At 48.1% G+C, this 115,343-nt stretch carries 90 protein-coding genes, 4 tRNA genes and 3 rRNA genes; 85 read left to right on the forward strand and 12 right to left on the reverse strand.

Annotated elements, in window-relative coordinates; translation table 11 throughout:
* Positions 1 to 110: 110 nt before the first annotated feature.
* The 4 genes from ilvD (at position 111) to OCV62_RS06825 (ending at position 5,950) form a co-directional block, all read left to right on the forward strand.
* Complete coding sequence (gene ilvD, locus OCV62_RS06810) at positions 111 to 1,778, forward strand: dihydroxy-acid dehydratase (RefSeq protein ID WP_021914643.1); 1,668 nt, start codon at positions 111 to 113, stop codon at positions 1,776 to 1,778.
* 21 nt (positions 1,779 to 1,799) lie between these two features.
* Positions 1,800 to 3,476, forward strand: a complete 1,677-nt coding sequence (gene ilvB / locus OCV62_RS06815) for a biosynthetic-type acetolactate synthase large subunit (protein ID WP_262585708.1) — start codon at positions 1,800 to 1,802, stop codon at positions 3,474 to 3,476.
* 209 nt (positions 3,477 to 3,685) lie between these two features.
* Positions 3,686 to 4,768, forward strand: a complete 1,083-nt coding sequence (gene serC / locus OCV62_RS06820; RefSeq protein WP_118497209.1) for a 3-phosphoserine/phosphohydroxythreonine transaminase — start codon at positions 3,686 to 3,688, stop codon at positions 4,766 to 4,768.
* An 18-nt stretch (positions 4,769 to 4,786) separates the two neighbouring features.
* Positions 4,787 to 5,950, forward strand: a complete 1,164-nt coding sequence (locus OCV62_RS06825) for a 3-phosphoglycerate dehydrogenase family protein (RefSeq protein WP_262585709.1) — start codon at positions 4,787 to 4,789, stop codon at positions 5,948 to 5,950.
* Between the two features lie 140 nt (positions 5,951 to 6,090).
* Here OCV62_RS06825 and OCV62_RS06830 read toward each other — a convergent pair whose 3' ends face one another.
* On the reverse strand, positions 6,091 to 6,354 hold the full coding sequence (locus tag OCV62_RS06830; protein WP_330667281.1) for a DUF2798 domain-containing protein: 264 nt from the start codon (positions 6,352 to 6,354) through the stop codon (positions 6,091 to 6,093).
* 81 nt (positions 6,355 to 6,435) lie between these two features.
* Between OCV62_RS06830 and glgB the strand changes: the two genes are divergently transcribed.
* The 4 genes from glgB (at position 6,436) to OCV62_RS06850 (ending at position 13,896) form a co-directional block, all read left to right on the forward strand.
* Positions 6,436 to 9,135, forward strand: a complete 2,700-nt coding sequence (gene glgB, locus OCV62_RS06835) for a 1,4-alpha-glucan branching protein GlgB (RefSeq protein ID WP_262585710.1) — start codon at positions 6,436 to 6,438, stop codon at positions 9,133 to 9,135.
* A complete protein-coding gene (locus OCV62_RS06840; protein ID WP_262585711.1) occupies positions 9,132 to 10,067 on the forward strand; it encodes a mechanosensitive ion channel family protein in 936 nt (311 codons plus the stop codon). Before glgB ends, OCV62_RS06840 begins: the two co-directional genes overlap by 4 nt.
* A 198-nt stretch (positions 10,068 to 10,265) precedes the next feature.
* A complete protein-coding gene (locus OCV62_RS06845; protein ID WP_262585712.1) occupies positions 10,266 to 12,011 on the forward strand; it encodes an ABC transporter ATP-binding protein in 1,746 nt (581 codons plus the stop codon).
* Complete coding sequence (locus OCV62_RS06850; protein ID WP_262585713.1) at positions 12,001 to 13,896, forward strand: ABC transporter ATP-binding protein; 1,896 nt, start codon at positions 12,001 to 12,003, stop codon at positions 13,894 to 13,896. Before OCV62_RS06845 ends, OCV62_RS06850 begins: the two co-directional genes overlap by 11 nt.
* 217 nt (positions 13,897 to 14,113) lie before the next feature.
* Here the strand turns inward: OCV62_RS06850 and OCV62_RS06855 are convergent.
* A tRNA-Thr gene (locus tag OCV62_RS06855) sits at positions 14,114 to 14,186 on the reverse strand.
* Positions 14,187 to 14,355: 169 nt separating this feature from the next.
* Here OCV62_RS06855 and OCV62_RS06860 point away from each other — a divergent pair.
* The 6 genes from OCV62_RS06860 to OCV62_RS06885 all read left to right on the forward strand — a co-directional run bounded on the left by OCV62_RS06860 (position 14,356) and on the right by OCV62_RS06885 (position 21,439).
* Positions 14,356 to 15,642 carry an aspartate aminotransferase type Ic gene (locus OCV62_RS06860; RefSeq protein ID WP_021914635.1) on the forward strand — a complete coding sequence of 429 codons (1,287 nt, stop codon included), beginning with the start codon at positions 14,356 to 14,358 and terminating at the stop codon, positions 15,640 to 15,642.
* 244 nt (positions 15,643 to 15,886) lie between these two features.
* Complete coding sequence (locus OCV62_RS06865) at positions 15,887 to 16,684, forward strand: threonine/serine exporter family protein (protein WP_262585714.1); 798 nt, start codon at positions 15,887 to 15,889, stop codon at positions 16,682 to 16,684.
* Positions 16,681 to 17,139: a threonine/serine exporter family protein gene (locus OCV62_RS06870; protein ID WP_262585715.1), complete on the forward strand. Its 459-nt coding sequence runs from the start codon at positions 16,681 to 16,683 to the stop codon at positions 17,137 to 17,139. The genes OCV62_RS06865 and OCV62_RS06870 overlap by 4 nt, the downstream gene beginning before the upstream one ends.
* Positions 17,126 to 17,299 carry a DUF6472 family protein gene (locus tag OCV62_RS06875; protein WP_021914632.1) on the forward strand — a complete coding sequence of 58 codons (174 nt, stop codon included), beginning with the start codon at positions 17,126 to 17,128 and terminating at the stop codon, positions 17,297 to 17,299. Before OCV62_RS06870 ends, OCV62_RS06875 begins: the two co-directional genes overlap by 14 nt.
* Positions 17,300 to 17,832: 533 nt before the next feature.
* Positions 17,833 to 20,115, forward strand: a complete 2,283-nt coding sequence (locus OCV62_RS06880; RefSeq protein WP_262585716.1) for a coiled-coil domain-containing protein — start codon at positions 17,833 to 17,835, stop codon at positions 20,113 to 20,115.
* A gap of 73 nt (positions 20,116 to 20,188) precedes the next feature.
* On the forward strand, positions 20,189 to 21,439 hold the full coding sequence (locus tag OCV62_RS06885; RefSeq protein ID WP_021914630.1) for an HlyC/CorC family transporter: 1,251 nt from the start codon (positions 20,189 to 20,191) through the stop codon (positions 21,437 to 21,439).
* 157 nt (positions 21,440 to 21,596) lie between these two features.
* On the opposite strand, the gene OCV62_RS06890 is transcribed toward OCV62_RS06885, so the two are convergent.
* Both OCV62_RS06890 and OCV62_RS06895 read right to left on the reverse strand, forming a co-directional pair.
* The gene (locus OCV62_RS06890) at positions 21,597 to 22,403 is read right to left on the reverse strand and encodes an ABC transporter permease (RefSeq protein ID WP_262585717.1); all 807 of its coding nucleotides are present in this window, start codon (positions 22,401 to 22,403) and stop codon (positions 21,597 to 21,599) included.
* A complete protein-coding gene (locus OCV62_RS06895) occupies positions 22,390 to 23,157 on the reverse strand; it encodes an ABC transporter ATP-binding protein (RefSeq protein ID WP_262585718.1) in 768 nt (255 codons plus the stop codon). The genes OCV62_RS06890 and OCV62_RS06895 overlap by 14 nt, the downstream gene beginning before the upstream one ends.
* Positions 23,158 to 23,456: 299 nt before the next feature.
* Between OCV62_RS06895 and asd the strand changes: the two genes are divergently transcribed.
* The 8 genes from asd (at position 23,457) to OCV62_RS06935 (ending at position 32,572) form a co-directional block, all read left to right on the forward strand.
* Positions 23,457 to 24,542 carry an aspartate-semialdehyde dehydrogenase gene (gene asd, locus OCV62_RS06900; protein WP_117961313.1) on the forward strand — a complete coding sequence of 362 codons (1,086 nt, stop codon included), beginning with the start codon at positions 23,457 to 23,459 and terminating at the stop codon, positions 24,540 to 24,542.
* Positions 24,543 to 24,616: 74 nt separating this feature from the next.
* Complete coding sequence (locus tag OCV62_RS06905) at positions 24,617 to 26,758, forward strand: DNA topoisomerase (protein WP_262585719.1); 2,142 nt, start codon at positions 24,617 to 24,619, stop codon at positions 26,756 to 26,758.
* A 57-nt stretch (positions 26,759 to 26,815) separates the two neighbouring features.
* Complete coding sequence (locus tag OCV62_RS06910; protein ID WP_021914625.1) at positions 26,816 to 27,490, forward strand: LbetaH domain-containing protein; 675 nt, start codon at positions 26,816 to 26,818, stop codon at positions 27,488 to 27,490.
* Positions 27,491 to 27,715: 225 nt separating this feature from the next.
* Positions 27,716 to 28,768: an ABC transporter substrate-binding protein gene (locus tag OCV62_RS06915; RefSeq protein WP_262585720.1), complete on the forward strand. Its 1,053-nt coding sequence runs from the start codon at positions 27,716 to 27,718 to the stop codon at positions 28,766 to 28,768.
* Between the two features lie 158 nt (positions 28,769 to 28,926).
* Positions 28,927 to 29,856, forward strand: coding sequence for an ABC transporter permease (locus OCV62_RS06920; protein ID WP_262585721.1), 930 nt, complete (start codon positions 28,927 to 28,929; stop codon positions 29,854 to 29,856).
* A complete protein-coding gene (locus OCV62_RS06925; RefSeq protein ID WP_021914622.1) occupies positions 29,849 to 30,643 on the forward strand; it encodes an ABC transporter ATP-binding protein in 795 nt (264 codons plus the stop codon). The genes OCV62_RS06920 and OCV62_RS06925 overlap by 8 nt, the downstream gene beginning before the upstream one ends.
* A gap of 206 nt (positions 30,644 to 30,849) precedes the next feature.
* A complete protein-coding gene (locus OCV62_RS06930) occupies positions 30,850 to 31,542 on the forward strand; it encodes an iron-sulfur cluster assembly scaffold protein (protein WP_021914621.1) in 693 nt (230 codons plus the stop codon).
* Between the two features lie 19 nt (positions 31,543 to 31,561).
* The gene (locus OCV62_RS06935; RefSeq protein ID WP_021914620.1) at positions 31,562 to 32,572 is read left to right on the forward strand and encodes a GGGtGRT protein; all 1,011 of its coding nucleotides are present in this window, start codon (positions 31,562 to 31,564) and stop codon (positions 32,570 to 32,572) included.
* A gap of 191 nt (positions 32,573 to 32,763) precedes the next feature.
* Here the strand turns inward: OCV62_RS06935 and OCV62_RS06940 are convergent, their stop codons facing one another.
* On the reverse strand, positions 32,764 to 33,627 hold the full coding sequence (locus OCV62_RS06940; protein ID WP_262585722.1) for an AraC family transcriptional regulator: 864 nt from the start codon (positions 33,625 to 33,627) through the stop codon (positions 32,764 to 32,766).
* 199 nt (positions 33,628 to 33,826) lie between these two features.
* Between OCV62_RS06940 and OCV62_RS06945 the strand changes: the two genes are divergently transcribed.
* The 17 genes from OCV62_RS06945 (at position 33,827) to OCV62_RS07020 (ending at position 56,222) form a co-directional block, all read left to right on the forward strand.
* Positions 33,827 to 36,865 (forward strand): glycoside hydrolase family 2 TIM barrel-domain containing protein, encoded by a 3,039-nt coding sequence (locus tag OCV62_RS06945; RefSeq protein WP_262585723.1) that lies wholly within the window; start codon positions 33,827 to 33,829, stop codon positions 36,863 to 36,865.
* Between the two features lie 167 nt (positions 36,866 to 37,032).
* Positions 37,033 to 38,430: an MFS transporter gene (locus OCV62_RS06950; RefSeq protein WP_262585724.1), complete on the forward strand. Its 1,398-nt coding sequence runs from the start codon at positions 37,033 to 37,035 to the stop codon at positions 38,428 to 38,430.
* Between the two features lie 350 nt (positions 38,431 to 38,780).
* Positions 38,781 to 39,581, forward strand: a complete 801-nt coding sequence (locus OCV62_RS06955) for a helix-turn-helix transcriptional regulator (protein WP_262585725.1) — start codon at positions 38,781 to 38,783, stop codon at positions 39,579 to 39,581.
* Between the two features lie 573 nt (positions 39,582 to 40,154).
* Positions 40,155 to 41,549, forward strand: coding sequence for a group II intron reverse transcriptase/maturase (ltrA, locus tag OCV62_RS06960; RefSeq protein WP_118763737.1), 1,395 nt, complete (start codon positions 40,155 to 40,157; stop codon positions 41,547 to 41,549).
* A 634-nt stretch (positions 41,550 to 42,183) separates the two neighbouring features.
* Entirely contained in the window at positions 42,184 to 42,573 is a 390-nt protein-coding gene (locus OCV62_RS06965) for a ParA family protein (RefSeq protein WP_317258841.1), read from the forward strand.
* A 317-nt stretch (positions 42,574 to 42,890) separates the two neighbouring features.
* Complete coding sequence (gene cas9, locus OCV62_RS06970) at positions 42,891 to 46,757, forward strand: type II CRISPR RNA-guided endonuclease Cas9 (protein ID WP_262585727.1); 3,867 nt, start codon at positions 42,891 to 42,893, stop codon at positions 46,755 to 46,757.
* Positions 46,694 to 47,008 carry a Cas9 endonuclease PAM-interacting domain-containing protein gene (locus OCV62_RS18660; RefSeq protein WP_416822286.1) on the forward strand — a complete coding sequence of 105 codons (315 nt, stop codon included), beginning with the start codon at positions 46,694 to 46,696 and terminating at the stop codon, positions 47,006 to 47,008. Before cas9 ends, OCV62_RS18660 begins: the two co-directional genes overlap by 64 nt.
* 15 nt (positions 47,009 to 47,023) lie before the next feature.
* Entirely contained in the window at positions 47,024 to 47,899 is an 876-nt protein-coding gene (gene cas1, locus OCV62_RS06975; protein WP_262585728.1) for a type II CRISPR-associated endonuclease Cas1, read from the forward strand.
* Between the two features lie 4 nt (positions 47,900 to 47,903).
* A complete protein-coding gene (gene cas2 / locus OCV62_RS06980) occupies positions 47,904 to 48,209 on the forward strand; it encodes a CRISPR-associated endonuclease Cas2 (protein ID WP_117494871.1) in 306 nt (101 codons plus the stop codon).
* Positions 48,206 to 48,883, forward strand: a complete 678-nt coding sequence (gene csn2, locus OCV62_RS06985; RefSeq protein WP_262585729.1) for a type II-A CRISPR-associated protein Csn2 — start codon at positions 48,206 to 48,208, stop codon at positions 48,881 to 48,883. Before cas2 ends, csn2 begins: the two co-directional genes overlap by 4 nt.
* Before the next feature lie 804 nt (positions 48,884 to 49,687).
* A 16S ribosomal RNA gene (locus OCV62_RS06990) occupies positions 49,688 to 51,218 on the forward strand.
* Between the two features lie 218 nt (positions 51,219 to 51,436).
* A 5S ribosomal RNA gene (gene rrf / locus OCV62_RS06995) occupies positions 51,437 to 51,554 on the forward strand.
* A 460-nt stretch (positions 51,555 to 52,014) separates the two neighbouring features.
* Positions 52,015 to 54,896, forward strand: a 23S ribosomal RNA gene (locus OCV62_RS07000).
* Together the 16S, 23S and 5S rRNA genes with 3 tRNA genes alongside form the textbook arrangement of a ribosomal RNA operon.
* A 115-nt stretch (positions 54,897 to 55,011) precedes the next feature.
* Positions 55,012 to 55,084: transfer RNA gene (locus tag OCV62_RS07005), tRNA-Asn, on the forward strand.
* 9 nt (positions 55,085 to 55,093) lie between these two features.
* A tRNA-Glu gene (locus tag OCV62_RS07010) sits at positions 55,094 to 55,165 on the forward strand.
* An 11-nt stretch (positions 55,166 to 55,176) separates the two neighbouring features.
* Positions 55,177 to 55,247: transfer RNA gene (locus OCV62_RS07015), tRNA-Cys, on the forward strand.
* Between the two features lie 93 nt (positions 55,248 to 55,340).
* A complete protein-coding gene (locus tag OCV62_RS07020; RefSeq protein ID WP_021915242.1) occupies positions 55,341 to 56,222 on the forward strand; it encodes a YoaK family protein in 882 nt (293 codons plus the stop codon).
* A gap of 229 nt (positions 56,223 to 56,451) precedes the next feature.
* Here OCV62_RS07020 and OCV62_RS07025 read toward each other — a convergent pair whose 3' ends face one another.
* Positions 56,452 to 56,985: a nitroreductase family protein gene (locus OCV62_RS07025; RefSeq protein ID WP_262585730.1), complete on the reverse strand. Its 534-nt coding sequence runs from the start codon at positions 56,983 to 56,985 to the stop codon at positions 56,452 to 56,454.
* A gap of 140 nt (positions 56,986 to 57,125) precedes the next feature.
* Here OCV62_RS07025 and OCV62_RS07030 point away from each other — a divergent pair, with 140 nt between their 5' ends.
* The 18 genes from OCV62_RS07030 to OCV62_RS07115 all read left to right on the forward strand — a co-directional run bounded on the left by OCV62_RS07030 (position 57,126) and on the right by OCV62_RS07115 (position 78,826).
* A complete protein-coding gene (locus OCV62_RS07030) occupies positions 57,126 to 57,302 on the forward strand; it encodes a hypothetical protein (RefSeq protein WP_262585731.1) in 177 nt (58 codons plus the stop codon).
* Between the two features lie 128 nt (positions 57,303 to 57,430).
* Positions 57,431 to 57,718: a DUF4491 family protein gene (locus OCV62_RS07035; protein WP_021915240.1), complete on the forward strand. Its 288-nt coding sequence runs from the start codon at positions 57,431 to 57,433 to the stop codon at positions 57,716 to 57,718.
* A gap of 271 nt (positions 57,719 to 57,989) precedes the next feature.
* On the forward strand, positions 57,990 to 59,987 hold the full coding sequence (gene uvrB, locus OCV62_RS07040; protein WP_021915239.1) for an excinuclease ABC subunit UvrB: 1,998 nt from the start codon (positions 57,990 to 57,992) through the stop codon (positions 59,985 to 59,987).
* Positions 59,988 to 60,038: 51 nt separating this feature from the next.
* Positions 60,039 to 62,897: an excinuclease ABC subunit UvrA gene (uvrA, locus tag OCV62_RS07045; protein ID WP_262585732.1), complete on the forward strand. Its 2,859-nt coding sequence runs from the start codon at positions 60,039 to 60,041 to the stop codon at positions 62,895 to 62,897.
* Between the two features lie 156 nt (positions 62,898 to 63,053).
* Positions 63,054 to 64,043: a rod shape-determining protein gene (gene mreB, locus OCV62_RS07050; RefSeq protein WP_021915237.1), complete on the forward strand. Its 990-nt coding sequence runs from the start codon at positions 63,054 to 63,056 to the stop codon at positions 64,041 to 64,043.
* Between the two features lie 165 nt (positions 64,044 to 64,208).
* Positions 64,209 to 66,449 (forward strand): SF1B family DNA helicase RecD2, encoded by a 2,241-nt coding sequence (gene recD2, locus OCV62_RS07055; protein ID WP_262585733.1) that lies wholly within the window; start codon positions 64,209 to 64,211, stop codon positions 66,447 to 66,449.
* Positions 66,446 to 67,156, forward strand: coding sequence for a ComF family protein (locus tag OCV62_RS07060; RefSeq protein WP_262585734.1), 711 nt, complete (start codon positions 66,446 to 66,448; stop codon positions 67,154 to 67,156). The genes recD2 and OCV62_RS07060 overlap by 4 nt, the downstream gene beginning before the upstream one ends.
* Positions 67,153 to 67,557 (forward strand): hypothetical protein, encoded by a 405-nt coding sequence (locus tag OCV62_RS07065; RefSeq protein WP_021915234.1) that lies wholly within the window; start codon positions 67,153 to 67,155, stop codon positions 67,555 to 67,557. Before OCV62_RS07060 ends, OCV62_RS07065 begins: the two co-directional genes overlap by 4 nt.
* 3 nt (positions 67,558 to 67,560) lie before the next feature.
* Positions 67,561 to 68,538: a hypothetical protein gene (locus OCV62_RS07070; protein WP_262585735.1), complete on the forward strand. Its 978-nt coding sequence runs from the start codon at positions 67,561 to 67,563 to the stop codon at positions 68,536 to 68,538.
* A gap of 12 nt (positions 68,539 to 68,550) precedes the next feature.
* Entirely contained in the window at positions 68,551 to 69,414 is an 864-nt protein-coding gene (gene cdaA, locus OCV62_RS07075) for a diadenylate cyclase CdaA (RefSeq protein ID WP_021915232.1), read from the forward strand.
* The gene (locus tag OCV62_RS07080; RefSeq protein ID WP_262585736.1) at positions 69,404 to 70,696 is read left to right on the forward strand and encodes a CdaR family protein; all 1,293 of its coding nucleotides are present in this window, start codon (positions 69,404 to 69,406) and stop codon (positions 70,694 to 70,696) included. The genes cdaA and OCV62_RS07080 overlap by 11 nt, the downstream gene beginning before the upstream one ends.
* A gap of 129 nt (positions 70,697 to 70,825) precedes the next feature.
* Positions 70,826 to 72,175: a phosphoglucosamine mutase gene (glmM, locus tag OCV62_RS07085; protein ID WP_021915230.1), complete on the forward strand. Its 1,350-nt coding sequence runs from the start codon at positions 70,826 to 70,828 to the stop codon at positions 72,173 to 72,175.
* A gap of 127 nt (positions 72,176 to 72,302) precedes the next feature.
* The gene (locus tag OCV62_RS07090; protein ID WP_021915229.1) at positions 72,303 to 72,566 is read left to right on the forward strand and encodes an HPr family phosphocarrier protein; all 264 of its coding nucleotides are present in this window, start codon (positions 72,303 to 72,305) and stop codon (positions 72,564 to 72,566) included.
* A gap of 288 nt (positions 72,567 to 72,854) precedes the next feature.
* The gene (gene leuA / locus OCV62_RS07095; protein WP_262585737.1) at positions 72,855 to 74,540 is read left to right on the forward strand and encodes a 2-isopropylmalate synthase; all 1,686 of its coding nucleotides are present in this window, start codon (positions 72,855 to 72,857) and stop codon (positions 74,538 to 74,540) included.
* A gap of 94 nt (positions 74,541 to 74,634) precedes the next feature.
* Positions 74,635 to 75,852: a type III PLP-dependent enzyme domain-containing protein gene (locus OCV62_RS07100; protein WP_262585738.1), complete on the forward strand. Its 1,218-nt coding sequence runs from the start codon at positions 74,635 to 74,637 to the stop codon at positions 75,850 to 75,852.
* Positions 75,849 to 76,826 carry an ATP-grasp domain-containing protein gene (locus OCV62_RS07105; protein WP_262585739.1) on the forward strand — a complete coding sequence of 326 codons (978 nt, stop codon included), beginning with the start codon at positions 75,849 to 75,851 and terminating at the stop codon, positions 76,824 to 76,826. The genes OCV62_RS07100 and OCV62_RS07105 overlap by 4 nt, the downstream gene beginning before the upstream one ends.
* A 111-nt stretch (positions 76,827 to 76,937) precedes the next feature.
* Entirely contained in the window at positions 76,938 to 77,195 is a 258-nt protein-coding gene (locus tag OCV62_RS07110; protein ID WP_118763362.1) for a hypothetical protein, read from the forward strand.
* A 32-nt stretch (positions 77,196 to 77,227) separates the two neighbouring features.
* Positions 77,228 to 78,826, forward strand: a complete 1,599-nt coding sequence (locus OCV62_RS07115) for an alpha-amylase family protein (RefSeq protein ID WP_262585740.1) — start codon at positions 77,228 to 77,230, stop codon at positions 78,824 to 78,826.
* A gap of 148 nt (positions 78,827 to 78,974) precedes the next feature.
* Here OCV62_RS07115 and OCV62_RS07120 read toward each other — a convergent pair whose 3' ends face one another.
* Complete coding sequence (locus tag OCV62_RS07120; protein ID WP_262585741.1) at positions 78,975 to 79,322, reverse strand: branched-chain amino acid transporter permease; 348 nt, start codon at positions 79,320 to 79,322, stop codon at positions 78,975 to 78,977.
* A complete protein-coding gene (locus tag OCV62_RS07125) occupies positions 79,319 to 79,999 on the reverse strand; it encodes an AzlC family ABC transporter permease (protein ID WP_262585743.1) in 681 nt (226 codons plus the stop codon). Before OCV62_RS07125 ends, OCV62_RS07120 begins: the two co-directional genes overlap by 4 nt.
* A 252-nt stretch (positions 80,000 to 80,251) precedes the next feature.
* Between OCV62_RS07125 and OCV62_RS07130 the strand changes: the two genes are divergently transcribed.
* The 6 genes from OCV62_RS07130 to OCV62_RS07155 all read left to right on the forward strand — a co-directional run bounded on the left by OCV62_RS07130 (position 80,252) and on the right by OCV62_RS07155 (position 87,606).
* Entirely contained in the window at positions 80,252 to 81,202 is a 951-nt protein-coding gene (locus tag OCV62_RS07130; RefSeq protein WP_262585744.1) for a S1 RNA-binding domain-containing protein, read from the forward strand.
* Between the two features lie 459 nt (positions 81,203 to 81,661).
* A complete protein-coding gene (metG, locus tag OCV62_RS07135; protein WP_262585746.1) occupies positions 81,662 to 83,629 on the forward strand; it encodes a methionine--tRNA ligase in 1,968 nt (655 codons plus the stop codon).
* Positions 83,630 to 83,801: 172 nt separating this feature from the next.
* A complete protein-coding gene (locus OCV62_RS07140) occupies positions 83,802 to 84,749 on the forward strand; it encodes an alpha/beta fold hydrolase (protein ID WP_262585747.1) in 948 nt (315 codons plus the stop codon).
* Positions 84,750 to 84,803: 54 nt separating this feature from the next.
* A complete protein-coding gene (locus OCV62_RS07145) occupies positions 84,804 to 85,409 on the forward strand; it encodes a DUF1002 domain-containing protein (RefSeq protein WP_262585748.1) in 606 nt (201 codons plus the stop codon).
* Positions 85,410 to 85,507: 98 nt separating this feature from the next.
* Positions 85,508 to 86,281: a YesL family protein gene (locus tag OCV62_RS07150; RefSeq protein ID WP_021915217.1), complete on the forward strand. Its 774-nt coding sequence runs from the start codon at positions 85,508 to 85,510 to the stop codon at positions 86,279 to 86,281.
* A gap of 215 nt (positions 86,282 to 86,496) precedes the next feature.
* Positions 86,497 to 87,606, forward strand: a complete 1,110-nt coding sequence (locus OCV62_RS07155) for an ABC transporter ATP-binding protein (RefSeq protein ID WP_117962151.1) — start codon at positions 86,497 to 86,499, stop codon at positions 87,604 to 87,606.
* Between the two features lie 192 nt (positions 87,607 to 87,798).
* On the opposite strand, the gene OCV62_RS07160 is transcribed toward OCV62_RS07155, so the two are convergent.
* The gene (locus tag OCV62_RS07160; RefSeq protein ID WP_262585749.1) at positions 87,799 to 88,584 is read right to left on the reverse strand and encodes a histidinol-phosphatase; all 786 of its coding nucleotides are present in this window, start codon (positions 88,582 to 88,584) and stop codon (positions 87,799 to 87,801) included.
* A gap of 99 nt (positions 88,585 to 88,683) precedes the next feature.
* On the opposite strand from OCV62_RS07160, the gene OCV62_RS07165 reads away from it, so the two are divergent.
* From OCV62_RS07165 to OCV62_RS07185, 5 genes are all read left to right on the forward strand, one after another.
* Entirely contained in the window at positions 88,684 to 88,911 is a 228-nt protein-coding gene (locus OCV62_RS07165) for a hypothetical protein (RefSeq protein ID WP_021914666.1), read from the forward strand.
* A gap of 168 nt (positions 88,912 to 89,079) precedes the next feature.
* Positions 89,080 to 90,168, forward strand: coding sequence for a PucR family transcriptional regulator (locus tag OCV62_RS07170; protein WP_262585751.1), 1,089 nt, complete (start codon positions 89,080 to 89,082; stop codon positions 90,166 to 90,168).
* Between the two features lie 18 nt (positions 90,169 to 90,186).
* A complete protein-coding gene (locus OCV62_RS07175; RefSeq protein ID WP_262585752.1) occupies positions 90,187 to 91,116 on the forward strand; it encodes a suppressor of fused domain protein in 930 nt (309 codons plus the stop codon).
* A 37-nt stretch (positions 91,117 to 91,153) separates the two neighbouring features.
* Entirely contained in the window at positions 91,154 to 92,050 is an 897-nt protein-coding gene (locus tag OCV62_RS07180; protein ID WP_118497061.1) for a DegV family protein, read from the forward strand.
* Between the two features lie 24 nt (positions 92,051 to 92,074).
* A complete protein-coding gene (locus OCV62_RS07185; RefSeq protein ID WP_262585753.1) occupies positions 92,075 to 92,659 on the forward strand; it encodes a TetR/AcrR family transcriptional regulator C-terminal domain-containing protein in 585 nt (194 codons plus the stop codon).
* 250 nt (positions 92,660 to 92,909) lie between these two features.
* On the opposite strand, the gene OCV62_RS07190 is transcribed toward OCV62_RS07185, so the two are convergent.
* Together OCV62_RS07190 and OCV62_RS07195 are read right to left on the reverse strand one after the other, a co-directional pair.
* The gene (locus tag OCV62_RS07190) at positions 92,910 to 93,821 is read right to left on the reverse strand and encodes a hypothetical protein (RefSeq protein ID WP_262585754.1); all 912 of its coding nucleotides are present in this window, start codon (positions 93,819 to 93,821) and stop codon (positions 92,910 to 92,912) included.
* 273 nt (positions 93,822 to 94,094) lie between these two features.
* Positions 94,095 to 95,174 carry a M24 family metallopeptidase gene (locus OCV62_RS07195; protein WP_330667285.1) on the reverse strand — a complete coding sequence of 360 codons (1,080 nt, stop codon included), beginning with the start codon at positions 95,172 to 95,174 and terminating at the stop codon, positions 94,095 to 94,097.
* A 191-nt stretch (positions 95,175 to 95,365) separates the two neighbouring features.
* Here OCV62_RS07195 and OCV62_RS07200 point away from each other — a divergent pair, with 191 nt between their 5' ends.
* The 3 genes from OCV62_RS07200 to OCV62_RS07210 all read left to right on the forward strand — a co-directional run bounded on the left by OCV62_RS07200 (position 95,366) and on the right by OCV62_RS07210 (position 97,059).
* Positions 95,366 to 95,545, forward strand: a complete 180-nt coding sequence (locus OCV62_RS07200) for a hypothetical protein (protein WP_262585755.1) — start codon at positions 95,366 to 95,368, stop codon at positions 95,543 to 95,545.
* 62 nt (positions 95,546 to 95,607) lie between these two features.
* A complete protein-coding gene (locus OCV62_RS07205) occupies positions 95,608 to 95,811 on the forward strand; it encodes a DUF378 domain-containing protein (protein ID WP_021914673.1) in 204 nt (67 codons plus the stop codon).
* A 324-nt stretch (positions 95,812 to 96,135) separates the two neighbouring features.
* The gene (locus OCV62_RS07210; RefSeq protein WP_021914674.1) at positions 96,136 to 97,059 is read left to right on the forward strand and encodes a YitT family protein; all 924 of its coding nucleotides are present in this window, start codon (positions 96,136 to 96,138) and stop codon (positions 97,057 to 97,059) included.
* Between the two features lie 110 nt (positions 97,060 to 97,169).
* Here the strand turns inward: OCV62_RS07210 and OCV62_RS07215 are convergent, their stop codons facing one another.
* Positions 97,170 to 98,651 carry a DUF1846 domain-containing protein gene (locus OCV62_RS07215; RefSeq protein WP_021914675.1) on the reverse strand — a complete coding sequence of 494 codons (1,482 nt, stop codon included), beginning with the start codon at positions 98,649 to 98,651 and terminating at the stop codon, positions 97,170 to 97,172.
* A gap of 302 nt (positions 98,652 to 98,953) precedes the next feature.
* Here OCV62_RS07215 and OCV62_RS07220 point away from each other — a divergent pair, with 302 nt between their 5' ends.
* The 14 genes from OCV62_RS07220 (at position 98,954) to OCV62_RS07285 (ending at position 115,240) form a co-directional block, all read left to right on the forward strand.
* On the forward strand, positions 98,954 to 99,904 hold the full coding sequence (locus OCV62_RS07220; protein ID WP_262585756.1) for a TAXI family TRAP transporter solute-binding subunit: 951 nt from the start codon (positions 98,954 to 98,956) through the stop codon (positions 99,902 to 99,904).
* Positions 99,894 to 101,081: a sodium/glutamate symporter gene (gene gltS, locus OCV62_RS07225; RefSeq protein WP_262585757.1), complete on the forward strand. Its 1,188-nt coding sequence runs from the start codon at positions 99,894 to 99,896 to the stop codon at positions 101,079 to 101,081. The genes OCV62_RS07220 and gltS overlap by 11 nt, the downstream gene beginning before the upstream one ends.
* Positions 101,082 to 101,095: 14 nt before the next feature.
* Positions 101,096 to 101,287 carry a hypothetical protein gene (locus OCV62_RS07230; RefSeq protein WP_147342718.1) on the forward strand — a complete coding sequence of 64 codons (192 nt, stop codon included), beginning with the start codon at positions 101,096 to 101,098 and terminating at the stop codon, positions 101,285 to 101,287.
* Between the two features lie 120 nt (positions 101,288 to 101,407).
* Entirely contained in the window at positions 101,408 to 103,714 is a 2,307-nt protein-coding gene (ftsH, locus tag OCV62_RS07235) for an ATP-dependent zinc metalloprotease FtsH (protein ID WP_262585758.1), read from the forward strand.
* 122 nt (positions 103,715 to 103,836) lie between these two features.
* Positions 103,837 to 105,720: an excinuclease ABC subunit UvrC gene (uvrC, locus tag OCV62_RS07240; RefSeq protein ID WP_262585759.1), complete on the forward strand. Its 1,884-nt coding sequence runs from the start codon at positions 103,837 to 103,839 to the stop codon at positions 105,718 to 105,720.
* Between the two features lie 96 nt (positions 105,721 to 105,816).
* The gene (gene hprK / locus OCV62_RS07245) at positions 105,817 to 106,770 is read left to right on the forward strand and encodes an HPr(Ser) kinase/phosphatase (protein WP_021914681.1); all 954 of its coding nucleotides are present in this window, start codon (positions 105,817 to 105,819) and stop codon (positions 106,768 to 106,770) included.
* Between the two features lie 152 nt (positions 106,771 to 106,922).
* Complete coding sequence (locus OCV62_RS07250) at positions 106,923 to 107,858, forward strand: ROK family glucokinase (RefSeq protein ID WP_262585760.1); 936 nt, start codon at positions 106,923 to 106,925, stop codon at positions 107,856 to 107,858.
* A gap of 82 nt (positions 107,859 to 107,940) precedes the next feature.
* Positions 107,941 to 108,846: a UDP-N-acetylmuramate dehydrogenase gene (gene murB / locus OCV62_RS07255; RefSeq protein WP_262585761.1), complete on the forward strand. Its 906-nt coding sequence runs from the start codon at positions 107,941 to 107,943 to the stop codon at positions 108,844 to 108,846.
* Positions 108,843 to 109,703 (forward strand): RNase adapter RapZ, encoded by an 861-nt coding sequence (gene rapZ / locus OCV62_RS07260; RefSeq protein ID WP_262585762.1) that lies wholly within the window; start codon positions 108,843 to 108,845, stop codon positions 109,701 to 109,703. The genes murB and rapZ overlap by 4 nt, the downstream gene beginning before the upstream one ends.
* Before the next feature lie 11 nt (positions 109,704 to 109,714).
* Entirely contained in the window at positions 109,715 to 110,671 is a 957-nt protein-coding gene (whiA, locus tag OCV62_RS07265) for a DNA-binding protein WhiA (RefSeq protein WP_021914685.1), read from the forward strand.
* 16 nt (positions 110,672 to 110,687) lie between these two features.
* Positions 110,688 to 110,948 (forward strand): HPr family phosphocarrier protein, encoded by a 261-nt coding sequence (locus OCV62_RS07270; RefSeq protein WP_021914686.1) that lies wholly within the window; start codon positions 110,688 to 110,690, stop codon positions 110,946 to 110,948.
* A 138-nt stretch (positions 110,949 to 111,086) separates the two neighbouring features.
* Positions 111,087 to 111,998, forward strand: coding sequence for a diacylglycerol/lipid kinase family protein (locus tag OCV62_RS07275; protein WP_021914687.1), 912 nt, complete (start codon positions 111,087 to 111,089; stop codon positions 111,996 to 111,998).
* A 129-nt stretch (positions 111,999 to 112,127) separates the two neighbouring features.
* On the forward strand, positions 112,128 to 112,991 hold the full coding sequence (fba, locus tag OCV62_RS07280) for a class II fructose-1,6-bisphosphate aldolase (RefSeq protein WP_117962120.1): 864 nt from the start codon (positions 112,128 to 112,130) through the stop codon (positions 112,989 to 112,991).
* Positions 112,992 to 113,614: 623 nt separating this feature from the next.
* Positions 113,615 to 115,240, forward strand: a complete 1,626-nt coding sequence (locus tag OCV62_RS07285; RefSeq protein ID WP_330667288.1) for a phospholipase D-like domain-containing protein — start codon at positions 113,615 to 113,617, stop codon at positions 115,238 to 115,240.
* Positions 115,241 to 115,343 lie beyond the last annotated feature (103 nt).

The following is a 115,343-nucleotide window of genomic DNA, read 5'->3' on the forward strand; positions in this document are numbered from 1 at the left end:
CTGGGCGCCTTGAGACGCTGTCCGGTGTCAAGGGGTTATACCCAGCGAGCCGAGCCACCCCTTGAAGGGGTGGCGGCGACTTTTGATAACAGAATGCGAGGAACGAACAAATGAGAAGTGATAATGTAACAAAAGGCGTCCAGCAGGCACCGCACAGAAGTCTGATGAATGCACTGGGAATGACAGAGGAGGAAAAGAACAGACCGCTGATCGGTATCGTAAACTCCTATAACGAAATCGTGCCCGGACATATGAACCTGGATAAAATTACAGAAGCGGTCAAGCTCGGCGTCGCGATGGCTGGAGGCACCCCGGTTGTATTCCCGGCAATCGCAGTCTGCGATGGTATCGCGATGGGACATGTCGGCATGAAATATTCCCTCGTAACCAGAGACCTGATCTGCGACAGCACCGAGTGTATGGCGATGGCACATCAGTTCGATGGTCTGGTATGTATCCCTAACTGTGATAAAAATGTGCCCGGTCTTTTGATGGCAGCGGCAAGACTGAATATCCCGACGATTTTTGTTTCCGGCGGTCCAATGCTGGCAGGACATCTGCACGGCAGAAAGAGAAGCTTATCTTCTATGTTTGAAGCAGTAGGCTCCGTGGCAGCAGGCACCATGTCGCTGGAAGAGCTGCAGGAATACGAAGAAAAAGTATGTCCGACCTGCGGTTCCTGTTCCGGTATGTACACCGCAAACTCCATGAACTGTCTGACAGAGGCGCTGGGCATGGGATTAAAGGGCAACGGCACAATTCCGGCAGTATATTCTGCACGTATCCAGCTGGCAAAGCATGCCGGTATGCAGATTATGGAGCTGGTTCGCAAGGATATCAAGCCTCGCGACATCATGACAAAGGATGCGTTCTTAAACGCCCTGACCGTCGATATGGCGCTCGGCTGTTCTACAAACTCCATGCTGCATCTGCCTGCAATCGCGCATGAGGCAGGCGTAGAGCTGAACATGGAAATCGCAAATGAAATTTCTTCCCATACACCGAACCTGTGTCATCTGGCACCTGCAGGTCCGACCTACATTGAAGACTTAAATGAGGCTGGCGGCGTATACGCAGTTATGAATGAATTAAATAAGAAGGGACTGTTAAAGACAGACCTGATGACGGTAACCGGAAAGACCGTCGGCGAAAATATCGAAGCCTGTGTAAACCGCAATCCCGAAGTGATTCGTCCGATTGAAAATCCCTATTCTGAGACAGGCGGTATCGCTGTACTCAAAGGCAACCTGGCTCCGGATACCGGTGTTGTAAAGAGAAGCGCTGTTGTACCGGAAATGATGGTTCATGAAGGTCCTGCAAGGGTATTTGACTGCGAGGAGGACGCGATTGCTGCGATCAAGGGCGGCAAGATTGTTCCCGGCGATGTCGTTGTGATCCGTTACGAGGGACCCAAAGGCGGCCCCGGCATGAGAGAAATGCTGAATCCGACTTCTGCAATCGCAGGTATGGGTCTTGGTTCCAGTGTTGCGCTGATTACGGACGGTCGTTTCTCCGGCGCATCCAGAGGTGCGTCGATTGGTCATGTTTCCCCGGAGGCTGCTGTCGGCGGTCCCATCGCGCTGGTAGAAGAGGGCGATATCATCAGCATCAATATTCCGGAAAATCGTCTGGATATGAAGGTCTCTGATGAAGTGCTGGCAGAGAGAAGGGCAAAATGGCAGCCCAGAGAGCCGAAGGTAACCACCGGATATCTTGCACGTTACCGGGAAATGGTAACCAGCGGAAACAGAGGCGCTGTACTCGAAATTAAGAAATAAGGATAAAAAGGGGAGGACGATATGGTTCGTACAGGTGCTGAAATCGTCATAGAGTGTTTAAAAGAACAGGGCGTGGATGTTGTGTTCGGATATCCGGGCGGCTCCATTTTGAATGTATATGATGCGTTATACAAGCATAGCGATGAGATTTTCCATGTGCTGACATCTCATGAACAGGGTGCTGCACATGCAGCAGATGGCTATGCGCGTGCAACCGGAAAAGTCGGTGTGTGTATGGCGACCAGTGGTCCCGGCGCGACGAATCTGGTTACCGGCATTGCGACCGCGTACATGGATTCCGTTCCGATGGTAGCGATTACCTGTAATGTAACGCTGCCGCTTCTGGGAAAAGATTCCTTCCAGGAGGTCGATATCGCAGGCGTGACGATGCCGATCACCAAACACGGTTACATTGTAAAAGATGTCAATATTCTGGCAGACACGCTGCGCAAGGCATTTCATATTGCAAAATCCGGCAGACCCGGACCGGTGCTGGTAGATATCACCAAAGATGTAACGGCAGCGAGCTGCGAATATACACCTAAAAAGCCGGAATCGGTTGAACGTGCCGGACATTACACGCAGGAAGATTTAGATGCCGCGCTGGAAGTGATTTCCAAGGCGAAAAAACCCTATATTTATCTGGGCGGCGGAGCAATTCTTTCTGGCGCTTCAGAAGAGGTGCGTGCCTTTGCCAAAAAACTGGATTCTCCGGTCTGTGATACCCTGATGGGAAAAGGGGCGTATGACGGTTACGATCCGCTCTATACCGGTATGATCGGTATGCACGGCACAAAGACCTCCAACCTCGGAGTGAGCGAGTGTGACCTTTTGGTTGCACTGGGCGCGAGATTTTCTGACCGTGTCATCGGCAACGCATCCTTATTTGCAAAGAATGCAAAGATCCTGCATATCGATATTGATGCTGCTGAGATCAATAAAAATATCCATGCGGACGTGTCCATTGTCGGAGATCTGAAGGATGTTTTGACAAAGCTGATCGCACGGATGGAACAGATGCATCATCCGGAGTGGACGGCGCATATTCTGGAATTAAAAGAAAAGTATCCGCTCAAATATGACGACAGCCAGTTGAGCTGCCCTTATATTATAGAAGAATTAGACCGCATTACGAAAGGCAATGCAATTATCACAACCGACGTCGGACAGCATCAGATGTGGGCGGCGCAGTATTATCATTATACGAAGCCCCGCACGTTTTTGTCCTCCGGCGGTCTTGGCACGATGGGCTACGGTATCGGGGCATGCATCGGCGCGAAAACAGGCTGCCCGGACAAAATCTGCGTTAATATCGGCGGAGACGGATGCTTCCGTATGAACCTGATCGAGCTTGCGACAGCCAGCAGATATCAGATTCCGATCATCCAGATCATTATCAATAATCATGTGTTGGGCATGGTGCGCCAGTGGCAGACGCTCTTTTATGGAAAACGCTATTCCCAGACGGTTCTGGAGGATGCGGTGGATTACTGTAAGGTAGCAGAAGGACTGGGATGCGCGGCAATCCGCGTCACTGCGAAGGAGGAGGTTGCTCCGGCAATTGAAAAGGCAATCGCACTTCAGAAGCCGGTTGTCATCGACTGCAGAATTCCTGAAGACGATAAGGTATTTCCGATGGTTCCAGCGGGTGCAGCGATCAGCGAGGTTTTCGATGGGGATGACCTTGCAAGCAAATAAATTAACGTAGTAGTTGACTAAAGCGAAAAATACGGGTACAATAGACCGAAAGGTCGGTATCCGTATTTTTATTCAGGCATGAGCGGTATTCGATATCATTTTTTTTAATCCAAATGTCCGTATCACGAAAACACATGTTTGATAAGAACGGGCAGATCGGCTTTTTAGAAAATTCAAGTGCCGCACAGGCGGCGGAATGAGAGGTAAAAATGTCCAGAGTGTACAATTTCAGTGCAGGCCCGGCTGTCCTGCCGGAAGAAGTGCTGCAGGAAGCAGCAGACGAAATGCTTGATTACAGAGGCTGTGGAATGTCAGTTATGGAAATGAGCCATCGTTCCGGTACCTATCAGAAAATCATCGATGAGGCGGAGGCTGATTTACGTCAGCTGATGGGAATCCCCGATAACTATAAAGTGCTGTTTTTACAGGGTGGCGCAAGCCAGCAGTTTGCGATGATTCCGATGAACCTGATGAAAAACCGCGTAGCGGATTACATCATAACCGGACAGTGGGCGAAAAAGGCATGGAAAGAGGCTTCCATTTACGGAAAGGCAAATGCGGTTGCATCCTCCGAGGATCAGACCTTTTCCTATATTCCGGACTGCTCCGATCTGCCGATCGACCCGGATGCGGATTATGTATATATTTGTGAAAATAACACCATTTACGGAACCAAATTCAAAACGCTTCCGAATACAAAGGGAAAACCCCTTGTTGCGGATGTTTCCTCCTGCTTCTTATCCGAGCCGGTTGATGTGACCAAATATGGCATGATTTACGGTGGCGTTCAGAAGAATATTGGACCTGCCGGCGTAGTTATCGCAATTATCCGGGAAGACCTGATTACAGAAGATGTGCTGCCCGGCACGCCCACCATGTTAAAATATAAAATTCATGCGGATGCGAAATCCCTTTACAACACGCCTCCGGCATACGGAATTTACATTTGCGGCAAAGTATTTAAGTGGCTGCAAAAGCGCGGCGGTCTGGAAGCGATGAAAGAATACAACGAGAAAAAAGCGAAAATTCTGTATGATTTCCTGGATGAAAGCAAGCTGTTCAAAGGCACTGTCCGCAAGGAAGACCGTTCGTTGATGAACGTTCCGTTTATCACAGGCAATGCCGATCTGGATGCAAAATTTGTTGCAGAGGCAAAGAAAAACGGTCTGGAGAACTTAAAGGGACACAGAAGCGTCGGCGGCATGCGCGCAAGCATTTACAATGCAATGCCGATGGAGGGCGTGGAAAAGCTGGTTGCCTTTATGAAAGAGTTTGAAGCGCAGAATCAGTAAGCAGAGTGGGAGGTTTCAATGAGAAAATATTATTGCATGAATCCGATCGCGCAGGTCGGACTCGATAATTTTTCGAAAAATTATATCAAAACAGACGAAATTACAGAAGCAGAAGGCATCCTGGTTCGAAGCACATCGATGCATGATATGGAGCTGCCGGATGGACTTTTAGCGGTTGCAAGAGCAGGAGCCGGCGTCAACAATATCCCGCTGGAGAAATGCGCGGAAAAAGGTATCGTCGTGTTCAATACACCGGGTGCAAACGCAAACGGCGTAAAAGAGCTGGTCATTGCCGGAATGCTTTTAGCAAGCCGTGACGTCGTATCGGGCATCAACTGGGTGGAAGAAAATCAGGAAGATGAAAATATTGCGAAGGATGCGGAGAAAGCGAAGAAGAAGTTTGCCGGTACAGAGGTGATGGGCAAGCGCCTCGGTATCATCGGACTGGGCGCGATCGGCGTCAAGGTTGCTAACGTGGCGCGTCATCTCGGAATGGAAGTGCTCGGCTATGATCCGTATGTATCGGTCGATGCGGCGTGGAAGTTAAGCCGCGACGTCAGACATGTGCTGGATGTCAATGAAATCTATGAGCAGTGCGATTATATCACAATCCATGTGCCGCTGATGGACAGCACAAAAAATATGATCAGCGCAGAAGCTATCTCCCGGATGAAGGACGGCGTGATTTTGTTAAACTTTGCAAGAGATCTGCTGGTGGATGAAGAAGCTGTGTTAGACGGAATTACCGCCGGAAAAATCCGCCGCTACGTTTCGGATTTCCCGAATCCGGTCACGGCAGGAAAGCCGGGCTGCATCGTCATCCCGCATCTGGGCGCTTCGACCGAGGAGTCGGAAGAAAACTGTGCGGTTATGGCAGTCAGACAGCTGCAGGAATATCTCGAAAACGGAAATATTCTCCACAGCGTCAACTTCCCGGACTGCGATATGGGTGTGTGTACGGCAGAAAGTAGAGTCGTGATTTTCCATAAGAATATCGCAAACATGATCGCGAAGTTCTCCTCCGTCCTCGGCTGGAACAACTTAAACATCGCAAATATGATGAACAAATCCAAAGGCGATGTTGCATATACGATGGTCGACCTGGAGTCCTCCGTAAGCGGCAGTATTGTCAATCAGTTAAAGACGATCGACGGCGTGTTCCGCGTGCGGGTGGTGAAGTAAAACGCAGGCGTTCTGTAACGGAGAGTCGCAGACCCCGGAGAAAGGCAGTATGGTGCCAGTCTTCGGGGTCTTTTCTGTATGGTACTGTGGGTATATTCTGTGTTTGAGCGTGCGATCCGTGCTGCGTTTGCACAAGATATTTATTTCTGTCCCTGTGCCGGTATGTTCTGCGCTGCCAGCTGTTTTTTAAACAGGGTGCGGAAAATCAGGCGGGAGAGCGGTCCGCAGTAGAACATCTGCCAGAAAAATGCCATCGGCAGGTTACAGCCAAAGGTGTGCGCCCATGTGCCGAAGCTGGGCTCCTTGAACAGCAGGGTAGCGACGAGACTCATGATCGGGCACATGATGCAGATGATCATCAGGGAAATCGCGGGGGACTGCCGTGCAGTACACCGCTTAGACATTTTCCCTTGCCTATTGTGCCCGGGAAGGGTAAAATAAAAATAAGAGGGGCGCGGCAAAAGCGTCAGGCAGGAGGGTATCGAATGAACGAAAAACTGTATAGGCTGATGAACTGGCCTGAAATAGAGGCAATTATTTATTCTGAGGAGGACGATCCGCACCGGCTTTTGGGACCGCACCGGGAAGGCAATGCGACGGTGGTGCAGGCATTTTATCCGGGCGCTGTTTCGATGGAACTGAAGCTGCCCGGTCAAAAGACCGTGGAAATGGAGCAGGCGGACGAGGCTGGCTATTATGCCGCACTGGTTGGCGGTAAGGAAATCGAAAGCTATACATTAAAGGCTTCTTTGGAAGATGGCACAACAGAAGAATTTGAAGATCCCTATCGGTTTGCTCCGGTCATTACCAAAGAGGATACGGCGCGGTTTGCGGCAGGAATCCATTATGAAGCTTACCGTATCCTTGGTGCGCATATGATGACCATCGACAAAACCCAGGGCGTGCATTTTGCAGTCTGGGCACCGAATGCGCTGCGGGTCAGTGTTGTGGGAGATTTTAACCATTGGGATGGACGCAGACATCAGATGCGCCGCCTGTGGGATTCCGGTATTTTTGAAATTTTTATCCCCGGAGTTAGAGAGGGCGAGAATTATAAGTTTGAGCTGAAATTAAAGGGCGGTCTGACTTACCTGAAGGCAGATCCCTATGCGTTTGGACAACAGCTCCGCCCGGACACGGCATCTGTTGTTCGCAACATCGATGGCTTTGCCTGGGAAGATGAAGCATGGATCTTGGCACGGGAAAAAAGCTGTCCTGAAAAAGAGCCGATGAGCGTTTATGAAATGTATCTGGGCTCCTTTGCAAAGCCCGAGGATGGCCGCAGATATTATAACTACCGGGAGTTTGCACCGAAGGTTATTTCCTATGTGAAGGAAATGGGCTATACCCATGTGGAGCTGATGCCGGTTATGGAGCACCCGCTGGATGGATCCTGGGGCTATCAGGTCATCGGCTATTATGCGCCGACTGCACGTTATGGCACACCGCAGGATTTTATGTATTTTGTCAACGAGCTGCACAAAGCAGGAATCGGCGTGATTCTGGACTGGGTTCCGGCCCATTTTCCGAGAGATGCTTACGGACTGTCCGGGTTCGACGGGACATGCCTGTATGAGCACAAAGACCCGAGACAGGGGGCGCATCCGCATTGGGGAACGCTGATCTATAATTACGGCAGACCGCAGGTAAGCAACTACCTGATTGCCAATGCGCTTTACTGGGTGGAGCAGTTCCATGCAGACGGAATCCGGATGGACGCGGTCGCTTCAATGCTGTATCTCGATTACGGAAAGCAGGATGGCGAATGGATTGCCAACATGTACGGCGGCAATGAAAATCTGGAAGCGGTCGAATTTTTAAAGCATACAAACAGCATGATTCAAAAACGCGGCAGGGGCGCGGTTACGATCGCGGAGGAATCCACAGCATGGCCGAAGGTAACGGGCGATTTAAACGATGGTGGTCTTGGCTTTACGATGAAATGGAATATGGGCTGGATGAACGATTTCCTCGACTACATGCAGTATGACCCATATTTCCGTGCGTATCATCACAACGATCTGACGTTTTCGATGGTTTATGCGTATTCCGAAAAGTTCATGCTCGTGTTATCCCATGACGAGGTCGTTCACGGCAAAGCGTCGATGCTTAGCAAGATGCCGGGAGAGGAAGCGGACAAATTCGCGAACCTGCGCGCAGGCTACGGTTATATGATGACGCATCCGGGCAAGAAGCTTTTGTTTATGGGACAGGATATCGCAGAGTACGACGAGTGGAACGAAGAGCGGGGCGTGGAATGGGAACTGCTAAAATATGATCATCATGAGCAGATACGCCGGTTTGTGAAGCGGTTAAATGAGCTGTATCGTAAAAACCCTGCGCTGTATGCGGAAGACGACAGCTGGGACGGCTTCGAATGGATTGACTGCATTGATGCAAACGAATGCACGCTTTCCTATCTGAGAAAGAGCGACAAAGAGGAAGAGACGCTTTTGGTATGCCTGAACTTTGCAAATGTGGACAGACCGGAGTATCGGGTGGGTGTACCTTTTGAAGGAAAATATACGGAAGTTTTAAACTCTGACGATATCGCCTTTGGCGGAAAAGGAAGAATTAACTCCTATGTACTGGAAGCGGAAGAAATCGCATCCGACGGCAGGGAAAATTCGATCCTGATGCATCAGGCGCCGCTGTCTGTGAGCATTTTTGCCTATACGCCTTACACGGACGAAGAAAAAGAAGAGCGCAGAAAGATCGCCGAGGCTGCCCAAAATGCGGCGGAAGAGGCTGTGAGAAAAGCCGCAGAGGAAGCTGCGAAAAAAGAAGCAATCGCTAAAAAAGCAGCGGAGGAGGCTGCAAAGAAGGAAGAAGCTGCGAGAAAAGCTGCAGAAGAGGCGGCTGAAAAGGAAGCGGTGGCAAGGCAGGCAGCAGAAGAGGTTGTAAGAAAAACGGCTGCTGCCAAAAAAGCGGTGGAAGAGGCTGCGAAGAAAGCAGCTGCTATGAAAAAGAAAACCCTGAAGGAAGAGCTGACCGAAAAGGCAGAGCAGGCGGACAGCGCGATTCTTGAGGGAAAAGAAAAAGAAAAGCCTGCACGCCGCACGACCCGCAAAAAGACAGCGACCGCGAAGGCTGTCGCACCGAAAGAGCCGACGGCTAAGAAGCCTGCGTCTGTAGCTAAGAAGTCTACCTCTTCCGCGAAAGTGGCGAAAGGAACCAAAGCATGAGGAAGGTGCTGATGTCCGGCGCAGCATTTTTGACATCCTCTGTGACGCAGACAGGCGAGGAGATAGAAAGCCTCGCGTCGGACGAATCCTTAAAGAATATGGAAAAACAGCTGAGCCTGCTGGAACGCTACTTAAACGAGCTGCCGGACAAGCTTCTGGGGCTGGGCGTCCGCACGGTGCTGGCGCTCATCCTGTTTGCGATCGGCAGCAGACTGATTGCGATGATCCGGCATTTTTTCAGACGGGCTATGGAGCGTTCCAGCGCGTCGGAGGAAGCGGCGCAGTTTCTGGACTCCTCGATTAAGTTTGTTTCGTATACGATTCTGGTGTTCATGATTCTGCAGCTGTTTGGTGTGGAGGCAGCAAGCATTGCGACGGTGATCGGTTCGGTCGGCGTAACGATCGGTCTGGCGATCCAGGGAAGCTTAAGTAACTGTATTGGCGGAATCCTGATTATGATGCTGAAGCCGTTTCATGTCGGAGATTATATCATCGAAGGGGGCGGTAACGAAGGGATTGTTCAGCAGATATCTGTCTTTTATACGAAGCTTGCAACCTATGACAATCAGATTATTCTGATCCCGAACGGAAACCTCGCAAACAGCAGCCTGACGAACGTGACGGATGAGGCGGAACGGCGTGTGGATTTGAAAGTTGGAATTTCGTATGATTCTGATATCCGCAGCGCACGGAAAGCAGTGCAGGAAATTGCGAAGAAAAACCCGTATGTGCTTCCGGAACGGGAGATCACAGTCAACGTAGACGAACTGGCAGACAGCAGTGTTGTCCTTGTTGTGAAATTCTGGGCGAAGAAGGAAAACTACTGGCAGGCGCGCTATACGATGCTGGAGGATATCAAATACGGCTTCGATGAAGCGGGCATCCGCATTCCGTATCCACAGATGGATGTACATCTGGATTCCGGGACTTGACTTGCAAGAAAATCCATGTATAATTATTTCATATCTGCATAGAGCAGAAAAAGTCGGCGTGCGAGCCTTATCGCTCGCCGCTTTTTTTCTCTTTACGCACTGGTTTGAGCGTATACATAGCCTGCCGGGGCAAAAGGTGGACACAAAGCTCGTTTGAACGGGCAATTTCACAGATGAAAGGAGACAAATGTAAAAAGTATGATAAAAGAACTGATGAAGTCGATCAGGGAATACAAGCGCGATTCGATCCTGACACCGATTCTGGTATCTCTGGAAGTGGTCATGGAATGTATCATCCCGTTTGTAGTCGCTCAGCTGGTCAATGAAATCAAAGCCGGAAGCGGTATGAGCGTCATTTCACGGTACGGTCTGATTCTGGTGGTGATGGCGATTATGTCTCTCGCATTCGGAGCCGGTGCCGGTTCGGTCTGCGCGTCCGCGTCCTGCGGATTCGCCAAAAACCTGCGCAAGGATATGTTTTACCGGATTCAGGATTTTTCCTTTGAAAACATCGACAAATTTTCTACCTCGTCTTTAGTGACGAGAATGACGACGGACGTTATGAACGTCCAGCTGGCATTTATGATGCTGATCCGACTTGCGATCCGCAGCCCGCTGATGTTGATTTTTTCCTTTACGATGGCGTTTATTATGGGCGGAAAGATGGCGCTGATCTTCCTGGTGGTCATCCCGATTCTGGGGATCGGACTGTTTGCCGTGATCCATAAGGTAGGCCCGCTGTTTAAAAGGGTATTCCGTAAGTACGACGCTCTGAACAATTCGATTCAGGAAAATGTCAAGGGCATGCGCGTGGTAAAATCCTTTGTGCGCGAGGCGTACGAAAAAGAAAAATTCCATCATGCGGCAGAAGAGGTTTGTCAGGATTTCACCCGCGCGGAGAAGATTCTGGCGATCAACAGCCCTCTGATGCAGTTCTGCCTGTATGTGGTTATGATTTTTGTCCTGTCCTTTGGTTCTTATACGATCATCACGAGCGGCGGTCTGGATCTGGACGTTGGACAGTTTTCTGCCCTTTTAGTATACAGCTTCCAGATATTAAATAGCCTGATGATGTTCTCGATGGTATTTGTCATGGTGACGATGGCTGCGGAATCCGCACAGCGAATCGTGGAAGTGTTAAAAGAGGACAGTACGCTGACAAGTCCTGCAGACCCGGTGGAGGAAGTGGCAGATGGTTCGATCGATTTCGACCATGTCAGCTTCAAATATTCTCTGCAGGCGGAGAAGATGGCGCTTGCCGATATCGATCTGCATATCCGTTCCGGGGAGACGATTGGAATTATCGGTGGCACCGGTTCTTCGAAGTCTTCCCTGATCCAACTGATTTCCAGACTTTATGACGCGACAGAGGGCGTTGTAAAGGTTGGCGGAAAAGACGTCAGAGAATATGATCTGGAAGCGCTGCGCAACCAGGTAGCAGTTGTATTGCAGAAAAATATTCTGTTTTCCGGAACGATCAAGGAAAACCTGCGCTGGGGCAACCAGAACGCGACGGATGAGGAATTAAAGGAAGCATGCCGTCTGGCGCAGGCGGATGAATTTATCATGCAGTTCCCGGATCAATACGATACGCATATCGAACAGGGAGGCAGCAATGTGTCCGGCGGTCAGAAGCAGAGACTTTGTATCGCAAGAGCGCTGTTAAAGAAGCCGAAGATCCTGATTCTCGACGATTCGACCAGTGCGGTGGATACCAAGACGGACGCACAGATCCGCAAGGCGCTGCGTGAGTACATTCCGGAAACGACCAAGATCATCATCGCACAGAGAATTTCCTCCGTGCAGGATGCGGATCGGATTCTGGTCATGGACGGCGGTACGATCTGCAATATCGGCACCCATGAAGAGCTTCTCAAGACGAGCGAGATTTACCGGGAAGTATATACTTCCCAGAACAAGGGAGGTGATTCTGATGAAAAATAAGGGACAGGCGAAAAAAGGAACGATGAAGCGTCTGATCAGGATGCTGTTCGAGTTTTATCCGGTACTTCTGCCGTTAGTTTTGGTCTGCATCATACTGAATGCGCTGATCAGCTCGATTCCCGCTATTTTTCAGCAGAATATCATCGCAGTGGTCGAGCAGTACTGGCAGACGAAGGACTGGGCGGCGGCAGCGCCGACGGTGACCAGACTGGTCCTCATCCTGGTTGTACTGTATGCGCTGTCTCTGGCAGCAGGCTATGCGTATTCCTATGGAATGGCGATTATCACACAGGGATCTCTGAAGAAGATGCGGGAAAAGATGTTCAATCGTATGCAGGATTTGCCGATCAAGTATTTTGATACACATAACCACGGCGATATCATGAGCTATTATACTAACGATATCGACACGCTGCGCCAGCTGATTTCTCAGAGTATTCCGCAGCTGATGATTTCCTGTATCACCGTGGTTACGATTTTTTCCATCATGCTGTATTACAGCATGTGGCTGCTTTTGGTCGTGCTCTGTGGCGTTGCACTGATGTTTGTCGTTACCAAAAAGGTCGGCAGCAGCTCGGCACATTTTTTCTTAAAGCAGCAGATCGCAGTCGGCAAGACAGAGGGCTTTGTGGAAGAGATCATGAACGGACAGAAGGTTGTCAAGGTGTTCAGTCATGAGACCGAGACAAAAAAGGATTTTGACCGGGTCAACGACGAGCTGTTTGAAATGTCCTGTCAGGCAAACCGTTATGCGAACATGCTGATGCCGATTCTAATGAATATGGGCAATATCCTTTATGTTGTCGTAGCGCTTGCTGGCGGCATGCTGTTATTGTCCGGCGCACCGAACTTGAGTTTGTCAGGCATGGCACTTTCCATCAGTATTACCGTACCTTTTTTGAATATGACAAGACAGTTCTGCGGCAATATCGGACAGGTGTCCAATCAGGTCAACTCAGTTGTCATGGGTCTTGCGGGGGCAGATCGTATTTTCAGTCTGCTGGATGAAGAGCCGGAGACAGACGATGGCTATGTAACCTTGGTCAATGCAAAAGAAGAAAATGGTGAACTGGTCGAATGCAGCGAGCGTACAGATATCTGGGCATGGAAGCATCCGCACAGCGCGGACGGCAGCGTGACCTATACGCGTCTGATGGGCGACGTGCGCCTGAAGGATGTAGATTTTGGTTACAATCCGGATAAAATCGTCCTACATGATGTCAGTCTGTACGCAGAGCCCGGACAGAAGGTGGCGTTTGTAGGCGCGACCGGCGCCGGAAAGACGACGATCACAAACCTGATCAACCGGTTTTATGATATCGCGGACGGCAAAATCCGTTATGACGGAATTAATATCAACAAGATAAAAAAAGCGGATCTGCGCCGTTCTCTTGGCATTATTCTGCAGGATACGGTGCTCTTTACCGGCACTGTCATGGAAAATATCCGCTATGGCAAGCTGGATGCGACAGATGAAGAGTGTATCGGGGCTGCAAGGCTTGCGGGTGCGCATGATTTCATCACACGTCTGCCCGAAGGCTACCGGACGGTAATCGACGGTAACGGATCGAATCTGTCCCAGGGACAGAGACAGCTGATTTCGATTGCGCGTGCTGCAGTTGCAGATCCGCCGGTTATGATTATGGACGAGGCGACATCTTCGATCGATACCAGAACAGAGGCGATTGTGCAGAAAGGTATGGATGCGCTGATGCACGGACGAACCGTATTCGTTATCGCACACAGACTGTCCACAGTTCGGAATTCCGATGTGATCATGGTTCTCGAGCAAGGACGGATTATCGAGCGCGGCAGCCATGATGAGCTGATCGCGCAGAAAGGAAAGTATTATCAGCTTTATACCGGCGCATTCGAGCTGGAATAAAGTGTAGTATGAGACTGCGCAGCTTCTTTTGCGCATGAAATAGCGCTCCCTTTGTAGCTGTCTGTAAACAGATTTTTATGCGAGCATAAAATCTGTTCGCAGACAGCTACAAGTGAATTGGGAAAACAAAAAGGCACTGGAATACCAGTGCCTTAAACAATAGAATGCTCGCAGAGCGTGCATTCTATTGTCATGAATTAAAATTCCTATAAAGAAAAGCCGGAAAAGGGACTCGAACCCTCGACCTACTGATTACGAATCAGTTGCGCTACCAACTGCGCTATTCCGGCAGAACTCCAACAATAGATATTATACTGATATTTCATCGGTTTGGCAAGTCTTTTTTGAAAAAAGTTTCGTCTTGACAGCATTTCTGATTTGTGGATAATGTAAGGAAGAGTAAAAAAGTAAATAAACTCGCAAATGAAAGGCCGGTTACGCGGCAGAATGGGAGGAAGCATGACAGCTTATAAAGACAGAAGCAAAGAAGAGTTACTGCAGGAAAAGAGTCAGCTGGAGGCTCAGTATAAGGAGTTCCAGGGTAAAGGACTGAAACTGGATATGTCCCGCGGTAAACCGAGCGCAGCGCAGCTGGATCTTTCCATGGGTATGATGGATGTACTGGACAGCTTTACAGATCTGAAGTGTGAGGCAGGAATTGATTGCCGTAACTATGGTGTTATGGATGGCATCCCGGAAGCAAAGCGTCTGTTGGGAGAACTGATCGAAGTGCCTGCAGATAATATCATTATCTACGGCAACTCCAGCCTGAATGTAATGTTCGATGTAGTGAGCCATGCGTTCACCCACGGTATTATGGGGATGACTCCCTGGCATAAGTTAGACAAGGTAAAATTCCTTTGCCCGGTTCCAGGCTATGACCGTCATTTTGCGATTACAGAATATTTTGGCGTAGAGATGATCAATGTTCCGATGACTCCCCAGGGTCCGGATATGGATCTGGTGGAAAAGCTGGTCAGCGAGGATGAAGCCATCAAGGGTATCTGGTGCGTACCGAAGTATTCCAACCCGCAGGGCTACACCTACTCCGACGAAACCGTCCGCAGATTCGCTGCCTTAAAGCCTGCGGCAAAGGATTTCCGTATTTTCTGGGACAATGCTTACAACGTACATCATCTGTATGACGAGCCTCAGGATGTTATCCTGGAGCTGCTTTCCGAGTGTGAAAAGGCTGGCAACCCGGATATGGTTTATAAATTCAGCTCCACCAGTAAAATCAGCTTCCCCGGTTCCGGCGTCGCTGCAATTTCTGCTTCCAAGGCAAACCTGGATGATTTAAGAACACATCTGACGATTCAGACGATCGGTCACGATAAGTTAAATCAGCTGCGTCATGTGCGTTACTTTAAAGATATCCACGGCATCGAGACGCAGATGAAAAAGCATGCAGAGATTCTGCGTCCCAAATTTGAAGCAGTGCTGGAAATCCTCGACAGAGAGCTGGGGGATCTGGAGATCGGTACCTGGACAAAGCCTCACGGCGGCTACTTTATTTCCTTTGAATCTCTGGACGGCTGTGCAAAGGCGATCGTTGCAAAAGCAAAGGAAGCCGGAGTTGTCATGACCGGTGCCGGGGCAACCTACCCTTATAAGAAGGATCCTCATGACTCCAACATCCGTATCGCCCCTTCCTTCCCTCCGATCGACGAGCTGGTTCAGGCAACGGAGCTGTTTGTTCTGTGCGTAAAGCTGGTAAGTGTAGACAAGCTTCTGGAAAACATGTAAAATAGCACAATAGAATGCACGGTGCATGAGGCTTCTATTGCCATGAATAATGATGCGCGCCTGAGATTATAGCAGCTGGGGCGCGCATTTTTTATCGGATAGGAAACTTCGTTTTTATACGAAAAAAACGCTTCGCGAGGATGCGCACTCGGCGCAAGGGTAGATGGCTGCAAAAGCAACAATAGAATGCACGCTCTGCGAGCATTCTATTGTCATGAACCAGAGTTTTTGTAGGGGGATCAGGATGTCACAGGAGGAACAGACAATAAAGCTGGATCAGCGGGATGTGCTGGACGCAGCGATGACAGCAGGGCATATTTTGCTGGAAAACGGCGCGGAAATATTCCGTGTGGAAGAGACGATCGACCGGATCTGTCATCATTTCGGCGTACAGTCAGAAAACGCCTTTGTACTCAGCAACGGCATTTTTCTGACGTCCGGAGATGAGCATGAAAAACGCTTTGCCCGGGTGGAGCATATTCCAGTTCGCGGTGCACAGCTTCATCGGGTTGCGGCGGTCAATCAGCTCTCACGGGAAATAGAAGAGGGAAAATACACACTGCCGGAAATCCGGGAAAAGCTGGAACAGATCCGAAATGCGCCGGGCGCTTCCAAAAGGGCACTGGTGCTGATGTCCGGTCTTGGCAGCGGCTGTTTTTGTCTGATGTTCGGCGGAATGTGGCAGGACTGTGTCGCAGCCTTTGTGATCGGGTGTCTGCTGTATCTGTATTTGCTTTGGTTAAACGGCAGATGCTCTAAAATTGTGGAAAATATCGGCGGCGGAATTATTATTACGGTGTGTAGTCTTTTGTTTATCCATATGCCGTTCGGAATGGATATGAGCCATATGATCAGCGGTTCCATCATGCCTCTCGTGCCGGGACTCGCATTTACGAACGGAATCCGGGACATCGCGGACGGCGATTACATTTCCGGGACCGTCCGCATGATCGACGCGGTGCTTGTTTTTTTGTCTGTGGCGGCAGGCGTCGGCTGTGTGCTGAGCATTTATCATCATCTGACGGGAGGTGTCATGCTGTGACGGATTTGCTTCAGATTCTTGCGGCTGGAATCGGCACGGTCACGTTCGGCGCGTTATTTGGCGTGCCTTCCAAATATTATCCCTACTGCGGTCTGATCGGTGCGTCCGGCTGGGCGGTCTATGTTTTTTTGTGGATGCGGACGGGCTTTTGGTCGGAAGCGGTCGTTGTCTTTTTGGCGACAGTGCTGGTTATTCTGATGTCCCGTTTTTTTGCCGTGCGGGAGCGTTGCCCGGTGACGATTTTTTTAATCTGCGGCATTTTACCGCTCGTGCCGGGAGCCGGAATATACTGGACGTGCTATTACCTGGTGACGGGACAGCTGGACGAAGCTTCTACCCGCGGATTTTCTGCCCTCAAGGCGGCGGTTGCGATTGTGCTTGGAATTGTGTTCGTATTTGAAATTCCGCAGCGTTTCTTCAAGGGAAAGGCGGTCAGAAAAAATGACAAACTGTGAAGCGTGCGCTTATTACAGCTATGATGAGGATTATGAATGTTATATCTGCGAAATGGATCTGGACGAGGACGAGATGCTGAAATTTTTGAGCAGCACGTTTGATGCCTGTCCCTATTACCGTTCCGGGGATGAATACAGCGTTGTGCGGCACCAGATGTGACGGCGCATGGGAAATATCGTTTTTTAAATCTGGACGTCACTCGCTTTCATTAAATTTTTATATCCCAATTATAATCAATTTATAAAATTGGAGAATCCGCTTGACGGGTTCTCTTTTTTCGTGCTATCATCCAGACACATACAGAGCAGGAGCTCGGAAAGTTCGCCCCATGCAGAAATAGCAGGAGGCAATATCCTTTCGGAACGAAAACGTTCCATTTCTTTTGCAGATAGCCGATTGGGTCTGCAGTCTTTTTCAAACAATAGAAGATCCCCGGACGGGATGCTATTGTTTTCAGAAATTGATTTTCGTTTTTCAACGACAGTTTCCAGAGTTAAAAAATCAAACAGACAGTCAGATTATGCTGTCAGACAGGAGGTTTATGCAAAAGCAGACACTCCTTGGACGCGCAAACCGGGTGAGGGACAAGCCTGAATTCTACCCTGTTGGTTCACGTCATTTCGTCCGGCTGTTTTCGACGTATCCTTCCGATACATCCGTCGGACGTCGTCTTGTGGGAGGAGAAAAATCCCATGCAATCAAACAATTCTAAAAAGACCTTTCGCCCTGAAACAGAGGAAAAAGGCAGAAAAAGAAATTCCCAGAAAAAACAGGCAGCTGCAGCGGGCGTTGCGATGACGGCGATTGCCGTGATTTTACTCGGTGCAGGAATCGGCTATTCCGTGCAGAGGGCGGGAAAGACCGAGAGCATTTCCCTGGAGGAAATGCAGAACAGCGTGAGCAGCGCGCTGAAAGGAGAGATGGAATCGGCGGCAACGAGTCTGGAACAGTTAAACCAGAATATTGCCGACAATCAGAAAAAGCTTGACGAGGTCAATGCACAGCTTGCGCAGCGCGAGGAAAGTCTGCTGCAGGTAGAAACGATTCAGCACAGGCTGGAAGAAAATGCGTCCGGGATGACCGGAAAAGTGACCGATCTGGAAAAAACGACCCATACGAAGGTAAATGAAATCCGCACGGATATGGAGAGTATCCATACAGATGTCACAAAGACGTTGGAAGAAATTTCCAGAATCATGCAGGAAATGGATGCCCAGAAAAAACAGGACAATACAGATCACAAAGAATCCATAACGGAGATCAACAGAATCAACGAGTCGGTGCAGTCTGTCAATCAGACCGTGTCCAAGCTGGAGGACCGTCTGAACACTTCTTATGAGAACCTGAAAAATCTGGTGCAGGAAGTCCGCACAACAGAGGAGAAGAACCGGGAACTCTGGACACAGGAACAGACCCAGCTGACCGAGCAGCAAAAGCAGCTGTTAAAAGAGGTTGAGGAAAGCAGACAGGAAACAATCAGAAGTCTGGCTTTAGTTGAGAGCAATTTAAAAAATATGCTGGAATCCGATATGGTGCAGATTACAGCCGCCTTTGGTTCGCTGACAGCAGAGCTGCAGACGAGAGTGCAGGAGCTTTCCGCCCTTCTGGAAAACAGAATGAACCGGGTTGACCAGAATTTAAGCGGACTGGACAAAAACGTGACCGGGCTCGGCAACAATATTTTCGGTTTAAACGAGAATGTGAACGGCCTCGGCAACAATATTTCCGGTTTAAGCGAGAATGTGAACGGCCTGAATGAGAACGTTGACGGCGTTGGCAAAAATGTGGAAAGCTTGTTTACGAGAATCGGTGAACTGGACAACGGGATGCAGACGAACCTGACGACGCTGCAGCAGACATTTGCCAAGCAGTTCGGAGATCTGAATGTATCTGCCGGACAGAATACGGAAGAGTTGAAATCCTATCTGGAGGAGTTAAACAACGGCCTGAAACAGGATATGAATCAGGTTTTTACATCTGTGAGTAATGGTAAGAAAAAGCTGGCGTCCGCATTGCTCACAAAAGGAGTTTCCACAAACGAGGACGCAACATTTGCCCAGCTGGCGGAAGCAATTTTAAACATTGATCAGAAGCTCGTCATTGGCGTGGAAGAGATTCCGGGTACGATCCGTTATCAGTATCATTATCATGTGGATGCTTCCGGCAACCAGCCGCACACGGAAAAGAGCGATACGGCAGGGGGCTGCTATACCGGGACACATGGCCACGTGCATAGCGTGGAGGATGGCTGTTACAAAGAAGAATCCTACCATGTTCACCGGGATGACTGCTCTGGCTATCCGGTCTGGGTGGACTGGGCTCCTGGCGTGGAACCTTACTGGGGGTTTATTTATACCTGCGGGGAGCCTGCAAATGCGACCAGAAGGGTGCTGATCTGCAGCAAGCAGGCGGGTTCAACCGATTACTATGTACCGTCCTGTGGTCTGGCAGATGGACAGATCATCGGAGCAGAAATTGTGTACGATCAGGCGCATGCGCAGGTAAAAGCACAGGAGGAACAGCAGTGCAGAGATGAGCTTGTGAGACTTGCGCTTTCGATGCAGCCTGCCCTTGGAAGCAATACATCTGAAACAGAACAGATCGGAACGGACGCAGACAACATCCCGCCAGCACCGGAGCAGATCGCAGCCGAGGCGGAACGGAAACGTCAGGAGGAAGCTGCGGCAGAAGCAGAGCGGCGCCAGGAAAGTGTAGGCGAAGCAAAGACAGAAGCAGACCGGCGGCAGGAAAGCGAGGGCGAAACTGCAGCAGATGCAGACCGGCGCCAGGAAGCTGGAGGTGCATCGAAGTCAGACAGCAGCACAGACAATGTGGGCACATCCAAAGGGGCAGACGTAGACCGGCGGGAGGAGAGTGCAGACACACCGAAGTCAGACGGCAGCACAGAAAATGTGAATACAACCGCCACGTCCGCTACAGACAGTCAGAAAATATCTGAGGCATCCGAAAATTGATAAAAGAATTGCATAATGACTCTCTTTCTGCTAAAGTAAAGATTAAACCAAAGTAAAGGGAGATCAGAATATCATGGGAAGTAATGGAGTCATGCTGCTGATTATTATTATCTGTGTCATCCTGTCCGGATATTTTTCAGCAACAGAGACGGCTTTTTCAGCAATCAACAGAGTCAGAATCCGCAATCAGGCAGAAAAGGGAAACAAGAGGGCAGCACTGGTGCTGCAGCTCTCTGACAACTACGACAGCCTGTTGTCGACGATTCTGATCGGTAACAATATTGTCAATATCGGATGTTCTTCTCTGGCGACAATTTTATTTGTAAAGCTTCTTGGAGAAGAGATGGGCGCGGGAATTTCCACACTGGTGATCACCGTTGTGGTATTGATTTTCGGTGAAATTTCGCCAAAGAGCATCGCAAAAGAATCCCCGGAAAAATTCGCTATGTTTTCCGCACCGATGATCAATGGGCTTCGGATCGTTCTGACACCGATCAACTGGATGTTCGGGCAGTGGAAGAAGCTGTTGTCCTGTCTGTTTAAAACGTCCGGCAGTCAGGGTATTACATCGGAAGAACTATTTACGATCGTAGAGGAAGCGCAGGAAGAGGGAAGCATTGATAAAGAAGAAGGAAGTCTTCTGCGCAGCGCATTGAGCTTTGACGATCTGGAGGCGGGAGATATTCTGACCCCACGGATCGATATGGAAGGAATCCCTGTGGAAAGTACCCAGGAGGAAGCTGCAGAAGTATTTGCAAATACTGGCTATTCCAGACTTCCGGTTTATGAAGAAACATTGGATCATATCGTCGGCATTTTGTACCATAAGGATTTTTATAATCGGGTTTACGGGACAGATACGAGCATCCGGGAAGTGATGCGTCCGGCACTGTTTACGACAGCAAACCAGAAGATCGATGAGCTGATGCAGGAGCTTCAGAAAAAGAAACTGCATATCGCGATCGTATTGGATGAATTCGGCGGGACGGTTGGCCTGATCACGCTGGAGGATATCCTCGAAGAGCTGGTGGGCGAAATCTGGGACGAACACGACGAGGTCGTTCAGGAGATCGTGCAGATTTCTGAGCGCGAATATAAGTTCAGCGGACGGGCGAGCGTGAAGAAGCTTTTCGACCTGATGGATGAGGAGGATGAATCCGAGGCGGCGACCGTAGGCGGCTGGGTTATGGAACAGCTAAAGAAAATCCCTGCGGTTGGGGATAACTTCGACTATAAAGGTACCCATGTGGAAGTAACTGAGATGGAAGAAAAGCGAGTATTATCCGTGCACGTCATCCTGCCGGAAGAGGAGAAAACGGAGTAAACACGCGCTTCCCACAAAAAGAGACTTCCTGAAGGAGATTTTCTGACAGGGAGCGCTGTGCGCGGCAAAAAGAAGACAACAGGCATCCGGAGCGCTGTTTGAAGCAGCGAACTTCCGGATGCCTGTTTTAACTTATAGAAAAGCACTTTGTGCAGTCCTACACTTTTTTCTTATAACAGTGCTCTGCAAACTGCAGCAGCTGATAAAGCCCCATCGCAATGATACACAAAAGCAGGATGGATGTAATGAGCATATCCAGCTGCAGTACCTGGCTTCCGTAGATGATCAGATAGCCGAGCCCGCGTCTGGCAGCGAGAAATTCGCCGATCACGACGCCGACTAACGAAAGCCCGATATTGACTTTCATATTGCTTAAAATGACCGGAATGGAAGCGGGCAGGACAACCTTGAAAAAGCAGTCCCGTCTGGTGCCGCCGAGCGTTCGGATCAGGAGAAGCTTTTCAGGATCTGCCTGCAAAAATCCGGTATAAAGGTTGATGATTGCACCGAAGATGGCGACGGAAATGCCGGCGGCGATGATTGTATCCATGCCGGTGCCGAGCCAGACGATCAAAAGAGGAGCGAGCGCGGATTTCGGGAGACTGTTTAAAACGACGAGAAACGGCTCCAAAATTTCAGACAGCCGGCGGCTGTACCATAAAAGCGTGGCGGCGGAAAGGCTAATGAGGGCGACGAGAAAAAAACTGATGACCGTTTCAGTCAACGTAATACCGATATGGGTAAACAGGGAACGCTCTAAGACCATGCGGACAAAGCAGGTGACGACACGGGAAGGACTGGAGAAAAAGAAGCTGTCGATGATATGGAAGTCTGCGAACAACTCCCAGACTGTCAGGAAAAGAAGCAGCATAAAAATCCGGGCAAAGTGGACGAAATGATGATGGCGCCTGTGGGCAAGCAGGAAAAGCTGCTGGTCGGACAGTGTTTGGTCAGTTGTTTTCATTGGACAGTTCCTCCCAGATCTGATTAAAAAGCTGTCCGTATTCCGGCGCGCGCCGTGCGGCAAGCGGCGAATGGTCTGCGGCAGTCAGGTGAATGGGAAATTCTGCTTTGACACGGGCGGGGCGGGCAGACAGGATGAGAACGCGATCGGCGAGGCTGATAGCTTCTGCAAGATCGTGGGTGATGAGGATGACGGATTTTTCTGCCTTACGGATCATGGCAGCAATATCGGCGGAAACGGTCAGCCGGGTCTGGTAATCCAGCGCGGAAAACGGCTCATCGAGCAACAGGATATCGGGCTCGAGCGCCATCGTGCGGATGAGGGCAGCCCGTTGGCGCATGCCGCCGGAAAGCTGAGACGGCTTTTTATGCTGAAATTCCAGAAGCCCGTAGTCGGAGAGCATCCTGCGAACGCGTTCCAGGTTCTTGACGGTATCCTTGTGGGCGATTTCCAGTCCGAGCGTAACATTTTGCCAGACGTTTCGCCATTCAAATAAAAGATCGTGCTGCAGCATGTAGCCGATGCCGGGCTGATGACCATTTTCCCCATAAAACGTGATGCCGCCGCTGCCCGGGGTGAGCAAGCCGGCGATCAGGGACAAAATCGTGGATTTGCCGCAGCCGCTGGGACCGACAATCGCCAGAAATTCTTTGCGGTAAAGGCAGAAGGAAACCCGATCCAGGGCGGGCGTTTCGCCGTTTAGGGTGTGGTAGGAATAGGACAGTTCCTGTACTTTTAAAAGGACAGAGTCCATGAGCTTTTCCCTTCTTTCTGGCAGGATTGCCCTGAAACTGGGTTCTTTTGCAGGCTAATCCTGACATGATCTGCTTTATCATATGCGGAAGCTGCTGCAATTGCGCATCGATGTTACATAGCAATGACGTAGCTGCCCTGCGGATTCGACAAAATATTTTTTACTTTATTGCAATAAAGTAGAAAATATGATACTATCTGATATAAATCTGAAATGGAAACACAATTTCCAATCGGATGAAAGGCAACAGCCATCAACCGGAGCAATCTGGATGAAAACAGGAGAGGAGAATTGAAAAAATGAGTGAGAAGCTGAAAGTTGGCATTCTGGGTGGAACCGGCATGGTAGGTCAGCGGTTTATTTCACTGCTGGAAAACCATCCCTGGTTCGAAGTGGCTGCCATTGCAGCAAGCCCCCGTTCCGCAGGCAAGACCTACGAAGAGGCAGTCGGCGGCAGATGGAAAATGGACACACCCATGCCGGAAGCGGTAAAGAACCTGATCGTATTAAACGTTAACGATGTGGAGCATGTAGCATCCCAGGTTGATTTTGTATTCAGCGCTGTCGATATGACAAAGGACGAGATCAAAAAGATCGAGGAAGCCTATGCAAAGACAGAAACACCTGTTGTTTCCAATAACTCCGCACACCGCTGGACACCGGATGTCCCGATGATGGTTCCGGAGATCAATCCGGAGCATGCGGCAGTTATCGAATCTCAGAAAAAAAGACTCGGTACCAAGAGAGGCTTCGTTGCTGTAAAACCGAACTGCTCGATTCAGAGCTATGCGCCTGTCCTGACTGCATGGAAAGAGTTTGAGCCCTATGAGGTGGTTGCTACGACCTATCAGGCGATTTCCGGCGCGGGTAAGACCTTTGCAGATTGGCCGGAGATGGTGGGAAATATCATCCCTTATATCGGCGGCGAGGAAGAGAAAAGCGAAAAGGAGCCGCTGCGTCTTTGGGGTAAAGTGGAGGACGGCGTGATCGTTCCGGCACAGAGCCCGGTTATCACATGCCAGTGTATCCGTGTGCCTGTTTTAAACGGACATACCGCAGCTGTGTTTGTGAAGTTTAAGAAAAAGCCTACCAAGGAAGAGTTAATCGACCGTCTGGTTCATTTTTCCGGTGAGCCGCAGAGACTGGAGCTTCCCAGCGCGCCCAAACAGTTTATTCAGTATCTGGAGGAGGATAACCGCCCTCAGATTGCGCTGGATGTCAACTATGAAAACGGCATGGGAATTTCGGTCGGCCGTCTGAGAGAGGATACGGTTTACGACTGGAAGTTCGTTGGCTTATCCCACAATACGGTCCGCGGAGCAGCGGGCGGCGCAGTGCTTTGTGCAGAGTTGCTCAAAGCACAGGGATATATCACAAAGAAATAAAAGAGAGACATACAGCAGAAAACGACGGGAGGTAGAAGCTACCTCCCTTTCGCTGCTTTACAGGACAGAGGTGTATGGCAAAAAAGTTATTTATCGCAGAGAAACCGAGTGTGGCCCAGGAGTTTGCAAAAGCGCTGAAATATCAGATGAGCCGCAGGGATGGTTATCTGGAATCGGAAGAGGCGATTGTGACCTGGTGCGTTGGTCATCTGGTTACGATGAGCTATCCGGAAGTGTACGATATCAAATATAAAAAGTGGTCGGTCGATACGCTGCCGTTTATCCCGGAAACTTTTAAATATGAAGTGATTTCGAGCGTCAAAAAACAGTTCGATATCGTCAGCTCGCTGTTGAACCGTCCGGACGTCGATACAATTTACGTCTGTACAGACTCCGGGAGAGAGGGAGAGTATATTTACCGACTTGTGGAGCAGGAAGCGAACATTCACGGAAAAAAGCGCCGCAGGGTTTGGATTGATTCTCAGACGGAGGAAGAGATTCTGCGCGGGGTGCGGGAGGCAAAGGATTTGTCGGAATATGATAATCTGGCGAACGCAGCTTACCTGCGCGCCAAGGAAGATTATCTGATGGGCATCAATTTTTCCCGTGCGTTGACTTTAAAATACGGCAACCATGTCAAAAACTACTTGCGCCGCGACCGTGCGGTGATTTCAGTTGGCCGTGTAATGACCTGTGTATTGGGCATGGTCGTCAACCGGGAACGCGAAATCCGTTCGTTTGTAAAAACGCCTTTTTACCGTGTGACGGGAGCCTTTGGAATTCCGATGGGCGACGGAAAGGAAAAACCGTTCGAGGGAGAATGGCGCGCAGTAGAGGGAAGTGCCTGGAACCTTTCACCACTTTTATATAAAGAAAACGGATTTTCGGAAAAAAAAGATGCCGAGGCATTGATGGAAAAGCTGGGTGCAATTTTGCCGAGCGGCGCGATGTCCTCTGGATTTTCAGGCGCTTTTCTGGAAAAATGTGAAAAAAAGAAAGAACAGAAAAATCCGCCGCTGTTATATAATCTGGCGGAGCTGCAAAATGATTGCTCCCGGATGTTTAAGATCAGTCCGGATGAAACGCTCAAAATCGCGCAGGAGCTTTATGAAAAAAAACTGACGACCTATCCGAGAACGGATGCTCGTGTTTTATCCAGCGCAGTTGCAAAGGAAATCCATAAAAATATCGGTGGACTTCGCAATTTCGCTCCGGTCAGCGCATACGCAGTGCAGATTCTGGAAGAAAATAGTTATCAGAAAATTGCAAAAACCCGTTATGTCAACGACAAACAGATCACGGATCACTATGCGATTATCCCGACCGGACAGGGCTTTTCGGCGCTGCGGAGTCTTTCTTCCGCGTCGGCAAAGGTCTATGAAGTGATTGCAAGACGTTTCCTGAGCATCTTTTATCCGCCGGCGATTTCCCAGAAGGTATCGCTGACGGTGCTTGTAAAATCGCAGCAGCTGCCGCAGGGTGAACGCTTTTTTGCTTCGTTTAAGGTGCTGACGCAGGAAGGGTATCTGGGCGTCAGCCGCCCATCCTTTTTCAGCTCCAAAAAAGAAGAAAAAGAGGAGAAAAACGGAGAGGAAGAGGAATTTTCCTGCGACGAGGCATTTTTAAAGGTGTTACAGACTATGAAAAAAGGAGAACAGCTTCCGCTGCATTCTCTTTCTATCAAAGAAGGCGAAACCTCGCCGCCGAAGCGCTATAATTCCGGCTCGCTGATCCTGACAATGGAAAATGCGGGACAGTTCATTGAGGACGAAGAGCTGCGGGCACAGATCAAGGGCAGCGGCATCGGAACCTCTGCGACGCGTGCGGAAATCTTAAAAAAGCTTGTCACGATCGAGTATCTGGCGTTGAATAAAAAGACGCAGACGATCACGCCGACGCTGATGGGCGAAATGATTTACGATGTGGTTTCAGATTCGATCCGACCACTGTTAAATCCCGCGCTGACTGCCAGCTGGGAAAAAGGGCTGACCGGTGTTGCGGAGGGGACGATTACATCCGGAGAATATATGGATAAACTGGATGATTTTGTACGCAGGAGGACGAATATCGTTAAACAGCTGCATAATCAGTCCATCTTATATCAGCAGTTCGATGCGATAGCCGGTTTTTACCAGAAAAAAGAAACCGCACCGGCTGTCAAAAAAGCAGGAACAGCAAAAAAAAGGACAGAAAAGAAAGAAAATGCAGAGGGCTAGTGCTTTTCTGCAAAACGTTCGCCGCATTCAGACGGCAGAAACAGGAGGAAAAAGAAGATGGAAGCAATGAAGATCAGAAACCTGTACAATCTGGAAGAAACAATCGCTGCACCGCTTTTGGAGCAGTATGAGTATCCGTGGGAGGTTCTGCCCTATATCAAGGAATTCATCAAAGCACTCGGGAACGCTCTGCCGGAGGATCGCTTCGAAAAAAGAGGAGAGGATATCTGGGTGGCAAAAAGCGCGACTGTTGCGCCGACTGCCTGCTTAAACGGTCCCTGTATCGTGGATGAGGAAGCGGAAATCAGACATTGCGCGTTTGTCAGAGGCAGCGCAATCATCGGAAAAGGCGCAGTTGTCGGTAATTCTACCGAGTTAAAGAACGTCATTCTGTCCAATAAAGTGCAGGTTCCGCATTATAATTACGTCGGGGACAGCATTTTAGGTTATAAGGCACATATGGGTGCAGGTTCCATCACTTCGAATGTAAAAAGCGACAAGACTCTGGTTGTTGTCAAATCTGCAGAAGAAAACATCGAAACCGGTCTGAAAAAATTCGGCGCGATGCTGGGCGACTGCGTGGAGGTCGGCTGCAACAGCGTGTTAAATCCGGGAACGGTAATCGGAAGACATACGAACGTTTATCCGCTTTCGCGGGTGCGCGGATTTATTCCGGAAAACAGTATTTTCAAAGATCAGGAACATATCGTATTAAAGGAAGACAGGGGCTGACCCCTGCCTTTTCTTTTTTTAATTTAATTGTGCTTTTCTGAAAGTTGATTCCATGCCCGCATGAAAATCGGCTTTCAGAAAAGCAGGAAGGGCGCATGGGAACGATTGTGATAGCAGAATAGAAAAAATGCTTGACGAAGCAGTGCCTGCGGTGTATAGTTTACTCAATAGATTAACGCTTGCACGCGTTAAAGCGTAAAAAGTGATTATGAGGAGGAACGAAAAATGAAAAAGTTAGCGGCAATTTCCCTTGTGCTGGCAATGACCGCAACATCTTTGGCTGGCTGCGGCTCGACAGCAAACACTGCAGCACCGGCAGAAAGTGAAGCGGCAGAAACCCCTGCAGCAACAACAGAGGAGACAACAGATACAGCAGCGGATACGGTAGCAGCAGATGGCAAGGTGTATAACATTGGTATCTGTCAGCTGGTACAGCACGAAGCGCTGGATGCAGCAACCCAGGGCTTTCAGGATGCACTGACAGAACTGCTGGGTGAGGAAAATGTGAAGTTTGATCTGCAGAATGCTTCCGGTGATTCCGCAACCTGTGCAACGATCGTCAACCAGTTTGTATCTTCTGATGTTGACCTGATTCTGGCAAATGCAACGGCCCCTCTGCAGGCAGCAGCGGCAGCTACCAATGAGATCCCGATTCTGGGAACCAGCGTTACAGACTATGCGACAGCACTTTCCATCGATGACTGGACAGGCGTAACCGGCACAAACATTTCCGGTACTTCCGATCTGGCTCCGCTGGATCAGCAGGCGGACATGCTGCATGAGCTGTTTCCGGATGCAAAAAATGTCGGCATCCTGTATTGCTCTGCAGAAGCGAATTCTTCTTATCAGTCCAATACCATTCAGAAATATTTAAAGGATTACGGATATGAATGCACAGAGTACACCTTCGCAGACTCCAACGATATCGCGTCGGTTGTAAACAATGCGATTGCAACATCTGATGTCCTTTATATTCCTACCGACAATACAGCAGCATCGAACACCACGATTATTCAGAACATCTGTCAGCCTGCAGGCATTCCGATCATCACCGGCGAGGAAGGCATCTGCTCCGGCTGCGGTGTAGCAACGCTGTCCATCAGCTATTATGACCTTGGCTATAAAACCGGCGAGATGGCATATGAAATTCTGGTAAACGGTGCGGATGTATCTCAGACAGCAGTTGAGTTTGCTCCGAATGTAACCAAGAAATATAATGTAGCAAACTGTGAGGCGCTCGGTATTACCGTGCCGGATGATTATGTGGCAATTGAGTAATCGCAAGTCACTGTGAGGGTTTGCAGAGCGTTGAGGAGGGAGAAATTCCTCTTCAGCGCTTTTTGTCGATTTTTTATGGAACGACTAAAAAAGTATCAGCGAGGAAACCAGGACTGCCGATATTTGAAAAATAAAAAAGTGTACTGGAGGAGGAAGCAGTGAATATTGTAGCATTGTTTAACGCGCTGCCGGGGGGCTGCGCACAGGGGCTGATCTGGGGAATCATGGCGATCGGCGTATTTATTACCTATAAGATTCTGGATCTGGCAGATCTGACCGTAGACGGCACGATGTGTACCGGAGGTGCAGTCTGTGTTGTGATGATGATGAATGGGCATTCTGTTGGATTTTCCCTGTTCTGCGCGTTTATCGCAGGCATGCTGGCTGGTCTGGTAACGGGCATTTTACATACGACGATGGGAATTCCGGCGATTCTGGCAGGTATTCTGACCCAGCTGGGTCTGTATTCCATCAACTTGAGAATTATGGGCAACAAGGCCAATGTAGCGCTCGTTACTGATAAATATGACGTGCTGGTTTCTATGCGTTACCTTAAAAACGTTGTTTTTTATAAAAATACGCTGTTTGTTGTAGCAGTCATTATCGCAGTGCTGATCGTAATTCTGTACTGGTTTTTCGGGACGGAGTTGGGCTGCTCCATCCGTTCTACCGGTTCCAATGAAAATATGTCCCGCGCACAGGGTATCAATACCGATCTGACAAAGATCATCGGTCTGATGCTGTCTAACGGCATCGTAGCGCTTTCCAGCGGTCTTCTGGCGCAGTATCAGGGCTTTGCGGACATCAACATGGGACGCGGTGCGATCGTAATCGGTCTGGCTGCGGTCATCATCGGCGAAGTCGTATTCGGCAAAATCAGCCGCAACTTTGCATTCAGTCTGCTGACAGTAGCGCTTGGATCCATTATTTATTACTTAGTTCTGCAGGTTGTTTTGTGGTTTGGCTTAAATTCTAATGATTTGAAGCTTTTGTCAGCGATCGTTGTAGCAGTATTTCTGGCAATTCCTTATATGAAGCGCAAATACTTTTCCAAACCTGTTAAAAAGGGAGGTGCCAGACGTGCTTGACTTAAAATCCATTAGTAAAACTTTTAATGCGGGGACAGTAAATGAGAAAACCGCACTGAATAACCTTTGTCTCCATTTAAATGATGGAGATTTCGTAACGGTGATCGGCGGAAACGGCGCCGGAAAATCTACCATGCTGAATGCGGTTGCAGGTGCGTGGCCGGTTGATGAGGGCACGATTGAGATCGGCGGCGTCAATGTCACAAAGCTTCCGGAATATAAGCGTGCAAAGTATTTGGGGCGCGTGTTTCAGGATCCGATGACCGGAACAGCAGCCAGTATGCAGATTGAAGAGAATATGGCGCTTGCGGCGAGAAGAGGGCTGAGCCGTACCTTGAAAAAAGGAATCAGCAGCAAAGAACGGGAATTTTACAGGGAGCGCCTGGCAGAGCTGGGACTGGGGCTGGAGGATCGTATGACCTCCAAAGTTGGTCTGCTTTCTGGTGGTCAGAGACAGGCACTGACACTTCTGATGGCTACCCTGAAAAAACCGCAGCTTCTGCTTTTGGATGAGCATACAGCGGCACTGGATCCCAAAACAGCTGCAAAGGTACTGGAGGCAACAGACCGGATTGTTGGACAGGACAACCTGACGACTCTGATGATCACCCACAACATGAAGGATGCAATTGCACACGGCAATCGCCTGGTTATGATGTATGAAGGACATATTATCTATGACGTGGCAGGGGAAGAAAAGAAAAAGCTGCATGTATCAGATCTTCTGGAGAAGTTTGAACAGGCCAGCGGCGGCAGTTTTGCAAATGACAGAATGATTTTATCCTGATTATTTTTGAATCCAAAGGTTTTACCTCTGTGTTTTGTAAAAAATACTGGATTTTTGACGAAAAGTATGAGAAAATAGCATCAGCGTACAGCTGGTGCTTTTTTCATGGAGATCTGCTTCGGATCTCTTATATGGAAGAAAGCTTTGCGCCTTTTTGGTGTGCCTGCTGACGAAATTTTCATCCATTAGACGAAAGGAGATAACACATGATTTATTCACACGAAGTAGAACAGATGTGTCCGGTAGCACAGGGCGTTAACCATGGCTGTGCTCCCATCCCGGAAGAAGCAAAATGGGTAAAAGCCAAAGAGATCAAGGACATATCCGGTCTGACTCATGGTGTTGGCTGGTGTGCACCTCAGCAGGGTGCCTGCAAACTGACACTGAACGTTAAGGAAGGTATTATTCAGGAAGCACTGGTAGAGACCATCGGATGTTCCGGTATGACTCATTCTGCTGCTATGGCTGCAGAAATTCTTCCTGGCAGAACCATTCTGGAGGCTCTGAACACTGACCTTGTATGTGATGCGATCAATACAGCTATGAGAGAGCTGTTCTTACAGATCGTTTATGGTCGTACACAGTCCGCATTCTCTGAAGAAGGTCTGCCGATCGGTGCAGGTCTGGAGGATCTGGGCAAGGGCTTAAGAAGCCAGGTTGGTACTATGTATGGTACCCTGAAGAAAGGCCCTCGTTACCTTGAAATGGCTGAAGGTTATGTAACCGGTATCGCTCTGGATGCAGACGATCAGATCATCGGCTACAAGTTTGTAAACTTCGGCAAGATGACAGACTTTATGAAGAAGGGCGATGACGCTCAGACAGCATATGAGAAAGCATCCGGTCAGTATGGTCGTGTGGATGATGCTGTAAGAATCATCGATCCCAGACAGGAATAAAAGGAGGAGGTAACGAAGCATGGCATTATTTGAGTCTTATGAAAGAAGAATTGACAAGATTAACGCTGTTTTAAATAGCTACGGAATTGCTTCCATCGAAGAAGCTGAAAAAATCACCAAAGATGCCGGCCTGGATGTTTACAATCAGGTAAAGAAAATCCAGCCCATCTGTTTCGAGAACGCTTGCTGGGCTTACACTGTAGGTGCAGCGATCGCAATCAAGAAAGGCTGCAGAAGAGCAGCTGACGCAGCAGCAGCAATCGGCGAAGGACTGCAGGCTTTCTGTATCCCCGGTTCCGTTGCTGATCAGCGTAAAGTAGGTCTTGGCCATGGTAATCTGGGCAAGATGCTGCTGGAAGAAGAAACAGACTGCTTCTGCTTCCTGGCAGGTCATGAGTCCTTTGCAGCAGCAGAGGGTGCTATCGGTATTGCTGAGAAGGCAAACAAGGTTCGTAAGAAACCTCTGCGCGTTATCCTGAACGGTCTTGGCAAGGATGCTGCACAGATCATTTCCAGAATCAACGGCTTTACTTATGTAGAGACTGAGATGAACTATTACACCGGCGAGCTGAAGGAAGTATTCCGGAAATCTTATTCCGAAGGCCTTCGTTCCAAGGTTAACTGCTACGGCGCAAACGACGTAACAGAAGGTGTTGCAATCATGTGGAAAGAGGGCGTAGACGTTTCCATTACCGGTAACTCCACCAACCCGACCAGATTCCAGCATCCTGTTGCAGGTACCTACAAGAAGGAATGTGTAGAGAAGGGCAAGAAGTACTTCTCCGTAGCTTCCGGCGGCGGTACCGGCCGTACCCTGCATCCCGATAACATGGCTGCAGGTCCTGCTTCTTATGGCTTCACAGATACACTTGGCCGTATGCACTCCGATGCGCAGTTCGCAGGTTCTTCCTCTGTACCCGCACACGTTGAGATGATGGGTCTGATCGGTATGGGCAACAACCCGATGGTTGGCGCTACTGTAGCTGTAGCTGTTTCCGTTGAGGAAGCTGCTAACGCTGGCAAGTTCTAAGAAATCCAGTAAAATCAAGGGTTATCGTGGTTCTGAATGTTCCACGATAGCCCTATTTTTTTCCACGTAGCACACAAGTAGCACACAGGTAGCACACACGAGGTAGCACACAAATTGTGTAAAGCAAAAAGGGCATCTGCAAAAGCAGACACCCCAAGAATGTCCGCACCCTCGACTCCTCTTTGCGGATTTCAGAATTTGTTTCTCAGCTTTCGGTATTCTCTCGGCGAATATCCTTTCCACTTGTGAAAAAGCCGACTGAAATAAAGCTGGTTATCATATCCGACAATCTTAGAAATCTCATTGATGGAATAAGTTGTTGTTTCAAGTAACATCTGAGCATTGTTGATGCGGATTCCCACAATGAATTGCATTGGTGTAGAACCGGTATATTTTTTGAAATTTCGGATAAACCAGCTGACACTCATGCCTCGTGAGGCAGCATAATCATCAATATTGATATTTTGATTGTAGTTTTCACGGAAAAAGGTAACAGCATTATCCATCTCATGATCAAGATATTCATTTTTTAATATGTGCTCTCTTGTCAGTTCCCGGTGGAAACTGATCAGAAGATGACGTAGCAAAAGGACAAGCATTTCCTCATAATTGTCTTGACAGCGTTGGAGCTCGATAATGATACGTTTGAAAATTTGTTCATATTCATTAGATGTACCCACTTGAAAGACACGTTCTTTATCCGGAAACCCATATTGACGTAAGATATTTTTCGCATTGCTTCCTGTGAAGTGAATCCAGTATACTTCTGTCTTATCTTCTCCGTAATATTCATATTTTTGGAGTTCTTTCGGTCTGTACAGTACAATGTTGCCGGCTGGAACAATCGTTTCATTATTTACATTATCAAAATGAAAATGCCCACAACCAGCAGTGATATATATAATCTGATAATCCAGACGACCCCTTGGACGGTAGGTCGGAAGTTTGGGATGTCTGGAAAGACGGTAAGTACCACAGCTACCGACAATCAGCGGACGACTTTTGTCTTTGAAATCCATATGTGAGTGGTTCAAATAACCGGTGTTCAAATACATAGGACAGCACCTCTTTTCGTACTTTTTATCATTGTATCATTTAGTGCATATTTTGTCTAATCCAATTCATAGACATATTTTGCGAATTAGGATAGGCTATATATAGCATAAATAAGGAACGTAAACAAAAAGTAAAGTATAAGGTTTGCTTTAGGAAAACAAAGAACAAAAAAGTGTATGTATTGGAGGAGAGCTATTTATGATCGTACCACGTTATTATGAAAATCTAAGCGTACTGCACGAAAACACAATGCCAGCCAGAGCCTATTATATTCCGGCATCCAGAAGAATGGATAACTTGGTGGAACACAGAGAAGAGTCAGATCGTATGCAGTTATTGAATGGAACTTGGAAATTCCAGTATTTTAACAGCATCTATGACATTCAGAATTCTTTCTTTGAGAAGAATTATGATACAGAAAATTTTGATGAGATTCAGGTTCCAAGTGTATGGCAGATGGCTGGATATGATACACACCAGTATACAAACATCCGGTATCCATTTCCGTTTGATCCACCATATGTGCCACAGGACATTCCGTGTGGAGCCTATGTACATACTTTTGAGTACAGTAGAGATGAGAAAGCGCCAAAATCTTTTTTGAACTTTGAAGGAGTAGACAGTTGCTTTTACGTATGGATCAATGGCTCTTACATAGGATACAGCCAGGTTTCGCATATGACCAGTGAGTTTGATGTTACCGATGTACTTCAGGATGGAACGAATACGGTGGCAGTGCTGGTAATGAAGTGGTGTGATGGTTCCTATTTGGAAGATCAGGATAAATTCCGTATGAGTGGTATTTTCCGGGATGTGTACATTTTGAAACGCCCAAAACAGGCAATCAGTGATTATCATATTAAAACAAGAATTGAGGATATGCTTGCGAAAGTAGAAATTGAAATGAAATTCTACTCTCCGTTAAATGTAAAAATTTCGATTGAAGATAGAAACGGAGCAGTTGTAGCACTAGGAAGTATTGCTGAAGAAGGAACAGCTGTATTAGAAATCGCAAGTCCGGAACTTTGGAATACAGAAAATCCATATCTATATAAACTGATTCTTGAAACAGAGAATGAAGTAATTATAGATCACATTGCATTAAGAAAGATAGAGATTAAAGACCAGGTTATTTATTTAAATGGACAGAAGATTAAATTCCGTGGTGTCAATCGACATGATTCTGATCCGGTTACGGGATTTACAATCAATCCGGAACAGATTACAACCGATCTTACGTTAATGAAGCAGCATAATTTTAATGCGATCCGTTCCAGCCACTATCCGAACGCACCATTTTTCTATGAAATGTGTGACAAGTATGGATTCATGGTAATAGATGAAGCAGATATTGAAGCTCATGGTCCATTTATGATCTACAGAAAAGAAGACACTGATTACAATCGGTTCAAACGATGGAATGAGAAGATTGCAGATGATCCGGTATGGGAAGAGGCAATCGTTGATCGCGTAAAACTCATGGTGGAACGTGACAAAAACCGTTTCTGTATTGTTATGTGGTCAATGGGAAATGAGAGTGCTTATGGCTGCAACTTTGAAAAAGCACTGGAATGGACAAAGAATTTTGATCCAGATCGTATCACACAATATGAGAGTGCAAGATACCGTAATTATGATGAAACATATGATTACAGCAATCTGGATGTGTACAGCCGGATGTACCCAGCGCTTTCCGAAATTCAGGAATATCTGGATAAAGATGGAAGCAAACCCTTCCTTTTGGTAGAGTACTGTCACAGCATGGGAAACGGACCTGGAGATTTTGAAGATTACTTCCAGATGATTCAGGATAATGATAAAATGTGCGGCGGCTTTGTCTGGGAATGGTGTGACCATGCGATTGCTCATGGAACTGCTGAGAATGGAAAGACTATATATGCTTATGGGGGCGACCATGGCGAAGAAATTCATGATGGCAACTTCTGTATGGATGGATTAGTATATCCGGACAGAACGGTACATACAGGACTTTTGGAATACAAGAATGTTTATCGCCCGGCAAGGGTTATTTCCTATGACAAAGAAAGCGGAGAACTGGTGCTTCATAACTACATGGATTTTGATGACTTGAAAGATTATGTGAAGATCAGTTATGAACTGACGCAGGACGGGCTTGTAATCAGCAAAGGTAAACTTCCAGAAGTTTCAGCAGCACCACACAGTGAAGGAAAAATAAACCTTAAAATCAATGTGCCAGAGAGTGGAAAATGTTATTTAAAATTTATTTACCATCTGAAAAAGGAATTGCCACTGTTGGATGAAGACCATATTCTTGGATTCGATGAAATTGAGGTAAGCAAAGACGGTGCAAAATGTAAACTTGCTGAGAAATGGCTAAAAAAAACAGCAGTGGACTCTGATTTACAGGTAAATGAAAATGATACACAGATCCATATCAAGGGGCGTGAATTTGCTTATACCATAGACAAACGTACTGCACTCTTTACAGAGATGAAATTCGCAGGGCGGGAATACTTGAACCATCCGATGGAATTAAATATTTGGAGAGCTCCAACAGATAACGATATGTACATCAAGTCTGAATGGAAGAAAGCCCATTATGATAAAGCTTATACAAGAGCTTACACGACAGAGGTCGTGCAGGGAAAGCATGGTGTGAAAATTACAAGCCATGCATCCGTTGTGGCAGAGACAGTACAGAAGATTCTTGATGTGACGATTACATGGAAAATAGAAGCTGCTGGAAAGATTGATGCAGATATTGCAGTAACAAAAGACGATGAATTCCCGGATCTTCCGAGATTTGGTGTGAGGATGTTCCTGGATAAAAAACTTTCAGCTGCACGATACTTTGGAATGGGACCACAGGAAAGCTATTGTGACAAACATCAGGCTGCGAGCCGCGGTTTGTACCAGGCAAATGTAGACGATTTGCATGAGGATTATATCCGTCCACAGGAAAATGGAAGCCATTATGATTGTGAATATGTAGAACTTAACAACAGTCGATATGGAATTGTGGTATCCGCGGAAAATGCCTTCTCATTCAATGCTTCTTATTATACACAGGAAGAACTTGAGAAGAAAACGCATAATTATGAATTGACAGAATCAGATAGTGTAGTATTTTGCGTTGACTACGCATTAAATGGCATTGGTTCTAATAGTTGTGGTCCAGTTGTATTGGATCAGTACCGATTTGATGATGTATTATTCCGGTTCCAGTTTACACTGATACCGTATGTAAAGGGATAATAAAGTTTCATGTAACTCGTAAACAAAGAAGGATAGTCTGATTGCAATGTAAAGCCCGGATATACAGAGCAATCAGACAAAAACAGAGAAAAAATTAGAATTAGACATCATACGGTTAGACATATTGAAATTCTAAGTGCGATGAAGATGAGGAGCAAAGAAATTCGATGGAAGAAAAAAAGTATTTGAAATGGTATAACAAAATTGGATATGGATCAGGTGATATTGCAGGTAATGTAGTCTATGCGTTCCTGACATCTTTTATGATGGTCTATCTGACGGACTCGGTAGGACTTGCTGCAGGTGTCGTGGGTACCCTGATTGCCGCATCAAAACTATTTGATGGTTTTACGGATATATTTTTTGGATCAATGATTGACAAAACACACAGTAAAATGGGAAAAGCGAAACCCTGGATGCTATACGGATATATTGGTTGTGCCATTACGCTGGTCGGCTGCTTTGCAGTACCGGTGAGTTTGGGAACAACGGCTAAATATGCATGGTTCTTTATTTCTTATACACTGTTAAATGGTGTGTTTTATACAGCAAACAATATTGCTTATTCAGCACTTACGTCACTGATTACAAAGAACAGCAAAGAGCGTGTACAGATGGGATCTTACCGTTTTATTTTTGCATTTTCAACAAGTCTTCTGATTCAGGCGATTACAGTTGGATTTGTAGATAAATGTGGTGGAGATGCTGCGGCATGGAGAACGGTTGCTATTATCTATGCAATCATTGGTCTTGTCGTAAATACGATTTCAGCACTTTCTGTTAAGGAACTTCCGGAGGAAGAACTTAATGAAAGAGAAGTAAAGAATGATAATGAAAAGTATGGAATGGTACAGGCATTCAAGCTTCTTGTCAAAAACAAATATTACATGATGATTTGTGGAACATATATTTTACAGCAGTTATATGGTGCCATGATTGGAGCTGGCATTTATTACATGACATGGGTACTGAAAAATAAGAATTTGTTTGGACAATTTGCATGGGCAGTAAATATTCCACTGATCATTGCCCTGATTTTCACACCGACATTAGTTGGTAAGTGGAAAGGTATGTATAAACTGAACTTAAGAGGTTACGTCTTAGCAGTCATCGGTAGAGCACTTGTTGTTGTTGCCGGATATATGGGCAGTGTTCCGCTGATGATGGCATTTACAGCTCTTGCGGCCTTAGGTCAGGGACCATGGCAGGGAGATATGAATGCAGTTATCGCATCTTGCTCTGAATACACTTATCTTACGCAGGGAAAGAGAATTGACGGAACGATGTACTCTTGTACTTCTCTTGGTGTAAAAATCGGTGGAGGTATTGGAACCGCTGTTGTTGGATGGATGCTTGAGTTCAGTGGATATGTCGGAACAAATGCAACTCAGCCACAGTCTGCACTTGATATGATGCAGTTCATGTATCTTTGGCTTCCGTTAATCTTTGATGTATTGATTATGTTTGCACTTTCAAGAATGAATGTAGAAGATGCAAATAAAAAACTGAAAGCAGAAAAAGGAATTGCTGCAGATGAAGTAACAGATGCATTAGACATAAATTAGAATTGACAGGAGAAAGCGTTGTCTGGTCGTTGCTCGATGAGACAGTGCTTTTTTCTATATATAAAGTGATAGAACTGTATTTTGAAAATAAAAAAGGACCACTTCATTTTGTGAAATGGCCTTAAGAAAATATTCAGTTTTCACAAAATAGTCCTTTTAGTATTTATACATGGTAAGGATGCTCAAAATATTCAGTGTAGAATACTAAAAGGTCATTCAGATATTTTTTTAGGTTGCTCATTTGCAATTCCTCCTTTCCTTATTTACAAATTGATTATAAGATAGGTGTAAAAGGATTGCTTGCCAAATCGAAAGAAGATATAGACAAATGTTGCAAAGGGGAGTATTTCATGCAGTTAAAATATGTTGACACAAAAGAGGAGATTATAGCAATAAATAGGAAGTCAAAACATATTGAACCACATCTTCATAATGCACTGGAGATCGTTTGTGTAACAAGTGGATCATTAGAACTTGGTGTCGGACAGGAACTATACCATATGGAAAAAGGAGATATAGGCTTTGTATTTCCGGATGTTATTCATCACTATCAGGTACTGACACCCGGTGTAAATAAAGCGACTTATCTGATTGCATCGCCATTTACGATAGCCAAATTTGTAGATATCATGCAATCCATGGCTCCTGAATACCCAATCATCAAAGCGGAAAAGGTTGAACCGGAGGTATATAGGGTTATAAATGCAATTTTAGAGACAGAACAGTCGGATATTACTGTTGCACAGGCATATCTTCAAATTGTGTTGGCACGCTGCATAGGAAAATTAAATTTGATAGAAAAGAGCAGTGTGGGGAGCAACGATCTTATTTACCAGACAGTTTCCTATATATCAGCAAATTTCAAGAAGAAGTTTTCGTTGGAAGAGATGGCAAAAGACCTGGGCGTGAGCAAATATGTTTTATCCAGACTCTTTTCCAAGACATTCCATAGAAACTTTAATCAATATCTTAACGATGCAAGGCTGAACTATGCATGCCATCGTTTGGAAAATACGAGTGATTCTATTACAAATATTTGTATGGATAGTGGATTTGAAAGTCAGAGAACGTTTAACCGAGTATTTAAAGAAAGATATAAAATATCACCAAGTGATTATCGAAGTACTTGTGTGAAAGAGATGTTGTCATAAAAGGTTCTGTTGATCGAAATATTTGAGTGTATGAGAAAATCTCTGTAAATAAGATTCTTCTATGATAATTAAGGGCAATAAGCTTACGGATTAGGCTTATCGCCCTTGTTTTATAGTGCGCCTAGCGGCGCACGTTTCTAACGGGTTAAAGTCCCGAATCCGCCCGGTAGTGGGAAGGATATAGCCGAAAGCAAGGGTGTCCATCGTGAGATGGAATCTGAAGGAAGCTGGATGTGGGGAACCTACTAACCCACGGGCAAATCTCTGGTCTGACGAACAGGAATCTCATATGAGGTCATGCATGAGGGTAAGACTGCTATTCAAGTTGAAGCCCAATAACTACACGGAATCATGCATGATAAATGAGGCAGATGGATGGAGAGGAAGAAACGTGTGGTACCTAGGGAGGTCTGTGTGGTACGCCTTGAAAGAGGTAACCATTGCATAAAGCAATGCTGAACGCACAGAAGTCAGCAGAGGCCATAGTAGCCAAACGGAACAAGTTCCGTTCGAGGTGAAGGACCGAATCAGTAGGAGTCTTGAGTATGACCGAGAAAGGAGGAATGACCGTCTATGGCAGAAAACATTGAAAACAATGGCTGTTCGCAAAGAGATAATGCGGAACATGAAGGGTATGTGAAAGCGTCTAGGTCATTCAATCGGATATGGAAAGAAAGAGACAGTGCACAGCCGAGACTTTTGGAAGCGATACTGTATAAAGACAACTTTAACAGAGCGTATAAGAGAGTTAAGGCAAACAAGGGAGCACCGGGAATTGATGGCATGACCATTGAAGAGGCTCTTCCATATTTAAAGGAACATCAACAAGAGATAACTGACCGCATTTATCGTGGAAAGTATACTCCGTCTCCAGTAAGACGAGTTGAGATTCCCAAACCAGATGGTGGTGTGAGAAAGCTTGGCATACCAACAGTGATAGACCGCACACTTCAACAGGCAATAACCCAACAGTTAGTGCCAATCTATGAACCGCTGTTTGCAGAAGGCAGCTATGGCTATCGTCCGAACAGAAGTGCAAAAGATGCAATACTTAAGGTTAAGAAGTACGCAGAACAAGGCTATACATTTGCGGTAGTCCTCGACCTGTCAAAGTACTTCGACACTCTTAATCACGAAATTCTCATCAATCTTCTCCGAAAGAATGTAAAAGATGAACGTGTAGTACAGTTGATAAAGCGCTATCTAAAAAGCGGTGTAATGGAAAATGGAGTGGTCATTGACACAGAGGAAGGCTCACCACAAGGCGGAAATCTATCACCATTGCTGGCAAATGTCTACCTCAATGAGTTCGACCAGGAATTCCTGAAAAGAGGTGTTCCATGCATAAGATATGCAGATGACATCGTGCTCCTTGCAAAGAGCAAGCGGGCTTCAGAGAGACTCTTGGAAAGCAGTACAAAATATCTTGAGGAGAGGCTGAAACTTACAGTCAACCGAGAAAAGAGCCGTACGGTCAGCGTGTTTGCAATCCGAAATTTTAAATTCCTTGGCTTTGCATTGGGAAGGAACGGAAAAGGCATTTATGTCAGAGTTCATCCAAAGTCATGGAAGAAGTTTAAGTCTAGACTGAAGGAGTTATCTTCCCGTAAGCGATGTCAGTCAATCAAGCCAAGCCTTGAGAAAATCAAGGTGTATGCGAGGGGATGGCTTAACTACTACGGAATCGCAAGTATGAAGAACAACATAGATGACATCAACGGATGGCTTTATCACAGAATACGTATGTGTATATGGAAACAATGGAAATTGCCCAGAACAAAGAAGAGAAATCTGATAAAAATGGGAATCCATGAATACTATGCGAACATGGCGGCAAACTGTCGAAGGGGACACTGGTATTGTGCCAATCTGACGACAGTCAAGAAGGCCATGACAAAAGAAAGACTGATGAACAGTGGCTTTTATGATTTAGCCACAGCCTATCAGTCTGTGCACGTCAACTATTGAAAGCGCCGTATACCGAACGGTACGTACGGTGCTGTGAGAGGACGGCGGTTAGTCACCGCCTCCTACTCGATTATAACAGTTGCTTACAGGCATGTCAAGGGCAGGCGGTTTCCCGCCTGTCTTTTTAAGCTGTCTTTTGATTATTCAGGTAATTTTGGGTAGGTAATTCACAAAATGTAGAAGTTTATTCTAAAGAGGTGAAGCAAATGTTCAAAGGAAGAGCAGATGGTACAAGAAGTGCCAGAGCAATTCAGGTAATCGAAACCAAAGCTGAAAAAGTAGCAAGAGAAAACGGGTGAGAGAGGGCGTCCTGAGACGCCTATCTACCACGAAGTTGGAATACCCCAAATTTTAAATTGAAGGCTTTTGGGGCTCCACCGTTTTCGCAGAAAAAGCTGCTAACGCTGGCAAGTTCTAAGAAAAACCTTGATTTTATAAGGATTTCTTATACCCAAAATCGCTGATACCGTTTGCCCCAATTTGAACGGATTTGCCCCGATTTGAATTTTTCTATTAGAGTTTATGCAGTGATTCACATTTGCGTGTTCACTGTTCTTTTTATATGATGGAGATACAAGGAGGGCTGATCGTGAAGGTTATGAAAAGCACCAGTGTGTACTGAATCGGCGCAGGACTGGCCATGGAAGGCAAGAGAGTTCTGATGATGGATGTTGACCCGCAGGGCGATTTGACCAAGATGCTGGGCCTTCGCAAGCCGTATGAGCTGCCACAGACACTGGGCAATGTGATGAACGATGTGATTGGCGGCATTCCGCCTGATGAACATCTGGAAATCAGGCATCATCCGGAGGGCTTTGATTTTGTGCAGGGGAACCGATCTCTGACTGCCGTAGAAACCGGACTGGTGAATATTATGAGCTGTGAAACGGTGCTGCGGCAGTATGTGGACAGCGTTAAGCATAACTATGACTATGTACTGCTGGATTGCCTTCCTTGTAATAATGCAAGACCATATGACCACGAATACTCTGATCTGGCGGTAGAAGTGGCATCTTTGATATAGGAACAATATCCGCTGGTAGATTTCTCTATCATGGAACTGATTCAGCTCAATGCTGAGAAGTGCAATCAGCATTGAGTGTAAATGCTGTACAAAAATGATAAAAATAAATGGAAATACATAAAAGTAATGGTTGAAATGACTAAGATATGATAGAATAATAGCAAACAAAAAAGCCGTTTCACACGACTTTTTTTATGCCGCACCATGCGGCGCCAGAGGGCGGTTTCGGGTTTCCCCTTATTTGAACTCGTCTTGTTAATACATGATTACCATAGCATTAGAAATTTCAAATGTCAATATATTATGGAGGCTTTTTTATGAATTCTGATAAAAGAGAAGATTATTATGTGGGATTAGATATGGGTACAGGATCACTGGGGGGTGCTGTTACGGATACACAGTATCATCTGTTGAAAGTAAAAGGAAAAGATTTTTGGTTTGTAAGGGAATATGAAAGTGCAAAATCCCAATTAGACAGAAGAACCCACCGGATCGCCAAAAGAAGGTTACAGCGTCATAAGGCGAGGATCGGATTGATCCGGTCATATTTTGCAGAGGATGTATTGAAGCGTGACCCTTTATTCTATATCCGACAGGATAACAGCAAATATTACCAGGAAGATAAAGATGTCAGACTGACCACAAAAGACAGTATTTTTGCAGATTCTGGTTATGGGGACAAAGAATACCACGATGACAAAGAATACCCTACGATTTTTCATCTGCGGCAGGCACTTTTAAGAGATCAAATAAAAGACGAAGAGAGATATTCACGCTTCCTGTATCTGGCGATTATCAACATGTTCGAACATCGTGGACACTTTCTTTTGAATACAGAATCCAGTGATCTGAATGCAGATATGATAAAAGATGTAGGTGAACTGGTGATGAATGCTATCTGTGGTGTTTCAGAATATGGCTCGGTTACCTATAAGGAAATCATAGAAATTCTGGAAGATAAGAATATTTCAAGGACTGCTAAGAAGGATCAGATAGCATCTAAAATCGATATCAAAAAATCGGAGAAAGCACAGATGGAACGGATCAAATGCCTGTGCGGTATGGAAGCAGATGCCAGAGTTATGTTTGAAATCGAGGCGGATGAAAAGATTAAGATCGCATTTCAGCAGGCTGCTTTTGAAGATGAGAAAGAAGAAATCGAAGTTGCGATTGGAGAAGACCGCTATCTGATCATAGAAAATATGAAACAACTGTATGATTACAGTCAGCTGCAGTCTGTATTGAATGGATTTGATTATCTTTCAGACGCCAGAGTGCAGATGTACGAAAAACATAAAGAAGATCTGCATCTTTTGAAAAAGGTGTATAGAAAAAATCTGGATCGGGAAATGTATGATAGGATGTTCCGCTCCGGAGAAGAGGGAAGTTATTGTGCGTATTCCAATTCTACGAATTCAGTGGATTCTCTGGCAGGAGCGAAAAAGTACAGAAGAAATATGAAAAAAAGAAGCCAGAAAGATCTCTATGACAGGATCAAGAAAGATCTGAAAGAGGTTCATGACGCGGATGCAGATGCTATTCGCAAAGAGATGGAATTAGAATGTTTTCTGCCCAAACAGATTACCGGTGCAAATGGAATCATTCCAAACCAGGTACATCGAAAAGAATTGAAGAAAATTCTTGAAAACGCAGAGCACCATCTCGATTTTCTGAAAGAAAAAGATGAAAGTGGATATACGGTATCTGAACGGATCCTGATGCTGTTTTCCAGTAACATTCCATACTATGTCGGACCTGTAGGCAGCGGATCAAAAACAGGATGGGCAAAGATACAGGAATCAGGACAGGTATTACCTTGGAATATGGAACAGAAGATTGATATAGAACAGACTTCAGAATGTTTCATCACGAATCTTATCCGGGAATGTACGTACCTTTCCGGAGAAAAAGTCTTGCCAAAGCAGTCTTTGTTATATGAGAGCTATTGCGTTCTCAATGAAATTAATAATTTAAGCATTCATGGAAAACGAATCGTACCGGAATTAAAACAGGATATCTACAGGGAAGTATTCCAGGGCTCCAGACTGGGAAAGAAAGTTACGAAAAAGAATATTTGCGCATATTTGATAAACAGAGGACTGATTACGGAAGAATCTGAAGTTTCAGGTATTGACAAAGAGATCAATGCGTATCTGTCATCTTATGGAAAAATGTATGGCGTTTTTGGAGAACGTCTGAGAGAAGAAGCAGTTCAAGAGATAGCAGAAAAAACTATTTATTACGGAACCATCTATGGGGATGCCAAGTCGATGTTCCGAAAAAAACTGAATCAGTATGTTTCTGAAGGATGGATGACAGAATCCCAGGCAAAGCGGATTTCCGGTTATAAATTTAAGAACTGGGCAAGACTTTCCAGAAGTATGTTATGCCTGAGCGGATGTGATAAAAGTACAGGTGAGAAAATTTCTCTGATCCGGGCCATGTGGGAATATAATCTGAATTTTATGGAGTTGATCTACAGCGAAGATTTTACTTTTCAAAAAGAACTGGAAGAAAGAAGAAAAGCGTTAGGAAAAACCTTGCAGGAATTTCAATTTGAAGATCTGAACGAGTACTATTACAGTGCACCTGTGAAACGTATGATCTGGCAGGCTGTTCAGGCATTAAAAGAAATTACGCAGATCATGGGACATAATCCAAAACGTATCTTTATTGAGATGACTAGGACAGAGGAAGAAAAAGGAGAACAGGGAAGAAAGAATTCAAGAGAAAAACGTCTGTTAAAATTGTATGAAAGCGTCAGGGACGAAAGAAACTGGGCCGCAGAAATAAAAAATGCAAATGCATCCGGAGAATTAAACAGTAAAAAAATGTATCTTTATTATCTACAGATGGGAAGGGATGTATATACGGGAGAACCCATTGATATTGAAGATCTATTTGATGATAGCAGATATGACATCGATCATATTTATCCAAGAAGCTTGACGAATGACAACAATATTGAAAATAATCTTGTTCTGGTGTCAAAAACAATCAACCAGAACGAGAAAAAGAATGATTATCCGGTGCCGGAAAAGGTCAGAACGAATATAAAAGTCCGGGATCTGTGGTATAAACTTCATAAAAAGGGATTTATGAATGATGAAAAATACAATCGTCTGACATCCACGGAACGTCTGTCGGAAGATCAGCTTGCCGGATTTATCGCAAGACAGTTAGTAGAAACTGCACAGGGAGCAAAAGGAATCGCAGAGCTTATGAAGGCGATGCTTCCGGGAACGGATATTGTATATGCGAAGGCAAGAAATGTATCTGACTTCAGAAAAGAATACAAGATGCAAAAAAGCAGGCTGGTCAATGATTATCACCATGCACAGGATGCGTATCTGAATATTATCGTAGGAAATGTTTATTTTATGAAATTCACCAGAAATCCCATGAATTTTGTAAAGAAAGAAGCAAGACGTGATGGCAGAAACTATGATTATAATCTTTATAAAATGTACAGCAAAGATATCATAAGAAATGGAGAAAAAGCTTGGATTGCAACAAGCGAACAGGGACCGGGAACGATTCGTCTGGTAAAGGAAACGATGGAAAGGAATACGCCGATCATTACAAGACAGGCATTTGAACAGAGGGGAGAATTGTTTAATCTTCAGCCGGTTGGAAAGTATTCTGCTAAGAAGGATAATTATGTTCCACTAAAAATAAATGATGAAAAAATGCAGGATGTAAGCAAATATGGTGGTTACACTTCTCTGAATCCTTCCTATTTTATCTTTATAGAACATGGATCGGAAAAAAAGAGAAAGAAATGTTTCGAAGTGATACATAGCTATTATGCTGCTCAGATAAAAACGGAAAAAGATTTGATTGATTTTCTGCTGCAGAAAGGATATAAAAATCCAAGAGTGATAAATGCCAGGATAAAAAAGAATGCACTCATAAAATACAATGGATATTTCTTATACATTATTGGAATGGATGCAAGAAAAAATATTGAATTTTCCAATGCAACGGCAATGTGCTTGAAAAATAAATATATACAATATGTTTGCAAGCTGGAAAAAATGAATAAGGCGATTTTGTTATCAGAAAAACAGAAAAAAATTTACACTGGGATGAAAGAATCACCTGTGAAAGTAATCTGGAACTGTACAGAGAACTTACAGAAAAACATCTGCATTCCATCTATCAAAGACATCCAAGAAGCATAGGAAAGTGTCTTGCAGATGGAGAAGGTGCATTTAAGCTTCTTGATATCGAAGAACAGGTGAAGCTTATATGCGATATCGTTCAGTATACATCCTTTCAGAGAGGACTCTTCTCATTGCAAGTTCTTGGAGGACCCAAAGAGGTAGGAAGAATCCGAATATCCGGAGATATGACAGAGGCAAAAGAATGTAAACTTGTAAATTATTCGATTACCGGTATGTATAAAACAGAAATGGATTTACTGAAAAAATAAGAGGGAGGGATAAGTATGAGCTGGCGGACGGTGATCATATCCAGCACGGCGAAGCTGGATTACCAGATGGGATATTTGGTGATCCGAAAAGATGATGTGACAAAGATTCATCTTTCAGAAATTGAAACAGTAATGATAGAATCCACATCGGTGTCACTGACCGCGGCCCTTTTATGTGAACTGACAAAGAAAAAGATCAAAGTGATTTTCTGTGATGAAAAGAGAAATCCTTCGTCAGAACTCATCAGTTACTACGGAGCGCATGATACCTCATTAAAAGTCAGGAATCAGATTGCATGGACCGATGATATAAAAAAACATGTATGGACAGAAATTGTGGCGGAGAAAATACGGAAACAGGCGTTGCATCTGCAGCATTGGAAACGCGAGGAAGCAGATCTTCTTTATCAGTATATCAACGAAATAGAATTTGGGGATGTTACAAATCGGGAAGGGCATGCGGCGAAAGTTTACTTTAATGCTCTGTTTGGTATGGATTTTACCAGAAGTGCGGAAAATGTTACGAATGCTGCGCTGAATTATGGTTATTCACTGCTGCTGTCAACATTTAGTCGCTGCGTGGTGGCGAATGGGTATATCACACAGCTGGGGCTTTTCCATGATAATGTATTTAATCAGTTCAATCTGGCCTGTGATCTGATGGAACCGTTTCGCCCGCTTGTGGATCTGAAAGTGAAAAAGATGGCCTTCCCGTTTTTTGAAAAGGAAGAAAAACATGAGATGGTTTCGTTACTAAAAGAAGAAGTAACAATCGGTAATCGAAACGAATATCTGACGAATGCGATAAAAATATATACCAGGAGTGTCTTTGATGCATTAAATGATAACGATGTATCGCAGATAAAATTTTATAGGACAAATGAGTTATAGATATATGAGAGTAATGGTATTTTTTGATCTTCCGGTTATCACCAGTGCAAACCGAAAAGATTACAGGGATTTTCACAAGTATCTGATAAAGACAGGATTTCTGATGATGCAGGAATCGGTGTACTGTAGGCTGGCACAAAATTCCACAATGGCAGATGCAATTGTGGAAAATATCAGGAAAAATAAGCCTGCGGATGGACTGGTACAGGTGCTGAAGATAACGGAGAAGCAATTTGGGAAAATGGAATTTATTGTTGGAACGAAAAAAAGCGAAATTCTCGACACAGATGAAAGAGTGGTGATCATATGAAACTTGTGAATCCCAGATTAGGATTAGAAGTGGAGTTATCCGAAAATCAGGTTTTGAACATAACCGTTGAATCACCGGTAAAATTTTCAGAAGTTGTATATCATATTTGCAGACAGGCAGGAGGAGAAGAAGGAGAATTCATTCTTTCGGATATTGAAAAGGAACTGTCTATGGAAAAAAGGACGGTAGTGGTTAATAATCCGTTGACGGTTAATTGTGAGGAAAAAAGGATTTTATCTCAGCTTTATAAAAATCTTTCAGAAAAAATATTGGAAGATCATTTTGAAGAATTTGCGACTGTGAATCAGAAGGTTATCCAGTTTATGGATAAGGTTACGAGTTCTTCCGAATTTAATCTGACATATGATGTTGATTTTCAGGCAGCGGGTCTGATAAAATATTGTAATGTACATATGAATTCCTGTTATGATAATCTGACTGAAAAGTTTATAGACTATCTGAGAACCATGAAGCAGATATGTAATGTTGATATTGTTTTTGTGTTGAATCTGAAGCAATATTTCCGTACCGAGGATTTGAGAGAAATCTATAAACACTGTTTTTATGCGAAGATGTATCTGATTAATCTGGAAGGAGTAAAATCAGATCCCATTGAAAGTGACAGATATGTTATTATAGATAAAGATCTTTGTGTGCTGGACCTTGTGTATTAACAACCTTCTATCGTAAGAAGATAATGACTCGGCGAGAACCGGATTTGAGGTTTGAGAGTCTTGTTAATACGGAAGGATTTCAAACAAGGCAACCGGGATCCCGACTAATAAAGCGTTTGAGAGTCTTGTTAATACGGAAGGATTTCAAACTATGGTGCAGGATATGGACAGCGAAAAGTCGTTTGAGAGTCTTGTTAATACGGAAGGATTTCAAACGCTCGGCATGATTTGATTGCTGGTATTATTGTTTGAGAGTCTTGTTAATACGGAAGAATTTCAAACTGCCTCTTTGACACTCCCCATAGCTAAAGCGTTTGAGAGTCTTGTTAATATGGAAGGATTTCAAACTATCATTAAAAAATACAAAAACTGCTTGACATCGACAAACAGTCCTGATATACTTTATGACTGTTGCGGCGAACGAAAGCAACACGGATTTCTAAAAAGAAATTCAAAAAAATAAAAAACTGCTTGACACGAACAGAAAGTTCTGATAAAATAATGAACTGTTGCTGCGAGTGATAAGCAACCGGGTTTCGAAAGAAGCTTGAAAATAAAATGAAAAAAGTTCTTGACAAACAGAGCTGCTTATGATAAACTCAATAAGCTGTCTGAGCGACAGGAACGAAAGTTCTTCTGGAAATACTTCCAATAAGAAGAACGGCACCTTGACAAATAAACAGTAATGCAACCCTGAAAATTCCAAACAGAACAAAAAGTTCTGAGAGAAATTTCAGAGAACAAAAACCTAAAACAACAGTAGAACGGTAAAATTAGCCAGACTGATTTTGACCGGACAAACTTAAACATGAGAGTTTGATCCTGGCTCAGGATGAACGCTGGCGGCGTGCCTAACACATGCAAGTCGAACGGAGCTGCTTTGATGAAGTTTTCGGATGGATTTAAAACAGCTTAGTGGCGGACGGGTGAGTAACGCGTGGGTAACCTGCCTCACACTGGGGGATAACAGTTAGAAATAGCTGCTAATACCGCATAAGCGCACGGTTCCGCATGGAACAGTGTGAAAAACTCCGGTGGTGTGAGATGGACCCGCGTCTGATTAGCCAGTTGGCGGGGTAACGGCCCACCAAAGCGACGATCAGTAGCCGGCCTGAGAGGGTGAACGGCCACATTGGGACTGAGACACGGCCCAAACTCCTACGGGAGGCAGCAGTGGGGAATATTGCACAATGGGGGAAACCCTGATGCAGCGACGCCGCGTGAGTGAAGAAGTATTTCGGTATGTAAAGCTCTATCAGCAGGGAAGAAAGTGACGGTACCTGAATAAGAAGCCCCGGCTAACTACGTGCCAGCAGCCGCGGTAATACGTAGGGGGCAAGCGTTATCCGGATTTACTGGGTGTAAAGGGAGCGTAGACGGCAAGGCAAGTCTGAAGTGAAAGCCCGGTGCTTAACGCCGGGACTGCTTTGGAAACTGTTTAGCTGGAGTGCCGGAGAGGTAAGCGGAATTCCTAGTGTAGCGGTGAAATGCGTAGATATTAGGAAGAACACCAGTGGCGAAGGCGGCTTACTGGACGGTAACTGACGTTGAGGCTCGAAAGCGTGGGGAGCAAACAGGATTAGATACCCTGGTAGTCCACGCCGTAAACGATGATTGCTAGGTGTAGGTGGGTATGGACCCATCGGTGCCGCAGCTAACGCAATAAGCAATCCACCTGGGGAGTACGTTCGCAAGAATGAAACTCAAAGGAATTGACGGGGACCCGCACAAGCGGTGGAGCATGTGGTTTAATTCGAAGCAACGCGAAGAACCTTACCAGGTCTTGACATCCCGATGAAAAACCCGTAACGGGGTTCGCTCTTCGGAGCATCGGAGACAGGTGGTGCATGGTTGTCGTCAGCTCGTGTCGTGAGATGTTGGGTTAAGTCCCGCAACGAGCGCAACCCTTATTCTTAGTAGCCAGCAGGTAAGGCTGGGCACTCTAAGGAGACTGCCGGGGATAACCCGGAGGAAGGTGGGGATGACGTCAAATCATCATGCCCCTTATGATCTGGGCTACACACGTGCTACAATGGCGTAACAAAGGGAAGCGAGCCTGCGAGGGTGAGCAAATCCCAAAAATAACGTCCCAGTTCGGACTGTAGTCTGCAACCCGACTACACGAAGCTGGAATCGCTAGTAATCGCGAATCAGAATGTCGCGGTGAATACGTTCCCGGGTCTTGTACACACCGCCCGTCACACCATGGGAGTCGGAAATGCCCGAAGTCTGTGACTCAACCGTAAGGAGAGAGCAGCCGAAGGCAGGTCTGATAACTGGGGTGAAGTCGTAACAAGGTAGCCGTATCGGAAGGTGCGGCTGGATCACCTCCTTTCTAAGGAAACGGAAGAAGTAAGGAGTTGCATTACTGTTTAGCTATCAAGGAGTGAGTGCAGAAGAGGATGTGGAAGAGCAGATAGCCGAGTTTACTCGGATAGATGCGAAGACACAGACGATTCTATAGGAAGGCTTAACTCTATGAGCAAGATACGAAGGATCTGCGAATAGAGGAAAGGCTGCACGAACGGACTGCAGGATAGCACAAACAATCTTTCCGGTGGCGATGCGCTTAGGGGACACACCCGTTCTCATCCCGAACACGATGGTTAAGACCTAAGCGGCCGATGGTACTATGCTGGAGACGGTATGGGAGAGCAGGTGGCTGCCGGAATCCCTTAAAAAATAAAGCAAAACGCTTTCGTATATAAAATATCATCTGCAAAGATGTTTGTATACGCTGGTATTTACCAGTGATCCAAGCTCAGAAAGTTTCTGATCTTGAATGACTGATAAATCATCAGTCGGTAGAGGAAAGCAAAGCATTCCGGTGGAAACGCCGAGAATCGCGAAGCGATTTCTCGCAGTAACTTGCGAAGCAAGTTATATGGTACCTTGAAAACTGAACATTGAAAATAATCTCAAGTATCAATATCAAGCTTGTGAGAGATCGAAAGATCTCAAACAACGAGATAGGAAGATGAAAGGAAGTAACATTCCGATCATCAAAAACAAGAGACATCCGAGGCCATTGAGTAACATCAATGGAAAAACAAAGCAATTTAAGAACAACCAGGTCTGCAGAGCAACGCTATGCAAAACAGACCAGACGAGAATAGCAAGACTATTCTGCAGGTTAAGCTGTAAAGAGCGCAGGGAGGATGCCTTGGCACTAAGAGCCGATGAAAGACGTGATAAGCTGCGAAAAGCTGCGGTGAGGAGCAAATATCCATTGACCCGCAGATGTCTGAATGGGGAAACCCGGCTGAGCAAACCTCAGTCACCGTATACTGAATCCATAGGTATACGGAGGGAACCCGGTGAACTGAAACATCTAAGTAGCCGGAGGAAGAGAAAGAAAATTTGTCGATTTCCTAAGTAGCGGCGAGCGAACGGGAAAGAGCCCAAACCGGAGTGCGTGCATTCCGGGGTTCGGACTGCAGAATCCACAACCAAGCCTAACAGAACGGTCCTGGGAAGACCGGCCAGAGAGGGTGAAAGCCCCGTACGTGAAAGGCAAGGAAGGGAGGCAGGATCCAGAGTACCACGAGACACGAGAAATCTTGTGGGAATGAGCGGGGACCACCCCGTAAGGCTAAATACTCCTTAGTGACCGATAGCGCATAGTACTGTGAAGGAAAGGTGAAAAGGACCCCGGGAGGGGAGTGAAAGAGAACCTGAAACCCTGTGTTTACAAGCTGTGGAAGTATCGAAAGGGTACAACCGCGTACTTTTTGTAGAACGGTCCGGCGAGTTACGTCGGCTGGCGAGGTTAAGCACTATAGGTGTGGAGCCGAAGGGAAACCAAGTCTTAATAGGGCGTCCAGTCAGCCGGAGTAGACCCGAAACCGGGTGATCTATCCATGTCCAGGATGAAGTTGCCGTAAAAGGCAATGGAGGTCCGAACGCACATCTGTTGAAAAAGGTGGCGATGAGGTGTGGATAGGGGAGAAATTCCAATCGAACCCGGAGATAGCTGGTTCTCCTCGAAATAGCTTTAGGGCTAGCCCTGTGACAGTCAGACGGAGGTAGAGCACTGAATTTCCTAGGGGGCGTCAAAGTCTACCGAAGAATATCAAACTCCGAATGCCGTAATGATGATTCACAGGAGTCAGACTGCACGAGATAAGTTGGGTAGTCAAAAGGGAAAGAGCCCAGACCTACAGCTAAGGTCCCAAAGTGCGTGTTAAGTGGAAAAGGATGTGGGATTTCGAAGACAACTAGGATGTTGGCTCAGAAGCAGCCATCCATTCAAAGAGTGCGTAATAGCTCACTAGTCGAGAGGTCCTGCGCCGAAAATGTCCGGGGCTAAAACACGACACCGAAGCTTAGGAATATACATTGTATATTGGTAGAGGAGCAATCTTAACGGGAAGAAGCAGTACTGTAAGGTGCTGTGGACTGTTAAGAAGAGAGAATGCCGGAATGAGTAGCGAGATGGAGGTGGGAATCCTCCAGGCCGAATATCCAAGGTTTCCAGGGTAAAGCTGATCTGCCCTGGGGAAGTCGGGGCCTAAGGCGAGGTCGAAAGACGTAGCTGATGGACAACAGGTTGATATTCCTGTACTATCATATGACAGAACTGTGGGGACGCAGAAAGAGAGCCTGAGCCGGGAAAGGGAAAACCGGTGCAAGCGGGGTAGGAGTCGTGTAGGCAAATCCGCACGGCAATCCGAAGACGTGAAGCGGAGCGAACTAAAGTAGCGAAGCAGGTGAGCTGGCTGCCAAGAAAAGCCGCTATTGTTCATATGATACCCGTACCGTAAACCGACACAGGTGGATGAGGAGAGAATCCTAAGGCCGGCGGGAGAAGCATTGTTAAGGAACTCGGCAAAATGACCCCGTAACTTCGGGAGAAGGGGTGCCTGCGAGAGCAGGCCGCAGAGAATAGGCTCAAGCAACTGTTTAGCAAAAACACAGGTCTATGCGAAACCGAAAGGTGAGGTATATGGGCTGACGCCTGCCCGGTGCTGGAAGGTTAAGAGGAGATGTCAGGAAACGAAGCATTGAATTTAAGCCCCAGTAAACGGCGGCCGTAACTATAACGGTCCTAAGGTAGCGAAATTCCTTGTCGGGTAAGTTCCGACCCGCACGAAAGGCGTAATGATTTGAGCGCTGTCTCGACAATGCACCCGGTGAAATTGAAGTACCAGTGAAGATGCTGGTTACCTGCGCCAGGACGGAAAGACCCCATGGAGCTTTACTCCAGCTTGATACTGGGATCCGATGCTGTATGTACAGGATAGGTGGGAGGCTGAGAAGCGGTGACGCCAGTTGCCGCAGAGCCGATGTTGGGATACCACCCTTGCAGTATTGGATTTCTAACCAGCTGCCGTGACCCGGCAGTGGGACAATGTCTGGCGGGGAGTTTGACTGGGGCGGTCGCCTCCGAAAGGGTATCGGAGGCGCTCAAAGGTTCCCTCAGGATGGTTGGAAACCATCCGAAGAGTGCAAAGGCAGAAGGGAGCTTGACTGCGACACCGACGGGTGGAGCAGGTACGAAAGTAGGACTTAGTGATCCGGTGGTATTAAGTGGGAATGCCATCGCTCAACGGATAAAAGCTACCCTGGGGATAACAGGCTTATCACTCCCAAGAGTTCACATCGACGGAGTGGTTTGGCACCTCGATGTCGGCTCATCGCATCCTGGGGCTGTAGCAGGTCCCAAGGGTTGGGCTGTTCGCCCATTAAAGCGGTACGCGAGCTGGGTTCAGAACGTCGTGAGACAGTTCGGTCCCTATCCGGCGCAGGCGGAGGATAATTGAGAGGAGCTGCCCTTAGTACGAGAGGACCGGGGTGGACGGACCGCTGGTGTATCTGTTGGCTACCAAAGCCATGGCAGAGTAGCCAAGTCCGGCAGGGATAAACGCTGAAGGCATCTAAGCGTGAAGCCCCCCTCAAGATGAGTTATCCCAATAAGTAAGACCCCTTAGAGAGTATGAGGTAGATAGGTTTGAGGTGGAAGTGCAGTAATGCATGGAGCTGACAAATACTAATCGGTCGAGGGCTTATCCTGACAGGTTGGGAATGGATGTAGAAGATACGAAAGAGGATTTCAGTGTTCAGTTTTGAAGGTATGAAACAGGAAACTGGACAAATACTTTCAGGTAGGACCCAAGAGAAGGGTCTATTCCTCCTTAGCTCAGTCGGTAGAGCATGCGGCTGTTAACCGCAGTGTCGTTGGTTCGAGTCCAACAGGGGGAGCTTAAATAAGGCTCCGTGGTCAAGCGGTTAAGACATCGCCCTTTCACGGCGGTAACACGGGTTCGATTCCCGTCGGAGTCATTTAATAATATGGCGCGATAGCCAAGTGGTAAGGCACGGGTCTGCAACACCCTTATCACCGGTTCAAATCCGGTTCGCGCCTCTTAAGGATTTCTGCTTTGCAGAAATCCTTTTTTGTCGTATAGAAACGAAGTTTTCTATCCAACAAAAAACGCTGCGCGAGGATCATACTGCGATGAAGTGGAATTATGTTACTCATATGACTTGCCGCAGGCGGAGAAGCCTGTCTTTGGTGCAGCAGAAAGGTACAAAGGAGTTTATCGAGATGAAAAGAAGCTATCATGGTCAGATGTCAGAATCTTTTGTTGTCGGAATTTTGCTTTGTTTGTGTGGCGGATTTCAAGATGCGTACACCTACGTTTGTCGGGATAAGGTATTTGCAAATGCGCAGACCGGCAATATCGTGTTGCTGGGAAATCATCTTGCACAGCAGGATTGGAGTGGAGCAGTTCGGTACGCGGTGCCGATTTTAGCCTTTACAGCGGGTATTTTTGTTGCGCAGAAGGTCCATTTCCACTTTGGAAAGAGCGAAAAAATCCATTGGAGACAGCTGGTACTGCTATTGGAAATAGTCGTATTGTTTGCAGCGGGATTTTTCCCGATCGGAATGAGCCTTCCCGCAAATGCACTGATTTCTTTTTCCTGTGCAATGCAGGTGGACAGCTTCCGGAAAATTAGAGGAAACGCAATGGCAACGACGATGTGCATCGGAAACTTAAGAAGTGCGACGGATCTGTGGTGCGCTTATACGGAAACGAAGGATAAAAAAACCCGGCAGAGAAGCCTTCAGTATTATTCCTTTATTCTGGTATTTGCCATTGGGGCGACACTGGGCGGTATTGTAACGGACGCAGTCGGCGTACACGCGGTGTGGATTTGCTGTATTGGGTTGTTGATCAGTTTCCTGATTATGTTTATCCAGGAAGAAGTTAGAGATTTTGAAAAACTGGAAGCCGATCAGAAGCTGCAGCTGGAGCTTGGAACGCTGGCAGATGAATTGAAGGATATCGGAAGAGAAATCAAAAGATGCCTGGGCAGTGGAAAGATTGAAAAATAAAATTTTTCAATCGCGAGATTTGTGTCTGCGCGCACTTGACACAAACTCGGCATGTGCAAAATGAGAGAAAAAATGATAGATGCAGAAAAATAATAAATGTAAAAAATAAATTGAGCAAGTAGTATCGAAAAAGAAACATAATAGAAAAAGGAGCGGCAGGAAGACGATGCGTTCTCAAAAGTCAGGCTTTTGAGGATATGTCACTGCGCTCCTTTTTTTGAAAAATTTTTTAGAAGAAACGTGCCAGTTTCTCGACGGGTTTACGTGCCGGACGTTCCGGGTCAGCATCGCTGTAGCCAACGGAAATGACGCTTACGACCGCTTCATTTTCAGGGATTTCCAGAATTTCACTGATTTTTGCCGCATCACGAATGCCCATCACGAGGGTGGAAAGACCGAGCTCGGTTGCTTTTAACAGAAGAGCCATGCTGCCGAGTCCGCAGTCATAGAAACCCCAGCCGTTGCCGAGCTCATTGGTAGGCTCGCCGTTTCGTTCATAGCCGGAACGGTTCAGGACAACAGTTGTGATAATCAGAGCCGGAGCCTGTTCACAGTTTTTACGGTTAAATTCCGGGAGGGTAGCGCGAATCTGCTCCAGCTTCTCGGGAGTGTGAATGACATAATAACGTGCAGTCTGAGAATTTTTCCAGGAGGGAGCAAGAGAAGCAGCCTCAATCAATGCGGTAAGCTTTTCCGGTTCCACGTCTTTGGAAAGATAGGATCTGATACTTTTCCGGTTTTCAAGTGCGCTTTGCAGTTCCATAAGCAATCTCCTTTGAATAAATTTTTGTGGATTCCGACGTTTGCCGCCAAATCCCTTTTCCATTAGTTTAACAGATGGGACAAGGCTCTACAAGTGTTTCTTGACGGAAGAAAAAACTGTAATACGGATGGAAATACCTGATGGGTGAAAAACTGCAATTCGGGCAGAATTTTCTGATAGAAGACAAACGTCGGCACGGTACGGAAAAGATAAAAGCTGCATATAGTAAAAGAAATACTACCGTCTGCATGCGTTATTTGGAGAGAAGTAATTTATTTCATGACAATAAAATGTTCACAGAGCGTGTAGTTTATTGATGTAAAAAGTAGTGCATAAGGGGGAATAGATTGAAAAATAAAATTTTTCAATCGCGAGATTTGTGTCTGCGCGCACTTGACATAAACTCGGCATGCGCAAAAAACGTGCGCAGAAATGAGAGGAAAAAATGAATTTTTCGGGTATTCTGACAGCAGGAATCAGTTTTTTGGTAATTGGGATTTTTCACCCGATTGTGATCAGGGCAGAATATTATTATACGAAGCGCTGCTGGCCGGTTTTTCTTGTGGCAGGGCTTGCATGCCTCGGACTTTCTGCTTTTGCAAAGCAGGAAATGCCATCCGTATTGCTGGGCGTTCTGGGATGCACGTTCTTGTGGAGCATTCAGGAGCTTTACGAACAGGAAGAGCGTGTCAGAAAAGGCTGGTTTCCAGAAAATCCAAACAGACAGAAATAGAACAAACGTTCTTTAATTCCTATACTTTTTAAAAAATGTATGATATAATGAGCGCAAGTGAGTCAACATGCTTGCATGATTGACGAACGGCGAAATTATTGAGTGAGCACAGCTCACGAGCGAACGAGAGCACAAAAGAAAAACAAGCGACGCCGAAAGCGGCATTTGTTTTTCTCGTGCCATTAGCGAAGGCGCAGCAGGCGGAAAAGCGCGTAAGCGCGGGATCGTGAGCGAACGAGAGCGCAAGAGAGCGGGAACAGGCGGAGGAAAAATGAAACAGGAACAGCAGATTTTCAAACTACACAGTGAATATCAGCCGACTGGCGACCAGCCGCAGGCGATTGCAGAGCTGGTGAAGGGGTTTCAGGAAGGCAATCAGTTTGAAACCCTGCTTGGCGTTACCGGCTCCGGCAAGACGTTTACGATGGCGAATGTGATTGCGGCACTGAATAAACCGACGCTTGTGATCGCACACAATAAGACGCTGGCTGGACAGCTATACGGGGAATTTAAAGAATTTTTTCCGGAAAACGCGGTAGAATATTTTGTATCGTATTATGATTATTATCAGCCGGAAGCGTATGTCCCGTCCACGGACACTTATATTGCGAAGGATTCCGCGATCAACGATGAAATCGATAAGCTGAGGTTGTCCGCTACGGCGTCCCTTTCGGAACGGCGGGATGTTGTTGTGGTCGCCAGCGTTTCCTGTATTTTCGGTCTGGGTTCCCCGGATGAGTTTTCGGGGATGAGTGTGTCCCTGCGCCCGGGAATGCAGAAGGATCGGGACGATGTGCTGCGGGCGCTCGTGACGATCCAGTATGACCGCAATGATATGGACTTAAACCGCGGTTGCTTTCGTGTGCGCGGAGATGTGATTGAGATCAATCCGGCGCAGGGAAGCGAATTTCTGATCCGGGTAGAATTTTTCGGAGATGAAATCGATCGGATTACGGAGGTTGATCCGTTAAATGGGCAGGTGCAGAACACGCTGGAGCATGTCATTATTTTCCCGGCGTCCCATTATGTTGTGCCGCAGGAGCAGATTAATAAGGCCTGCGATGAAATCGAAAAGGAGCTGGAGGGCAGAATCCGCTTTTTCAAAGGAGAAGATAAGCTCCTGGAGGCGCAGCGTATTTCAGAACGGACGAATTTTGATATCGAAATGCTGCGGGAAACCGGATTTTGTTCGGGTATTGAGAACTATTCCAGGCATTTAAACGGAATGCCGGAAGGCGCGCCACCGTTTACGCTGCTGGACTTCTTTAAAGATGACTATCTGATTATTATCGATGAGTCGCATATGACAATCCCGCAGATTCGCGGTATGTATGCGGGTGACCGCTCCCGGAAGCAGACACTTGTGGATTATGGCTTCCGTCTGCCGTCTGCGCTGGATAACCGACCGCTGAATTTTGAAGAATTTGAACAGCGGATCGATCAGATGATGTTCGTTTCTGCGACGCCGGGACCTTATGAAGAAGAGCATGAGCTGCTTCGGACGGAGCAGATTATCCGTCCGACCGGACTGCTTGATCCGAAAATCGATGTTCGCCCGGTAGAGGGACAGATCGACGATTTGATTGCGGAGGTTCGGAAAGAGACCGCACATCACAATAAAGTTCTGATTACGACGTTGACGAAGCGCATGGCGGAAGATTTGACGGATTATATGCGGGAAGTGGGAATTCGTGTACGTTATCTGCACTCCGATGTGGATACGCTGGAGCGTTCCGAGATTATCCGGGATATGCGTCTGGATGTATTCGATGTGCTGGTGGGCATTAACCTGCTGAGAGAGGGTTTGGATATTCCGGAGATTACGCTGGTAGCGATTCTCGATGCGGATAAGGAAGGATTTCTGCGTTCGGAGACGTCACTGATTCAGACAGTCGGACGTGCAGCGCGTAACGCGGAGGGACACGTTATCATGTATGCGGATACGATCACCGATTCCATGAGGAGGGCGATCGACGAGACGGAGCGCCGACGTGCGCTGCAGCAGGCTTATAACGAAGCACACGGAATTACACCGCAGACAATTAAGAAAGCCGTCCGCGATCTGATCAGCATCACGAAGGAGATCAAGCCTGCAGAGACTGCTTTCGAAAAAGATCCGGAATCCATGAGTCGTCCAGAGCTGGAAAAGCTGATTGCGGACGTGCAGAAGAAGATGAAGAAGGCGGCAGCAGAGCTGAATTTCGAAGCGGCGGCAGAGCTGCGCGACCAGATGGTAGATCTGAAAAAGCTGCTGGCGGATATGGACTGAGAGCCTGAATAAGAATGCGTTTGAATGTTATTTCTATAGAGTGAGGAAGAAATGGAAGAAGCAAAGAAAATACTTTCAAAGAAGAACTGTATCAGAATCCGGGGTGCGAACGAGCACAATCTGAAAAATGTGGATGTGGATATTCCGAGGGATGCGCTGGTTGTCTTTACCGGACTGTCCGGCTCCGGTAAATCGTCGCTGGCGTTTGATACGATCTATGCAGAGGGACAACGGCGGTATATGGAATCGCTATCGTCCTATGCACGTCAGTTTTTAGGACAGATGGAGAAGCCGAATGTGGAAAAGATCGAAGGACTTTCTCCGGCGATTTCGATTGATCAGAAATCGACGAACCGTAACCCTCGTTCTACTGTCGGAACAGTAACAGAGATTTATGACTATTTCCGTCTGCTGTATGCGAGAATCGGCATTCCGCATTGCCCGAACTGCGGCAAGGAGATCAAGAAACAGAGCGTCGATCAGATGGTGGATCAGATCATGGCACTTCCGGAAGGAACGCGGCTGCAGCTGCTTGCGCCCGTTGTGCGCGGACGAAAGGGACGGCATGAGAAGGTGCTGGAACGCGCGGCGAGAAGCGGCTATGTGAGAGTCCGCATTGACGGCAATCTGTATGAGCTGGCGGAGAATATCCAGCTGGATAAGAATATCAAGCATAATATCGAAATCGTCGTTGACCGTCTGATTGTGAAGCCGGGAATCGAACGCAGACTGACGGATTCGATCGAAAATGTCCTGAACCTGTCGGAGGGACTTCTGTTTGTAGAACGCGTGGGAAGCGATGAGGAAATGCTGACGTTTTCCCAGAGCTTTTCGTGCCCGGACTGCGGCGTCAGCATTGATGAAATCGAGCCCAGAAGCTTTTCGTTCAACAACCCGTTCGGGGCATGTCCGGAGTGCTACGGACTCGGATATAAGATGGAATTTGATCCGGACCTGATGATTCCCGATCGCACGCTGAGCATCAACCAGGGCGCGATTACCGTGCTGGGGTGGCAGAGCTGTCAGCAGCCGGGATCTTTTGCAAATGCGATCCTGCAGGCACTGGCAAAAGAATATCACTTCGATCTGGATACACCGTTTGGGGAATATCCACAGAAAATTCAGGATATTCTGCTGCATGGAACCGGTGGAAAAGAGGTTCTGGTCTACTATGAAGGACAGCGCGGCAAGGGACAGTATCCGATTGCGTTCGAGGGCTTGATTCGGAATGTGGAGCGCAGATACCGGGAGACAGGATCGGACGCCACTAAGCAGGAATACGAGACATTTATGCGGATTACACCGTGTCGGCTGTGTAAAGGACAGCGTCTGAAAAAAGAAGCGCTGGCAGTAACCGTGTGCGGGAAAAACATATACGAAATTACGTCAATGTTTATCGGAGAGCTGTCGCAGTTTCTGCAGGATATGAAGCTGACGACACAGCAGGAGCTGATAGGCAGCCAGATTTTAAAGGAAATCCGGGCAAGAGTTGGCTTCCTGATCGACGTCGGACTGGATTATCTCTCCCTTTCCAGAGCGACGGGAACACTTTCCGGCGGCGAGGCGCAGAGAATTCGTCTTGCAACACAGATTGGCTCCGGACTGGTCGGAGTCTGCTATATTCTGGACGAGCCAAGTATCGGTCTACATCAGCGGGACAACGACAAGCTGCTCGCAACGTTGAAGAATCTCCGGGATCTTGGCAATACGCTGATCGTCGTGGAGCATGATGAGGATACGATGCGTGCAGCAGATTATATTGTGGACGTCGGCCCTGGAGCAGGCTCCCATGGCGGTCAGATTGTTGCGAGCGGAACCGTGGAAGAGATCATGAATACGCCGGAGTCGATTACCGGTCAGTATTTGAGCGGTGCGAAGAAGATCCCGGTTCCTGAGACGAGACGAAAGCCCACAGGCTGGCTGACTGTGCGTAGCGCGGAAGAAAATAATTTAAAGAAGATCGATGTGAAATTTCCGTTGGGCGTGTTTACCTGCGTGACGGGCGTTTCCGGATCCGGCAAATCGTCGCTGGTCAACGAAATTCTCTATAAACACCTGGCAAGAGATTTAAACCGTGCGAGATGTATTCCGGGAAAACATGCGGGCATCGACGGCATCGAGCAGCTGGATAAGGTCATTGCGATCGACCAGTCTCCGATTGGGCGGACGCCCCGTTCCAATCCGGCGACCTATACAGGCGTATTTGATATGATCCGCGATTTGTTCGCATCGACTTCGGATGCAAAAGCGAAAGGCTATAAAAAGGGAAGATTCAGCTTCAACGTTAAGGGCGGACGCTGTGAAGCCTGTGGCGGCGACGGCATTATCAAGATTGAAATGCACTTTTTGCCGGATGTCTATGTGCCGTGTGAGGTTTGCGGAGGCAAGCGCTATAACCGAGAGACACTGGACGTCAAATACAAGGGCAAGAGCATTTACGATGTGTTGGATATGACAGTGGAGGAGGCGCTGACCTTTTTTGAAAATGTGCCGTCCATCCAGAGAAAGATTCAGACACTATATGATGTAGGGCTTTCTTATGTCAAGCTGGGACAGCCTTCTACGGAGCTGTCCGGCGGCGAAGCGCAGCGGATCAAGCTGGCAGCGGAGCTGTCCAGACGGAGCACCGGAAGGACGATCTATATTCTGGACGAACCCACGACCGGACTGCATTTTGCAGACGTGCAGAAGCTGATCGAGATTCTGCATCGGCTTGCAGAGGGTGGAAATACCGTTGTGGTAATCGAGCACAATCTGGATGTCATCAAGACGGCGGACTATCTGATCGATATCGGACCAGAGGGCGGCATGCGCGGCGGAACGGTCATCGCAAAGGGAACGCCGGAGGAGGTTGCGAAGAATCCTGCATCGTATACAGGATATTATGTAAAGAAGATGCTGAAAAGTTAAATTTTTCTGAATCCCCTTTTCAATACCGGGGTTTTACGCTATAATGGACGCGGACTATTCCAAGAAGGGTGAAGTTTGCCCTGATTAACATAGAGCAGAACAGGGAATGATTGGAACGTACAGTACGTTCGCAGCAGAACGGAAGGAGATTATAGCATGCAGTATACAGATATCGGGATTGATTTGGGAACAGCCAGCATTCTGGTTTATATCAGAGGGAAGGGCGTCGTATTAAAGGAGCCTTCCGTTGTAGCATTTGACCGTGATACCAACAAGATCAAGGCAATTGGAGAGGACGCGCGTCTGATGCTGGGACGTACGCCCGGCAATATCGTAGCAGTCCGTCCGCTTCGTCAGGGCGTTATTTCTGACTATACCGTAACAGAGAAGATGATGAAATACTTCATCCAGAAAGCACTCGGCAGAAAGACTTTCCGCCGCCCCAGAATCGCAGTCTGCGTACCCAGCGGCGTAACTGAGGTAGAGAAGAAAGCTGTTGAGGATGCAACCTATCAGGCAGGCGCAAGAGAGGTCTCTATTATTGAAGAACCGATTGCGGCTGCAATCGGAGCTGGTATCGATATTTCCAGACCCTGCGGCAACATGATCGTGGATATCGGCGGCGGTACGTCCGATATTGCGGTAATTTCGCTGGGAGGAACCGTGGTGAGCGCATCCATCAAGATCGCAGGCGATGATTTTGACGAAGCGATTGTCCGCTACATGAGAAAGAAGCATAACCTTCTGATCGGTGAACGCACCGCAGAGGATATCAAGATCAAAATCGGTTCCGCTTATAAGAGACCGGAGCCGGACTACATGGAAGTCAGAGGACGTAACCTGGTAACAGGTCTGCCCAAGACCATCAAGGTTTCTTCGGAAGAAACAGAAGAGGCACTCAAAGAGTCTACAATGCAGATTGTAGAAGCAATTCACGGCGTATTGGAGAAGACTCCCCCGGAACTGGCTGCGGATATCGCGGACAGAGGTATCGTCCTGACCGGCGGCGGAAGCCTGCTGCGCGGTCTGGAAGAGCTGATTGCGGAGCACACCGGCATCAATACGATGACAGCAGAAGATCCGATGACCGCAGTAGCCATCGGAACCGGCAAATATGTAGAATTTCTGGGCGGATACAGAGAGTAATTCCATCGGAACCGGAACGTAGATGCAAAGCGTATCGAAAACAGGAACATTGTCAGAATCATAACAAGGTCGCCTATTTCATGGGCGACCTTTTGTGTTCAAAATGCCTGTTGGTGTGGTTGGCGGCGCGGTGCAGCCTATATTATAACAACAGCGGAGAAAACAGTGGCACAGCTGAAAGGATTTGTAACACACATTATTTATCGTAACAACGGGAACGGCTATACCGTTTTTGAATTGAATACAGGCGACGAGATCACCTGCGTGGGCACATTTCAGTCTCTGGAAGAGGGAGAAATCCTGGAACTGGAGGGAGATTTTACCGAGCACGCGGTGTATGGGAGTCAGTTTAAAGTTTCTTCGTTCAAATTCTCGTCGCCAGAGGATGCGGCGGGGATGGAGAGATATCTCGGCTCCGGGGCGATCAAAGGAGTCGGCGCTTCGCTGGCGGCGCGGATTGTGAAACGATTCGGGGCGGATACGTTTCGGATTATCGAAGAAGAGCCGGAGCGCCTGGCGGAGATCAAGGGGATCAGTGAGCGCAAGGCGATGGATATTGCATCCCAGATGGAAGAAAAGCACGAAATGCGGGAAGCGATGGTCTATCTGCAGAAATACGGGATTTCCAACACGCTGGCAGTGCGGATTTATGAAACCTACGGCAGCAGGCTCTACCGGGTTTTGGAAGAAAACCCGTACCAGCTTGCGGATGATATTGACGGAATCGGCTTCCGCAAGGCGGATGAACTCGCCGCAAGAATCGGCATCCACACGGATTCGGATTTTCGGATTCGGAGCGGAATTTTGTATACATTATTGCAGGCGTCCGGAGAAGGGCACATGTATCTGCCGGGCAGCGTTTTGATCCGGCGCGCGGCAGCGCTTCTCGACCTTCCGCAGGAGGCAATTGCAGATCAGCTGCCGAACCTTTCGATGGATAAAAAAATGGTCATCAAGAAAAACGGCGAGGATACGATCTGCTATGCGTTTTCGTATTATTACGCAGAGCTTGCCTGCGCGCGGATGCTGGTGGAATTGAATCAGACGATGCTGCCGGAGGGCGAGCTGCTCCCGGCGCAGGAGGAGGCAATTTTAAAACGGGTGGATCAGATTCAGCAGCAGGAGGGACTGATGCTGGACGAGCTGCAGCGGAAGGCGGTTCTGGAGAGCGTCCGCAACAGCATTCTGATTCTGACCGGTGGACCGGGCACAGGTAAGACGACGACGATCAACACGATTATCCGGTATTTTGAAGGAGAAGGGCTGGATCTTTACCTCGCGGCGCCGACCGGAAGAGCAGCGAAGCGGATGACGGAAGCAACTGGCTACGAAGCGCGGACGATCCACCGGATGCTTGAGCTGTCCGGGGCGATGCCGGAAAGCGGCAAAAAGGCGAGCTTTGAACGGAATGAGGACAATCCGCTGGAAGCGGACGTGATTATCGTCGATGAGATGTCGATGGTTGATATCCACCTATTTCAGTCGCTGTTGAAGGCGGTCAGCCCGGGGACGAGGTTGATTTTGGTTGGGGACGTGAATCAGCTGCCGAGCGTGGGTCCCGGACAGGTGCTGGCAGATCTGATTGCCAGCGAGGTGTTCCCTGTCGTCTGCCTGCAGAAAATTTTCCGGCAGGCGCAGGAGAGCGATATTGTTGTCAATGCGCATCGGATTAACAAAGGAGAACAGATTGCGCTGACAAATAAAAGCAGGGATTTCTTTTTTCTGGAGAGGAACAGTGTCCCTGTTATCTACAAGCATATGGTGCAGCTGATTGGAGAGATGCTGCCGAAATATGTAAAGGCTTCACCGTTCGATATCCAGGTGCTGACGCCGATGCGGAAAGGCAGCCTTGGTGTGGAGACGTTAAACGGCGTACTGCAGAGCTGTTTAAATCCTCCGTCGGAGGGCAAAAAGGAGGTTCAGCTGGGTGATACCCTGTTCCGCGAGGGGGACAAGGTGATGCAGATTAAAAACAACTACCAGCTGGAATGGGAGGTCGTCAGCCGTTACGGCATCCCGATCGACAAGGGAGTTGGAATTTTTAACGGTGATATGGGGATAATCCGGGAAATTGACGAATATGCACAGACGGTGCTGGTGGAATATGACGAGCAACGCCGCGTGACCTATACCTATCCGCAGATGGAAGAGGTGGAGCTGGCTTACGCGATTACAATTCACAAGTCGCAGGGAAGCGAATATCCTGCTGTGATTATGCCGCTTTTGGGAGGACCGAGACTCCTGTTTAACAGAAACCTTCTGTATACAGGTGTCACCCGTGCAAGGGGCTGCGTGACGATTCTGGGAAGCCGCAAGGTGGTGCAGGAGATGATCGCAAACGAAAGCGAAAACCGCAGGTACACCAGTCTGGACGTTCGAATCAGAGAGCTGAAAGGGGAAGCTTGATCGATTTCAAAACGCTATTATTTCCACAAAGATGTCCTGTATGCGACAGACCGGTGAAACCGGCCGGAGCGCTGGTGTGCAGAAGCTGTGCACCGAAACTTGTTTATGTCAGACAGCCGCTTTGCATGAAGTGCGGAAAGGAGCTTTCTGATGAAAATCAGGAATACTGCAGGGACTGTCTGCATAAAAAACATCTGTATGACAGAGGGATCAGCCTGTACCGGTATGCGAGCGTTAAAAAGGCGGTTTACCGGTTCAAATATGCGGGCAGGCAGGAATACGCCGCTTTTTTCGGAAAAGAGATGGCATGGCATTTGGGGCGGCAGATCCTTTCCTGGAAGGTAGACGCATTGGTCCCTGTTCCGCTGCATCCGGCGCGGAAGCGCAAAAGAGGCTACAATCAGGCGGAGCTTCTGGCATTGGAAATTGGAAAACAGTTAGGGCTCCGGGTGGAGAACAACTGGCTGATTCGGACAAAAAATACAGTTCCGCAGAAGCTTTTAAATGGGCAGGAACGCCGAAATAATTTGAAAAAGGCTTTTAAAGCAGGGCAAAATGATGTAAAATTAAATGCAATTGTAATTATTGATGATATCTATACGACAGGAAGTACGATAGACGCGATGGCGGCGGTCTGCAGGCAGCAGGGCGTTTCCAGAATTTATTTTGCGGCGTTGTCTATCGGAAACGGACAGGAGGTCAGATGATCAATCAGGAAAAGGTTCTCAGAATGACCAAGATGGCATCGTATGAAGAGCACGGTGGACGGAAGGATCGCGCAGTGGTGGGATATTTTCGCAGCGACTATATCGGAAAACAGACTATTATTTCACTGATAGTGATAACGGCAGCGTTCCTTGCCGGGCTGGGGGCATATCTTGTATTTCATTTTTCAGAGGTAATGGGAAATATTTATTCCATGGATCTGGTGGGAACGGCGAAGAAGATTTTGACGTTATATCTGATGGCGGCAGTTTTATATGTGGCAGTTACCTATGTGATATACACGATCCGTTATGCAAAAGCGAAGAAGAGGCTGCAGTTATTTTTGGAGTATCTGGACTGCCTGGATCAGGATGGAGAAGAGGAAACCGCAGAGAGGAAATAAAAGATGACACAGCTGCTTGTAATCAGAGAATACATAAAAAATTTTTACACAAAATATGAAGAATTTATCGTTCCCCTGTTGAAATTTGTGTTGGGACTTATTTTGTTTCTGACGATCAACGGCAGAATGGGCTATATGGAAAAAATCGACCACGTTGCGATCGTGCTGGTGGCGGCGCTTCTGTGCTCGTTCCTCCCGCTGGGCGTGATGGTATTTTTGAGCGCAATGTTTCTGTTGCTGCATACCTATGCGCTGTCTGCGGAATGCGTTGTGGTTCTGCTGCTTGCCTATATTATCGTGTTGGTGATTTATCTGCGGTTTGCACCGAAAGCGCATTTGCTGCTGCTTTTGACACCGCTTCTGTTTGTGTGGAAGATCCCTTATGCGGCTCCGCTGGCAGCGGGACTGTTCGGGACACCGGGAGCTGCGGCTGCGGTTGCAGGCGGCGTAGTGGTATATTATGTGCTGGCATATATTACCGGCAATGCGCAGGCGTTTGGCGGCGGGGAAAGCGATACCATGCTGCAGCGCTTCAGCGATATGGGAACCGGCGTGATCGAAAATAAAGAAATGCTGATTGTAGTGACGGCGTTTGCCATCACAGCGATTTTGGTTTATGCGATCCGCCGCATGAGCATTAACTATTCCAGAGCGATCGCTGTTTTGGTCGGAACGCTGGCAGATATCGTAATTTTGCTGATCGGGGATCTGATGTATGACGCGAATTTTTCACTGGCGGGCGTGATTCTTGGCAGTATTTTATGTGCGCTGATCGCACTGGTGATGCAGTTTTTCCAGTTCAATCTGGATTATGCGCGCACCGAAAAAGTGCAGTTTGAAGATGATGAGTATTATTACTATGTAAAAGCGGTTCCCAAAATGGCAGTGGCAGTGCCGGAGAAGCGGGTAAAACGGATCACGACGCAGCGCGCAAACCAGAATGTCCGCCACAGCCATGGGAAGGGCAAAACCAGAAAATAGTGAGATAGAACAATGGAACAGATCAAAGAGTTTGCGGACAGATATCTGACACAGATACAATTTATAGGACCAATGGATATTGTGGAGATTATCCTCATTTCTCTGATGGTCTATTATCTACTGATCTTTATTCGGAATACCAGGGCATGGCAGCTGTTAAAGGGTGTGTTCGTCATTCTGGTATTTCTTGTGATTGCCGAAATCCTGCAGATGGATACGATCCTCTGGATTGCGAGGACGGCGTTTCAGTTTGCAACAATTGCGCTGATCGTCGTGCTGCAGCCGGAGCTGCGCAAGGCGCTGGAACAGCTCGGACAGAAAAATCTGATCCGTTCCGTCATTCCCTTTGAATCCTCCAAGCCGGAGGAGGGACTCTTTTCCGACCGGACGATCCGTGAGATCGTAAAGGGCTGTGTGGAAATGTCCCGGGCAAAGACGGGCGCGCTGATCGTTGTCAGACAGCTGGACTCCCTGGCAGAATATGAACGTACCGGCATTGCAGTGGATGGTATTGTGACCAGCCAGCTGCTGATCAATATTTTCGAAAAAAATACGCCGTTACATGACGGCGCAGTGATCGTACAGGGGAACCGCGTGACCTATGCGACCTGCTATCTGCCGTTGTCGGACAATATGCGTCTGAGCAAGGATCTCGGAACGAGACACCGTGCAGGCGTCGGTATTTCCGAGGTAACGGATTCCATGACAGTGATCGTGTCAGAGGAAAATGGCAAGATCAGCGTCGCTTATGAAGGAACGTTAAGCAGAGGACTGACGGCGGAGGAACTGGAAGAAAAGCTGAGATCAATTCAGAAAAAACCGACCGATGAGAAAGCGCACAAACGCTGGAAGGGGTGGTTCCACAATGAAAAGTAAGCTCATGCACAATCTGGGTCTGAAGATTATGGCGGTGTTGATTTCCGTTGTGCTGTGGATGCTGGCGGTTGACATCAATGATCCGGTGATAAATAAATATATCAATAATGTACAGGTACAGCTGACCAATACGGGGGCACTGACCGGACAGGGAAAAACCTACCGTATAGTGGACAATTCCGATACGATCCGTGTTTCCGTGCGCGCACCGAAGTCTGCAATCAGCGCAATCGATGCGCAGAGCGTGACGGCAAAGGCAGACCTGTCTGAAATTACAGATGACGGGCGCGTACCGATCGAGCTGTCGTTAAGCAGCGGCCTGGATGTGGAAAAGATCACTTCAGACAGACAGTATGTACAGTTACAGGTAGAAAATAAAAAGACAAGACAGTTAAGCATAGAGGTTGCCAAAAACGGGACACTTCCGGATGGATATGCGACCGGCAGGATCGATATGGAAACCAATACACTCAGCATCAGCGGCCCGGAATCAGCGGTGAATGCGGTAAGCCGCGCAGTGGTGGATATTTCTCTGGATAATGTGACAGCGAATGTGGAAATCGATGCGACAATCCGCCTGCTGGATGCAGACGGCAACGAAATCACCAGCAGTGAAATCCGCAAAAATGTGGACAGCGTAAAGGTAACCGTTCCGATTCTGGAGACGAAGGAGGTCACAATCAGTGCTTCCGCTATAGGAGAACCGGCGGATGGTTATGAACAGACTGGAACGGTAACGGTGTCTCCTGCAACGGTGAAAATTGCAGGACGGGCGGCTGTGCTGGATAAGATCTCGGAGATCACGATCCCGGCAGAGGAACTTGATCTGACGGATGCGACAGCACCGGTGACGAATACGATTGATATCAGAGAATATCTTCCTTCGGACATATCGCTTGCAGATGCTGATTTTGACGGAACAGTAACGGTATCCGCGGATATCGAGCAGATCCGACGCAAGACGATCAGCTTTGATGCGGACAGCGTCCAGCTTTTGAACATTCCGGACGGTTGGCTGGCAGAAGCAGTCAGCGGACAGAATCTGCAGCTGACGGTCAGAGGTCTGCAGGACAATTTGGATCATGTGGATGCAGGGACAATCACGCCTCACGCGGATTTGTCTGCATTGATAGATGAAAACGGCACTGTGACGGCAGGAGAACAGGAAGTGACGGTGAAATTTTTACTTCCCGCTTCTGTGGATCAGGTCAATGTGGTTACGGTGCAGGTGCATCTGACTCAGCTTGCTGCTTCGAATACAGATGCACAGGAAGCTCAGTAAAAGCCGGGCAGGAGAAAATGTAAACGGCGCCCGGAGCAGGGAATGCAGAGCTTGTGGGTTGAATCAGGGCTGCAAACGAAATCCCGAAATCCGGAAGGCTTTGCAGCTTTATAACAGGAGGAAGAGATCATGTCGAGAATGTTCGGAACAGATGGTGTAAGAGGTGTTGCAAATGAAGAGCTGACGCCGCTTTTAGCGATGCAGCTGGGGCAGGCAGGCGCATATGTCCTGACCCGTGAAAACAAGCACAAACCTACAATTATGGTTGGCTGTGACACAAGAATGTCTGGCGATATGCTGGCAAACGCACTGATGGCAGGAATCTGCAGCGTAGGCGCAAATGCGGTTTATGTGGGCGTGATTCCGACTCCGGCGATCGCTTATCTGACCAAGAAATATAAGGTAGAAGCCGGTGTTGTGATTTCTGCATCCCACAACCCGATGGAGTTTAATGGCATTAAATTCTTTGACGGCAATGGCTACAAGCTGCCGGATGCTCTGGAGGATGAGATCGAAGCCCTGATCAAGAACAACATGAATCGTGTGGAATTTCCGACAGGCTCCAGCGTTGGACGGATCAAGTACCGCAAGGACGCAAGAGAGGAATATATCAATCATGCAGTTCGGGCAGTTCCGGTGGATCTGACGAACCTGAAGGTGGTTGTGGACTGTGCAGAGGGTGCATCTCATTATACTTCCATAGAAGCTCTGCGTCAGCTTGGCGCACAGGTTGTTCCGATTCACAATATGCCGGATGGCACGAATATCAATGCAAACTGTGGCTCAACCCATATGGAAGAGCTGCAGGCCCGCGTTGTTTACGAAAAGGCAAATATCGGTCTGGCGTTTGACGGCGACGCAGACCGCCTGCTGGCAGTGGATGAGCTGGGCAACGTCGTGGATGGTGATCAGATCATGGCGATTGTAGGTGCACATATGCGCAACATGGGCAAGCTGAAACAGAACACGATCGTGGCGACTGTCATGAGTAACCTTGGTCTGTTTCTGTTTGGTGAGAAAGAAAAGATCCATATCGAAAAAACCAAGGTCGGTGACCGTTATGTGCTGGAGCGTATGCGGGAAATCGGCGCGAGCCTTGGCGGTGAGCAGTCCGGTCATATTATTTTCCTGGATGAAAATACGACCGGTGATGGTCTGCTGTCTGCGCTGCATCTGTTAGAGGTTATGGTAGTGACCGGAAAACCGCTGTCTGAGCTTTCCAAGATTATGACAGTCCTGCCGCAGGCACTGGTTAATGTTACCGTTCCGAATCACCGCAAAGAGCACTTTATGGAATATCCGGAAATCGCGGCTGCGATCGAAGAGCTGGAAAAAGAGTTTGCAGGAGAAGGCCGCGTACTGATCCGTCCTTCGGGCACAGAGCCGAAGGTGCGTGTCATGATCGAGGGTAAGGACAAAGAACGCATTGATAAAGAAGCACATAGAATTGCAGATCTGATTCAGCAGCTGATGCTGTAATCCAGATATAACTTGTGTTCCGGCTGCAGATGGGGCTTTTGGAACGGGTTGGTGCTTGCCAGATGGGTGCGATAATGGTATGATAATCATGTAAAGATCCGCATTGGGCGGAAAGGGGAGAACAGATATGGTACGCCAGAAGGTAGTAATCAAAAACCCGACAGGACTTCACCTAAGACCGGCTGGAAATCTATGCAAGGAAGCAATCAAATATAAATCGCTGATTACGTTTACATTTCGGGACAGCACGGCGAACGCGAAGAGCGTTCTAAGTGTTCTGGGCGCATGTGTAAAATGTGGCGATGAAATTGAACTGATATGCGACGGACCGGACGAAGAAGAAGCGCTGACAGCCCTGACCGAGGCAATTGAAGGCGGACTGGGGGAGTAAGCTGCAAGGGCAGCAGAAGAACTTTGTTGGACAGGATTGTTTTGTTGAGTGAAACAGGACTGTTTCGTGAAGAGATCAGAAGAGGAGGTCAGACCTGGAGCAGATTTTCAGGCTGGGTTCCTCTTTTTCATGACAATAGAATGCTCGCAGAGCGTGCATTCTATTGTTTGATACCAGGGTCAAAAGGGCGTTTCGTAGTCTCACAACCCGGTATCTTATAGCAAAGTGACAGCTACATTGCTCATAAATACAGTCAGAATGACAGGACACGAAGGGAGAGAAAAAGCAATGATGAATTATCAGAAATACCGCCGTAATCCGGTAATTGACTATCCGGAGCGCCAGTGGCCAGGTAAAGAGATTGAGAAAGCACCCATATGGTGCAGCGTAGACCTGCGCGACGGCAACCAGGCACTGGTAGATCCGATGGTAGTAGAAGAAAAGATCGAAATGTTCCAGTATCTGATAAAGCTGGGCTTTAAGGAAATCGAAGTTGGTTTCCCGGCAGCAAGTCAGATTGAATTCGATTTTCTGCGCCACCTGATTGAGCATGATATGATTCCGGATGACGTATATGTTCAGGTGCTGACACAGTGCCGGGAAGAGCTGATCGCGCGTACCTTTGAATCGATTCAGGGCTGTAAGCAGGCAATCGTACATATTTATAACTCTACGTCCACATTGCAGAGAGATGTCGTGTTCCACATGGATCGTCCGCATATCGTGGACATTGCGGTAAAGGGAACCGAGCTGGTAAAAAAATATGCCGCAGACTTCCAGGGCAAGATCGTCCTGGAATATTCTCCGGAAAGCTTTACCGGAACAGAGTTGGACTTTGCACTTGAAATCTGTACCGCAGTTCAGAAAACCTGGGGCGCAACGAAAGAAAATCCAATCATTATCAATCTGCCGTCTACTGTAGAGATGAATACGCCGAACGTTTATGCAGATCAGATCGAGTGGATGAACCGTCATTTTGAAAACAGAGAGAGCATTATTTTAAGTATCCATCCTCATAACGACAGAGGAACCGGTGTTGCGAGCGCGGAGCTGGCGCTGCTTGCAGGCGCAGAGCGTGTCGAAGGAACTCTGTTTGGAAACGGCGAGCGTACCGGTAACGTGGACGTTTTAAATATCGCCTACAACATGTTCTCCCAGGGCATCAACCCTGAGCTGGAAATCGGACATGTCAACGATATTATCGGTATTTACGAAAGATGCTGCAAGATCCCGATCCATCCGAGACATCCTTATGCCGGCAAGCTGGTATTTACCGCATTCTCCGGTTCCCATCAGGATGCGATCAACAAGGGCGTGCAGGCAATGAAGGAGAGAAAGAGCGAAATCTGGCAGGTTCCTTATCTGCCGATCGATCCTGCCGATATCGGAAGGGAGTACGAGCCCATCGTGCGTATCAATTCCCAGTCCGGCAAGGGCGGTGTCGCTTTCGTTATGGATACTTATTTTGGCTTCAAGCTGCCCAAGGCGATGCACAAAGAGTTTGCAAATGTTATCCAGAAGATATCCGAGAAGCAGGGCGAGGTTTCCCCGCAGCAGATCATGGACAATTTCAAGCGCGAGTATCTGGATCAGAAGGAACCTCTGCACTTCAAGAAGCTGAGAATCGAGGATCTGAGCGGAGATGTGGAATCCGGCGAATTCGATACAAAGGTTATCGTGGACTACACGCTGGCAGGCAAGCCCGGTACATTCGATGCAGTCGGCAACGGCCCGATCGATGCGGTCAAGAGAGGACTGCAGGTTACCTTCGGCATGAATATCAGAGTGCTTGATTACGAGGAGCATGCGCTGCAGAACGGTTCCAACGCGCAGGCAGCAGCATATATCCATATGATGGATGCAGAGAGCGGACGCGTTACTTATGGTGTTGGCGTAAGCTCCAACATCACAAGAGCATCTGTACGCGCAATGTTCTCGGCGGTCAACCGTCTGGAGCTGGTAACGGGCGTATAAGAGACGCATACAACAAAAGAAGAGCTGCGATAAAAGCAGAAAACCGAACCGTTTTGTCGTTTTGGCAGAACGGTTCCTTCATAAGGAGAAAAGTATGGCATATCAGACTCCCTATTTTGTGATCGATGAAAATCAGCTGACGAAAGATTTTCAGATGCTGAAAAGCTCCCTGGAAACATCCTGGGGCAATTACCGGATCGGATATTCCTTTAAAACGAATTCCCTGCCGTGGCTGGTAACCTTTTTAAAGGCGGGCGGCGTGATGGCGGAGGTTGTATCCGACGATGAATATTCGCTGGCCGGCGCACTTGGCTTTTCCGATTCTGAAATTGTATACAATGGACCGGTCAAAAAACGTCCGTCGTTTGAACGGGTGCTGCTTGCAGGCGGCATCCTGAATATGGACGGCAGACGGGAGCTGGACTGGATGGAAGAGCTGGCAGCAGCGCATCCGACACAGACGTTTCGGGTCGGAATCCGGGTCAATTTTGATCTGGAAAAAATGTGCCCGGGACAGACGACGATGGGCGAAGCCGGAGGAAGATTTGGATTCAGCTATGAAAACGGGACATTTGCAGCCGTTTTAGAGCGCGTGCGGCGCATTCCGAATGTTGAGGTCACGGGCTTACATCTGCATTCCAGCAGTAAGTCCAGAAGTGTCGCGGTATTCGAAGCAATTGCTTCGATGGCATGTAAATTAAAGCGGGAATTTTCCCTGAACCTGTCTTATGTGGATCTGGGCGGCGGTTATTGCGGCGGTCTGGAAGGACGTCCGCAGTATCCGGACTATTTTCCGGCTGTGGCGAAGGTTTTACAAGAAGAATTTACGCCAGAACGAACAATGTTAATCGTTGAGCCGGGCATTTCTCTTTTGTCAAAGGCAAGTACGTTTGTGACAGGCGTCGTGGATGTGCGTGATATCGGAAACGAGCGGTATTTGATCACGGACGGAAGCCGTTTCAATATCGACCCGACGATGATTAAGAGCAGCCACCTGTTCCATCTGGAATTGAATGAGGCAAACCCGGGTGCAGAGCAGCGAAAAACGATGGCGCACCAGTGCGTATCGGGCTATTCCTGCATGGAAGTGGACCGGATTTTTGAATACCGCGACGGAATCGAGCTGATGGAGGGCGACCGGATTGTTTATGAAAATGTGGGCGGCTATACGATGAGCCTGAATCCGTTGTTTATCCAGTATTTCCCGGACGTTTATATCCGCCGGGACGGGAAGCTTTATAAGATCAGAAACCGCTGGACGCCGAAGGAATATATGCAGAACAGCATGTTGTATGGAGAAGAACAAAAATGACGACGATCTTGATTTTGAGCTGCGGAACGCGCAATAAGCTGGTACGTTTTTTTAAAGAAGCCTTTCATAGTCTGCCGGGCGGCGGAAGGGTGGTCGTGACGGACTGCAGCCCGTGGGCACCTGCACTGTACGAGGCGGATGCATTTTATCTGGTACCGCCGATGAAGGATCCCGGATACGAAGACAGGATTCTGGAAATCTGCATGCGGGAACAGGTCAATGCACTGCTTCCACTGTTTGAGGATGAGCTGGATCTGCTGGCACAGAACCGGAAGAAGTTTGAGGAAAAAGGGATCACAGCGATTGTATCGGACGCAGAAAGCGTTGCAGTCTGCCGGGATAAGTACGGCTTTTTCTCCCTGCTGCAGAAAAACGGACTGCCGGTGCTGTATACGAGCGCATCTCTGGAAGAGTTTGACTCGGATTACGCGGAAGGAAAGATTGCGTTCCCGGTATTTGTAAAGCCTGTTCGGGGCTGCGGAAGCGTCGGCATCAGCCGGGTGGACAACCGCGAGCTTCTTGGTGTGCTGTGCCGTTATAGCAAAGAGCCGCTGTTGATCCAGCAGTATGCGGACGGTGAGGAATTCGGCGCGGATATTTACGTCGATTTGATTTCCAAAAAACCTGTAGCTATTTTTACGAAGAAAAAAGTGCGGATGCGGGCGGGCGAAACCGAAAAATCGATTTCCGTCAAAGATCCTGCGCTGTTTGAAGTGATTGAAAAGACGGTTTCCGCGCTTTCGCTGGCAGGTCCGATCGACATGGATATTTTCCGGATTGACGGCAAATATTATATTTCCGAAATCAATCCGCGGTTTGGCGGCGGCTATCCCCACGCATGGCACTGCAACGTGAGGTTCCCGGAGCTGATCGCGAAAAATCTGCGCGGCGAGGAAAATGAGCCGCAGATCGGCGCATACGAAGCGGACATGTGTATGATGAAATATTCCGACGAGATCGTGCGGAAGCTGTGAGACGCAGTGAAATAAAAATCCATGCTTCTGAGTCAAAATAGCATGGATATAAACAATAGAATGCACGCTCTGCGAGCATTCTATTGTCATGAATAAAAAAGACATGTTAGAATGAAGGGAGAAATGGAGCAGATGACGGAACTTGAAGCTGAGTGTCGGCATAGATACCGGGTTCGGAGCATCCGGGAGGATGATTACGGCTGTGAAGAGCGTCCGGAGGGCGTTTGGCCGACCGTGCTTGTTGAATTGGAGGATGAAAACGGACAGCTCCGTCTGCTCCGGCAAAAGGATCACTATCTGTATGAACAGCAGATCGAGGAGGGCGATCAGGTGATTCTGGAACAGGAGATTCTGAAAAGAATAGAATAATCTGGGAAAGGCTAACAAGAGGGGAAAGGATAATGAAAACAGAAGAGAAAAGAAACCTACTGAGACAGCCGGATGAGATCAGGCTGATGACAGGCAGTGCGCAGACGGAGCAGGAGACCGCGCCCGATGCAGCTGCTTTCAGAGCAGGTGACGTTACAGTGGAGTTTGCGGAAGCCGACGGCAGCCTTGCGGTATTCGTGCAGGCACAGAACACACCGGTTCGGGAGCTTGTGCTTACCTGGAAAGCTATATTTGGCGGGGCGGGCGAGGTGCTCGGGGACACCTGGGAACGCGGTTACGGTGATCTGGAATGGAAAAAGGAAGCAGATCATATCGGAATGCCGTGGTACTTTTTCCGGCATGAAGCGGGAAAATGCCTGGCATTTGGTGTAAAGGTGCGTCCATCTGCCATGTGCTGGTGGGAAAAGGACGGTGCGGATGTAAAGCTGCATCTGGACGTACGCTGCGGTACGTATGGCGTGAAGCTTGGCGGACGGAAGCTGGAAGCTGCAAGGGTCGTTATGGCGTCCTATGTGCTGGAAGAAGCCGATACGCCGGTAGAAGTATTTGAAGCCTGCAGGGCGTTTTGCAGCGAGATGTGCGACGATCCCGACTGTAGAGATACTGTAATTTACGGCGGGAACAACTGGTACTATGCCTATGGAAAAAGCTCTGCAAGGGAAATTCTCGAAGACAGCGCATATCTTGCGGAGATGACGGAGGGCATCGAAAACCGCCCGTTTATGGTGATGGATGACGGCTGGCAGATCGATCACAGCGATTCTTATAACGGAGGTCCCTGGCGGGTTGGCAATGCGGATTACGGGGACATGGGAGAGCTCGCTGCGCAGATGAGGGCAAAAAATGTGCGCCCCGGCATCTGGTTTAGACCGCTGTACGATCATTCTGCGGATATTCCGGCAGAGTGGAGGCTGGAGCGCAATGCAGAGGTGTTCGATATTTCTGTACCAGAGGTTCTGGAACATATCGCACAGGATATCAGACAGCTTGGAGACTGGGGCTATGAGCTGATCAAACACGATTTTTCGACCTATGATATCTTTGGTTACTGGGGAGTTGAGATGGGAACCAGGCTGACGGCTGGCAGTTGGCGCTTCCATGACGATACAAAAACCACGGCAGAACTGATCGTTCGTTTTTATGAAGTCATTCATGAAGCAGCAAAACGCGAGGATCGTCAGGACGTCCTGATTCTTGGCTGCAACTGTATCGGACATCTGGGCGCAGGGCTGATGCAGGGAAATCGTACCGGAGACGATACAAGCGGTGTAGAATGGGAAAGGACCCGGAAAATGGGCATCAACACGCTGGCATTCCGGATGCTGCAGCAGGGGACGTTTTACGGGGCGGATGCAGACTGCGTCGGAATCACAGAGCATATTGACTGGAACAAGAACCGACAGTGGATGGAAGTGCTTGCAGAAAGCGGGACGCCGTTTTTTGTATCGGTAAAACCGGGATTTCTGAACGAGAGTCAGAAGGAAGAGTTAAAAGAAGCATACCGGAAGGCATCACAGCCGCACCCGGTAGCAGTGCCGCTGGACTGGATGGAGACAAAAACGCCTGAAAAATGGCAGACCTACGCCGGCAGAAGAGAATACAATTTTTAAAAAGAAAGAAGCCGCTGCGCTGGCAGAATGTGTCGCGCGGCGGCTTCTTTATCGTATAGGAAACTTCGTTTCCATACGATAATAAATGCTTTACGAGGATGCGCACTCGGCGCAAGAATGTGCCAAGGCACATTTTTTTTTACAGAACTTACGCGGGTACCGGAAAAACGAGCTGCACGAGCAGCATGTATAAAACCGTGCCGCCGACGATGGAGAGCAGCAGGTTGTGCCTCCATTTGTGGACGACAATGACGAACACGGCACTGAAGAGCTCCGGCAGTCCATGAGAACCGGAAAATACAGAGACATTTTTAAAACAGTAAACGACGAGCATTGCGATCGAAGCGCTCGGGAGCGCTGCGCCGAGGTAGGCAACAACGCGCGGCGTTTCTTTTCCGGCGGGAAACAGGAAAAACGGAAGGGCGCGGATCAGAAAAGTGCCGAGCGCGATAATGCCGATTGTGATCACAAGCTGCAGGGGAGTCTGTATGGTCATTTGGAAATCTCCTTTCGAAATAACAAAAGTGCGGCTAAAATGCCAGCCATGGAAAAGAGCAGGAAACGGTCAGAGCCAACGACGATCAAACTGATCAGCGTGATGCCAAGACCGAGCAGGGCGGGAAGCCTGGAGTGTGCTTTTTCCCATTGTTCGACAAAAATTACCAGAAACAGTGCTGTCATGGCAAAGTCAATGCCTGTGGAATCAAAAGGCAGGAAGCTGCCGGCAGCAGCGCCGATACAGGATCCGATGATCCAGTAGAGTTGATCGAGCAGCGAGATAAAGAACAGAAACCAGTCCGGATCAATTCCTTCCGGGGCGCTGACTCCGCAGAGAAGAGAGTAGGTTTCATCTGTCAGGGAAAAAATCATATAGGGCTTGCGTTTTCCCATGCGTTCAAACGGTTTTAACATGGAAAGACCGTAGAACAGATGCCTTGCATTTACCATGAGCGTCAGCAAAAAAGCAGAAACCGGAGAAAATGCAGAGGTCATCAGGCTGATGGCGGCAAACTGCATCGAACCGGCGTAGATAAACGTACTCATGAGGAACGCCCAGAGGACGGAAAAACCGTTTTCGGCGATCAGGACGCCGAACGCTGCGCCGAGAAAAAGATAGCCGAGCATGACGGGGACTGTGTAGGGAACAGCAGCCCATAGCGCTTTTCGTTTCATAAAAATAGTAACCTCCTAAGTTAGTAGGATAAAATGCGATATCAGTTTAACGCGATACAGTGGTCTTGTCAAATGATTCGCAGGAAAGCATCGAAGATGGGATTTTACAAATGGCGCGTGTGAACAGTAACCCTGTAGGTACATTCGCTGCAAAATCGCGGAAGCCGGGATGGAATTTCTATAAAAAACGTGCTAAAATTCAGAAAAGGAACGAGGCGGCATGAAATTGTCTGCCCGGTAAGGAGGAGAACGATGTCAGAAGAAAAAAAGGGAATTGCGGATGCAGAAAACAGCACAACGACAGAGACGATGGCGGATTATGCAAGGGAGCTGGAAGCTTCTTTCCGTACAATCCGGGAGGGGGATGTGATTTCCGGAACCGTTATCGACGTGCGGGAAACCGGCGTAACGCTGGATCTCGGTTACTATGCGCCTGCGGTTATTAAAACAGAGGATTTGAGCAAGGATCCGTCGTTTTCCGTGCTGGCGGATATCCATGTCGGAGATACGCTGGAAGGAACTGTTGTCAAAAGAGACGATGGAGCCGGCAATATCCAGATGTCCTGCGTAGAAGCAGCAGAGACACTCGGCTGGGACAGACTCAAACAGTATCAGGAAGAAAAGACGATTCTCAAGATAAAGGTAAGCGAAAGCGTCAATCAGGGCGTAACTGCTTATGTGGAAGGAATCCGCGGATTTATCCCGGCGTCCCAGCTGGCACTGGATTATGTGGAGGATACGACGGAGTTTGTCGGGAAAACGCTGGAAGTGCGCGTGATTACGGTGGATTCAGACCGCCAGAAGCTTGTGTTGTCCGCAAAGGATGTCCTGAAAGAAAAGGAAGCGGAGCGCCTGAACCATAAAATTTCCATGATCGTGCCTGGTACAGTTGTAGAGGGACGCGTGGAAAGTCTGATGCCATACGGTGCATTTGTGGATCTTGGCGATGGATTAAGTGGTTTGGTACACATTTCCCAGATCAGCCAGAAGCGTCTGAAAAAGCCTTCAGAGGTGCTGACAGTCGGGGATACCGTGCGGGCAGTTGTTTTAAATACGAAGGACAACCGGATCAGCCTGAGCATCAAGGCTGCAGCCGAGAACGCAGAGCCGGACGAGCTGGAAGAAAAACAGGCGGCAGAGTACAGCTCGAATGAGGCGGTCGGAACCTCGCTGGGCGACCTGCTGAAGGGGTTAAAGCTGTGAGCCAGCCGTTGACAGGCCAGGCCTTTTGTGCTACTGTAAGCATATGAAGCTGCGGTCAGATGTGGCGGCAGCCGGATATTGAAAAAGAGAATGCAAAGACGGAGAGAGTACATCCGGGGAAGCTTTACAGAGAGGACTTTTGAATGCAGCCCGATACAGGCGGCAGGAAGCTGAGAGAAGTCGGGAAGAAGCGGATGGAACATGGCTCCCGAGCGGCGCACCGAACCGGAGAGGTAAGGCTGCGACAGGTCCGCCTGTTATAGCGGAAGGGTCTTGCACCAAACGGCGCAGCACCCGATAAGATATACTTTGTGAGAAGTATATGAACAGAAGTGGTACCGCGAACGATTCGCCTTCTTGTTGTGGCTTTTTAGCTGCAATGAGGAGGCGATTTTTTATTCATGACAATAGAATGCTCGCAGAGCGTGCATTCTATTGTTGCGACATTAAGGAGGAAGCATGAGCAAAGGAAAATTTTACATGACAACTGCCATTGCGTATGCATCGGGCAAACCGCATATCGGCAATACCTATGAAGCAGTTCTGGCAGACAGCATCGCGCGGTTTAAGAGAAAAGACGGATATGATGTCTTTTTCCAGACCGGAACAGACGAGCATGGACAGAAAATTGAATTAAAGGCAGCGGAAGCGGGCGTAACACCTCAGGAATACGTAGATAAGGCTTCCGCAGAAATCAAGAGAATCTGGGATCTGATGGGTACTTCTTATGACAAGTTCATCCGTACGACAGAACCGGATCACGAAAAACAGGTACAGAAAATTTTCAAGCGCCTGTATGATCAGGGCGATATTTACAAAGGCTCTTATGAAGGAATGTATTGTACGCCATGTGAATCCTTCTGGACACAGTCCCAGTTAAAGGACGGAAAATGTCCGGACTGCGGCAGAGAAGTGAAACCTGCAAAGGAAGAAGCATATTTCTTCAGAATGAGCAAATATGCGCAGCGCCTGATCGACCATATCAACAGCCATCCGGAATTTATCCAGCCGGTATCCCGCAAAAACGAGATGATGAACAATTTCCTGCTTCCCGGACTGCAGGATCTGTGCGTTTCCAGAACCTCTTTCAAATGGGGTATCCCGGTTGATTTCGATGAGAAACACGTTGTTTATGTATGGCTGGATGCGCTGACCAACTATATTACCGGTATCGGCTACGATGCGGAAGGCAACAGCAGCGAGCAGTATAAAAAGCTCTGGCCGGCTGATCTGCATCTGATCGGAAAAGATATCATCCGCTTCCATACAATTTACTGGCCGATTTTCCTGATGGCATTGAATGAGCCCCTGCCCAAGCAGGTATTTGGTCATCCCTGGCTGCTGCAGGGTGATGGCAAGATGAGCAAATCCAAAGGAAACGTGCTGTATGCGGATGATCTGGTAGATTTCTTCGGCGTGGACGCAGTCCGCTATTTCGTACTGCATGAGATGCCGTTTGAAAATGATGGCGTAATCAGCTGGGAGCTGATGGTGGAACGGTTAAATTCCGATCTCGCCAATACGCTGGGCAACCTGGTAAATCGTACGATTTCCATGAGCAACAAGTATTTCGGCGGCGTTGTAGCGGATAAGGGCGCAGCAGAGGCAGTTGATGAGGATCTGAAAGCAGTTGTAACCGGAACCTACGATAAGGTTGCGGCAAAGATGGAAGGCTGGAGAGTCGCAGACGCGATCACCGATATTTTTACGCTGTTCAAGCGCTGCAACAAATATATCGACGAGACAGAACCGTGGGTGCTGGCAAAAGACCCTGCAAAAGCAGACCGTCTTGCTACCGTATTGTATAACCTGACAGAGAGCATTGTAATCGGTGCGTCCCTGCTGGAGCCTTATATGCCGGGCACTGCGGAAAAGATCGCAGCCCAGCTCAATACTTCTCTGCGCAGCTTCGAAGAATGCACGACCTTCGGCGGCTATATATCCGGCAGCAAAGTTACAGAGAAACCGGAAATCCTGTTCGCAAGACTGGATGTAAAGGAAGTTCTGGAAAAGGCAGCAGTGATGTTTGAGGCGCGTAAGGCACTGGCGGAAGAGGCTGAGGAAGAAAAAGAAGAGGACGTGATGGAGCTGACGAAAAAGCCGGAGATCACCTTTGAAGATTTCGAAAAGATGCAGTTCGCGGTTGGCGAAATCATCAAATGCGAACCGGTTCCGAAGTCTAAAAAGCTTCTCTGCTCCCAGGTAAAAATCGGGAAAGAAGTAAAACAGATCGTTTCCGGAATCCGCGCACATTACACGGCAGAAGAGATGGTAGGCAAAAAGGTTATGGTTTTAGTGAACTTAAAGCCTGCAAAGCTCGCCGGTGTTCTGTCGGAAGGCATGCTGCTGTGTGCAGAGGATGCCGAAGGCAATCTTGCGCTGGTAACACCGGAGAAAAATATGCCTGCCGGAGCAGAGATCTGCTGACGGTTAGAGTTGACCGGAACTTTATATAATGTTAATATAAAAATGTGAGGGCCGCAGAAGAGAATTTGCTGTGAAAAAGCAGCAGGATTTTTCTTGCTGCGGCTCTGTCTGTAAACGGAGGCATGCGACTGTTTCCGGAAAAAGAGGGGAAAACGAAACGGGGGAACGGGATATGAAAAAAGAAGAAATTTTTTTCCTGTCAAGAGATGGTAAAACGAAGATTCATGCAGTAAAATGGATACCGGAGGGTAAACCGGTCTGTATCCTGCAGATCGTGCACGGTATGGCGGAATATATCGAACGATATGAGCGTCTGGCCTCCGTACTGACCAGGCAGGGGATTCTGGTGACCGGGGAGGATCATCTGGGACACGGAAAGAGCGTCGGGGAAAACGGGATCTACGGCTATTTCTGCGCGCATGATCCGGCGACGGTGGTAGTTCGGGATGTTCATCGTCTCAAAAAAATGGTGCAGGAGCAGTACCCCGGTGTTCCGTATCTGTTATTGGGACATAGCATGGGGTCTTTCATCCTCCGCAATTACCTGAGCCGTTACGGCAGCGGAATTGACGGAGCGATCGTGATGGGAACCGGTATGCAGCCGAAGGCGGTTTTAAATGCAGCCAAAGCAGTGACGAAGCTTCAGAAGGCTTTTTTAGGGGATACGCATGTGAGCCGTCTGTTGGACAAAATGGCATTTGGAAGCTATCAGAAAAAGATTACAGACGGCGTTGGAAGCATGGATTGGCTGTCCCGGGACAAAAAAGAGGTTCAAAAATACCTGGACGATCCGCAGTGCGGCTTCGTCTTTACAGTCAACGGGTTTGAGACGCTGTTTGAACTGATCGGCAGGCTTCACGACCCGGAAAGCATTCATAAAATTCCCAAAGAGCTTCCGGTTCTGTTTGTCGCAGGACAGGAGGATCCGGTCGGCAGCTATGGCAAAGCGGTTCTGGAGGTTGTAGAAAGCTTTCAAAACAGCGGGATGACACAGGTAGAATGCAAATTATATCCTGGTATGCGTCACGAGCTGGTCAATGAAATCGGCCGGGAAGAGGTGGATGCAGACCTTTTAAAATGGATTTTAAATACAGCCCGGGTGGCTGGACAGAGTTTTTAGAAAATGCAGTTTTAGGTTTCATTTGTCGCTTAAGCGGCAGAATGCGAGGAGAATATGAAGAAAACAGGGATTGCAGCAATGATGTTATCGACGGCGATTGCAGTATCCAGCATCGCTGTACCGGTCTGTGCAGCGCCGGGACAGACGGCGGAGAGTGCGCAGATGCAGGAACAGCCGCAGACAGAGACAGAGCCCGCCAAATCCATCAGCGATGAGGATTTTGCAAAGCTGCTGGATTTTGTAAAAGAAAAGTGGGACGCAGGCGAGCTGGATAACGCAGAGGATATCAAAGCTGCGATCAGCGAGGGAGAAAAAGAGTTCGGCGTTTCCCTTGACGAGAGCACGAGAACGACGCTTGCTTCCGCGCTGCAGCAGTTAAACGGGATCGGCTTAAACCATGAGACGGTCATTGCGCTTGCACAGAAAATGTATGAAAGCTACGGTGATACGCTGGTAGAAAACCTTTCGGATGCGCTGCAGGAGCAGCTTGCAGGTCCTCTCGGCGAGACGATTCAGGAACAGCTGATCGAACCTGCAAAAGAGACTGTGATGGAGACTGCCAAAGCGATTGCAGCTAACACAGCGCAGCATTTCTGGCAGGACCTGAAGCAGAGCGTGATCGATTTCCTGAACCATGTTTTCCAGAAAGGGGAAAACTGACGCCAGATTTTCCTGATATAGACAGCTAAAAAATGATCTAAAACCGCACGAACGGTTTTTGATAAATTTTGACAACAAGAGAAGAGAGGAATGTATGAATGAAGCTTTTTAACCTGGACAGCCCGGTCATGGTCTTTTTGAGCAAGGTTGCCAACCTGATGATCCTGAACGTGCTGACAATCATCTGCTGTATTCCGATTTTTACGGCAGGGGCGGCGATTACGGCACTGTATTATGTGACGATCAAAATGGCGAGAGGGGATGACCCGTATATCATAAAAGGATATTTTAAGTCCTTTAAAGAGAATTTTAAGCAGGCGACGATCATCTGGCTGATTATGCTTGTTGTGATTGCGATTATCGCAGTGGACTGGAGAGTCACGCTGGTGATGATGACAGGAAGCAGTGCAAAGATCATGAAAACGGTGCTGTTTATCGTATCCTTCCTCCTGCTGCTGACCGGCCTTTATATTTTCCCGGTTTTGTCCAGATTTGACAACACTGTAAAAAATACCTTCCGGAACGCGTTCCTGATCAGCTTTATGAACCTGCCTAAGAGCGTCCTGATCGTGATCATCCATCTGATTCCGGTTGCTTTATTACTGGTAACGATCCAGGCTCTGCCGTTTCTGTTCCTTCTTGGAGTCCCTGCAGTCGCATATTTCAGCAGTCTGCTGTATGTCGGGATCTTCAAACGCTTTGAGCCGGAAGAACAGGTACAGGATGGCGAGAACCTGGCTCCCCTGTCCTTTATCGTAGAGGAAGAACAGGCAAAGCAGGCGGCACTGGAAGCGGAAGCAGCGGCAAAAACAGCAGAATCCGCAGAAAACAAGACAGAAACAGATGCTGTTGAAACCGAAAATCAGATTTAACCAGACAGTGCTTTGGCAAAGTGCATAGATAGAAACGATACGTTTTGTTCAAAACGCTGATGAACTTTTGGAGTTAAAATCTTTTTTGGCAGATTCCACAAGCATCTCCAAAAAGTTTGTGGAATACTGGTATAGCCAAAATCGGGCATTTTCGGTATACTAGATCTAGATTCAATCGAGAAAGCTCGAGATTAAATTTTCAGGGAGGCAAAATAATGGCAAGCTTATCTTTAAAGAACATTTGCAAAGTGTACCCCAATGGTTTTGAGGCTGTTAAAAACTTCAACCTCGAGATCGCAGATAAAGAGTTTATCATTTTCGTAGGCCCTTCAGGTTGTGGTAAGTCCACTACCCTTCGTATGATCGCTGGTCTGGAAGATATCTCTTCCGGTGAACTGAAGATCGGTGACAGAGTGGTTAACGATGTAGAGCCTAAGGACAGAGATATCGCGATGGTATTCCAGAACTACGCTCTGTATCCTCATATGACCGTATATGATAACATGGCATTCGGTCTGAAATTAAGAAAAGTTCCGAAGGACGAAATCGACAAGATGGTAAAAGAAGCTGCAAAGATCCTGGATCTGACTCAGCTGCTTGATCGTAAGCCGAAGGCTCTGTCCGGTGGTCAGAGACAGCGTGTTGCTATGGGACGTGCTATCGTTCGTAACCCTAAGGTATTCCTGATGGACGAGCCTCTGTCCAACCTGGATGCTAAGCTGCGTGTACAGATGCGTATCGAGATCGCTAAGCTGCATCAGAGACTGGGCACCACCATCATCTATGTAACACATGACCAGACCGAGGCTATGACACTGGGTACCAGAATCGTAGTTATGAAAGACGGCGTTATCCAGCAGGTAGATACTCCTCAGAACCTGTATGAGAAGCCTCAGAACCTGTTCGTAGCAGGATTCATGGGATCTCCTCAGATGAACTTCCTGGATGCAGTTGTAAGAATCAACGGCACTGCAGTAACTCTGGAAGTAGCTGGTCAGTCCATCCCGCTTCCTCCTGCAAAGGCTAAGAAGCTGATTGATGGCGGTTACAACGGAAAGACTGTTGTTATGGGTATCCGTCCTGAAGACGTTTACGATTCCGAGATGTTCATTGAGACCGCTAAATGCGTATTCTCTTCTACTATCAAGGTTTACGAACTGCTTGGTGCTGAAGTATTCCTGTACTTCGATCTGGGCGAGTTCCCGATGACCGCAAGAGTAGATCCTCGTTCCAATGCAAGACCTGGCGACACTGTTAGATTTGCATTCGATGTTGAGAAGATCCACGTATTCGACAAAGAGACCGAGCAGGTTATCACCAACTAATCAAGAGCATAGAAAAGAGCCATTGCGAAATGCAATGGCTCTTTTTGAATTCTACAGTTCACTCGTGCCTTTTTATGAGCAAAAGGAGCTGCGAAGCAGCGGAAAGCATCGAAGATGCGGTTCATGACAATAGAATGTTCGCGAAGCGTACATTCTATTGTATTGCGAATGGCGCGTGAGAACTGTATCGTTTTAGAATGTATCCGTCAGGTTATCACTCAGGTTCCACTCGGCAGCGATCCGGTAGGCTTCCTCGACGCAGGAATCCCACATGAAGGCAGGATCATGGCAGTCGGAGCCGATCAGGACGGGAATGGAAGTTTTGGCGACTTTTTTCCAGAAGTCAGCGTATGGATAAGGCCAGCGGTGGTCGTTTCCTAAGGATTGGATGCCTTTTCGGATGCCGTTGGCATTTAATTCCAAAACAGCTCCGGTCTGGACGGCGGCGTTTAGGATGATATTACAGGCCTCCTCGCAGTTGTCATCCCAGGAATAGGGATTGTTGAAAAATACATCGGGATGAGCGAGAATCGGGAAGCATCCGGTTTCCAGCGCTTCTTTGACGGAATGGGCATATTTGATATATCCGCGCGTACCGATTTTTTCAGGAATTGAGAAGACATGAACGTAGGAACCGTCATCCTCCTGGTAATAATGCTGACCCAGCAGCAGATAATCCAGCTTTTTTTCTTTTAATAAAAAGGAATAATAATCGCGGCTGTCAGGGCAGTATTCAATTTCCAATCCTTTCAGGATCGGGAAGGGAACGGTCGGGCGCAGTGCATCCATACATGCAAGATATTCGTCGAGGTCGGCATAGGGCATGCGGGAGTCGAAGCGGTTGTCCGGAAACGGACCGTGGTCGCTGAAGCCGAGGACGTCAAGGCCTGCATCCAGGGCGGTTTTTACATAATCTGCTTCCGTACCCTCGGCGTGCATACAGCGTTTCGTGTGTGTATGGTAATTTGTTTTTTTCATCAGAATCCTCCGTGATTTTGGGAAAGCTGTGTAGACAGCAATGCCCTGCTACATTATAATGAATAGCAGGAAAAAGAACAAGTCGAAAAGGAGAAACAAATGAACCCTTCCGCAATTTTAAAACTAATGAGTGCAAAGGCTGCGTTTACAAAAAATCATCCCAAATTCAGCGCTTTTTGTAAAGCGGCCCTTTCCAGACCGATCGAGCCGGGAACGATAATCGAAATTTCCCTGCAGCGTCCGGGTGAGGAACCGATGATGGCGAACATCAAAGTGCAGCAGGAGGATCTGGATCTTCTGGAAAGCCTGAAAGGACTTTCGGAGTAAAGCTGGAAGTCGGCGGAAAAGGGTGAACCGACGATGGAAAAAGGATGGGCAGAAGGCTGCAACGATCCGTCGGAACAAAAAAAACTTGCACAAAAAATGCCGATGTTTTATTATAATTGATAAGAAGTTTGTGACTTTTGACGAAAATGCAGAATGAGAGGAACGGATATGATTTCAAATCAGATCATTCAGACGAGTATCGATGAATTGAAAGCAATTACCAAGGTCGATATTTATGTGTTCGACCTGGATGGCATAAAGGTGGCTGCAACGACTGAGGATATTGAAATTCCCCGTGAAATTATTACGGGATTTGCCGCATCTCCGGCAGATAGCCAGGTGGTCGGCGGATATCACTTTCTGAAGGTGCTGGACGATAGCGAGGTGGCATATGTTCTGGCGTCGCGCAGCAACAATGATGATGCATATATGGTCGGCAAGATTGCAGTCAGCCAGATTCAGAATCTGATCATTGCTTATAAGGAACGGTTTGACCGGAACAATTTCTTCCAGAACCTGATTTTGGATAACTTACTTCTGGTAGATATCTATAACCGGGCACAGAAGCTTCATATTGAAGTAGAGGGACCGAGAATCGTTTATCTGGTTGAGACGAGACTGGAAAAAGACAGCAGCGGCATGGAGCTGTTGAGGAGTCTGTTCAGCAGCCAGAACGGTGACTATATTACCGCAGTGGATGAAAAGAATATCATCCTGATCAAAGCGGTGGAGCGCGATGCTTCCCCGGAATCCCTGGAGTTGATCGCGAATACGATCGTCGATATGATGAACAGCGAAGCGATGCTCAAGGTGCGCGTTTCCTACGGCACGGTCGTGCAGGAGCTGAGAGAGGTTTCCAAATCTTATAAAGAAGCGACGATGGCGATGGATGTTGGCAGAATTTTCTATGCGGAAAAAAATGTCATCGCATATTCTACGCTGGGAATCGGACGTCTGATCTACCAGCTGCCCGTCAATCTGTGTCGGATTTTCATCGAAGAGATTTTCGGTGGCAATCAGGTTTACGATCTGGACGAAGAGACGCTGACGACGATCAACAAATTTTTCGAGAACAACTTAAATGTGTCCGAGACGAGCAGACAGCTCTTCATCCACAGAAATACGCTTGTATACAGAATTGAAAAGCTGCAGAAAGCGACAGGGCTGGATATCAGAACCTTTGAGGACGCGATGACCTTTAAGATTGCGATGATGGTCGTCAACTATATGAAGTATCTGGATACACGGGAATATTGATAAAAGGGGGAAATACCGATGGAGTTTCAGGATCGGAATGCAGGGGAGGAGGAATTTTCTCAGGCAATTATTGAAAATCTCTTTCTGTTAAAAGACGGCAGCGTAGTGATGGGGTGCCATGTGGTGTGCGGTACGGTGCACCGCGGAGATCGTTTCTATTATGTAGACTGTGTTGGTCGAGAGTGCTTTGCAGTAACTGTTGCAGATATCGCGGTGCCGAAGGTCGGCAGTGTGGAAAAGGTCAGCGCCGGGGAAGAAAATGCGAGACAGGCGGCAATCAAGGTCGCAGAGCGCGTGATCGGCAAGGTACATCCGGGGCATATGCTGCAGAGCGAGCCGGAAGAGATTATTTATAAAGAAGCGCCCGGCTGGGATGCGATTACCGCGTGCTTTGAAAAGCGTTATCCGGATCAGAAGATTCCTGCGCATTTCGGCTGCTATGCGAGCTACAAGCCGGATGAAATGGGACCGCTGGACGGGATCAGCGTTTATAACGGCGGGGACTATTTCCATTTTGTAACCTATGGTCTTTCTGAACTGTACGAGAAGCAGAACGGCAACCCGGAGCGGAGCGGATACGGGTTTGAGCTGACGCTGAAGCTGAAAAAAGAAGGACTGGAAAATCCTGCTCTGGAGGTTCGTCATATATGTAGCCTGCTTCAGATGATTGCGGGCATCACGGTCAACAACGGACATCAGTTCACGCCCGGGCAGTTCCTGGCGATGGGGCAGCAGAGAGGTCTGGATGCCGCATCGAAATCTGCGATTACCGGATTTATCACCAAGGAGGACGACATTGGAACGGTGGAATCTTCCTTCGGCAAGGTACAGCTGGTGCAGCTGATCGGTGTAAAAGCGGAAGAAATCGAGCAGATGAAGAACAAGACGATGACTCCTGCGCAGCTGGCAGAGATTTTAAAAGACGGTTTGACTGACTACAAGAGATAAGTCGTTTTCGAAGAAAAGCAAGAAAAGAGAAGGAAAAATGAAATTTCAGATTGTGAGCGACAGCTCCTGTGATCTGCCGAAAGAGCGTGCGCAGGAACTGGGAGTTGATATTGTTCCGTTTTATGTTTCTTTTGAAGAAGAAAACTATATGAAAGAGGGCGTCGATATCAGCGTAGAGGATTTCTACCAGATGATGGCGGATCGGGCAGGAACATTCCCCAAGACTTCGATGCCTTCGGTTCAGGATTATGTCGATGTGTTTGAAAAGTATGTAAAAGATGGTGTACCGGTTCTGTGCATCTGCTTAAATGCAGCATTTTCCGGTTCTATTCAGTCGGCGATGAATGCGAAAAACCAGATTCTGGAGGACTATCCGGAAGCACAGATCGAGGTTGTGGATTCGGAAGAAGTGACGGCATTACAGGGGATGTTTGTTGAGGAAGCCTGCAGACTGCGCGGAGCGGAGCTGGATCTGAAGGAAACGGTGAAGCTTCTGGAAGAGATCCGTCCGACCGGCAGAATCTTTTTTACAACGAACGATCTGGATTACCTGCAGCATGGCGGCAGAATTGGCAGAGCAGCGGCGACAATCGGCAATGTTTTAAAGATCAAGCCGATGATCGAATATGTCAATAAAGAGCTGGTCTCAGCAGGTGTCAGCAGAGGAAGAAAAAAATCGCTGCAGTCTGTGATTGATAAGGCGAAGGCTTATATCGAGGCGGACCATATTGATTTAAAAGAATACCGGATAGGTCTGGAATGCGGCCTGGACAAAGAAGAATTCCGTAAATTTGAAGAACAGGTGAAGGCTGCATTTAAGGACTACGAAGGAGAGATCGAACGGTTTGAAGTCTTTCATGTAGGTGCGACGATCGGTGTCCATACCGGTCCGTACCCGACAGGTATCGCATTATTAAAGCGCTGCCGTTACTGATGCAGCTTTTATCCGGAGGTTGAGATGGCGGATTCCAACATTACCAAAAATGCACTGGCCGTATCGATGAAGAAGCTGATGGAGAAAAAGCCTTTTTCCAAAATCAGCGTAGGAGATATCTGCGAGGATTGCGGCATGAACCGGAAAAGCTTTTATTATCATTTCCGGGACAAATATGACCTGGTAAACTGGATTTTTTATGTGGATTTTATTGAGCGGATGGACTGGAGCAGCTGCCGCAATGAGTGGGATATGCTGGAAGCGCTCTGTAGCCATTTTTACAGGGAGCGTCTGTTTTATCAGAACGCGCTTCAGGTAGAAGGACAGAATTCTTTCCGGGAATATTTCTGTGGAATGCTTCGTCCGGTTTTGATGCTCCTGACACAGAATCTGGTGGAAAAGGGGCGGAAAAAGGAGTTCTATATTGCTTTTCTGTGCGAGGGCGTTTTGGGAGAACTGGTCTACTGGCTGCGCGAGGGCAGTAAGATTACACCGGAGGAGTTTGTAGAGGATTTACATGATATTTCTCTGGGTCTTGCCCGGAAAATCATTGCGGAGGAAGCCGGCACGCAGAATGAGATTCCGCTTTTTCAGAATAAAAAAGTTTAAAAATGGGAAAAGAAAAGTGTATGGACTGTGGTTTCTTGGGAAAACCAACAGAGCATACACTTTTTTGATGGAAAAGTAAATCTGCGCTTTCGTAAAGCAGCGGAGCGAGATTTTATTTACGCGAGCAACGAGCCAAAGTCCGTGCTTGAACGAGACCTTGGCGACTGCCGCGATAACTTGAGAAACTCGCGAAGCGTGTTTCTCATAGTTCATGACAATAGAATGCTCGCAGAGCGTGCATTCTATTGTTTCACAGATTTTTCCGGGACGATAACAAAAGCTGCTGGATCCGGGCAACGTCAGCGTCCAGATGAATGAGAAGCGCCGGATACGTCTGATGGAGGCGGGCGTCTAAAATGGCATTGTCGACAAGAAGCCGGTTATCCTGCGTTGTATCGTCAGCAGCCAGAAAGAGGAGCAGAGGGCTGCCCCAGGAAAGCATCTCGGAAATCTGTGAGTCGGAGATCCTTTCAGCCGCGTTTGTATTGTCGTATGTGCGGCAGACACCGTAGATACGCTGGCGTGCGTTCAAAAGGTCGACAAGCTGACGACTCTGCAGGGAGCCGAACGGAACCAGAAATGCGAGGTTGTCGCAGCTGCAGGTGAGTTCCAGAAGGTCGTCCGAGTAGGTGCAGTCGGTGTCCATGAAGTCGAGGAAAAAGCTGCAGTCAGGAAATTCGCGGATAAGCCCAAGCTGTCTGGTGTCTGTGGTAATGCTCTGGGCAGGCATATGGAGACGGAACGCGTAGGTACCATTTTTCAGGGCGGCGGAGAGCTGTTCTTTTAACTGGGAGGCAGAGCTTTCCGGAGAAAGGGAGATCTCTGCAAGCCAGTGCGGATAGTCTTTTTCAGCGGTAATCTGACGGAGCCGGGAAGCGCCGCAGGTCCAGGAATTATAGCCGATATTGATGCCGAGCGTCTTGAGGGAGTCGGTATCGACGGAAGAAACCAGCTGCTTTAGCATTTCATAATAAGGACCGTCTTCGTTGAGCAGCAATCTCTGGAAGAGGGAAAAAAGCTCTTCCTGAAAACGTCCCTTGGCAAACTGACGTCCGAGGTCAGCCAGACGACGGATACTTCTGTATGGATCTTCTTTTATATTTTTGAGGCACTGGCTGACTGCAAAATCGATCAGGCCGCGGGTAATGTCATTTTTCGTCATAACGGCTCCTTTGACTGGTTGTAAGTTTATAAATAGACAAAAATCAGTTTTTTTTCTATTCTAACATACTTATAGCTTACATGAGAACGTAAAATAAAAAAATGGACAGATATTTTGAACTGTCCGAAAGTGAGACGTTCAAAATGGTCTGTCCTTTTCCCGTAACAATAGAATGCCCGCAGCGCGACCTTTTATTCATGACAATAGAATGCTCGCAGAGCGTGCATCTATTGTTGTGTACAAATTTTTTAGAGAATAGAATGCGGCGGCAGGTCAGCCAATGACTTTCCAATGTTTGTCGGAGTGGTTTAAAACCTCGCAGCCGTCAGCAGTGACTAATACGAGGTCTTCTACGCGAACGCCAAATTTGCCGGGCAGATAGACGCCGGGTTCGATGGAGAAGGTCATGCCCTCCTGAACTTCTGCCGGATTGCCCTGGCTGACGTCGCCGGCTTCATGGGCCTGCATGCCGATGGAGTGTCCGAGACGATGCGTGAAATATTCGCCGTATCCTGCTTCGGAGATCACGTCCCGCGCCGCCTTGTCCAGATCGCAGAAACGCACGCCTGGACGAATCAGGCTTTCCGCTTTTTCGTTGGCGTTGCGGACGAGGTCGTGGATCGCAGCGTAGTCGGGATCGGCCGTTTCGCAGAAAAAGGTACGGGTCATATCGGAGCAGTAGCCCTCTTTTTCACAGCCCATATCGATAACGATGCCGTCGCCGGGCTTTAATACGGTGTCGTCAGGCTCGTGGTGCGGGTCAGCAGCGTTTGCACCGAACGAAACTATGGTGGAAAAGCTTTCTATACATCCGGCTTCTTTATAGAGGGAGCGGATATAATCCGCGCATTCCAGCTCGGTCATGCCTGCTTTGATGTGGGCGGCAGCTTTTTCGATACAGACGTCGTTTAAAAGGGACGCCTCGCGCATTTTCTGACGCTCATATTCGTCCTTGATTGCGCGCTCGCCGTCGATGCAGGAGGATGCGTTTACATAGCGGACATTGGGATGATGCTCCATCAGGGCGAGCAGGAAACGTGCGGGCCAGTTTTTGTCGATACCCATGTCTACGTTGCCGTCCACCAGCCCCGCGATAACGGCAACGCCGTCGTCTGTATCGGAAAACCAGGTTTTCGGGATGTCGATATCCGGGACAACAAAAAGATTATTTAAGAAAAAGCGATGCTTTCCGTCAGTGCGCAGGTACAGCGCATAGAGACGTTCGTAAGGGTCAACCCATACGCCGGTCAGATAGCGGATGCTCAAAGGATCGCTGACGATCATCTGAGTCAGTCCCATTTTGGTTAAGCGGGAGCAAACATGCTCCAGCCGTGTTATATACATTTGTTCCATGGAAAAAATCTCCTTTCATGATAAGGAATACGCCAAGGGCGCTGCGCATTTATCATAATCCCTTCGGATAGCGGATGACAAGGTATTTTTGCAGAGAAAATTTGTTACAGTTCACTCGTACTCTTCTGAGTTCAGATTCCGTGCTTGCACGAAAATCTGAACTCAGAAGAGTACGAAGGGAGCGCCATTCTATGAGCAAAAAGAGCTGCAAAGCAGCGGGAAGCATCGAAGATGCGCTTTTGCGAATGGCGCGAGTGAACAGTAACAAAATTCATTACAGTTCACTTGTACCATTTGCGTATAAAATCGACGGAAACCGGAAACGCTGTAAATGGCTGGCAGACAGTTCAAACGATAGGATCGTTTCATGACTATGTCATTGCATTATATGACTATGTCATGCCTGCCATGTTATCTGAAAGGAGGCTGAAAAATGAGCAAGACACTGGATTATATCGCGTTGATCGTCGTCTTTATTGGAGCTGTCAACTGGGGACTGATCGGATTGTTCCGGCTGGATCTGGTGCGGCTGATCTTTGGAGATATGACGTGGATCAGCCGGATTATTTATGTGCTGGTCGGAATTTGCGGCATCTATTTGCTGACATTTCTGGGTAGGGTTGACCAGGAGGCGTAAGCCGTCGAAAAGTAGTCCGAACGCAGTTTCAGGGAATTTTATCGGTATGACAGGAAACAACGTTTCGGCGGTTCATTTCGCACCTGAGCATTGCAGTGTTCAGGTGCGGATGAACTGTACAGTTCACTCGCACCATTCGCGGTGACGGAACGGTTGAATCTAAAACGCAGACATAGTAAAATAAGAATGATGCCAGGGTTGTGGGAGTGCACAGCACGGAATAATCCGCAGGCATCAAGGTAGGGGTTTTTGACCCCGACATCATAAGAATACAGGGATTGCCTGGTGCAATAAAAATCTGCAGGGAAAAGCAGGAGGACAGGAATGGAAAAGACAAAAGAAGAAAAACGGGGACAATTTCAGCGTTTGGAAGGAGAAATTGCAGAAGAATCCAAACGGCTGGCGATCGCAATCGGGGGCGCGGCAATTTATTCAGCGGGCGTCAATTTGTTTATCGTACCGGCAGGATTGTACAGTGGAGGCATTATGGGTTTTGCCCAGATTGTACGAACGATTTTGGTCAGTTATCTGCATCTGCCGATTCAGAATTTTGATATCGCGGGTCTGATTTATTATGCGATCAATATTCCGGTGCTTCTACTCGGTATGAAAGATATTGGAAAACAGTTTTTCGTAAAAACGATTTGCTGTCTGACAGCGGTGACGATATTTTTGTCGTTTATCCCGATTCCGACGGAGACGCTTTTACATAATGACATTCTGGGCAGCACGGTGATCGGTGCCCTGATGTGCGGCTTCGGCATGGGAACGGCGCTTCGGATGGGGGCATCGCTGGGTGGAACTGATATTATTGCGCTGCTTTTGATCAAATGGAAGAAAAATATCAGCGTCGGCAAGGTCAATATCATCACGAACGCTGTACTTTACGGAATCTGCCTGTTCCTGTTTGACGTCAGCACCGTGATTTATTCTCTGATCTACGCGGCGGTCAGCGCGTTTGCGGTCGATCACGAGCATTCACAGAACATTAACGTCGAGGTGCGGATTATCACGAAGCTGGACGACATGGAACTGGAGCAGGAAATCCTGCAGAAGATGGACAGAGGAATTACTCGTCTGGAAAGCACGGGCGCTTACACGAATGAAAAGTCGAACATGCTTTACATTCTCGTGTCCAAGTACGAGGTCGGCCAGCTGAAAAACATTGTGCTCAAATACGATCCGCATGCGTTTATTGTTATGAACGAGGGCGTGACGGTCATCGGACATTATAAAAAGAAGCTGTAAAAAGAAAAATTGTAAAAAATGGCATCCACGATAGAGTGGGTGCCATTTTTTACATAATAAACATGGCGGAGCAAAATAATGTTGAATTTGTACTCCGCCGGAAATCCTGTTTACTGTTTTTTTACATCTTTCTCTTCATTTTTCGGTTCGCAGGTCAGATGCATGCCGAGCTTTTTGAAGATGCCCTCATCTACAGAGGAAAGCAGGACGGAGGAATGAACCTCGCATCCTTTTAAGAGCGGAACCGCATTCAGGGCGCGGGCAGCGTCCGGGCTGGTTGCAGCACTGATGGAAAGTGCGATCAGAATTTCGTCCGTATGAAGACGGGGGTTCTGGCTGCCCAGATAGTTGATCTTGAGGGTCTGGATCGGGTGGATCGCATCCGGAGATACCAGATGGATCTCATGATCGATGCCTGCAAGAATCTTTAAGGCATTGAGCAGGCAGGCTGCGGATGCGCCGAGCAGGTCGGAGGTCTTGCCGGTCACCAGAGTGCCGTCAGGAAGCTCGATGGCAGCGGCGGGAGCGCCGGTAGCCTCTTCGCGGTTCATGGCAGCAGCGATTACCTTGCGGTCTGCAACAGTAATTCCAGCCTGCTTCATCAGAAGCTCGAGCTTGTACAAAACGGCGGGCGTGGAGTTTCCGCGCTTTAAGTCGCATAAGCAGTTGTAATAACGGCGGATGATTTCCTGTCTGGAGGCTTCCTTGCAGGCCTCATCGTCGATGATGCAGTTGCCAGCCATGTTGACGCCCATGTCCGTAGGAGACTTGTAAGGACATTCGCCCATGATTTCTTCAAAAATAGCGCTCAGAACAGGGAAAATCTCAACGTCGCGGTTGTAGTTGACGGTGGTAACGCCGTAAGCTTCCAGATGGAACGGGTCGATCATGTTGACGTCGTTTAAATCAGCGGTAGCAGCCTCATAGGCGAGGTTGACCGGGTGCTTTAACGGCAGGTTCCAGATCGGGAATGTCTCGAACTTGGCGTAGCCGGCGTTGACGCCGCGCAGATGCTCATGATACAGCTGGGAAAGGCAGGTAGCCATTTTGCCGCTGCCGGGTCCGGGTGCGGTTACGACAACGAGCGGACGGCTGGTTTCGATATAATCGTTTTTGCCGTAGCCTTCTTCGCTGACGATTTTTTCCACGTTGGTCGGATAACCTTCAATAATATAGTGGATATAGCAACGGATGCCGAGGGTTTCGAGCTTTTTGCGGAACAGGTCCGCAGCGGGCTGACCGGCATACTGTGTGATGACAACGCTTCCGACGTAAAGACCGATATTGCGGAATGCTTCTGTAAGACGCAGCACCTCGAGGTCATAAGTCAGACCGAGATCACGGCGTGTTTTGTTGGTTTCCAGCGCACTGGCGGAGATCGCGATGACGATTTCTGCCTGATCCTTTAACTGGAGCAGCATTTTTAATTTACTGTCCGGCTCGAATCCGGGCAGTACTCTGGCCGCATGATAGTCGTCGAACAGCTTGCCGCCAAATTCCAGATACAATTTATCCCCGAACATGGAAATTCGTTCGCGGATATGGGCAGACTGCATCTGCAGATACTTTTGATTGTCAAAACCGATATTCATAAGAAACTCCCTGTGTAAACTTTAGTGTAGCAGTTACTTGAAAAATCGTGACGGATTCGTCACGACAAACTCTTCCACAATTATATAACGCATTGAAAGAAAAAATCTACCGTTTCCTGAGAAAAAATCTGCAGATATTTCGCAGAAAGGAACTGACGCTTGATTTTACAGGCTCTTTCCGCTATGATTCATGACAATAGAATGCTCGCAGAGCGTGTATTCTATTGTTCATGACAATAGAATGCTTGCAGAGCGTGCATTCTATTGTTTGGTGGAAATGATGGCATAGGAATGGAGACAGAATGAAAAAAAGAATTGGAATTTTTCTGGCGGCGCTTCTGCTGCTGTCTAGCTGCGGCAGGGACAGCGGTCGGCTGAAAATGGGTGCTGCGGGACTTGGAGGAACGTATCAGGCATTTTCCGATGCGTTTGCAAAGCTGGAATCCGAGACGAACAACAGGGAGATTGAGGTGCGTACGACCGCCGGATCGGCTGCAAACCTCCGGCTTTTATCCCAGAATTATATTCAGCTCGCGCTGTGTCAGGCGGATTTGCTGGAGGATGCCTGGAACGGAACCGGGCAGTTTCAGGGAACAGAGCCGATCCGTGGATTCGGGGCTGTAGCGGGCGTTTATGAAGAAGCTTGTCAGATTGTTGTACGCGCAGACTCTGAAATTTCGACGGTGGAAGAACTGGAAGGACACAGGGTCAGCGTCGGTGAGGAAGAGTCCGGGACGAAGCAGAACGCGTTGCAGATTCTGGCGGCATACGGCCTGAATGAAAAGCTGGTGGAGGAAGTCTCCCTGAATTACACGGAGGCTGCAAAGGAGCTGGAAAATGGCTCGATCGACGCATTTTTCTGTACGGCAGGAGCGCAGACGGCTGCAATCGCGAATCTGGCGCAGCGGACAGGAATCCGGTTCCTGAATGTAGACGGCGCTGCTGCTGCACGTTTGAAAAAGAGCTATCCGGTCTATGACAGCTGCATCATTGCGGCGGGAACCTATCCGGGACAGGAAGAGGATGTTTCGACGGTTGGCGTAAAAGCGGTCTTGTTGGCGAGCGATAGCGTTTCTGCAGAGGTGGTGGAGGAACTGACGGCGCTTTTATTTGAGGAACAGCAGGAGCTGGATTTTGCGCTGCCGGTGGAGCTGATTACGGACGCAGACGCTGCTGTAGCCGGAATTTCGGTTCCGTTCCACAAAGGTGCAGAGCGGTATTATGAGAGCAGAGGAGAAAAGAGTGAGAATTGAACTGGATATGTATCAGACAATGGCAGTTGCAGTGCTTGCTCTGATGCTTGGAAGATATTTAAGAAAAAAGTGCTGGCTGCTGGAGCGGTTTTGTATTCCTGCGCCGGTAATCGGCGGCGTTATTTTTGCAGTGGCAACATGTATCTGCTATGTGACGGGAATTGCGGAGTTTGTATTTGACGATATTTTAAAAGAAGTATTCATGGTGTTTTTCTTTACCTCGGTAGGCTTTCAGGCAAATCTGAAGGTTCTGAAAAGCGGCGGGAAATCCATGATTATCTTTCTGGGACTGGTAATCGGTCTGATCGTGCTGCAGAACGGAACTGCGGTAGGCCTGGCGAAGTTTTTGCACCTCGATCCGTTGGTCGGCATGTGTACCGGCTCGATTCCGATGACGGGCGGACACGGTACGGCGGGTGCGTTTGGTCCCGTGCTGGAGGACTTCGGGATTTCAGGGGCAACGACGGTTTGTACGGCGGCAGCGACGTTTGGCCTGGTGGCAGGCAGCGTGATGGGCGGACCGCTCGGCGAACGGCTGGTTGAAAAGCGCGATCTTTTGAAAACGGCGATTCCCGAGGATGACAGCCTTCTGCTGGAAGAAGATAAAAAACATGAGCGCCATGTAAAGCAGTATCCAACTGCATTTTTCCAGCTGGTTCTGGCGATGGGAATCGGAACGGTACTGTCTCAGGTTTTATCGATGACAGGAATGACATTTCCAATTTATATTGGCGCGATGATCGTAGCCGCCGTGCTGCGGAATCTGAGTGAATACACTGGGAAATTTCCTATCTATATGGGGGAAATCAATGGCATCGGTGGTATCAGCCTTTCCATGTTCCTTGGTTTGGCGATGATTACGCTGAAGCTGTGGCAGCTGGCGGAGCTGGCTGTGCCGATGCTCCTGTTGCTGTCAGGACAGGTGCTTTTGATGTTTCTGTACACTTATTTTGTAGTGTTCCGCGTCATGGGAAAAGACTATGATGCGGCGGTTATTTGTTCCGGTACCTGCGGTTTCGGTATGGGGGCTACACCGAATGCGATGGCAAATATGCAGGCAGTGTGTGAAAAATATGTGCCGTCTGTAAAGGCATATCTGCTGATCCCGATTGTGGGCAGCCTGTTTGCGGATTTTATCAACAGCCTTGTCATTACGCTGTTTATCAATTTCCTGTAAAGCAAGGGGGAGAAATGATGTTTTGGGAAAAAAGAAAAGAAAAAGCGGCAAAATACAAAGTGGAAAATGAAAATTTGGCAGTTCCGGAGATTCACTTAAAAGGAGATGACGACGCAGACCCTGCAGAGGTGTGCGGAGAGGATCAGGATATCGTTTATGAAAATGTGGCGGTTCCGGAAATCCATATCGGTAAAAAGCGCGTTTGAGCCGTAGAACAGAATTCTATTTTGGACTTTGCGTATTGATTTATCCTATCGGAATGTCTATAATTATGGTACTATCGTGGCTTCCATGCATGAAGCGGACGAAAAGAAAGGTTAAATCGAATGGATAATAATATGAACCCGTTTAACGGCGGAAATGGAAATGGTTCCGGCAACGGATCCCAGGGACCGAACGGTTCCGGAGGATCGGAACAGAACAATCCGAGGCGGACGAGCCTGATCCTGTTGGCGATTGCGGCGATTGTGACGTTGATTTCCATGAGCCTGTTTATGCGGATGATCAATAATGCAACCAATCAGGAAATCACCTATGGAAAATTTCAGGAGCTGGTAGAAGACGGCAAGGCGGCAGAGGTTACCTGGGATGACGATACGATTTATCTCAAACTGCAGCAGACAAACCAGAAGACACTGTTTTCTGCGATGCCGGAGGTAACCTATTATACCGGTAAGGCACAGTCGGATGATGCATTGACGGCGTACTTAAAAGAATATAAGGTTGCAAGCTACGGCAAGGATGTTCCGGACAGCTCCGGACTGATTTTGACGATGATCCTGACCTATGTGCTTCCGATTGTCGTTATGTGGCTGCTTTTAAGTCTGCTATTTCGGCGGATGGGCGGAGGCGGCCCGATGGGCGTCGGCAAGAGCAACGCAAAGGTTTATGTACAGAAAGAAACCGGAATCACGTTTAAGGATGTAGCAGGCGAGGACGAAGCAAAGGAGTCGCTGCAGGAGGTTGTCGATTTCCTGCACAATCCGCAGCGCTATGTGAAGATCGGCGCAAAGCTGCCCAAGGGTGCGCTGTTAGTCGGCCCTCCCGGTACCGGTAAGACGCTTCTGGCAAAGGCAGTAGCCGGAGAGGCGAAGGTCCCGTTCTTTTCGCTGACCGGTTCCGATTTTATCGAGCTGTACGTCGGTGTCGGCGCATCGCGTGTGCGCGACCTGTTTAAAGAAGCGACGAAAAATGCGCCCTGTATCATCTTTATCGATGAGATTGATGCAATCGGCAGAAGCAGAGATTCCAAATACGGCGGCGGAAATGAAGAGCGTGAGCAGACGCTGAACCAGCTGCTTTCTGAGATGGATGGTTTTGATACTTCGAAGGGAATTCTGGTTCTGGGGGCGACCAACCGTCCGGAGATTCTGGACAAGGCACTGCTGCGTCCGGGACGATTTGACCGCCGGATTATCGTAGATAAGCCCGACTTAAAGGGACGCGTAGAGATCCTCAAGGTGCACGCCAAAGACGTCAAGATGGACGAAACGGTTGATTTCGATGCAATTGCGCTCGCGACGAGCGGCGCGGTTGGCTCTGACCTTGCCAATATGATCAACGAGGCTGCGATCAATGCAGTCAAAGAGGGCAGGGAATATGTCTGCCAGAAGGATCTGTTTGAAGCGGTCGAGCAGGTACTGGTCGGCAAGGAGAAAAAAGACCGGATCATGAGCGCGCAGGAGCGTAAGATCGTATCCTATCATGAAGTAGGTCATGCGCTGATTGCGGCATTGCAGAAAAATTCCGAGCCCGTGCAGAAGATCACGATCGTGCCCCGTACGATGGGGGCTCTTGGCTATGTCATGCATGTGCCGGAAGAGGAAAAGTATTTAAACACCGAGGCGGAAATCCATGATATGCTGGTCGGCTATCTGGGCGGCCGCGCGGCGGAAGAAATTGTATTTGATACGGTAACGACAGGCGCTTCGAACGATATCGAGCAGGCGACCGGTCTGGCACGCTCTATGGTAACCCGTTTCGGTATGAGCAAAAAGTTCGGTTTGATTGGACTGGAATCCGTAGAAAGTCAGTATCTGGACGGCAGGACGGTTTTAAACTGCTCCGATGCGACGGCGGCTGAGATCGATCAGGAAGTCATGCGTATCCTGAAAGAATGTTATCAGGAAGCGCTGGAGCTGCTGTCCGCAAACCGTGAGGTGATGGATCAGCTGGCGGCGCATCTGATTGAAAAAGAGACGATCACCGGCAAGGAATTCATGCGAATCTACAGACAGGTCAAGGGACTGCCGCAGGAAGAACCGGAGCAGACTGCCGGCGCGCAGATGAAGGCGGCAGAGCAGACTGCAGACGCAGAGAACCCGAGCCAGTCCGATTCAGGAAACAGCTATGGCACAGCACCTGCATCGGGCACAGACACCGCAGCGCAGCTGCAGTCTTCCACGCCGAAGCCATGGGAAGAGTTCGCACGCCAGCAGCAGGAAAGAGAAGACAGCTTTTTCTCGGGAGATACACAGCAGCCGGGAGATGCACAGCAGCCGGCGGATCCATCTGACGCCGAACAGAGCCAGGAACAGGATAAGCCCTGGATTCCTCCGACACCGAAGCCGGAGAATAAAGGCCCGGTAGGACGTTTTTCAGGAGCTGCCCTTCCGGACGACGAGAAGAAATAGGAAAGCTTATCGTAAATGCTATACACGAAGTGTTATGCATGGCGGCAGAACCGGAGTGAAAGAACGTTTATCAGGGACTATGGAAACATAGTCCCTGCTGTATTAGAAGGGGAGAACGCGACATGTTTGTAATCGAAGAAGAGCTGAAAAAACTGCCGCAGAAGCCCGGCGTGTACCTGATGCACGACGCACAGGACAATATCATTTATGTCGGCAAGGCGATTCGCCTGCGCAGCAGAGTACAGTCGTATTTCCGTGAGAAAATTAACCGCGGACCACAGATTGAAAAGATGGTAACGCAGATAGCCCGGTTTGAATATATTGTGACGGATTCGGAGCTGGAAGCCCTGGTTCTGGAAAACAATCTGATCAAGGAACACAATCCGAAATACAACACACTGCTCAAGGATGATAAAACCTATCCCTATATTAAGGTCACAGTCGGGGAGGCATATCCGCGCGTGCAGTTTTCCAGACTGATGAAAAAGGACAAATCGAAGTATTTCGGGCCGTTTACCTCTGCGGCGGCGGTCAAGGATACGATCGAGCTATTAAATAAGCTGTTCAAACTGCGTACCTGTAACCGGGTACTGCCGCGGGACTGTGGGTTGGAACGCCCGTGCTTAAATTATCACATCGGGCAGTGTATGGCTCCGTGTCAGGATTATGTGAGCCGCGAAGAGTACCGGGCACATGTGGACAAGGCGCTGGAGTTTTTAAACGGCAATTATAATATGATTTTAAACGATCTGCAGAAAAAAATGGAAGAAGCGGCGGAGGCCCTGGAATTTGAGGAAGCCGCCCGGTACCGCGATCTGTTCAACAGCGTAAAGCAGGTGTCCCAGAAGCAGAAAATCACGGACAGCGACGGGGAGGACAAGGACATCATCGCGCTGGACAAGGACGGAAGCGACGCAGTGGTACAGGTGTTTTTCGTGCGTAGCGGCAAGCTGATCGGGCGCGAGCACTTTTATATGACGCATGTGGAGGATTCGGATAAGGCGCAGATTCTGCTGGATTTTGTGAAACAGTTTTACGCCGGAACACCGTTCGTACCGCGGGAATTGATTTTACAGAAAGAAATAGATGACATACCGGTATTAGAAGAATGGCTGACCGCACGCAGGGGCGCGAGGGTATATATCCGCGTGCCGCGGAAGGGACAGAAGGAAAAGCTGGTGGAGCTTGCGGAAAAAAATGCAAAGCTCGTCCTGGAAAAAGACCGGGAGCGAATTGCGCGCGACGAGGCGCGTACGGTCGGTGCGGTGCGGCAGATCGCACAGCTGCTGGATTTACCGATGCTCGACCGGATGGAGGCGTTCGATATTTCCAACATCAGCGGCTTTGAAAATGTCGGCTCGATGGTCGTTTATGAAAAGGGCAAGCCCAAGCGCAGCGATTACCGAAAATTCAAAATCAAAACGGTAGCAGGACCGGACGACTATGCCTGCATGCGCGAGGTTCTGACGAGACGCTTTGAACACGGCTTAAAAGAGACGAAAGAGCTGGAAGAAAAAAAACTGTCCGGGGAGTTCGGAAGCTTTGCACGGTTTCCGGACCTTTTGCTGATGGACGGCGGACGCGGGCAGGTCAACATCGCGCAGCAGGTGCTGGACGAGCTGCATTTAAACATTCCGGTCTGCGGCATGGTAAAGGATGACAACCATCGGACGAGAGGACTTTATTTTCACAATGTGGAGCTGCCGATCGACCGCAATTCTGAAGCCTTCAAGCTGATTACAAGAGTGCAGGACGAGGCGCACCGGTTTGCAATCGAATACCACAGGTCACTGCGCAGCAAGGATCAGGTCAAGAGCGTGCTGGATGAAATCCCGGGCGTGGGTCCTGCGCGGAGAAAGGCGCTGATGAAAAGCTTTCCATCGATTTATGAGATCCGGGACGCGACGGCAGAGCAGATTGCGATGCAGGCAGATTTGCCAATGTCCGTGGCGGAAGAAATCTATGAATTTTTTCATAACCACCAAGAGGAAGATTGCCGGGAATAATGATCTGTGATAAAATAAAACAAAGTATGGCATAAAAACAGAGTTCCTGATGTCAGGAACTACTGTCTGCATGTCCTGGAAAAGAGAGGATGGATTATGGCAAGCATCAGTTTATTGAAGATTGCGGAAAAAATGAAGCTGGAAAATCTGACTCCTGAAATCAATCTGAAGGGGATTAAGGTTACGTTGCCGGATATCAACCGACCGGCACTTCCTATGGCGGGCTATTTTGAACACTTTGAGGCGACCCGTCTGCAGGTGATTGGATTCGTAGAATACTCTTATGTTAAGAGAATGTCGGAAAAAGAAGAGAAGGAGATGCTGGAGAAGCTTCTGGATTACCCGATTCCCGGCATTATTTTCTGCCGTGAACTGCATCCGGATGAGCTGTTTCGGCAAATTGCCATTGAAAAAGGCGTTCCGCTTCTGATGACCAAGCGTGCGACAAGTTCGTTTACGGCAGAGCTGATCCGTTGGCTGAATGTCAAGCTGGCACCCTGCATTTCCGTGCACGGCGTACTGGTTGACGTATATGGCGAAGGCGTCCTGATTACAGGCGAGAGCGGAATCGGTAAATCCGAGGCGGCGCTTGAGCTGATTAAGAGAGGACACCGTCTGGTAACGGACGATGTTGTAGAAATTCGCAAGGTCAGTGAGGAAACACTGGTCGGAACTGCACCGGATATCACAAAGCACTTTATCGAGCTGCGCGGTATTGGTATTGTGGACGTCAAGGCGCTGTTCGGTGCTTCGAGTGTCCGCGAGACACAGAATATCGACCTCGTAATCCGTCTGGAAGAGTGGGACAAGGACAGAGAATACGACCGTCTCGGACTGGAAGAGGAATATACGGAATATCTGGGCAACAAGGTTGTCTGCCACAACATTCCGATCCGTCCCGGCAGAAATCTGGCAATTATTTGCGAAACGGCAGCTGTTAACCACAGACAGAAAAAGATGGGATACAATGCAGCACAGGAGCTGTATACAAGAGTCCAGAATTCCCTTGCGCGCAAGCGGGATGAGGACGAGGATGAGGATGAGGACTAAAACGGTCAGGCATATCGAAATGTTCGGAATGAAAGCAATAGTGCTCCGTACAGCGATGCGGCTGGCGGATCGTACAAAAGAGTAAGGCATCATCATAGATCAGACAGCTGAAAAGCTTTTTGAAAATACGCGAGAAGCGGGAGGAAAATAAAATGGGTAAGTATTGTTTTGGTGTAGATGTAGGAGGAACGACAGTAAAGCTTGGTCTTTTTAACACCAGCGGCGATCTGATGGAAAAGTGGGAAATCCCTACGGTGACAGAGGATGACGGCAAAGCGATTCTGCCGGACTGTGCAAAGAGCATCCTCAAAAAAATGGATGAGCGTAAAATGGACCGTACAGAGGTAGTCGGCGTCGGCATCGGTGCACCGGGACCGGTTGACTCTGAGGGCACACTTTATGGTGCAGTCAATCTTGGCTGGGGAACCATGAGCCTGAAAAAAGAGCTGCAGACACTTTTAAATATGCCGGTAGAAGCTGGTAATGACGCCAATGTAGCAGCACTGGGCGAGGCCTGGCAGGGCGGCGCAAAGGGGTATGAGGATGTCGTTGTAGTAACCCTGGGAACTGGTGTTGGCGGCGGTATTATCATCAACGGTAAGATGGTTGCCGGTGCAACCGGAGCCGCAGGCGAGATCGGACATATGCATGTCAATGATGATGAGACAGAGCCTTGTAATTGCGGCAACTGCGGATGCCTGGAGGAATATGTTTCCGCAACGGGTATTGTCCGTATGGCAAAGCGTAAGCTGGCAAAGGATGACCGTCCGAGCATAATGCGCAAGGACGACCTGAGTGCAAAGGACGTATGGGATGCGGTTAAAGCAGGAGATACGGTAGCAACCGAGGTTGCAGAGGACTTTGGCTGGTATCTGGGCAAGGCGATGGCGCTGGTTGCCAATGTTTCCAACCCGGAGATCTTCGTAATCGGCGGCGGTGTTTCCAAAGCCGGCAATGTGCTGCTGGATTACATTCAGAAATATTACCAGAAATATGCGTTCAAGGGCTGCCGCGGCGCACTGTTTACCCTGGCAACTCTGGGCAATGACGCTGGTATTTACGGCGCTGCCAGACTGGTATTGGAGTAATACCGGTATCATCTGCAAAAGATCCGCATAAAATAACAACGTATCCGGCGCAAAGCCGGAGCAGAAGGGCTGGTCAGGACATTTGAGTGACAGATTAAATGAAATTCTGCCGAAAGAGCGGATTTTAACAGAAGAACAGATGGACAGGCATACGACATTCCGGACAGGCGGTCCTGCGCGCTATTTTCTTGTGATTGAGACGAGGAAAGAGCTGGCGCAGGTGCTTGCCTGGCTGCAGGAAGAGGCGCTGCCGTGGTTTTTGCTCGGAAACGGAAGTAACCTTTTGGTGGGTGACCGGGGCTACCGCGGCGCGATCCTGCATCTGGCGGGGGAATTTTTAAAGACTGAAATCGACGAAGCTACGATCCGATGCGGCGCAGGCGCGATGCTTTCCGCTGTATCGAGAAGCGCGATGGAAGCAGGGCTGACCGGATTGGAATTTGCATCGGGAATCCCCGGAACGATTGGCGGAGCAGTCCGGATGAACGCGGGCGCTTACAACGGTGAGATTGCGAGTGTGACAGAGTCGGTAGAGGTGATGGAACCGGATGGCAGATGTCGTGTATACAACAGGGAAGAAATGGCGTTCGGCTATCGCACGAGCATTGTAAAAACAAAGCCCTGTGTGGTGCTCAGCACTGTTTTAAAGCTGCAAAAAGGCGATCGAAGCGAAATTTCTGCTACGATGCAGGAGCTTTCTGCAAAGCGTCGGGAAAAACAGCCGCTGGAATATCCGAGTGCGGGCAGTACGTTTAAACGCCCGGAGGGATATTTTGCAGGCAAGCTGATTATGGATGCCGGACTTGCCGGAGCGAGTGTCGGCGGCGCACAGGTTTCCGAAAAGCACTGCGGTTTTGTCATCAACCGAAAAAATGCGACGTCTGCGGACGTGGCGGGACTAATTCAGAAAGTCACAGAAACAGTGCAGGAAAAATTCGGCGTAACGCTGGAGCCGGAAGTAATTTTCCTGGGAGATTTTGAAAAATGAGATTTGTAATGGTAACCGGCATGAGCGGCGGCGGCAAAAGCACCGCGATGCGACTGCTGGAGGATATGGGATACTATTGTGTGGACAATCTGCCGATCCAGCTGATCGACAAGTTCGTTGAGCTTTTGTCCACACCGAATACGGAAATAACAAAAGTTGCTATCGGCGTGGACGTCCGCACGGATCAGTCCTTTGCCAGGGTAGAAAAAACACTTTCCTGTTTAAGACAAAACGGTATGGTGTTCGAAGTTCTTTTTATGGACGCTTCAGATGCAGTGCTTGTGAAACGTTATAAAGAGAGCCGACGGATGCATCCGCTGTGTTCAGCAGAAAATCCGAGAATCGAAGACGGAATTGAAAAAGAAAGGGAAATCCTGCAGCAGGTTAAGAAGGATGCAGACTATGTGATTGACACGTCCAAGCTGCTGACCCGGGAGCTGAAAGAGGAGCTGGATCGGATTTTTGTAAAAAATGAAGAGTACAGCAGTCTGATGATCAATATTCTTTCTTTTGGCTTCAAGCATGGAATCCCGGCAGATGCGGATCTGGTATTTGATGTCCGTTTCCTGCCGAATCCTTTTTATATAGATGAATTGAAATATCTGACCGGCAACGACAGGGGCGTTCAGGATTATGTCATGAGCTTCCCGGAGGCGGGGATTTTTCTGGACAAGCTGACAGATCTGCTGCGATTTTTGATTCCAAATTATATTAAAGAAGGCAAATACCAGCTGGTGGTGGCAATCGGCTGCACCGGCGGCAAACACAGGAGCGTAACGCTGGCCAATGAGCTTTATAGAAAGCTTCGCAACAGGGAAGCCAAGTATGGAGTATCTTTGAGCCACAGGGATATTTAAGGATATTTCATATGTCATTTTCATCGGGAGTAAAAGAAGAGCTGTATCGGCACATCAGTCCGGCAAGGCACTGCCAGCTGGCGGAGCTGGCAGCACTTCTCCATTTTAACGGCAGCATCGGCGTCGGTACGACGGGGATTTTTCTGCAGATTCATGCGGAAAATGCGCTCGTTGTGAGAAAATGCTTTACATTATTACAGAAAACATTTAATATAAGTACGGAAACCCGTGTACAACAGGAAAATCAGCAAACCGGATATTTCTGTCGGATAGATGACCCGGAACTGATCCGCAGGATTCTGCAGGGAATCAAATTTTTGGATCAGACAGGCAGCCCGACGTCCGGTGAGGAGAGCCTACAGGATGGTTTACGATGTCCGGTGAGCAGGCTTTTAATCCGAAATTCCTGTTGCCAGAGAGCGTTTTTACGAGGCGCGTTTCTGGCAGCCGGTTCGATGAGCAATCCCGGGAAAGGATATCATCTGGAAATTGTATGCAGCAGACCGCTGCAGGCACAGCAGATTCTGGAGATTTTGACCGAGTTCGAGATCGAAGGGCGGATTGTACAGCGAAAAAAGTATTATGTGGTTTACATAAAAGAAGGAGCCGGAATTTCGGATTTTCTGAATGTGGTTGAGGCGCATGTGGCGCTGATGGAATTTGAAAATTCCAGGATCGTCCGGGAAGTCCGCAATACGGTAAACAGGCGCGTCAATTGCGAAACTGCCAATATTACCAAGACGGTGACAGCGGCGGCGAGGCAGGTTGACGACATTCTTTTTTTGCAGCAAAAATATGGATTTGAAAAATTGCCGGTGAGCTTGCGTCAGATGGCTGAAGTACGTCTGGAGTATCCCGAAGCACCGCTTAAGGAGCTGGGGATGTATCTGGATCCTCCAGTTGGAAAATCGGGCGTAAATCATCGTTTGCGGAAATTATGTGAACTGGCGGATGCCATGAGGTCTTAAAAGGAGGAGTTTTATTATGAAACAGAAAACTGTGGAAGTAAAGCTGAAGCAGGGGCTTGAGGCTCGCCCGGCAGCAATGCTGGTGCAGGTTGCAAGCAAGCATGCCAGCAATATTTATCTGGAGTCTGAAGGCAGAAAAGTGAACGCGAAGAGCATCATGGGAATGATGAGCCTTGCGCTTGCACCCGGCGAAAAGGTAACCGTGATTGCAGACGGAACGGATGAAGACGACGCGATTTTCGGAATGGAAAATTATTTAAGCAGCGCGGCAGAATAAAGAAAACGAAAGGGTGTCCACCGGAAAGTGGCTGCCCTTTTTCTATTTTCCAGAGTAAGCTTGTTGTTATAGAAGCAAGTACACTTTACGGGAGCGCAGGGGCGAAACAAGGATAAAAAAGCAGAAAGGAGGGAAAGGATGGACGACAAAAAGCTTCTTTTTATTTATAATCCCAGGGCGGGAAAAGGACAGATCCGGAATAATCTGCTGGATATCATTGATACGTTCGTTAAGGCAGGCTATGTCGTGACAGCAAGACCGACTCAGTATGCAGGGGAAGCCGTGGAGCTTGCGGCAGACAGAACGGCAAAATATGACCTCGTGGTATGCAGCGGCGGAGACGGCACATTGGATGAGGTGGTGACCGGCATTATGAAGAGTGTTCGACGCCGCCCGATCGGGTATATTCCGGCAGGCAGCACAAACGATTTTGCGCAGAGCCTGAATATTCCGAAAAACATGGCTGAGGCAGCGAAAATCGCAGTCAGCGGCAGAATGTTTGCCTGCGATGTCGGTTCCTTTAACGAAAAAACCTTTGTTTATATTGCGGCCTTCGGACTTTTTACAGAGGTCTCCTATGAAACCAGTCAGGATGTCAAAAATGTGCTGGGGCACATGGCGTATCTGCTGGAGGGCATGAAAAAGCTCCGGGATATCAAATCCTACCACATGAAAATTACGACGCAGGACACCGTCATCGAGGACGATTTTTTGTATGGAATGATTACGAATTCTGTTTCGGTGGGAGGTTTTAAGGGAATTACCGGAAAATATGTGGATTTAAGCGATGGAATGTTTGAGGTGACGCTCGTAAAGGTTCCGCGCAGCCTGGACGAACTCAATCAGACGCTTGCTGCCCTGGCGCAGCGCGATATCGACACGGCGCAGATGTATTGCTTTAAGACCTCCTGGCTGAAGGTGGAGACAGAGGAAGAGGTCGCGTGGACGCTGGACGGCGAATTCGGCGGCAGGCACACAGAAATCGTCATCGAAAACCAGAAGCAGGCGCTGCATATCATGGTGCCGGGAGAAGAAAACGAAGCACAGTGAACTGTACTGATTTAGTGGAAAAAGTGGAAAAAGAGGAAAAAAATGCGTATGCCGTATTTCTTTTTTGAAAAAGATAGGGTATAATAGCATCGGTTAGATAATAATTTTATTTCTATGGAGGTAAATAAGATGTTAGTATCTGCTACAGAAATGCTGAACAAAGCAAAAGCTGGCCATTATGCAGTTGGTCAGTTCAACATCAACAACCTGGAATGGACAAAGGCTATCCTGCAGACCGCTCAGGAGCTGAACTCCCCTGTAATCCTTGGTGTATCCGAGGGCGCAGGCAAGTATATGACCGGCTACAAGACCGTTGTAGGCATGGTTAACGGTATGCTCGAGGAATTGAACATCACCGTTCCCGTTGCTCTGCATCTGGATCACGGCTCATACGACGGCTGCTACAAGTGTCTGGAAGCTGGCTTCTCTTCCATCATGTTCGATGGCTCTCATTACCCGATCGACGAGAACGTTGAAAAGACCACTGAGCTGGTTAAGGCTGCTCATGAAAAGGGCGTTTCCATCGAAGCTGAGGTTGGTGCAATCGGCGGCGAAGAAGACGGCGTTGTAGGTATGGGCGAATGCGCAGATCCCAACGAGTGCAAGAGAATCGCTGATCTGGGCGTAGACTTCCTGGCAGCTGGTATCGGCAATATCCACGGCAAATATCCTGCAAACTGGAAGGGTCTGTCCTTTGAAACTCTGGATGCTATCCAGCAGCTGACTGGTGAGCTTCCTCTGGTTCTTCACGGCGGCACAGGTATCCCGGCTGACATGATCAAGAAAGCAATCTCCCTTGGCGTTGCTAAGATCAATGTTAACACCGAGTGCCAGCTTGCATTTGCTGCAGCTACCAGAAAGTACATCGAAGAAGGCAAAGACGAGCAGGGCAAGGGTTATGACCCTCGTAAGCTGCTGGCTCCTGGCTTCGAAGCGATCAAGGCTACTGTAAAAGAAAAAATGGAACTGTTCGGTTCTGTAGACAAGGCTTGAGCATCAGCCGAGTAACAGATCATTCAAACAGATCAATCAGGACGGTCGGAATCTTCCGACCGTCCTTTTTTATCGTATAGGAAACTGCGTTTCCATACGATAAAAATGCTCCGCGAGGACACATAAGCGGCGTTCATTTTTTATTCATATTTCTTTAACGGAATGTTTTTCTGCCCATCACGGTTTCGTCACTTTCCGTTTCTATACTAAAACCATAAGATACAGCAAGCCAATCAATGACAGTAACACAACTTTTCAAATAGCTTTTTCATAATAAATGCCAGGCGACATCGGGTTGCCTGGCATCCTCCCTTTTCTGGGGTATTTTTCACAAATAAGTGTTGGAGCAGAACAGATATCAACAGGTTCCAGGGTTAAAAGCTTTGTCGTGCGAGCTCGACCGGCTTTTGAGCTTTGGCATTTCAGCATATATCAATGAAGCACTCATGCATGTCGCATTCCGCAACCCTTCGGAATACGCGGGGGGACTTGTGTAAATCGCGGCTTGAACTGGCGGTACACTCATGTTAAGATAGCGGAAGAAGCTTTTGCAGCGGATGGCGGAAAGCGTTCGGAGCGTGGCAGTTTGACAGAAAAGGGATGGAAAGGAACGGGTAGACAAAATGAAGATGCGTGCAGAACAAAAGACAGCGGTAAAAAACAGCATCGGAAGGCTTGCGTTCGTTGCGCTGTCGGTGCTGTTACAGGTTATATGGATTTGTGTACAGGCGATGAAATTAAACCGGTATTCGACTTGGATTTCGGTTGCGACAAGCGTGCTTACACTGGTTGTCGTGATTCTGCTCTATGGCCGCAGGACAAATGCAGCGTTTAAAATGCCCTGGATTATCCTGATTCTGGCGTTTCCGGTGTTGGGCCTTGGCATGTATTTGTTGTTTGGACGCAAAGAAGCAACGCGGCTGGTGCGGGAGCGCTTTGAGCGGATTGATCAGAGTCTGGACGGGCTGCTGATGCAGGACGAAGCGGTTCGGACAAAGCTGCAGCAGACGGACCGGATGGCGGCGAACGAAGCAGCGTATATCTGGAACTATGGGAAATATCCGATTTATCAGAATACGGATGTCGTTTTTTATAAAGAAGCGTCGGAGGGGATTGAAGCTCAGAAGCAGGCACTGAACCAGGCGAAGCAATTTATTTTTATGGAATACCATGCGATTGAGGATAAGCAGTCGTTTGGGGAGTTAAAAGAAATTCTTGCACGGAAAGCGAAAGAAGGCGTGGAGGTTCGTCTCTTTTATGACGATATCGGAAGCATCGGATTTATCAATACGGATTTCATTCAGCGAATGGAAGCGGAAGGCATTCAGTGTCGCGTGTTTAACCGTCTGATGCCGGTTTTAAACGTTTTTATGAATAACCGCGATCATAGAAAGATTACCGTAATCGATGGGAAAATCGGTTTTACGGGCGGATATAATCTGGCGGACGAATATTTTAACATCACGCATCCATATGGTTACTGGAAGGATACCGGCGTCCGGCTGGAAGGGGATGCAGTGCGCAGCCTGACTGTGATGTTTCTGGAAATGTGGAATGCGATTAAAGGTACGGATACAGACTATACACCGTATTTTCTGCAGGATGGTGCGCAGCCGCATGAGGCGGGTTTGGCGGGCAGCGTGGCGGATAGGGACGTTGGTGCTGCGCAGTCGGATGCGAATATTGCGGCGGACAGTGCCTCCGGCTTCGTTCAGCCGTATGCAGACAGCCCGCTGGACGGCGAACCGGTGGGAGAAAATGTGTACATGGGCGTTGTAAAGGCGGCTTCCGAATATGTTTATTTCACAACGCCGTATTTGATTATCAGCGATGAGATGAGCAGGGAGCTGTGCCTGGCAGCGAAGCGCGGTGTGGATGTGCGGATTGTTACGCCGGGCATCCCGGACAAAAAGCTCGTCTATCGGGTAACGCGCTCCTATTATGCACAGCTGGCGTCGGCGGGTGTGCGGATTTTTGAGTATACACCGGGCTTTCTCCACGCAAAGCAGTGCGTCAGCGACGATGTGACAGCGACGGTCGGCACGATCAACCTGGATTACAGAAGTCTGTATTTCCATTTTGAAAATGGCGTTTTTCTGCATCGGTGTGAGGCTGTGCGGAAGGTACGAGAGGATTTTGAAGATATTTTCCCGGTGTGCAGGGAAGTAACAGAGCAGTATGCGAAGAAGCAGTCGGCGGCGATGAAGTTTGGACAGTGCGTGCTGCGTCTGATTGCACCGCTGCTGTAATTGTAATAAAAAAGAATGTGCCTTGGCACATTCTCGCGCCGAGGCGCGGTTGCCTCGGCAACCATATACCCTTGCGCCGAGTGCGCATCCTCGCGGAGCATTT

The organism is Gallintestinimicrobium propionicum, from assembly GCF_025567525.1.
Taxonomy (GTDB): domain Bacteria; phylum Bacillota; class Clostridia; order Lachnospirales; family Lachnospiraceae; genus Gallintestinimicrobium; species Gallintestinimicrobium propionicum.

Excerpts from the sequence above, each read along its gene's own strand:
- OCV62_RS07150 (WP_021915217.1), top strand. The coding sequence starts at position 85,508 with ATGAAGCTTTTTAACCTGGACAGCCCGGTCATGGTCTTTTTGAGCAAG.
- OCV62_RS07180 (WP_118497061.1), top strand. The coding sequence starts at position 91,154 with ATGAAATTTCAGATTGTGAGCGACAGCTCCTGTGATCTGCCGAAAGAG.
- OCV62_RS07220 (WP_262585756.1), top strand. The coding sequence starts at position 98,954 with ATGAAAAAAAGAATTGGAATTTTTCTGGCGGCGCTTCTGCTGCTGTCT.
- OCV62_RS07120 (WP_262585741.1), bottom strand. The coding sequence starts at position 79,322 with ATGACCATACAGACTCCCCTGCAGCTTGTGATCACAATCGGCATTATC.
- glmM (WP_021915230.1), top strand. The coding sequence starts at position 70,826 with ATGTCGAGAATGTTCGGAACAGATGGTGTAAGAGGTGTTGCAAATGAA.
- OCV62_RS06880 (WP_262585716.1), top strand. The coding sequence starts at position 17,833 with ATGCAATCAAACAATTCTAAAAAGACCTTTCGCCCTGAAACAGAGGAA.
- OCV62_RS06890 (WP_262585717.1), bottom strand. The coding sequence starts at position 22,403 with ATGAAAACAACTGACCAAACACTGTCCGACCAGCAGCTTTTCCTGCTT.
- OCV62_RS07105 (WP_262585739.1), top strand. The coding sequence starts at position 75,849 with ATGACGACGATCTTGATTTTGAGCTGCGGAACGCGCAATAAGCTGGTA.
- OCV62_RS07175 (WP_262585752.1), top strand. The coding sequence starts at position 90,187 with ATGGAGTTTCAGGATCGGAATGCAGGGGAGGAGGAATTTTCTCAGGCA.
- OCV62_RS06840 (WP_262585711.1), top strand. The coding sequence starts at position 9,132 with ATGAGGAAGGTGCTGATGTCCGGCGCAGCATTTTTGACATCCTCTGTG.
- whiA (WP_021914685.1), top strand. The coding sequence starts at position 109,715 with ATGTCATTTTCATCGGGAGTAAAAGAAGAGCTGTATCGGCACATCAGT.
- OCV62_RS07215 (WP_021914675.1), bottom strand. The coding sequence starts at position 98,651 with ATGAATATCGGTTTTGACAATCAAAAGTATCTGCAGATGCAGTCTGCC.
- OCV62_RS07065 (WP_021915234.1), top strand. The coding sequence starts at position 67,153 with ATGATCAATCAGGAAAAGGTTCTCAGAATGACCAAGATGGCATCGTAT.
- OCV62_RS06910 (WP_021914625.1), top strand. The coding sequence starts at position 26,816 with ATGGAAGCAATGAAGATCAGAAACCTGTACAATCTGGAAGAAACAATC.
- OCV62_RS06825 (WP_262585709.1), top strand. The coding sequence starts at position 4,787 with ATGAGAAAATATTATTGCATGAATCCGATCGCGCAGGTCGGACTCGAT.
- OCV62_RS07030 (WP_262585731.1), top strand. The coding sequence starts at position 57,126 with ATGGGTGAAAAACTGCAATTCGGGCAGAATTTTCTGATAGAAGACAAA.
- ilvB (WP_262585708.1), top strand. The coding sequence starts at position 1,800 with ATGGTTCGTACAGGTGCTGAAATCGTCATAGAGTGTTTAAAAGAACAG.
- OCV62_RS06885 (WP_021914630.1), top strand. The coding sequence starts at position 20,189 with ATGGGAAGTAATGGAGTCATGCTGCTGATTATTATTATCTGTGTCATC.
- OCV62_RS07270 (WP_021914686.1), top strand. The coding sequence starts at position 110,688 with ATGAAACAGAAAACTGTGGAAGTAAAGCTGAAGCAGGGGCTTGAGGCT.
- mreB (WP_021915237.1), top strand. The coding sequence starts at position 63,054 with ATGCAGTATACAGATATCGGGATTGATTTGGGAACAGCCAGCATTCTG.
- OCV62_RS07170 (WP_262585751.1), top strand. The coding sequence starts at position 89,080 with ATGATTTCAAATCAGATCATTCAGACGAGTATCGATGAATTGAAAGCA.
- uvrC (WP_262585759.1), top strand. The coding sequence starts at position 103,837 with ATGTTTGTAATCGAAGAAGAGCTGAAAAAACTGCCGCAGAAGCCCGGC.
- OCV62_RS06935 (WP_021914620.1), top strand. The coding sequence starts at position 31,562 with ATGGCATTATTTGAGTCTTATGAAAGAAGAATTGACAAGATTAACGCT.
- OCV62_RS07155 (WP_117962151.1), top strand. The coding sequence starts at position 86,497 with ATGGCAAGCTTATCTTTAAAGAACATTTGCAAAGTGTACCCCAATGGT.
- OCV62_RS07140 (WP_262585747.1), top strand. The coding sequence starts at position 83,802 with ATGAAAAAAGAAGAAATTTTTTTCCTGTCAAGAGATGGTAAAACGAAG.
- OCV62_RS07275 (WP_021914687.1), top strand. The coding sequence starts at position 111,087 with ATGGACGACAAAAAGCTTCTTTTTATTTATAATCCCAGGGCGGGAAAA.
- rapZ (WP_262585762.1), top strand. The coding sequence starts at position 108,843 with ATGAGATTTGTAATGGTAACCGGCATGAGCGGCGGCGGCAAAAGCACC.
- ilvD (WP_021914643.1), top strand. The coding sequence starts at position 111 with ATGAGAAGTGATAATGTAACAAAAGGCGTCCAGCAGGCACCGCACAGA.
- cas2 (WP_117494871.1), top strand. The coding sequence starts at position 47,904 with ATGAGAGTAATGGTATTTTTTGATCTTCCGGTTATCACCAGTGCAAAC.
- serC (WP_118497209.1), top strand. The coding sequence starts at position 3,686 with ATGTCCAGAGTGTACAATTTCAGTGCAGGCCCGGCTGTCCTGCCGGAA.
- OCV62_RS07130 (WP_262585744.1), top strand. The coding sequence starts at position 80,252 with ATGTCAGAAGAAAAAAAGGGAATTGCGGATGCAGAAAACAGCACAACG.
- OCV62_RS07115 (WP_262585740.1), top strand. The coding sequence starts at position 77,228 with ATGAAAACAGAAGAGAAAAGAAACCTACTGAGACAGCCGGATGAGATC.
- OCV62_RS07210 (WP_021914674.1), top strand. The coding sequence starts at position 96,136 with ATGGAAAAGACAAAAGAAGAAAAACGGGGACAATTTCAGCGTTTGGAA.
- metG (WP_262585746.1), top strand. The coding sequence starts at position 81,662 with ATGAGCAAAGGAAAATTTTACATGACAACTGCCATTGCGTATGCATCG.
- OCV62_RS07230 (WP_147342718.1), top strand. The coding sequence starts at position 101,096 with ATGATGTTTTGGGAAAAAAGAAAAGAAAAAGCGGCAAAATACAAAGTG.
- cas9 (WP_262585727.1), top strand. The coding sequence starts at position 42,891 with ATGAATTCTGATAAAAGAGAAGATTATTATGTGGGATTAGATATGGGT.
- OCV62_RS07070 (WP_262585735.1), top strand. The coding sequence starts at position 67,561 with ATGACACAGCTGCTTGTAATCAGAGAATACATAAAAAATTTTTACACA.
- csn2 (WP_262585729.1), top strand. The coding sequence starts at position 48,206 with ATGAAACTTGTGAATCCCAGATTAGGATTAGAAGTGGAGTTATCCGAA.
- OCV62_RS07100 (WP_262585738.1), top strand. The coding sequence starts at position 74,635 with ATGGCATATCAGACTCCCTATTTTGTGATCGATGAAAATCAGCTGACG.
- OCV62_RS06845 (WP_262585712.1), top strand. The coding sequence starts at position 10,266 with ATGATAAAAGAACTGATGAAGTCGATCAGGGAATACAAGCGCGATTCG.
- OCV62_RS07190 (WP_262585754.1), bottom strand. The coding sequence starts at position 93,821 with ATGACGAAAAATGACATTACCCGCGGCCTGATCGATTTTGCAGTCAGC.
- OCV62_RS07165 (WP_021914666.1), top strand. The coding sequence starts at position 88,684 with ATGAACCCTTCCGCAATTTTAAAACTAATGAGTGCAAAGGCTGCGTTT.
- OCV62_RS06950 (WP_262585724.1), top strand. The coding sequence starts at position 37,033 with ATGGAAGAAAAAAAGTATTTGAAATGGTATAACAAAATTGGATATGGA.
- OCV62_RS07025 (WP_262585730.1), bottom strand. The coding sequence starts at position 56,985 with ATGGAACTGCAAAGCGCACTTGAAAACCGGAAAAGTATCAGATCCTAT.
- OCV62_RS06945 (WP_262585723.1), top strand. The coding sequence starts at position 33,827 with ATGATCGTACCACGTTATTATGAAAATCTAAGCGTACTGCACGAAAAC.
- OCV62_RS06875 (WP_021914632.1), top strand. The coding sequence starts at position 17,126 with ATGACAAACTGTGAAGCGTGCGCTTATTACAGCTATGATGAGGATTAT.
- glgB (WP_262585710.1), top strand. The coding sequence starts at position 6,436 with ATGAACGAAAAACTGTATAGGCTGATGAACTGGCCTGAAATAGAGGCA.
- OCV62_RS06850 (WP_262585713.1), top strand. The coding sequence starts at position 12,001 with ATGAAAAATAAGGGACAGGCGAAAAAAGGAACGATGAAGCGTCTGATC.
- OCV62_RS06915 (WP_262585720.1), top strand. The coding sequence starts at position 27,716 with ATGAAAAAGTTAGCGGCAATTTCCCTTGTGCTGGCAATGACCGCAACA.
- OCV62_RS07200 (WP_262585755.1), top strand. The coding sequence starts at position 95,366 with ATGAGCAAAAAGAGCTGCAAAGCAGCGGGAAGCATCGAAGATGCGCTT.
- OCV62_RS06830 (WP_330667281.1), bottom strand. The coding sequence starts at position 6,354 with ATGTCTAAGCGGTGTACTGCACGGCAGTCCCCCGCGATTTCCCTGATG.
- OCV62_RS07185 (WP_262585753.1), top strand. The coding sequence starts at position 92,075 with ATGGCGGATTCCAACATTACCAAAAATGCACTGGCCGTATCGATGAAG.
- OCV62_RS06865 (WP_262585714.1), top strand. The coding sequence starts at position 15,887 with ATGTCACAGGAGGAACAGACAATAAAGCTGGATCAGCGGGATGTGCTG.
- OCV62_RS07080 (WP_262585736.1), top strand. The coding sequence starts at position 69,404 with ATGAAAAGTAAGCTCATGCACAATCTGGGTCTGAAGATTATGGCGGTG.
- OCV62_RS06955 (WP_262585725.1), top strand. The coding sequence starts at position 38,781 with ATGCAGTTAAAATATGTTGACACAAAAGAGGAGATTATAGCAATAAAT.
- ftsH (WP_262585758.1), top strand. The coding sequence starts at position 101,408 with ATGGATAATAATATGAACCCGTTTAACGGCGGAAATGGAAATGGTTCC.
- cas1 (WP_262585728.1), top strand. The coding sequence starts at position 47,024 with ATGAGCTGGCGGACGGTGATCATATCCAGCACGGCGAAGCTGGATTAC.
- OCV62_RS07285 (WP_330667288.1), top strand. The coding sequence starts at position 113,615 with ATGAAGATGCGTGCAGAACAAAAGACAGCGGTAAAAAACAGCATCGGA.
- OCV62_RS07195 (WP_330667285.1), bottom strand. The coding sequence starts at position 95,174 with ATGGAACAAATGTATATAACACGGCTGGAGCATGTTTGCTCCCGCTTA.
- OCV62_RS07205 (WP_021914673.1), top strand. The coding sequence starts at position 95,608 with ATGAGCAAGACACTGGATTATATCGCGTTGATCGTCGTCTTTATTGGA.
- OCV62_RS06895 (WP_262585718.1), bottom strand. The coding sequence starts at position 23,157 with ATGGACTCTGTCCTTTTAAAAGTACAGGAACTGTCCTATTCCTACCAC.
- OCV62_RS06860 (WP_021914635.1), top strand. The coding sequence starts at position 14,356 with ATGACAGCTTATAAAGACAGAAGCAAAGAAGAGTTACTGCAGGAAAAG.
- OCV62_RS07110 (WP_118763362.1), top strand. The coding sequence starts at position 76,938 with ATGAAGGGAGAAATGGAGCAGATGACGGAACTTGAAGCTGAGTGTCGG.
- OCV62_RS06930 (WP_021914621.1), top strand. The coding sequence starts at position 30,850 with ATGATTTATTCACACGAAGTAGAACAGATGTGTCCGGTAGCACAGGGC.
- leuA (WP_262585737.1), top strand. The coding sequence starts at position 72,855 with ATGATGAATTATCAGAAATACCGCCGTAATCCGGTAATTGACTATCCG.
- OCV62_RS06905 (WP_262585719.1), top strand. The coding sequence starts at position 24,617 with ATGGCAAAAAAGTTATTTATCGCAGAGAAACCGAGTGTGGCCCAGGAG.
- OCV62_RS06940 (WP_262585722.1), bottom strand. The coding sequence starts at position 33,627 with ATGTATTTGAACACCGGTTATTTGAACCACTCACATATGGATTTCAAA.
- OCV62_RS07250 (WP_262585760.1), top strand. The coding sequence starts at position 106,923 with ATGGGTAAGTATTGTTTTGGTGTAGATGTAGGAGGAACGACAGTAAAG.
- uvrA (WP_262585732.1), top strand. The coding sequence starts at position 60,039 with ATGGAAGAAGCAAAGAAAATACTTTCAAAGAAGAACTGTATCAGAATC.
- OCV62_RS07035 (WP_021915240.1), top strand. The coding sequence starts at position 57,431 with ATGAATTTTTCGGGTATTCTGACAGCAGGAATCAGTTTTTTGGTAATT.
- OCV62_RS07020 (WP_021915242.1), top strand. The coding sequence starts at position 55,341 with ATGAAGTGGAATTATGTTACTCATATGACTTGCCGCAGGCGGAGAAGC.
- fba (WP_117962120.1), top strand. The coding sequence starts at position 112,128 with ATGTTAGTATCTGCTACAGAAATGCTGAACAAAGCAAAAGCTGGCCAT.
- OCV62_RS07145 (WP_262585748.1), top strand. The coding sequence starts at position 84,804 with ATGAAGAAAACAGGGATTGCAGCAATGATGTTATCGACGGCGATTGCA.
- OCV62_RS07125 (WP_262585743.1), bottom strand. The coding sequence starts at position 79,999 with ATGAAACGAAAAGCGCTATGGGCTGCTGTTCCCTACACAGTCCCCGTC.
- asd (WP_117961313.1), top strand. The coding sequence starts at position 23,457 with ATGAGTGAGAAGCTGAAAGTTGGCATTCTGGGTGGAACCGGCATGGTA.
- cdaA (WP_021915232.1), top strand. The coding sequence starts at position 68,551 with ATGGAACAGATCAAAGAGTTTGCGGACAGATATCTGACACAGATACAA.
- hprK (WP_021914681.1), top strand. The coding sequence starts at position 105,817 with ATGGCAAGCATCAGTTTATTGAAGATTGCGGAAAAAATGAAGCTGGAA.
- OCV62_RS07090 (WP_021915229.1), top strand. The coding sequence starts at position 72,303 with ATGGTACGCCAGAAGGTAGTAATCAAAAACCCGACAGGACTTCACCTA.
- ltrA (WP_118763737.1), top strand. The coding sequence starts at position 40,155 with ATGGCAGAAAACATTGAAAACAATGGCTGTTCGCAAAGAGATAATGCG.
- OCV62_RS07160 (WP_262585749.1), bottom strand. The coding sequence starts at position 88,584 with ATGAAAAAAACAAATTACCATACACACACGAAACGCTGTATGCACGCC.
- uvrB (WP_021915239.1), top strand. The coding sequence starts at position 57,990 with ATGAAACAGGAACAGCAGATTTTCAAACTACACAGTGAATATCAGCCG.